This is a genomic window from Rhizobium sp. HT1-10, from assembly GCF_049472505.1.
GTDB lineage: Bacteria > Pseudomonadota > Alphaproteobacteria > Rhizobiales > Rhizobiaceae > Rhizobium.
This window is the reverse complement of record NZ_JBCEBQ010000003.1, coordinates 168705-281691: the sequence shown is the minus strand read 5'-3', so window position 1 is coordinate 281691 and position 112987 is coordinate 168705. Positions and strand designations below refer to the sequence as shown.

General features: G+C 61.7%; 111 protein-coding genes (2 of these 111 only partly in view). 64 read left to right on the top strand and 47 right to left on the bottom strand.

The features are described from left to right. Together carB and VH564_RS09980 are read left to right on the top strand one after the other, a co-directional pair. A protein-coding gene (gene carB / locus VH564_RS09985; RefSeq protein ID WP_423339669.1) for a carbamoyl-phosphate synthase large subunit crosses the window boundary here: on the top strand, positions 1-219 show its 3' end. It extends 3270 nt beyond the left edge of the window; only the last 219 of its 3489 coding nucleotides appear in the window; its start codon lies beyond the left edge, outside the window; its stop codon occupies positions 217-219. A gap of 106 nt (positions 220-325) precedes the next feature. After that, positions 326-1519: a T6SS phospholipase effector Tle1-like catalytic domain-containing protein gene (locus VH564_RS09980; RefSeq protein ID WP_423339668.1), complete on the top strand. Its 1194-nt coding sequence runs from the start codon at positions 326-328 to the stop codon at positions 1517-1519. Between the two features lie 4 nt (positions 1520-1523). On the opposite strand, the gene VH564_RS09975 is transcribed toward VH564_RS09980, so the two are convergent. Together VH564_RS09975 and VH564_RS09970 are read right to left on the bottom strand one after the other, a co-directional pair. Further along, positions 1524-3125, bottom strand: a complete 1602-nt coding sequence (locus tag VH564_RS09975; protein ID WP_423339667.1) for a UdgX family uracil-DNA binding protein — start codon at positions 3123-3125, stop codon at positions 1524-1526. 11 nt (positions 3126-3136) lie between these two features. Next, positions 3137-4369 (bottom strand): putative DNA modification/repair radical SAM protein, encoded by a 1233-nt coding sequence (locus VH564_RS09970; protein ID WP_423339666.1) that lies wholly within the window; start codon positions 4367-4369, stop codon positions 3137-3139. A gap of 249 nt (positions 4370-4618) precedes the next feature. Here VH564_RS09970 and greA point away from each other — a divergent pair, with 249 nt between their 5' ends. Both greA and VH564_RS09960 read left to right on the top strand, forming a co-directional pair. Further along, positions 4619-5095, top strand: a complete 477-nt coding sequence (gene greA, locus VH564_RS09965; RefSeq protein ID WP_423339665.1) for a transcription elongation factor GreA — start codon at positions 4619-4621, stop codon at positions 5093-5095. Positions 5096-5112: 17 nt separating this feature from the next. Next, complete coding sequence (locus VH564_RS09960; RefSeq protein ID WP_423339988.1) at positions 5113-6165, top strand: glycosyltransferase family 4 protein; 1053 nt, start codon at positions 5113-5115, stop codon at positions 6163-6165. Here the strand turns inward: VH564_RS09960 and VH564_RS09955 are convergent. The 3 genes from VH564_RS09955 to VH564_RS09945 are packed head-to-tail and all read right to left on the bottom strand — an operon-like array spanning position 6129 to position 7783. Then, on the bottom strand, positions 6129-7043 hold the full coding sequence (locus VH564_RS09955) for a glycosyl transferase (protein ID WP_423339664.1): 915 nt from the start codon (positions 7041-7043) through the stop codon (positions 6129-6131). The genes VH564_RS09960 and VH564_RS09955 overlap by 37 nt on opposite strands. 2 nt (positions 7044-7045) lie before the next feature. Then, a complete protein-coding gene (locus VH564_RS09950; protein ID WP_423339987.1) occupies positions 7046-7513 on the bottom strand; it encodes an Lrp/AsnC family transcriptional regulator in 468 nt (155 codons plus the stop codon). 36 nt (positions 7514-7549) lie between these two features. After that, positions 7550-7783 carry a hypothetical protein gene (locus VH564_RS09945; RefSeq protein ID WP_423339663.1) on the bottom strand — a complete coding sequence of 78 codons (234 nt, stop codon included), beginning with the start codon at positions 7781-7783 and terminating at the stop codon, positions 7550-7552. Between VH564_RS09945 and trxB the strand changes: the two genes are divergently transcribed. The 5 genes from trxB to VH564_RS09920 all read left to right on the top strand — a co-directional run bounded on the left by trxB (position 7755) and on the right by VH564_RS09920 (position 12815). Continuing rightward, entirely contained in the window at positions 7755-8729 is a 975-nt protein-coding gene (gene trxB, locus VH564_RS09940; protein ID WP_423339662.1) for a thioredoxin-disulfide reductase, read from the top strand. The genes VH564_RS09945 and trxB overlap by 29 nt on opposite strands. A gap of 23 nt (positions 8730-8752) precedes the next feature. Next, positions 8753-9649, top strand: a complete 897-nt coding sequence (locus VH564_RS09935; RefSeq protein ID WP_423339661.1) for a LysR family transcriptional regulator VtlR — start codon at positions 8753-8755, stop codon at positions 9647-9649. Between the two features lie 539 nt (positions 9650-10188). Next, positions 10189-10482, top strand: coding sequence for an ArsR/SmtB family transcription factor (locus VH564_RS09930; protein WP_423339660.1), 294 nt, complete (start codon positions 10189-10191; stop codon positions 10480-10482). Between the two features lies 1 nt (position 10483). Then, the gene (locus tag VH564_RS09925) at positions 10484-11653 is read left to right on the top strand and encodes an MFS transporter (protein WP_423339659.1); all 1170 of its coding nucleotides are present in this window, start codon (positions 10484-10486) and stop codon (positions 11651-11653) included. Between the two features lie 37 nt (positions 11654-11690). Continuing rightward, positions 11691-12815, top strand: coding sequence for an alkene reductase (locus tag VH564_RS09920; protein ID WP_423339658.1), 1125 nt, complete (start codon positions 11691-11693; stop codon positions 12813-12815). A gap of 92 nt (positions 12816-12907) precedes the next feature. Here the strand turns inward: VH564_RS09920 and VH564_RS09915 are convergent, their stop codons facing one another. Next, the gene (locus tag VH564_RS09915) at positions 12908-13879 is read right to left on the bottom strand and encodes an NAD-dependent epimerase/dehydratase family protein (protein WP_423339657.1); all 972 of its coding nucleotides are present in this window, start codon (positions 13877-13879) and stop codon (positions 12908-12910) included. An 85-nt stretch (positions 13880-13964) separates the two neighbouring features. On the opposite strand from VH564_RS09915, the gene VH564_RS09910 reads away from it, so the two are divergent. Continuing rightward, a complete protein-coding gene (locus VH564_RS09910) occupies positions 13965-14876 on the top strand; it encodes a LysR family transcriptional regulator (protein WP_423339656.1) in 912 nt (303 codons plus the stop codon). 37 nt (positions 14877-14913) lie between these two features. Here the strand turns inward: VH564_RS09910 and VH564_RS09905 are convergent, their stop codons facing one another. Further along, complete coding sequence (locus tag VH564_RS09905; RefSeq protein WP_423339986.1) at positions 14914-15195, bottom strand: DUF2188 domain-containing protein; 282 nt, start codon at positions 15193-15195, stop codon at positions 14914-14916. 317 nt (positions 15196-15512) lie between these two features. Here VH564_RS09905 and VH564_RS09900 point away from each other — a divergent pair, with 317 nt between their 5' ends. Further along, on the top strand, positions 15513-16514 hold the full coding sequence (locus VH564_RS09900; protein WP_423339985.1) for a calcium:proton antiporter: 1002 nt from the start codon (positions 15513-15515) through the stop codon (positions 16512-16514). A 75-nt stretch (positions 16515-16589) separates the two neighbouring features. Here the strand turns inward: VH564_RS09900 and VH564_RS09895 are convergent, their stop codons facing one another. The 3 genes from VH564_RS09895 to VH564_RS09885 form a co-directional block, all read right to left on the bottom strand. Continuing rightward, positions 16590-16976: a type II toxin-antitoxin system VapC family toxin gene (locus tag VH564_RS09895; protein ID WP_423339655.1), complete on the bottom strand. Its 387-nt coding sequence runs from the start codon at positions 16974-16976 to the stop codon at positions 16590-16592. A 1-nt stretch (position 16977) separates the two neighbouring features. Then, positions 16978-17238: a type II toxin-antitoxin system Phd/YefM family antitoxin gene (locus VH564_RS09890; RefSeq protein ID WP_423339654.1), complete on the bottom strand. Its 261-nt coding sequence runs from the start codon at positions 17236-17238 to the stop codon at positions 16978-16980. 104 nt (positions 17239-17342) lie between these two features. Continuing rightward, positions 17343-18545: a pyridoxal phosphate-dependent aminotransferase gene (locus VH564_RS09885; RefSeq protein WP_423339653.1), complete on the bottom strand. Its 1203-nt coding sequence runs from the start codon at positions 18543-18545 to the stop codon at positions 17343-17345. Between the two features lie 231 nt (positions 18546-18776). Between VH564_RS09885 and VH564_RS09880 the strand changes: the two genes are divergently transcribed. From VH564_RS09880 to VH564_RS09865, 4 genes are all read left to right on the top strand, one after another. Then, positions 18777-19922 carry a PQQ-dependent sugar dehydrogenase gene (locus VH564_RS09880; RefSeq protein ID WP_423339652.1) on the top strand — a complete coding sequence of 382 codons (1146 nt, stop codon included), beginning with the start codon at positions 18777-18779 and terminating at the stop codon, positions 19920-19922. Between the two features lie 128 nt (positions 19923-20050). Further along, the gene (locus VH564_RS09875) at positions 20051-20941 is read left to right on the top strand and encodes a DMT family transporter (RefSeq protein ID WP_423339651.1); all 891 of its coding nucleotides are present in this window, start codon (positions 20051-20053) and stop codon (positions 20939-20941) included. Between the two features lie 468 nt (positions 20942-21409). Beyond that, positions 21410-21625 carry a cold-shock protein gene (locus VH564_RS09870; RefSeq protein WP_423339650.1) on the top strand — a complete coding sequence of 72 codons (216 nt, stop codon included), beginning with the start codon at positions 21410-21412 and terminating at the stop codon, positions 21623-21625. Positions 21626-21763: 138 nt separating this feature from the next. Further along, the gene (locus tag VH564_RS09865) at positions 21764-22183 is read left to right on the top strand and encodes a BA14K family protein (RefSeq protein WP_423339649.1); all 420 of its coding nucleotides are present in this window, start codon (positions 21764-21766) and stop codon (positions 22181-22183) included. 62 nt (positions 22184-22245) lie between these two features. On the opposite strand, the gene VH564_RS09860 is transcribed toward VH564_RS09865, so the two are convergent. After that, positions 22246-22884, bottom strand: coding sequence for an MBL fold metallo-hydrolase (locus tag VH564_RS09860; RefSeq protein ID WP_423339984.1), 639 nt, complete (start codon positions 22882-22884; stop codon positions 22246-22248). A gap of 281 nt (positions 22885-23165) precedes the next feature. On the opposite strand from VH564_RS09860, the gene VH564_RS09855 reads away from it, so the two are divergent. From VH564_RS09855 to VH564_RS09835, 5 genes are all read left to right on the top strand, one after another. After that, positions 23166-23777 (top strand): DUF1236 domain-containing protein, encoded by a 612-nt coding sequence (locus tag VH564_RS09855; protein WP_423339648.1) that lies wholly within the window; start codon positions 23166-23168, stop codon positions 23775-23777. 223 nt (positions 23778-24000) lie between these two features. Further along, positions 24001-24495, top strand: coding sequence for a MarR family winged helix-turn-helix transcriptional regulator (locus VH564_RS09850; protein ID WP_423339647.1), 495 nt, complete (start codon positions 24001-24003; stop codon positions 24493-24495). After that, positions 24496-25197 carry a response regulator gene (locus VH564_RS09845; RefSeq protein WP_423339646.1) on the top strand — a complete coding sequence of 234 codons (702 nt, stop codon included), beginning with the start codon at positions 24496-24498 and terminating at the stop codon, positions 25195-25197. Positions 25198-25230: 33 nt separating this feature from the next. Beyond that, positions 25231-26610 carry an ATP-binding protein gene (locus VH564_RS09840; RefSeq protein WP_423339645.1) on the top strand — a complete coding sequence of 460 codons (1380 nt, stop codon included), beginning with the start codon at positions 25231-25233 and terminating at the stop codon, positions 26608-26610. Between the two features lie 9 nt (positions 26611-26619). Beyond that, positions 26620-27201: a DUF1349 domain-containing protein gene (locus tag VH564_RS09835; RefSeq protein WP_423339644.1), complete on the top strand. Its 582-nt coding sequence runs from the start codon at positions 26620-26622 to the stop codon at positions 27199-27201. A gap of 16 nt (positions 27202-27217) precedes the next feature. Here the strand turns inward: VH564_RS09835 and VH564_RS09830 are convergent, their stop codons facing one another. The 4 genes from VH564_RS09830 to VH564_RS09815 form a co-directional block, all read right to left on the bottom strand. Then, a complete protein-coding gene (locus VH564_RS09830) occupies positions 27218-27559 on the bottom strand; it encodes a tRNA-binding protein (RefSeq protein WP_423339643.1) in 342 nt (113 codons plus the stop codon). Positions 27560-27577: 18 nt separating this feature from the next. Then, positions 27578-28414, bottom strand: coding sequence for a pyrroline-5-carboxylate reductase (gene proC, locus VH564_RS09825; protein ID WP_423339642.1), 837 nt, complete (start codon positions 28412-28414; stop codon positions 27578-27580). 1 nt (position 28415) lies between these two features. Continuing rightward, positions 28416-28916 carry a YbjN domain-containing protein gene (locus VH564_RS09820; RefSeq protein ID WP_423339641.1) on the bottom strand — a complete coding sequence of 167 codons (501 nt, stop codon included), beginning with the start codon at positions 28914-28916 and terminating at the stop codon, positions 28416-28418. A 388-nt stretch (positions 28917-29304) separates the two neighbouring features. Continuing rightward, on the bottom strand, positions 29305-29565 hold the full coding sequence (locus tag VH564_RS09815) for an accessory factor UbiK family protein (RefSeq protein WP_423339640.1): 261 nt from the start codon (positions 29563-29565) through the stop codon (positions 29305-29307). Between the two features lie 203 nt (positions 29566-29768). Here VH564_RS09815 and lgt point away from each other — a divergent pair, with 203 nt between their 5' ends. The 6 genes from lgt (at position 29769) to VH564_RS09785 (ending at position 35811) form a co-directional block, all read left to right on the top strand. Further along, positions 29769-30623, top strand: coding sequence for a prolipoprotein diacylglyceryl transferase (gene lgt, locus VH564_RS09810; RefSeq protein WP_423339983.1), 855 nt, complete (start codon positions 29769-29771; stop codon positions 30621-30623). A gap of 20 nt (positions 30624-30643) precedes the next feature. Continuing rightward, entirely contained in the window at positions 30644-31744 is a 1101-nt protein-coding gene (locus VH564_RS09805; protein WP_423339639.1) for a class I SAM-dependent methyltransferase, read from the top strand. Between the two features lie 59 nt (positions 31745-31803). After that, entirely contained in the window at positions 31804-32634 is an 831-nt protein-coding gene (gene pgeF, locus VH564_RS09800; RefSeq protein ID WP_423339638.1) for a peptidoglycan editing factor PgeF, read from the top strand. A gap of 1 nt (position 32635) precedes the next feature. After that, positions 32636-33787 carry a M24 family metallopeptidase gene (locus VH564_RS09795; RefSeq protein ID WP_423339637.1) on the top strand — a complete coding sequence of 384 codons (1152 nt, stop codon included), beginning with the start codon at positions 32636-32638 and terminating at the stop codon, positions 33785-33787. Positions 33788-33882: 95 nt separating this feature from the next. Continuing rightward, positions 33883-34773 carry a hypothetical protein gene (locus VH564_RS09790; protein WP_423339636.1) on the top strand — a complete coding sequence of 297 codons (891 nt, stop codon included), beginning with the start codon at positions 33883-33885 and terminating at the stop codon, positions 34771-34773. A 105-nt stretch (positions 34774-34878) separates the two neighbouring features. After that, a complete protein-coding gene (locus VH564_RS09785; RefSeq protein WP_423339635.1) occupies positions 34879-35811 on the top strand; it encodes a ribose-phosphate pyrophosphokinase in 933 nt (310 codons plus the stop codon). 43 nt (positions 35812-35854) lie between these two features. On the opposite strand, the gene VH564_RS09780 is transcribed toward VH564_RS09785, so the two are convergent. The 5 genes from VH564_RS09780 to VH564_RS09760 all read right to left on the bottom strand — a co-directional run bounded on the left by VH564_RS09780 (position 35855) and on the right by VH564_RS09760 (position 42885). After that, the gene (locus tag VH564_RS09780; protein WP_423339634.1) at positions 35855-36232 is read right to left on the bottom strand and encodes a DUF779 domain-containing protein; all 378 of its coding nucleotides are present in this window, start codon (positions 36230-36232) and stop codon (positions 35855-35857) included. 173 nt (positions 36233-36405) lie between these two features. Beyond that, a complete protein-coding gene (adh, locus tag VH564_RS09775; RefSeq protein ID WP_423339633.1) occupies positions 36406-37914 on the bottom strand; it encodes an aldehyde dehydrogenase in 1509 nt (502 codons plus the stop codon). A 218-nt stretch (positions 37915-38132) separates the two neighbouring features. Beyond that, on the bottom strand, positions 38133-39098 hold the full coding sequence (locus VH564_RS09770) for a helix-turn-helix domain-containing protein (RefSeq protein WP_423339632.1): 966 nt from the start codon (positions 39096-39098) through the stop codon (positions 38133-38135). A gap of 124 nt (positions 39099-39222) precedes the next feature. Continuing rightward, entirely contained in the window at positions 39223-40680 is a 1458-nt protein-coding gene (locus VH564_RS09765) for a hypothetical protein (RefSeq protein ID WP_423339631.1), read from the bottom strand. 105 nt (positions 40681-40785) lie between these two features. Then, on the bottom strand, positions 40786-42885 hold the full coding sequence (locus tag VH564_RS09760; RefSeq protein WP_423339630.1) for a putative bifunctional diguanylate cyclase/phosphodiesterase: 2100 nt from the start codon (positions 42883-42885) through the stop codon (positions 40786-40788). 350 nt (positions 42886-43235) lie between these two features. On the opposite strand from VH564_RS09760, the gene VH564_RS09755 reads away from it, so the two are divergent. The 5 genes from VH564_RS09755 (at position 43236) to VH564_RS09735 (ending at position 48593) form a co-directional block, all read left to right on the top strand. Then, the gene (locus tag VH564_RS09755; protein ID WP_423339629.1) at positions 43236-43847 is read left to right on the top strand and encodes a 50S ribosomal protein L25/general stress protein Ctc; all 612 of its coding nucleotides are present in this window, start codon (positions 43236-43238) and stop codon (positions 43845-43847) included. 244 nt (positions 43848-44091) lie between these two features. Further along, positions 44092-46458 carry a putative bifunctional diguanylate cyclase/phosphodiesterase gene (locus VH564_RS09750; protein WP_423339628.1) on the top strand — a complete coding sequence of 789 codons (2367 nt, stop codon included), beginning with the start codon at positions 44092-44094 and terminating at the stop codon, positions 46456-46458. A gap of 20 nt (positions 46459-46478) precedes the next feature. Then, on the top strand, positions 46479-47198 hold the full coding sequence (locus VH564_RS09745) for a substrate-binding periplasmic protein (protein ID WP_423339627.1): 720 nt from the start codon (positions 46479-46481) through the stop codon (positions 47196-47198). Positions 47199-47290: 92 nt separating this feature from the next. Continuing rightward, positions 47291-48019 carry an aminoacyl-tRNA hydrolase gene (gene pth / locus VH564_RS09740; protein WP_423339626.1) on the top strand — a complete coding sequence of 243 codons (729 nt, stop codon included), beginning with the start codon at positions 47291-47293 and terminating at the stop codon, positions 48017-48019. Between the two features lie 4 nt (positions 48020-48023). Further along, complete coding sequence (locus tag VH564_RS09735) at positions 48024-48593, top strand: YcxB family protein (protein ID WP_423339625.1); 570 nt, start codon at positions 48024-48026, stop codon at positions 48591-48593. Positions 48594-48628: 35 nt separating this feature from the next. On the opposite strand, the gene clpS is transcribed toward VH564_RS09735, so the two are convergent. Beyond that, the gene (gene clpS / locus VH564_RS09730) at positions 48629-48940 is read right to left on the bottom strand and encodes an ATP-dependent Clp protease adapter ClpS (protein WP_423339624.1); all 312 of its coding nucleotides are present in this window, start codon (positions 48938-48940) and stop codon (positions 48629-48631) included. A gap of 307 nt (positions 48941-49247) precedes the next feature. Between clpS and ychF the strand changes: the two genes are divergently transcribed. The 3 genes from ychF to VH564_RS09715 are packed head-to-tail and all read left to right on the top strand — an operon-like array spanning position 49248 to position 51327. Further along, positions 49248-50351 (top strand): redox-regulated ATPase YchF, encoded by a 1104-nt coding sequence (ychF, locus tag VH564_RS09725; protein ID WP_423339623.1) that lies wholly within the window; start codon positions 49248-49250, stop codon positions 50349-50351. A gap of 41 nt (positions 50352-50392) precedes the next feature. Continuing rightward, positions 50393-50863 (top strand): MaoC family dehydratase, encoded by a 471-nt coding sequence (locus VH564_RS09720; RefSeq protein WP_423339622.1) that lies wholly within the window; start codon positions 50393-50395, stop codon positions 50861-50863. Next, complete coding sequence (locus VH564_RS09715) at positions 50860-51327, top strand: MaoC family dehydratase (protein ID WP_423339621.1); 468 nt, start codon at positions 50860-50862, stop codon at positions 51325-51327. The genes VH564_RS09720 and VH564_RS09715 overlap by 4 nt, the downstream gene beginning before the upstream one ends. Before the next feature lie 13 nt (positions 51328-51340). Here the strand turns inward: VH564_RS09715 and VH564_RS09710 are convergent, their stop codons facing one another. From VH564_RS09710 to petA, 4 genes are all read right to left on the bottom strand, one after another. Then, positions 51341-51883: an adenine phosphoribosyltransferase gene (locus VH564_RS09710; protein ID WP_423339982.1), complete on the bottom strand. Its 543-nt coding sequence runs from the start codon at positions 51881-51883 to the stop codon at positions 51341-51343. Positions 51884-52124: 241 nt separating this feature from the next. Further along, a complete protein-coding gene (locus VH564_RS09705) occupies positions 52125-52985 on the bottom strand; it encodes a cytochrome c1 (RefSeq protein WP_423339620.1) in 861 nt (286 codons plus the stop codon). Positions 52986-53008: 23 nt separating this feature from the next. Then, on the bottom strand, positions 53009-54289 hold the full coding sequence (locus VH564_RS09700) for a cytochrome b (RefSeq protein ID WP_423339619.1): 1281 nt from the start codon (positions 54287-54289) through the stop codon (positions 53009-53011). Between the two features lie 15 nt (positions 54290-54304). Continuing rightward, positions 54305-54883 (bottom strand): ubiquinol-cytochrome c reductase iron-sulfur subunit, encoded by a 579-nt coding sequence (gene petA / locus VH564_RS09695; RefSeq protein WP_423339618.1) that lies wholly within the window; start codon positions 54881-54883, stop codon positions 54305-54307. A 377-nt stretch (positions 54884-55260) separates the two neighbouring features. Here petA and VH564_RS09690 point away from each other — a divergent pair, with 377 nt between their 5' ends. Continuing rightward, positions 55261-56193, top strand: coding sequence for an endonuclease/exonuclease/phosphatase family protein (locus tag VH564_RS09690; RefSeq protein ID WP_423339617.1), 933 nt, complete (start codon positions 55261-55263; stop codon positions 56191-56193). Positions 56194-56199: 6 nt separating this feature from the next. Here the strand turns inward: VH564_RS09690 and VH564_RS09685 are convergent, their stop codons facing one another. Next, positions 56200-58062 carry an ABC transporter ATP-binding protein gene (locus VH564_RS09685; protein WP_423339616.1) on the bottom strand — a complete coding sequence of 621 codons (1863 nt, stop codon included), beginning with the start codon at positions 58060-58062 and terminating at the stop codon, positions 56200-56202. 313 nt (positions 58063-58375) lie between these two features. Here VH564_RS09685 and VH564_RS09680 point away from each other — a divergent pair, with 313 nt between their 5' ends. Next, positions 58376-59359, top strand: coding sequence for an acyltransferase (locus VH564_RS09680; RefSeq protein ID WP_423339615.1), 984 nt, complete (start codon positions 58376-58378; stop codon positions 59357-59359). 26 nt (positions 59360-59385) lie between these two features. Here the strand turns inward: VH564_RS09680 and VH564_RS09675 are convergent, their stop codons facing one another. Continuing rightward, positions 59386-61239, bottom strand: coding sequence for an ABC transporter ATP-binding protein (locus VH564_RS09675; protein WP_423339614.1), 1854 nt, complete (start codon positions 61237-61239; stop codon positions 59386-59388). A 378-nt stretch (positions 61240-61617) separates the two neighbouring features. On the opposite strand from VH564_RS09675, the gene VH564_RS09670 reads away from it, so the two are divergent. Continuing rightward, positions 61618-62079, top strand: a complete 462-nt coding sequence (locus VH564_RS09670; RefSeq protein WP_423339613.1) for a tRNA (cytidine(34)-2'-O)-methyltransferase — start codon at positions 61618-61620, stop codon at positions 62077-62079. 200 nt (positions 62080-62279) lie between these two features. After that, positions 62280-63926, top strand: a complete 1647-nt coding sequence (locus tag VH564_RS09665; RefSeq protein ID WP_423339981.1) for a Na/Pi cotransporter family protein — start codon at positions 62280-62282, stop codon at positions 63924-63926. 51 nt (positions 63927-63977) lie between these two features. Here the strand turns inward: VH564_RS09665 and VH564_RS09660 are convergent, their stop codons facing one another. Then, positions 63978-64238, bottom strand: coding sequence for a hypothetical protein (locus tag VH564_RS09660; RefSeq protein WP_423339612.1), 261 nt, complete (start codon positions 64236-64238; stop codon positions 63978-63980). 171 nt (positions 64239-64409) lie between these two features. Here VH564_RS09660 and hemF point away from each other — a divergent pair, with 171 nt between their 5' ends. From hemF to VH564_RS09645, 3 genes are all read left to right on the top strand, one after another. Further along, positions 64410-65318 carry an oxygen-dependent coproporphyrinogen oxidase gene (gene hemF / locus VH564_RS09655; RefSeq protein ID WP_423339611.1) on the top strand — a complete coding sequence of 303 codons (909 nt, stop codon included), beginning with the start codon at positions 64410-64412 and terminating at the stop codon, positions 65316-65318. Positions 65319-65402: 84 nt separating this feature from the next. Further along, positions 65403-65687, top strand: coding sequence for a hypothetical protein (locus tag VH564_RS09650; RefSeq protein WP_423339610.1), 285 nt, complete (start codon positions 65403-65405; stop codon positions 65685-65687). Between the two features lie 123 nt (positions 65688-65810). Then, positions 65811-65996, top strand: a complete 186-nt coding sequence (locus VH564_RS09645) for a DUF1059 domain-containing protein (protein WP_423339609.1) — start codon at positions 65811-65813, stop codon at positions 65994-65996. Positions 65997-66024: 28 nt separating this feature from the next. Here the strand turns inward: VH564_RS09645 and VH564_RS09640 are convergent, their stop codons facing one another. The 3 genes from VH564_RS09640 to VH564_RS09630 are packed head-to-tail and all read right to left on the bottom strand — an operon-like array spanning position 66025 to position 68529. Beyond that, positions 66025-67278, bottom strand: a complete 1254-nt coding sequence (locus tag VH564_RS09640) for a CCA tRNA nucleotidyltransferase (RefSeq protein ID WP_423339608.1) — start codon at positions 67276-67278, stop codon at positions 66025-66027. Then, positions 67275-67910, bottom strand: a complete 636-nt coding sequence (locus VH564_RS09635) for a CoA pyrophosphatase (RefSeq protein ID WP_423339607.1) — start codon at positions 67908-67910, stop codon at positions 67275-67277. Before VH564_RS09635 ends, VH564_RS09640 begins: the two co-directional genes overlap by 4 nt. Then, on the bottom strand, positions 67903-68529 hold the full coding sequence (locus tag VH564_RS09630) for a DUF1285 domain-containing protein (protein WP_423339606.1): 627 nt from the start codon (positions 68527-68529) through the stop codon (positions 67903-67905). Before VH564_RS09630 ends, VH564_RS09635 begins: the two co-directional genes overlap by 8 nt. A 160-nt stretch (positions 68530-68689) precedes the next feature. On the opposite strand from VH564_RS09630, the gene VH564_RS09625 reads away from it, so the two are divergent. Genes VH564_RS09625 through VH564_RS09605 form a run of 5 tightly spaced genes read left to right on the top strand, consistent with a single transcriptional unit; the run spans position 68690 to position 75960 of the window. Then, complete coding sequence (locus VH564_RS09625) at positions 68690-69703, top strand: AAA family ATPase (protein WP_423339605.1); 1014 nt, start codon at positions 68690-68692, stop codon at positions 69701-69703. Between the two features lie 14 nt (positions 69704-69717). Then, positions 69718-70638, top strand: coding sequence for a DUF58 domain-containing protein (locus VH564_RS09620; protein WP_423339604.1), 921 nt, complete (start codon positions 69718-69720; stop codon positions 70636-70638). Beyond that, positions 70635-73451, top strand: coding sequence for a DUF4159 domain-containing protein (locus VH564_RS09615; RefSeq protein ID WP_423339603.1), 2817 nt, complete (start codon positions 70635-70637; stop codon positions 73449-73451). The genes VH564_RS09620 and VH564_RS09615 overlap by 4 nt, the downstream gene beginning before the upstream one ends. Position 73452: 1 nt before the next feature. After that, the gene (locus tag VH564_RS09610; RefSeq protein WP_423339602.1) at positions 73453-75522 is read left to right on the top strand and encodes a hypothetical protein; all 2070 of its coding nucleotides are present in this window, start codon (positions 73453-73455) and stop codon (positions 75520-75522) included. Between the two features lie 9 nt (positions 75523-75531). Further along, complete coding sequence (locus tag VH564_RS09605) at positions 75532-75960, top strand: GNAT family N-acetyltransferase (protein WP_423339980.1); 429 nt, start codon at positions 75532-75534, stop codon at positions 75958-75960. A 9-nt stretch (positions 75961-75969) separates the two neighbouring features. Here the strand turns inward: VH564_RS09605 and VH564_RS09600 are convergent, their stop codons facing one another. Next, entirely contained in the window at positions 75970-76470 is a 501-nt protein-coding gene (locus tag VH564_RS09600) for a GNAT family N-acetyltransferase (protein WP_423339601.1), read from the bottom strand. Between the two features lie 265 nt (positions 76471-76735). Between VH564_RS09600 and VH564_RS09595 the strand changes: the two genes are divergently transcribed. After that, positions 76736-77713, top strand: a complete 978-nt coding sequence (locus VH564_RS09595) for a glutathione S-transferase family protein (protein WP_423339600.1) — start codon at positions 76736-76738, stop codon at positions 77711-77713. Between the two features lie 9 nt (positions 77714-77722). On the opposite strand, the gene VH564_RS09590 is transcribed toward VH564_RS09595, so the two are convergent. Further along, entirely contained in the window at positions 77723-78211 is a 489-nt protein-coding gene (locus VH564_RS09590) for an NUDIX domain-containing protein (protein ID WP_423339599.1), read from the bottom strand. Positions 78212-78313: 102 nt separating this feature from the next. Here VH564_RS09590 and VH564_RS09585 point away from each other — a divergent pair, with 102 nt between their 5' ends. The 3 genes from VH564_RS09585 to VH564_RS09575 all read left to right on the top strand — a co-directional run bounded on the left by VH564_RS09585 (position 78314) and on the right by VH564_RS09575 (position 80852). Next, complete coding sequence (locus VH564_RS09585; RefSeq protein WP_423339598.1) at positions 78314-79222, top strand: metallophosphoesterase family protein; 909 nt, start codon at positions 78314-78316, stop codon at positions 79220-79222. Between the two features lie 281 nt (positions 79223-79503). Then, positions 79504-80016: an RNA polymerase sigma factor gene (locus tag VH564_RS09580; protein ID WP_423339597.1), complete on the top strand. Its 513-nt coding sequence runs from the start codon at positions 79504-79506 to the stop codon at positions 80014-80016. Continuing rightward, a complete protein-coding gene (locus VH564_RS09575) occupies positions 80013-80852 on the top strand; it encodes an anti-sigma factor family protein (RefSeq protein ID WP_423339596.1) in 840 nt (279 codons plus the stop codon). Before VH564_RS09580 ends, VH564_RS09575 begins: the two co-directional genes overlap by 4 nt. An 85-nt stretch (positions 80853-80937) precedes the next feature. On the opposite strand, the gene leuA is transcribed toward VH564_RS09575, so the two are convergent. The 3 genes from leuA to VH564_RS09560 form a co-directional block, all read right to left on the bottom strand. Further along, complete coding sequence (gene leuA, locus VH564_RS09570; protein WP_423339595.1) at positions 80938-82674, bottom strand: 2-isopropylmalate synthase; 1737 nt, start codon at positions 82672-82674, stop codon at positions 80938-80940. 322 nt (positions 82675-82996) lie between these two features. Further along, entirely contained in the window at positions 82997-84181 is a 1185-nt protein-coding gene (locus tag VH564_RS09565; protein ID WP_423339594.1) for a benzoate/H(+) symporter BenE family transporter, read from the bottom strand. Between the two features lie 177 nt (positions 84182-84358). Beyond that, complete coding sequence (locus tag VH564_RS09560) at positions 84359-84943, bottom strand: ATP-dependent Clp protease proteolytic subunit (RefSeq protein ID WP_111222663.1); 585 nt, start codon at positions 84941-84943, stop codon at positions 84359-84361. A gap of 215 nt (positions 84944-85158) precedes the next feature. Between VH564_RS09560 and VH564_RS09555 the strand changes: the two genes are divergently transcribed. After that, positions 85159-85971, top strand: coding sequence for a DUF2076 domain-containing protein (locus VH564_RS09555; protein WP_423339593.1), 813 nt, complete (start codon positions 85159-85161; stop codon positions 85969-85971). A 59-nt stretch (positions 85972-86030) separates the two neighbouring features. Here the strand turns inward: VH564_RS09555 and queF are convergent, their stop codons facing one another. Beyond that, entirely contained in the window at positions 86031-86495 is a 465-nt protein-coding gene (gene queF / locus VH564_RS09550; protein WP_423339592.1) for a preQ(1) synthase, read from the bottom strand. 283 nt (positions 86496-86778) lie between these two features. Between queF and VH564_RS09545 the strand changes: the two genes are divergently transcribed. Both VH564_RS09545 and VH564_RS09540 read left to right on the top strand, forming a co-directional pair. Further along, on the top strand, positions 86779-87273 hold the full coding sequence (locus VH564_RS09545) for a MarR family winged helix-turn-helix transcriptional regulator (protein ID WP_423339591.1): 495 nt from the start codon (positions 86779-86781) through the stop codon (positions 87271-87273). Beyond that, positions 87270-87950, top strand: a complete 681-nt coding sequence (locus tag VH564_RS09540; RefSeq protein WP_423339590.1) for a GNAT family N-acetyltransferase — start codon at positions 87270-87272, stop codon at positions 87948-87950. The genes VH564_RS09545 and VH564_RS09540 overlap by 4 nt, the downstream gene beginning before the upstream one ends. A 47-nt stretch (positions 87951-87997) precedes the next feature. On the opposite strand, the gene VH564_RS09535 is transcribed toward VH564_RS09540, so the two are convergent. The 3 genes from VH564_RS09535 to VH564_RS09525 form a co-directional block, all read right to left on the bottom strand. Continuing rightward, positions 87998-90187, bottom strand: coding sequence for an anthranilate synthase (locus VH564_RS09535; protein ID WP_423339589.1), 2190 nt, complete (start codon positions 90185-90187; stop codon positions 87998-88000). A gap of 256 nt (positions 90188-90443) precedes the next feature. Further along, positions 90444-91970: an ABC-F family ATP-binding cassette domain-containing protein gene (locus VH564_RS09530; RefSeq protein ID WP_423339588.1), complete on the bottom strand. Its 1527-nt coding sequence runs from the start codon at positions 91968-91970 to the stop codon at positions 90444-90446. Positions 91971-92371: 401 nt separating this feature from the next. Next, positions 92372-94600, bottom strand: a complete 2229-nt coding sequence (locus VH564_RS09525; RefSeq protein WP_423339587.1) for a TonB-dependent hemoglobin/transferrin/lactoferrin family receptor — start codon at positions 94598-94600, stop codon at positions 92372-92374. A gap of 271 nt (positions 94601-94871) precedes the next feature. On the opposite strand from VH564_RS09525, the gene VH564_RS09520 reads away from it, so the two are divergent. Further along, entirely contained in the window at positions 94872-95810 is a 939-nt protein-coding gene (locus VH564_RS09520) for an extensin family protein (protein ID WP_423339586.1), read from the top strand. Between the two features lie 72 nt (positions 95811-95882). Here the strand turns inward: VH564_RS09520 and VH564_RS09515 are convergent, their stop codons facing one another. Continuing rightward, on the bottom strand, positions 95883-97562 hold the full coding sequence (locus VH564_RS09515) for a formate--tetrahydrofolate ligase (RefSeq protein ID WP_423339585.1): 1680 nt from the start codon (positions 97560-97562) through the stop codon (positions 95883-95885). Between the two features lie 203 nt (positions 97563-97765). Between VH564_RS09515 and VH564_RS09510 the strand changes: the two genes are divergently transcribed. Continuing rightward, on the top strand, positions 97766-98287 hold the full coding sequence (locus VH564_RS09510) for a TIGR00645 family protein (RefSeq protein WP_423339584.1): 522 nt from the start codon (positions 97766-97768) through the stop codon (positions 98285-98287). Here VH564_RS09510 and VH564_RS09505 read toward each other — a convergent pair. Continuing rightward, the gene (locus tag VH564_RS09505) at positions 98284-99333 is read right to left on the bottom strand and encodes a hypothetical protein (protein ID WP_423339583.1); all 1050 of its coding nucleotides are present in this window, start codon (positions 99331-99333) and stop codon (positions 98284-98286) included. The two genes, VH564_RS09510 and VH564_RS09505, sit on opposite strands and share 4 nt — an antisense overlap. Before the next feature lie 285 nt (positions 99334-99618). Between VH564_RS09505 and VH564_RS09500 the strand changes: the two genes are divergently transcribed. Continuing rightward, the gene (locus VH564_RS09500) at positions 99619-100350 is read left to right on the top strand and encodes a LuxR C-terminal-related transcriptional regulator (RefSeq protein ID WP_423339979.1); all 732 of its coding nucleotides are present in this window, start codon (positions 99619-99621) and stop codon (positions 100348-100350) included. 33 nt (positions 100351-100383) lie between these two features. On the opposite strand, the gene VH564_RS09495 is transcribed toward VH564_RS09500, so the two are convergent. The 4 genes from VH564_RS09495 to VH564_RS09480 all read right to left on the bottom strand — a co-directional run bounded on the left by VH564_RS09495 (position 100384) and on the right by VH564_RS09480 (position 103782). Continuing rightward, positions 100384-101532 (bottom strand): DUF2333 family protein, encoded by a 1149-nt coding sequence (locus VH564_RS09495; RefSeq protein ID WP_423339582.1) that lies wholly within the window; start codon positions 101530-101532, stop codon positions 100384-100386. 74 nt (positions 101533-101606) lie between these two features. Continuing rightward, the gene (locus VH564_RS09490) at positions 101607-102641 is read right to left on the bottom strand and encodes a hypothetical protein (protein WP_423339581.1); all 1035 of its coding nucleotides are present in this window, start codon (positions 102639-102641) and stop codon (positions 101607-101609) included. Between the two features lie 70 nt (positions 102642-102711). Then, positions 102712-103101, bottom strand: coding sequence for a c-type cytochrome (locus VH564_RS09485; RefSeq protein WP_423339580.1), 390 nt, complete (start codon positions 103099-103101; stop codon positions 102712-102714). Between the two features lie 99 nt (positions 103102-103200). Further along, a complete protein-coding gene (locus tag VH564_RS09480; RefSeq protein ID WP_423339579.1) occupies positions 103201-103782 on the bottom strand; it encodes a thymidine kinase in 582 nt (193 codons plus the stop codon). Between the two features lie 238 nt (positions 103783-104020). On the opposite strand from VH564_RS09480, the gene choX reads away from it, so the two are divergent. From choX to VH564_RS09450, 6 genes are all read left to right on the top strand, one after another. Continuing rightward, a complete protein-coding gene (gene choX, locus VH564_RS09475; RefSeq protein WP_423339578.1) occupies positions 104021-104983 on the top strand; it encodes a choline ABC transporter substrate-binding protein in 963 nt (320 codons plus the stop codon). A gap of 132 nt (positions 104984-105115) precedes the next feature. After that, the gene (choW, locus tag VH564_RS09470; protein ID WP_423339577.1) at positions 105116-106009 is read left to right on the top strand and encodes a choline ABC transporter permease subunit; all 894 of its coding nucleotides are present in this window, start codon (positions 105116-105118) and stop codon (positions 106007-106009) included. Then, a complete protein-coding gene (choV, locus tag VH564_RS09465) occupies positions 106006-107061 on the top strand; it encodes a choline ABC transporter ATP-binding protein (protein WP_423339576.1) in 1056 nt (351 codons plus the stop codon). Before choW ends, choV begins: the two co-directional genes overlap by 4 nt. Before the next feature lie 30 nt (positions 107062-107091). Continuing rightward, a complete protein-coding gene (locus VH564_RS09460; protein ID WP_423339575.1) occupies positions 107092-107844 on the top strand; it encodes a HugZ family protein in 753 nt (250 codons plus the stop codon). 114 nt (positions 107845-107958) lie between these two features. Then, positions 107959-108276: an ArsR/SmtB family transcription factor gene (locus tag VH564_RS09455; protein WP_423339574.1), complete on the top strand. Its 318-nt coding sequence runs from the start codon at positions 107959-107961 to the stop codon at positions 108274-108276. Positions 108277-108527: 251 nt separating this feature from the next. Continuing rightward, positions 108528-109856, top strand: coding sequence for an aspartate aminotransferase family protein (locus VH564_RS09450; RefSeq protein WP_423339573.1), 1329 nt, complete (start codon positions 108528-108530; stop codon positions 109854-109856). 58 nt (positions 109857-109914) lie between these two features. On the opposite strand, the gene VH564_RS09445 is transcribed toward VH564_RS09450, so the two are convergent. Further along, complete coding sequence (locus VH564_RS09445; protein WP_423339572.1) at positions 109915-110856, bottom strand: HD-GYP domain-containing protein; 942 nt, start codon at positions 110854-110856, stop codon at positions 109915-109917. Between the two features lie 297 nt (positions 110857-111153). Here VH564_RS09445 and ade point away from each other — a divergent pair, with 297 nt between their 5' ends. Beyond that, positions 111154-112851 (top strand): adenine deaminase, encoded by a 1698-nt coding sequence (gene ade, locus VH564_RS09440; RefSeq protein ID WP_423339571.1) that lies wholly within the window; start codon positions 111154-111156, stop codon positions 112849-112851. Between the two features lie 129 nt (positions 112852-112980). Beyond that, positions 112981-112987: the 5' end (the start) of a hypothetical protein gene (locus VH564_RS09435; protein ID WP_423339570.1), read on the top strand. Its footprint extends 194 nt past the window's final position; 7 of the gene's 201 nt are visible here — the first part of the coding sequence; it begins with the start codon at positions 112981-112983; its stop codon lies beyond the right edge, outside the window.

The window sequence follows — 112987 nt, the reverse complement described above, 5'->3', positions numbered from 1 at the left end:
ATCGAGGACGCCATCCGCAATCGCCAGGTGCAGCTCGTCATCAACACGACGGATAGCAACAAGGCGATCTCGGACTCCAAGTCGATCCGCCGCGCAACGCTGATGCAGAAGGTGCCCTACTACACCACCATGGCCGGCGCCGAAGCCGCCGCCATGGCGATCCAGGCGCTCAAGGCGGGTAATCTCGAAGTCAGGCCGTTGCAGAGCTATTTCGGCTGAACGGGAAGCATCCGGTCGCGGCCTGTGAGGCCGCGACAAAATCCACTAAGAGTTGTATTTCCCTAGCAGGCGCGTTATTCTCGCCTCGTCTTCCAGGGGGAATGCGATGTCCAAGAATATTGTCATCCTTTTCGACGGTACCTCCAACGAAATATCGACCGATCGAACGAATATCCTGCGGCTGTTCGGCATATTGCGCAGATCGGAAGAGCAGGTTGTCTACTACGATCCCGGTGTCGGCACCTTCGGTGCCGACGACAGCTGGTCTCCCCTGTGGCACAATACGGTCGAGCTATGGGGCCTTGCCACCGGCTGGGGGCTGGATCAGAATGTGAAGGAAGCCTATCGCTTTCTGGTTGAGAATTACGATGCCGGCCCTTTGGTGGACGGCCACCACCGCGACCGGGACCGCATCTATATCTTCGGCTTCAGCCGGGGAGCCTATACGGCGCGCGTCCTTGCCGGTTTCATCCATGCCTTCGGCCTGACGAGCAAATACAATATCAATCTCATCGACTACGCCTACCGGACCTATAAAAGCATCCCCTCGGGTTCCATTGCCGTCGCCGGTGTGGACGGCAAATCGCCCTTTTCCGACATGCGGCTCTATGAAAAAGCGCTTCGCAACGACCGCCCCCCGATCAAGCTTCTAGGCCTTTTCGATACGGTGGCGTCGCTGATCGAACTCGGTCACGGCCGGCTGCAGATGAAGACGCATACCTTCACCCACCGCAATCCGAGCGTCGAATGGGTCCGCCACGCGCTGGCGATCGACGAAAGGCGAACGATGTTTCGTCCCGAGCCCTGGACTCCCGATCAGGACTACCACGGCAATCCCTTCGCCCCGGCACAGGGCAAGCAGAATTTCAAGGAAGTCTGGTTTTCCGGCGTCCATGGCGACGTCGGCGGCGGCTACGCCGAAATGGAAAGCGCGCAGATCAAGATACCGCTGGATTGGATGATCCGGGAGACGGAGCCGACCGGATTGCTTTACCGTCACACTGTCGTCAACCGGATCGTGCTTGGAAAAGATCCCAAGAACATCAAATACGCGAGCCTTTCGCCGACCGCCCCGCTGCACAATTCGATGAATGCCGCATGGCAACTGCTGGAATGGGTACCGCGTAAAATACCGCCGACGTCGTCGCGGCGCGGCGGCGCCTCGGGTGTCTATATTCCCCGCAGCGATCCCCGTCTCATTCCCACCGGCGCTTCGCTGCACGAGTCTGTCAGGACGCGTCTCTCCGTCGGGGATTACCATCCGCCCAATCTCCCGGCCGAGCCTCATTTCGTGCCGTGACGGCCTAATCCGCCCCGCCCTTATCCATGAGGCGTCGGACAGCGCCCATCTCCGCCTGAAACCGCGCCAGCTCCTCGGCCTTGCGTCCCGCATCCGGAATGCGCAGGAGATAGGACGGATGGACGGTGACGAAGAGGCTGCTGCCGTCGGCAAGCGGCAAGGCCCGCCCCCGGACCTCCTCCAGCTTCTGGCGGCTGTCGGTCAGCGCGAACAGGGCCGTGGCGCCCAGCGCGACGGTCAGCTTCGGGCGGATGATCGCCCGCTCGCCATCCAGCCACCAGCGGCAATGCCTGACCTCACCCATGGTCGGCTTCTGGTGGATGCGGCGTTTTCCACGCGGCTCGTATTTGAAATGCTTGACGGCATTGGTGACATAGAGCGCGGTGCGGTCGATGCCGGCCTTGTCGACCGCCTGGTTGAACACCTTGCCCGCAGGCCCGACGAAAGGACGGCCGGCCAGATCCTCCTGATCGCCGGGCTGCTCGCCGACGACCATCACGGAAGCATTTTCCGGCCCTTCGCCGAACACAGTCTGGGTTGCATGACAATGAAGTTCGCAGCGGGTGCAGTGACGGGCAGATTCGCGCAGGGCCTCGATGCTGCCCTCGGGCGCCGTGGACACCGGTGGCCGCTCGGCTGCCGCAGCCGCCTGGAGCCGCTGGTGAAAGGGAAGCGGCTCCGTCGCCGCCCGCTTGGCCATCGCCAGGACGCTGGCCTCAGCGCCGGCGATCATGCCCGGAATGAGATCGGCCTCCGGCAGGTTCTTCCAGTATTTCTTCGGCATCTCGGCCTGCATCGCCTTCACCTTGAGCCGCGCCGGATTGAAGATGTTGCTGAAATAGGTACGCCACAGCGTATCGGCTTCATCCGTGAGGGATGGTTTGGCAACGGGCACGTCGGAGATGGTCAGCGCCGTTCCGTCCCAGGCCGCCGATCCCTCCGGCGTGGCGATCAGCCAGTCCATGTCGTTGAAGCGGCGCTGGAAGAACGGCGCGGTGCGGGCGACGATGTGATGATCCGGCTCGAACCAGGCGACGAAGCGCCGGCGCGGCAGGGCCTCGTCGACATCGATCTCCTTGAAGCGCACGAAGGCCGTCATCTTGTGGCAGTCCCGCCGCACCGATTTTTGCAGCATCAGCGCCCGGTGGACGTCGACATCGGAGACGATGTCAAGCAGCCTGCGATCCTGGAGCAGTCGGAAAAGGATGCGGTAGAGCAAGGCGAAGCGGCCCGGATCGGAGTGGCACAGCACCGCCTCCGCCAGGCTGATGAAGGCAGGCGGCACCGAGATGGCCGCAGTTCCCGCCGGCTTATCGCTGGCCGCCGTCTTGCTGGCCGGCAGCTCCGTCGCTTGAGGCATCGGGCTGTCTTCAAAAAGTGAAGGCGCCGACAGTACCGGGGCCGCGCGGCGCAAGTCGGACGAACCGCTGGTATCCTTGTTGAATAGCGCCGGCTCCAAGCCGCCGGCCGATCCGAACAGGTCGATGTCTTCAGCGGCCTCGCGCCAGTCAATCGCGTCAGGCGCGACGCCTCGGCCAAGCAACGGCCGCGCGGCATCGCGCCATTCGGCGAGGTCGCCCCTGCCCTTCAGCGTCACCCTGCGCATGACAGTCGCCATCAGAGCAGCGAAAGCTGCACGGGCTTCGGCGCGAACATCGAACGCAGATCCTGCCGGTCGGCGAGCTTGCGCGGGCTCCAGCCCTCGGCAACGACAAAAGCCTGCACCTTCTTCACGGAGACCCCGAGCCGGGCCAGATCCTCCATCCGCAGCCGGCAGAAACGCCGCGCCGACAGGATGGATTTTACCGTCTTGGTGCCCAGCCCCGGCACGCGCAGCAGCGTTTCGCGCGCCGCCACGTTGATGTCGACCGGGAAGTCGTGGCGGTTGCCGAGCGCCCAGGCGAGTTTCGGGTCGAGATCGAGATCCAGCATGCCGCCGGCCTGCTGGCCGGTGATCTCGCCAATGCCGAAACCGTAGAATCGATAAAGCCAGTCCGCCTGGTAGAGCCGGTGCTCGCGCATCAGCGGCGGCTTGATCAGCGGCAGGTTCTTCGACGAATCGGGGATCGGGCTGAAGGCGGAATAATAGACGCGCTTCATGCCGTAGCTGCCATAGAGCCGTGCGCTTGTGCCAAGGATCGTCGCATCGTTGGCCTCGTCTGCGCCGACGATCATCTGCGTGCTCTGTCCGGCCGGCGCAAAACGCTTGCGCTTCTTGCTCTGCAGCGTCGGCTCGCTGGCCTCCTCGATCTTCAGCCGCAGCGCGCCCATCGCCTGGCGGATGCCGACGGGCTTCTTTTCCGGGGCAAGGCGCGTGATCCCGACATCGGTCGGCAGTTCGATGTTCAGAGACAGACGATCGGCATAGAGGCCCGCCTCCTCGATCAGCTTCGGCGAGGCTTCGGGAATCGATTTCAGATGAATGTAGCCGCGAAAATTATGGGTGACGCGCAGCTCGCGGGCGATGCGGACCATCTCCTCCATCGTATGATCTGAAGACCGGATGATGCCGGAGGACAGGAACAGCCCCTCGATGTAATTGCGCCGATAGAACTCCAGCGTCAGCCACACCACCTCCTCGACGGTAAAGCGGGCCCGCTCGACATTGCTCGACGACCGGTTGACGCAATAGGCGCAGTCGTAGATGCAGAAATTGGTCATCAGGATTTTGAGTAGCGAGATGCAGCGACCGTCCGGCGCGTAGGAATGGCAGATGCCCGCCCCTTCGGTGGACCCCAGGCCGCCCGATTGCGCCGAGCTGCGCTTCGAGGTGCCGCTGGAGGCACAGGACGCGTCATACTTGGCAGCGTCGGAGAGAATGGCGAGACGATCATTCAACGACTTTTTCATAACGACGTTCACTATATGTTCTTTGGAGTCAGGTCAAGTTGGCAGCTTGGCATCCTCGGGCAAATTAAGCAGGCTAAGCAAAAGAACTACCGCTGCTTGCACCATTCCGGTGCGAATTCTCTGGAAATCTGCCGTCGCAATCTGTTATATGAACCCCATATAGCGGCTATTGCACGGTTCCGAAGTTTTCCTTCGGGACCTGTTTTCTTTTGTGTCGGCAGCTACGACATAGGACTGAAGGACAGAGACATGGTTGACAAGGTACCGATGACGCAAAGCGGCTTCGCCAATCTGCAGGAAGAACTGCGCTGGCGCCAGCAGCAGGAACGGCCGCGGATCATCGAGGCTATTTCCGAAGCGCGCGCCCACGGCGACCTGTCGGAAAATGCCGAATATCATGCCGCCAAGGAAGCACAGAGCCACAACGAGGGCCGCATCGGCGAAGTCGAGGATCTGGTGGCCCGTGCCGAGGTGATCGACCTTTCGAAGATGTCGGGCACGACGGTCAAGTTCGGCGCCCGCGTCAAGCTGGTGGACGAGGACACGGACGAGCAGAAGACCTACCAGATCGTCGGCGACCAGGAAGCCGATGTGAAGGCCGGCCGCATTTCCATCTCGTCGCCTATTGCCCGCGCACTGATCGGCAAGGAAGTCGGCGATTCCATCGAGGTCAACGCACCCGGTGGCTCCAAGGCCTACGAAATCCTCTCCATCACCTGGGGCTGAGCCTGGTGGCAAGCGATCTGCGCGACATCGAGATCATCGCGCCAAATTTCAAGCGACGGTTGTCGGGGGTCACCTCGACAATCGTTCAGCTCGTTCCGAAGCAGGTTGCGCTCGGCACGCGCATTGCCACCCTCGGCCCCGGCCTGCCCCCGCATCTGCCAAAACTGGGGTGGAGACAATTACCCGGCCTCTGGCTTCGGCCGCGCCGCTATAGGGTTCGGGTCTGGCACGCACGGCGCAACAACGAAATGTTGTTCGGCCTCTTCCTGCGCACGGTGTTGCACATGCCGCTGAAACTGCTGTTCACCTCCGCCGCCCAGCGTCGCCATTCCGCCTATACCCGCTTCCTCATCCGCCGCATGCATGCCGTCATCGCCACCAGTACACGGTCCGGCAGTTTTCTGCAGGTACCGCACAGGGTGATCCAGCACGGCGTCGATCTGAACCTGTTTCATCCGCCAGAGGTGCCGGCCGATCGGATCAGCGCCACCGACCTGCCCGGTCGCTATCTCGTCGGCTGTTTTGGCCGCGTTCGCCATCAGAAGGGCACCGACCTCTTCGTCCAGGCGATGATCGATCTGCTACCGAGCCATCCGGATTGGACAGCAATCGTCTGCGGCCGGGTGACGCCGGAGCATCGCGCTTTCGCCGATGGATTGGTGAAATCCGTGGCAGAGGCCGGTCTTGCCGACCGCATTCGCTTCATGGGCGAGGTCGACGATATCCGTCCCTGGTATCGGCGCGCAACGCTCTACGTTGCCCCATCCCGCAACGAGGGTTTCGGCCTGACGCCACTGGAAGCCATGGCCTCGCAGACCGTCGTCGTCGCCTCGGATGCCGGGGCCTATGCGGAGATGATCGTGCCTGGAGAGACCGGCATGGTGGTTGCGGCCGGCGACGGTGAAGCGCTGACGGCAGCGATAAGGACCTATCTGGACGATCCCGACGAGGCCCGTCGCCAAGGCCTGTACGCCGTGGTCCACGTGCGCAGCAATTTCGCTCTGGAAAAGGAAGCGACGGCGATTGGCGACGTCTATGCCGACCTGCTCGGCGAAAAACGGTCGTCATAGCCGAAGCCGGCGCCGATCAGCGCCGAGACGGGTGAGAAATTGAGGATGGCGATGCCCCGCTCCGCCGCCACCTTTCGCGCCAGCACGAAATGCGCGACGATGCGCGCCTCTGCCTGCGCTATTCCGGAGGCGGCCATGCTGCCCTTGGTCTCGTAGAAACGCGGCTGCTGCGCATTGGAAATGTCGATGCCGAACAGGCCGATGCTCTTGGGCGCGCAGAACAGCGCGAATTGCAGCGCCGACACCGAGACCGAGCCGCCACGAAACACGCCCCTATCAGGATCGAAGGACAGGCCGGCATTGCTGGCTACATCGCGCAGTGCGAAATCGAAGGTCTCGATGAGGTCGTACCGCCGTCGCCTGACGCCGTAGGGCTTGCGGATGTCGTCGATCAGCACGATCGTCCGCTCCCGGAGAAAGCCAGGATCGATCTCGCAGATCGCCCGAAGCACCTCGACGGAAAACAGGCATGGCGTCTGGTCGCTGACGCGCTGCTTCAGGAGATCGAAATGCCGCCATATGAACCGCTCGTCCTCGACGGCGATCGCAAGCGGCGCCATGATCGGGCCGCCCCAGAGGCTGATCGCGCCGTTGAGCAGAATGGCAGTCCGCGGCGGCAACCCGCTAAGTTCGTTGCCGGCAATGGACGGTCCCGAACCGACGATCGACACCTCGTCGCCCGCCTGCGCCCGAAGCAGTGAGGCGCTCGCAAGCCTTGCCACCGGCTTGCCCCTGTAATCCACCGTGCCGAGCGTGCTCGCGGTCGCCCGCACGAGACTCAATCCCGGAAACCGATCCTGGAAATGGGCGCGGGCACTGCCGAGCAACAGGCGAGTGCCGGTTTTGATCAGGGAACGGTGCCAGGGGCGATCGGACATGCCTAGAGTTCCACCAATCCCAGCTTCTTGACTTGGCGGATCGTCAGCATGGTGCGCACGGCGTCGACGTGCTCGTTAGCGGTCAGGATCTCTATGACGAAGTCCTGGAAGACCGTCAGGTTCTGGGCGACGCAATGGAGCAGAAAGTCGCTGTCGCCCGAAACCATCCATGCCTGGCGCACCAGCGGCCATTCGAGCGTGGTGGCGGCAAAGGCCTTGAGATTGCTTTCCGACTGGTGCTTGAGCCCGACCATGCAGAAGGCGACCAGATCGAAGCCCAGCTTCGGGCTGTTGAGCATGGCATGGTAGCCCTCGACGATGCCGGCTTCCTCGAGCTTGCGCACTCGGCGCAGACAGGGCGGCGCCGATATGCCGACACGGTCGGCGAGCTCGACATTCGTCATGCGGCCGTCCTGCTGCAGTTCGCGGAGAATCTTAATGTCGATGGCGTCGAGTTCTGCCCGCAGCACAGTCATGCCTTTCTTTGTAATCTCCCGCCGCACCTTCTATATAAAGGGAAGAAATTCGCAACAATGTTTCAGGATCACGCCCGATTCTTGCCCGAAGTTGATTTGCCCTGTTGGTAATGCAAGGCTGCCCTTGAATAATTGCATGCGACAATCATAAATGAAGCGGCGCATGGGGATCGCCCGAGAAAAGCCGCTGGTCGGCCGATGCTTCCCCCGCGCCGCCATTGAAAGGACTTCCACCATGTCTGCCCGCCACACGAAGGTGCTCATCATTGGTTCCGGCCCTGCCGGCTATACGGCTGCAGTCTATGCCGCGCGTGCCATGCTGAAGCCGGTGCTGATCGCCGGCATGGAACAGGGTGGCCAGCTGATGATCACCACCGATGTCGAAAACTATCCGGGCTTCGCCGATCCGATCCAGGGCCCCTGGTTGATGGAGCAGATGCTGCAGCAGGCCAAGCACGTCGGTACCGAGATCGTCAACGACCTCGTCACCGAGGTCGACACCTCACGCCGCCCCTTCCTCTTGCGGACGGATTCCGGCACGGTCTGGACGGCCGATACTTTGATCATCGCCACGGGCGCCAAGGCCAAGTGGCTCGGCATAGAGAGCGAGCAGCATTTCCAGGGCTTCGGCGTCTCCGCCTGCGCCACCTGCGACGGCTTCTTCTACCGCAACAAGGACGTCATCGTCGTCGGTGGTGGCAATTCGGCCGTCGAGGAAGCGCTCTATCTTTCCAACATCACCCGCTCCGTGACGGTGGTCCATCGCCGCGACTTCTTCCGCGCCGAACGCATCCTGCAGGAACGGCTGTTCGAAAAGCCGAATGTTCGGGTGCTGTGGAATTCGGAAGTGGCAGAGATCACCGGCACGCCGGCCAAGCCGCCGATGCCGCCATCCGTATCCGGCGTCAGGCTGCACGACATCAAGGCAGGCACGATCACCGACATGCCGATTGACGGCGTGTTCGTAGCCATCGGCCATGCGCCCGCAACCGAACTCTTCAAAGGCAAGCTCAAACTCAAGGACAACGGCTACCTCTGGACCGCCCCCGATTCGACCGCCACCAACGTTGAGGGCATCTATGCGGCCGGCGATGTCACCGACGACACCTTCCGCCAGGCCATCACCGCCGCCGGCATGGGCTGCATGGCGGCGCTGGAAGCGGAGCGCTACTTGACCGGGCACATGCCAGTTGCCGTGGCTGCGGAGTGAGACAGCCGATGAGGGGGAGCGGGATGCCATTGGACTGGGACAAGCTGCGTATTTTTCACGCGGCTGCCGAAGCCGGATCGTTCACCCATGCGGCCGACAAGCTGCATCTGTCCCAATCCGCCATCAGCCGCCAGGTCAGCGCCCTCGAACAGGACGTCGGCATCAAGCTGTTTCACCGCCACGCCCGCGGCCTCATCCTGACGGAACAGGGCGAACTGCTCTACCGCACCGCCCATGACGTGCTTCTGAAGCTCGAAACCGTCAAGATGCAGCTGACGGAAACGACGGACAAGCCGAGCGGCAAGCTGCGCGTCACCACGACCGTCGGCCTCGGCCAGGGCTGGCTGACCGACAAGATCCAGGAATTCCTGCAGCTCTATCCCGACATGCAGATCCAGCTGATCCTCGACAACGAGGAACTGGACGTCAACATGCGCCATGCCGACTGCGCCATCCGCCTGCGCCAGCCGCAGCAATCCGACCTGATCCAGCGCAAGCTGTTCACCGTGCACATGCACGTCTATGCCGCGCCATCCTACATCAATCGCCACGGCGAGCCGCAATCCGTCGACGATTTCGACGATCACCGGATCATCTCCTTCGGCGAGCCGGCTCCACAATATCTGCTCGACATCAACTGGCTTGAAGTTGCCGGACGCTCGTCGGACAACAAGCGCCTGTCGCATCTGCAGATCAACAGCCAGACCTCGATCAAGCGCGCCTGCCTGCTCGGGATCGGAATTGCCGTGCTGCCGGACTATATTGTTGGCCGCGACCCTGGCCTCATCCAGCTTTCGCTCAATGCTGACGTGCCGTCTTTCGATACCTACTTCGCCTATCCCGATGAAATGAAGAACGCCGCAAAACTGAAGGTCTTCAGGGACTTCATCGTCGCGAAGGCGCGTAACTGGAATTTCTGAACGGGGCGGCAAGGCCAAAGCGCCGCTTCATCCATGCATTTGGCGCACGGCTGGCATGCAGATTTAGCCGTTGTTGACTGCACATTTAACCACCATATCGCACTCAGCTGATGCACATGGTGGCTTTTCCTCCCAGTTCCACCGCAGAAGCTGTTCCCCTCTGGAGGTTTTTGACCTTCATACCTATAGGGCCCCGGTTTACCGGTGGCCCTCTTTTTTTGGAATTTTTTCGCTTCGCGTCGCTGCAGCGCACAAACGCATAGCTGCCGTGCACAAAAAATCGTTGCCACCTGCCCAAAATGCAGACATATTGCACGCAGCTGATGCACATGGTGGCTTTTACCTCCCAGTTCCACCGCAGAAGCTGTTCCCCTCTGAAGGTTTTTAACCTTCATACCTATAGGGCCCCGGTTTACCGGTGGCCCTCTTTTTTTGCCTAATTTTTCATCTGCCAATCCATAACGTTTTCGTGATCACCACTTCCCTTGTATCGCTTTTGCTCGATATTCATATCGATGATACACGATACAGGTGACACCATGGATCGCGACGAAATCCTCAAGGCCCTGGCTCATCCGGCTAGGCTGGAAATCCTGAACTGGCTGAAGGAGCCGGAAAAGCACTTTTCTGAGCAGCACCAGTCGCTGGAGTTCGGCGTCTGCGCCGGTCAGTTCGAATTGTGCGGCCTGTCGCAATCCACCGTGTCCGCCCATCTCGGAACCCTTCTGCGCGCCGACCTGGTCACGACCAAGCGGATTGGTCAGTGGGTATTCTACAAGCGCAACGAACCGGTCATCGCCGAATTCCTAGCTCAATTGCACAAGGAACTGTAAATTGCCCATCGCCCTTTTCGTCCTTGCGCTGAGCGCTTTCGCGATCGGCACGACCGAATTCGTCGTGCTCGGCCTGCTGCCGGACGTCGCCGGCGACCTTGCCGTCACCATTCCAGAGGCCGGTTGGCTGGTCACCGGCTACGCGCTGGCCGTTGCCATAGGCGCCCCGATCATGGCCATCTCCACTGCCCACCTGCGCCGGCGCTCGACGTTGATCCTTCTCATGGGCATCTTTATCCTCGGCAACCTGATGTGCGCGCTTGCCCCGAGCTACTGGGTGCTGATGATCGCCCGCATCGTCACAGCCCTCTGCCATGGCGCCTTCTTCGGCATCGGCTCGGTCGTCGCGGCAAGCCTCGTCGCCAGCGACCGCAAGGCGAGCGCAGTGGCGCTGATGTTTACGGGGCTGACGCTCGCCAATGTCCTGGGTGTGCCGCTCGGTACAGCTCTCGGCCAATCTTTCGGCTGGCGCGCCCCCTTCTGGGCCGTTGCCGTCATGGGCGCAGCATCGATCGCCGGCCTGATGCTGGTGCTATCGAAATCCGAAACCGCAGCGAAAAGCGACATTCTGAGCGAAATTTCTGCATTGCGCGGCATTGGTCTCTGGCTGTCGATGCTGATGACGGTCTTTTTCTCAGCGGCCATGTTTGCCTTGTTCACCTATGTGGCGCCGATCCTTCGCGATGTGACCGGCGTATCGCCTGGTGGCGTTACCTGGACGCTATTCCTGATCGGTCTCGGGCTGACCGTCGGCAATCTCGTCGGCGGCAAGCTCGCAGATTGGCGGCTCGGCACCAGTCTTGCCCTGAGCTTCGCGGCGATCGCAGTGACCTCGACCGCCTTCGGCTTCACAAGCAGCAGCCTGATCCCTGCCGAGATCACCCTGTTTCTCTGGGCCCTTGTCACCTTTGCCGCGGTCCCTGCCCTGCAGATCGGTGTGGTCCGCTACGGCAAGGATGCGCCGAATCTCGTTTCCACCATCAACATCGGCGCCTTCAATGTCGGCAACGCGCTGGGTGCCTGGGCAGGCGGTGTGGTCATCGATCACGGCTTCGCGCTCACCCGCGTACCGCTCGCCTCAGCCGCCTTGGCACTGATCGGGCTCGGTATTGTCGCCCTCACATTTGCCTCCCCCGGCGCCCGGCGCAAGACCCTTGCCGCCGCCGAATAACCCCCTACCTCCCAGCCACCAACAACAAGGACCTCCCATGACCAAATTGTTCGAACCCACCAAGCTCGGCGATATCGCCATTGCCAACCGCATTGTCATGGCACCGCTGACGCGCAACCACTCGCCCCGCGCCGTGCCGAACGCGCTGAACGTCACCTATTACGTCCAGCGCGCCAGCGCCGGGCTGATCATCACCGAGGCTACCGCCATCAGCCACCAGGGCCAGGGCTATGCCGACGTACCGGGTCTCTACACCCAGGAGGCCCTGGACGGCTGGCGCAAGGTCAACGATGCCGTCCACCAGGCTGGCGGCAAGATGGTGGTTCAGCTTTGGCATGTCGGGCGCATCTCCCATACGAGCCTGCAGCCCGATGGCGGCAAGCCGGTCTCCTCGACCAACAAGCAGGCGGACGCCAAGACCTTTATCATCGAGGACGGCAAGGGCGCTTTCGTGCCCACCTCGGAGCCGCGGGCGCTTGAGACCGCCGAACTTCCGGGCATCGTCGAAGACTACCGCAAGGCCGCACGCGCAGCCATCGACGCCGGCTTCGACGGCGTCGAGATCCATGCGGCCAACGGCTACCTGATCGACCAGTTCCTGCGCTCCGGCGTCAACGACCGCACGGACCAGTATGGCGGCTCGATCGAGAACCGCGCCCGCTTCCTGTTCGAAGTGGTGGAAGCAATCACCAAGGAAATCGGCGCCGGAGTGACCGGCATCCGCCTGTCCCCGGTCACCGCCGCAGGCGATTCCAGCGATCCGCAGCCGCAGCCTCTGTTCACCTACGTGGTCGAAGGACTGGCGAGATACGGCCTGTCCTACATCCATGTCATCGAGGGACAGACCGGCGGCCCGCGTGACTTCAAGCAGGGCGACGCGCCATTCGATTACCAGGCGCTGCGCGCTGCCTACCAGGCGGCTGGCGGCAAGGCAGCCTGGATGGTCAACAACGGCTATGACCGCCAGATGGCGATCGAGGCCGTCGAAAGCGGCAAGGCCGATGTCGTCGCCTTCGGTCGTCCGTTCATCTCCAATCCCGACCTGGTGGAGCGCCTGAAGCTGGATGCGACGCTGACCCCGATGGACCCCTCCAAGCTCTACGGTGCCGTCAACGGCGAGGAAGGCTATACGGACTATCCGACACTCGACAGCGCCGCCTGATCGGAACTGACGAAAAGATATGCCGCACCACGAACGGCCCTCGGAAAGCTGGCACAGCCTCCGGGGGCCGTTCCCGTTGCAAAGTTTTCCCTTCAGAGACTGCCCATGGACTCCAGTGTCTCCCGCACCGCGATGTCGATCGGCGTGTGAGGTTCTTCACCAAGCGCGGCCACCAGCCTGTCGTTTGGCATCCGCAGGGGCATTTGCCAGAGGTAGCGCATCTCGCGCATCTCGCGCATGACGGTGACGAACGGGGCTGCCAGCGGCAGGATCCACCAGGGAAATTTGCGAACCTTGACGCGTCGTCCAACCACGCGCTCGACCGCCGCGATCATCCCGCGACCGTCGCCATCGAAGAACCCTTGCATGTGATAGACTGCAAAGGCCGGTAGCCGATCGCCGCGCTCGACAAGTCGGATCATCGTTTCCGCAACGTCGGGGACATAGGCCCACTGGTGGCCGATCCCCGCCCTGCTTGGATAAGTCACCGAGGTCACCGGCTTGCCTGCGCTGACCAGACCTTGAGAAAACCAACTGGACCCGGCCTGCGGGCCAAAAAAGTCGCCTGCCCGGACGATGATGATGGGCACGCCCTGGGCCGCTGCCGTCTCCAGACGCCGCTCCATCTCGACCCTTATCGCTCCCTTCCTTGTTGTGGGATGCTGCGGACTGTCCTCGCGCAGAAGCGGAAAGGTATCAGGCCCGAAATTGTAAACCGTTCCCGGCAGCACGATGCGCGCGCCGACAGCCTTCGCCGCAGCAATCGTATTGTCGATCATCGGCAGCACCAGTTGGCCCCAGTTGCTGTAGCCGGGCGGATTGACGGCGTGGACGATAAGGCTGACACCTTGGGCTGCGCGCAGGACGTCGCCCGGCGTCATGGCATCGCCCTTGATCCATCGGAAGTCGGGGGCCTTCAGCGCGGCTTTGTCCGGATCACGATTGAGCGCCACGACCTCCCAGCCACGCGCCTTGAGACCGCGGGCAACCGCGCCGCCGATCCCGCCTGAAGCACCGAGTATCAGCGCCCTCTCCTGCCTTGCCGTATCATTCTTCATCGTCATCTCCATTGGCTCGATGAAGGCAGGATGCGCTTTAACTGGATTAAACGGAATTGACGAAACGCGTTGATAATCTATACGAAAATGTATGGAAAAGAATGAGCCCGGATGGGACCTCTATCGAAGCTTTCTGGCTGTGCTGCAGCAGGGTTCGCTCTCGGCCGCTGCACGGGAGCTGGGACTGACACAACCGACGATCGGGCGTCACATCGATGCGCTGGAACAGGCAATCGGTGCCGAGCTGTTTACCCGCTCGCAGACGGGTCTGCTTCCCACCGATGCCGCGACCGATTTGCGACCCTACGCCGAGACGCTGGCTGCCACCGCCGCTGCCTTGCTGCGCAGCGCCTCGGGACGACGGGGCGAGGTCTCGGGCACCGTCCGCATCAGTGCCAGCGAAGTCATCGGCGTCGAAGTACTGCCGCCGATCCTGGCGAAGTTGCAGGACAGTTACCCTGGCCTGACGATTGAGCTGTCGGTCTCGGACGCCCTGGAGGATCTGCTGCAGAGGCAGTCTGACATTGCCGTCCGGATGGCCGAGCCGTCGCAGGCGGCCCTTGTCGTCCGCCGGATCGGCGACATCCCGCTCGGCTTCTTCGCCCACCGTCGCTACATCGAACGCCATGGCCGCCCTTTGGCGCTGGCCGATCTGTCGCAGCATCGCCTCGTCGGCTTCGATCGCGAAAGCGCCTACATCAGGACGATGATGCGGCGCTTCCCGATTGTCGATCCCGAGCGTTTCACCTTCAAGGCCGACAGCAGCTTGGCACAACTGGCCGCCATCCGCGCCGGCCTCGGCATAGGTCTCTGCCAGCACCCTCTCGGCCGGGCCAGTTCCGACCTGGAGCATCTGCTCCCCGACATCTCCCTGCCGCTTGGCACTTGGGTCGCGATGCACGAAAATCTTAGGACCTCGCCCCGCTGCCGCGTCACTTTCGACGCACTTGTAGCCGGGCTACTCGGCTACATGGACCCTACAGCAGGCCCGGGTCCGGAATGACGGATAACGAAGAGAGGCCGAGCCTGGACCACGCCAATCAGGTTTTCGGCGCGGCGCCATCGGCACGGGTGGTCCAGTCGACGTCGACGACCTCGGTCTCCGGGCGATCGCCGCCATCGGTATATTCCTCGTGCCACTTGCCTTTTTCGTCCTGATAGCTGATTTCGGCCGGCTCGCCCCCGACCTGTTGTTCTGCAGCGACGATGCGTGCGGCCTGCAGGGCGTCGGAATGGGTGGGAAATGTCTCGGAGTAAACACCAGCAAGCTTGTAGGCCCAGCCGCCATCATGCGGCACGACTTCGTAGGTGACCTTGACCATTCGCATTGCCTCCCCTTCTTCCTGCAAGCCTGCGGCTACAGCGCGGATCCCGCGGCGGGATCATTCAGGAGCATCCTCACCGTCAGGCCTGCACCACTATCGCTGCGCCAGCAGAGAGTATTCCACCAAACGACGCCGACATCAACTTGAGCTTCCCACGGCGCTTGATGTAGCGGATCATTGCTTTAGATAGAGCGGGGTAATCAAGGGGACCGGGGCCGTTGACCATAACGACTATTCTGAAGGAAGAGCGACTGTTGCTGGTCGCCGTCGCCGTCGCCGTGGGCGCCTATCTCTGCGAGCACGCCGTGCTGGAGATGGGGCGGACCGCTGCCTTGATCGGTGCGGCAGCCCTGATCGCCACCATCGTCCTTGCCTCGATCCGCGTTGCCCACCACGCCGAGGTTCTGGCGACCAAGGTCGGAGACCCCTACGGGACCATGATCCTGACACTGGCCGCCGTGGCCGTCGAAGTCATTATCCTCGCTATCCTGATGACAGGCGAAAGCTCGCCGACGCTGGTGCGCGACACGATCTATTCCGCGGTCATGCTCGACATCAACGGCATCCTCGGCCTTGCCGCCCTCTTGGGTGGACTCAAGCACGGCGAGCAATCCTATAACGATGACTCAGGCAAGACCTATGGCGTCATGATCCTGACCGCCATGGGCATTTCGATGATCGTTCCGGAGTTCATACCGGAAGCCAAGTGGCACTACTATTCGGCCTTCACCATCTGCGCGATGATTGCGCTCTATGGCCTCTTCCTGCGCATGCAGGTCGGCCAGCACAGCTATTTCTTCAGCTACAGCTATCCGCGCAACGAGAAGAAGCGCAGCACCTCGGAAGCCGAGCACACCGAGGACTCGACTGTCGTGTCGATCGTCACGATCATCGTCGGTGTGGTCATCATCGGCGTTCTCGCCGAGTTCATGTCGGCCTTCATGGCCGTTGGATTGAAAGACAGTGGCGCGCCGCCGGCCATCGCCGCAGTCGTGGTCGCATCGATCTCGGCCGCGCCCGAAATCCTCACCGCCCTTCGCGCGGCGCTCCGCAACCGCATGCAGGCCACCGTCAACATCGCCATGGGCGCCTCGCTATCAACCGTCATTCTGACCGTGCCGGTCATGGAGGGGATAGCCCTCTACACCGGCCAGCCGTTCGTCATGGCGATGTCCCCCGTACAGACGGTGATGGTGACCATCACCCTGATTGCCGCCGCGATCAACCTCAACGACGGCGAGACCAATGCCATCGAAGGCATGACCCACTTCATCCTGTTCGCCACCTTCGTCATGCTGACCGGGCTAGGACTTTGAGTCTTTAATCAAGGGGATAGGTGAGCGTGCGGATTCAAGCTGGCAACCAGTTAAAGCGGGTTGGCAGGTCGAGGGCTATTGCCGAAAAGCCATCGGATGCCCGACCAAAGCGCGATCAACCGTTACGAGCTTCATTCCTTCGACCTGGCATTGAGCAATCAGAAGCCGGTCGAAAGGATCGCGAGTTTGCGGTTCAGGATCGGCAACGGTCATCACGTGCGCTATGTTTATCGGCAGTATCTCCAGTCCCAGCGCCTGAAGGTAAGTCGGGATCACATCCAAAGGAATTCTCGACGCCAGTTTGCCCAACCTCGTCTTGATCGCGATCTCCCAAAGGGTGTCGACACTCGCAAAATTGAGCGCCGTCTTCTCAGACAGCGACGATGCGATAGCTGGAAATCGTTGAGCGATATCGCCCTGGACGAGCGACAAAACGACATGCGTGTCCAGCAGGAGAAGCATGTCAGGACAGTGGCTTTAAAAGGAAGTCTTCCGCCAGCGGTTCGTCGAAGTCATCAGCGACAAATCCAACGGTGCGGACGATGCCTTTGGATCGCAGAAAGCTTTCCCCTGCCTCCACATTCAATCCAGGCTGATGCTTATGCGGCACAAGGTCGAAAACCGGGCGTCCATTGCGGGTCACCACGATCACCTGCCCGTCCTCGACTTCGCGGGCGAGTTCCGTCAGACGATTTCGGGCATCTCTGAGCGACACGGTTTTCATTGGCAGAGTGTATCCACACGCTGAGATATCGTCAATTCGACCTATGGACACGCAAAAGGCCCGCCATTTATGACGGGCCTTCAAAAACTCAATCAGTCGAAACCTTACTTGCAGGCGCCGCAGAAGCGCTGGATGCGGCGGCAGGCTTCCTCGAGCAGCTCTTCCGACGTCGCATAGGAGATGCGGAAGTTGGGGCCGAGGCCGAAGGCCGAGCCGTGGACGACGGCTACGCCTTCCGATTCCAGCAGTTCCGTGACGAAGTCCTCATCGTTCTCGATGACCTTGCCCGATGGTGCGGTCTTGCCGATCAGGCCTGCGCAGGACGGGTAGACGTAGAACGCGCCTTCCGGAACCGGGCAGGAAAGGCCTTTCGCCTGGTTGAGCATGCCGACGACCAGATCGCGACGACCTTCGAAGATTTTCTTGTTGGCGGCGATGAAGTCCTGCGGTCCGTTCAAGGCCTCGACGGCGGCCCACTGGGCGATCGACGACGCGCCCGAAGTCTGCTGACCCTGGATCATGTCCATCGCCTTGATCAGCGCCAGCGGACCGGCGGCATAGCCGATGCGCCAGCCGGTCATGGCATAGGCCTTAGAGACGCCGTTCATGGTCAGCGTCCGGTCGTAGAGGGTAGGCTCGACTTCAACAGGCGTGACGAACTTGAAGTCGCCGAAGGTCAGGTGCTCGTACATGTCGTCGGTCAGCACCCAGACATGCGGGTGCTTGACCAGCACGTCCGTGAGCGCCTTCAACTCGGCATGGGTATAGGCTGCCCCCGTCGGGTTGGACGGCGAGTTGAACAGGAACCATTTCGTCTTCGGCGTGATCGCCTTTTCGAGATCGGCCGCCGTCAGCTTGAAATTGTTCTCCTGCGTGGCCGCCACGAAAACAGGCGTACCGCCGCACAGCGCCACCATCTCCGGGTAGGATACCCAATAAGGCGCCGGGATGATGACTTCATCGCCCGCGTTCATCGTCGCCATGAAGGCGTTGAAAAGAATCTGCTTTCCGCCGGTGCCGACAATCGTCTGCTCCCAGCTGTATTCGAGACCGTTTTCGCGCTTGAACTTCGCGGCAATCGCCTTGCGCAGTTCCGGGATGCCCGAAACCGGCGTGTACTTCGTCTCGCCGCGGTTGATCGCGTCGATGGCTGCCTGCTTGATATTGTCGGGCGTGTCGAAATCCGGCTCACCGGCACCAAGCCCGATCACGTCGCGTCCTTTGGCTTTCAGCTCGCGCGCTTTCTGGGAAACGGCGATGGTGGCGGAAGGCTTCACACGGGAAAGAGCGTCGGCAAGAAAGGCCATGATGATCGGTCCTATTCGGTTGAGACAACAGAAACGCTGTGGGACCAGTTTTCTGCGGTAAGGTCTATGTCGAATGTACGACAACGTTTCAAGGGGAAAGGCGTCACCGGGACGTTATTTGTGAGCCTTCCCACGCTCGCCCGTGACACGATGGCGTGAGCGACACAGCCGATGGCTTGAAGCGGTGCTATCCTTTCCCAGATCAGCCAGAGATCGATCCGGGGAGATGATATGCGCCTGCAGACCGTCAAACGAGTTTTCGCCCTGTCCGCCACACTTCTGGCCGCCCTCCCGTCCTTCGCCGACGAGGAAACCAAGGTGATCGAGACGGACAAGGTCCGGGTTCAGGTGGAGACGGTCGCCAGCGGACTGGATCATCCCTGGGCAGTCCAGGTGCTTCCGGATGGCGCCTACATCGTCACCGAGCGGCCGGGTGCGCTACGCATCGTGCGGGACGGCAAGGTGGGTAGTCCGGTGTCAGGTCTGCCGAAGATTTCGGCCAGCGGCCAGGGCGGCTTGCTCGATGTCGCCCTCGATCCGCAGTTCCCAACCAACCGTACCCTCTACTTCACTGCAACGGTTTCCGGACAAGGCGGCATCGGCACCGCGATCTACCGCGCCGTCCTGTCCAAGGACGAAAAGCAGCTCGATGACGTCAATCGCCTTTTCCTGATGAACAAGCTCAGCGGCGGCGGCCTGCAATTCGGGGCCCGCATCGCCATAGCGCGGGATGGCAGCCTGTTCGTCGGGCTCGGCGACCGCGGCGAGATGGACCGCGCCCAGGACTTCCGGGACGACGCCGGCTCGATTATCCATATCAACGCGGATGGCAGCATACCCGTCGACAATCCGTTCAGGGACGGCGCCAAGGCGCTGCCGGAAATCTGGTCGAAGGGTCACCGCAATCCGGAAGGCATCACCTTCGACAGCGCCGATGGCACGCTCTACACCGTCGAGCACGGCGCCAAGGGCGGCGACGAGATCAACCATCCCGAGGCCGGAAAGAACTACGGATGGCCTGTCATCACCTATGGGCGCGACTACTCGGGCGAGAAGATCGGTGTCGGCACCGAAAAAGCTGGAATGGAGCAGCCGCTGTTCTACTGGGATCCCTCGATTGCGCCCGGCGGGCTTGCGGTCTATCGCGGCAAGATGTTCCCTGAGTGGGATGGCGATTTCCTTGTCGCGGCCCTCAAATTCAAGCTGATCTCGCGGCTGGAGAAGGATGCCACCGGTAAGATCATCGAGCGCGAACGGATGTTCACCGGCGATTTCGGCCGTCTGCGCGATGTTGTCGTCGCACCTGATGGCGCTCTTTTGATCACTACGGATGCCACGGATGGCACACTGCTGAGGGTCTCCCGCGCCGTCCGATGAGGCCCACCGTTCCCAGGCTGACAGCGCGCGGGCATAATGGCCTTGTCGCGCTTGGGAGCAACTGCTAACAGGCGGCCCTTCATTGTGCCGGTTGGCGCCTTCTCTCTCTTCCAACTTCCAGTGTAGCCATGACGCGCGTACAGGCGAATCTCTTACTGTTGCTGGCAGCGGCCATCTGGGGCGGCGGCTTCGTTGCCCAGTCGACCGCCATGCAGGCGATCGGTCCCTTCTGGTTTATCGGGCTGCGCTTCGTCGTCGCAACGGTCGTTATCCTGCCCTTTGCCTGGCTGGAGCACCGCAAGGCAACGGCACCCGTGAACATGAGGCACTGGCGCGCCTTCATTCTCATCGGCCTTGCCCTCTTCGGAGGTGCGGCGACCCAGCAGGTCGGCCTTCTCACGACGACAGTCACCAATTCAAGCTTCATTACCGGCCTCTACGTCGTCTTCGTACCGCTGATTGCCGTTGGCATTCTGCGCCGCCCGCCGCACTGGATCGTCTGGCCCGGCGCGCTGATGGCCTTTGCCGGCATCTTCCTGTTGTCGGGGGGTGCCCTGTCGAAGCTGACTGTCGGCGACATGTGGACCGTCGTCTGCGCCGTCTTCTGGGCCATCCAGATCACCCTTGCCGGCGCAGCGGTCACCGAAAGCGGCCGGCCACTCACCCTTTCTGCCGTGCAGTTCGCGGTCACGGGCATTATCGGCGTCGTCGTTGCAGCCGTGCTCGAGCCGATCAGCTTTGACGTCATTCGCGCCACGCTCGGCGAGATCCTCTATGTCGGCATCTTCTCCTCAGGCCTTGCCTTCGCACTGCAGGTTATCGGCCAGCGCTATACCACCTCGTCGCAGGCGGCGATCTTCCTCTCCTCGGAAGCGTTGTTCGGCGCGGCCCTCGGCGCGCTGATCCTGGGCGAGACGATTTCGCCGATCGGTTATCTCGGCTGTGCCCTGATGTTCGGCGCCATGCTTATCGTCGAAGTCGTCCCGGAACTCCTGCGACGGCGCACGCCCTCCGCATGAAAAGGCCGTCGCCGCCGACGAGTTAGCGACGTGTTAGGGGCTGTGCAAGGCCGCCGCTGCCGACCACATTTGCGAGAATATTTTCACGCCGAAATCCCCGTTGACGGTGCAAAAATTCCGGCTTGGGGCTTTCCCCGGAAAAATTGCTACGAAACCTTTCAAAGGCTCTGGGAAACAGCGTGATAAGCGCTCAATTGGCTGCGAAACTTTCCCTTGCCAAAGGCGAACAAAGACAGCACACTTCCCGCGTTCGGGCGTTTACGAGCTGGGGAAGACCTTCAAAAACTGCGCGCCGGGAACGCAGATATTCCGGTCCGCCTTGTGCAGGACGATGAGGTGGATCGTTCGCAGCGAGGCTGGGGACGGGATCCTTTCCTAACTCTGCAGGAGCTGCCTTCAGACGCCCGAATGGGTTGAGACAGTGGTGCTGCTGGAATGGTTCCCGGCAGAGAGAGAAGGACGTGAGGCATGGCTGAGACTGGGATCGTAAAATTCTTCAACACCGACAAAGGCTTCGGCTTCATCAAGCCGGATCATGGCGGCGCAGATATCTTTGTGCATATTTCGGCCGTGCAGGCCTCTGGCCTCGATGGCCTGACGGAAAACCAGAAAGTCAGCTTCGACACCGAACCAGACCGTCGCGGAAAGGGACCGAAGGCCGTAAACCTGGTGGTTTCGCGCTAACGAAAAGCCCGATGGCAAAGGGCTTTCGAAGGCCGCCAAAACCCCTGATATTCAGCCTGGGTTCACCTTGCCGCCGCTAGATTGGCGCAATCGAAGCTTAAGCATCGAATGTTCAAGTTTCTCTGCAAGGACAGGACAATGAAGATTCTCGGCAAAACCATTCTAATGTCGGCCGCTGCTGTCGCGTTGACGGTTGCGTCTCTCTCCCCCGCCTCGGCTGGTGACCATTGGCATCGCGGCAACGCCTGGGGCCTTGGGGCTGCCGGCTTGGCAACGGGCCTGATCGTCGGCTCCGCCATCGCCAGCCAGCCGCGCTATGTCGAGCCCGGCTACTACTACGACGACGGCTACGCCCCTCCTCCTCCGCCCCGCTATTACTATCCGCGCCGCGCCTACTACGCGCCTCCACCCCCGCCGCCGGCCTATTATGCAGGTGGCCTGCGTCCGTGGTCGCCCCAGTGGTCGCGCTACTGCTACGATCGCTATGCGACCTTCGACGGACGCACCGGCACCTATGTCGGCTACGACGGCGCCCGCCATTTCTGCACCGCCGGCTGATCATTTCGATACGTCACAGCAATCAAGCGCCGCTTCCGAGCGGCGCTTTTGTTTTGTGCAGGTCAGAGGCCGCGTAGATAGGGATTGCTGCGGCGCTCTTCGCCGATCTGCCCGCCCGGTCCATGGCCGCAGATGAAGCCGACGGCATCGCCCAGCGGCAGCACCTTGTCGCGGATCGAATCCAGCAACTGCTGGTGATTGCCGCCCGGAAGATCGGTGCGCCCGATGGAGCCGTGAAACAGCACGTCGCCGACATGGGCAAAATTCTGCGCCTTGTTGAAATAGATGACATGGCCGGGCGAATGGCCGGGCGTGTGGAACACCTGGAATTCGTGCTCGCCGAACGAAACGGTGTCGCCGTCCTTAAGGAAGCGGTCCGGCGTGACGTTCTGGACGCCCTCGATGTTGAAGGCCCGGCCGCGGTCTTCTATGACCTGCAGCAACGGCAGGTCATCCTCATGCGGCCCGACGATCTCCAGTCCCAGGGCTTCCTTGACTTCCTTGGCGCCGCCGGCGTGGTCGATATGGCCATGGGTCAGCCAGATAGCCTTGAGCGTGATGCCGTTTTCCTGGACGGTCTGCAGGATCACGTCGACATCACCGCCGGGATCGACGAGCACGCCTTCCTTGGTGTCGGGATCGAACAGGATGGTGCAGTTCTGCTGGAAGGGAGTGACCGGGATGATACCGGCCTGGAGCATACCCATGGAGGCCTCGCGCTATGGATGACGATACCTTGCCTATAGCGGCAAATCCGCGCCGGGACAGCCCCGAGGTGGCTCGAAATCGGTTTCAGGGCGTCCTCATCCGGTAGATACACCGTCCACAATCGGATCGGATCCTTCCCGTTGGCGTTTCGGCGGGACGCCAAATTCGCGCTTCCCAGCCGCTGCGCTAGCCATCGCCGGCGGTCAATCCGGAACCTCCTCCGATATGCCGCGTTTTCGCAGCGATCAACAATTCGTCAACACGGAGTGATACCATGATCCTGTCCAAGAACATCTTGCTCGCCGGCGTCATTCTCGCGTCGACGGCTGGCCTCGCCCGCGCTGAAATGCTGGCCACCACCGTCACCGACATGGATTTAAGATCCGGCCCGGGCGAAGAATACCCCGCCGTCGGAACCGCGACGCGCGGCTCGCAGGCCACGCTCGACGGCTGCGTCGAGGGCGGCCAGTGGTGCCGCATCGATGTCAACGGCATGCGCGGATGGGTCTTTGCCCAGTCGCTGACCGTCGACCAGGACGGCGGCGCGGTCGTCGTCGAAAAGCATGGCCGCGATCTCGGCGTCCCCGTCGTCACCTATCAAAAGGAAATCGCACCGCCGGTCTCGCCGAGCCCCGATGACGAGCTCGTCGGTACCGTGCGCAGCGATGGCACGATCGACCCTCCGCCCGGCACGGTGCGGACCTACATCGACGCAAATCCAGTCGATGCCGTCGAGTACCAGGGCGATGTTGCCATTGGCACCGAGCTCCCGCAGACCGTGACGGTGCGCACCATTCCCGACTATAAGTACAGCTATGTCCGGATCAACGGCCAGCGGGTCCTGGTTGACCCCGGCACGCGCCGCGTCGTCTACGTCTACAACTGATAGTCCGGTTTCGATCATGGAGGGCGGCCTTGCGGTCGCCCTTTTGTCGTTCGGGCTGGTATCGGGCAAGAGATGCGCTTTCCCAGAGCCCGGTCGCACCGCGCCCATGGCGCCTTCCCGGCCAAAACCCTGCAAACACGGGAAGACGTTCAATCGGCCAACGACACCGGCGTCGTCCTGCGCTAGGTTATCCCTGTCCCAAAAGAGGAAAGGATCGCTGAAGGTGCCAGGCCAGACGAACGAGAAGGTCAAGTCGGAACTGCTGTCGACGCCACTGCAGAACACAGGCGGCATCGATTTCGAGATCATCGAGCTGCTGTTCTTCGCCTATCGCGACTTCGTCTCCGATCCGGACGCCATTTTGGCCACGGGGGGCTTCGGAAGAGCCCATCATCGAGTCGTGCATTTCGTTAACCGTGAACCGGGCATGACCGTTGCGGACCTTCTCGAAACGCTGAAGATCACCAAGCAAAGTCTGGCAAGGGTGCTCAAACAGTTGATCGATTCGGGTTATATTCACCAGGTTGCAGGGCCTGAAGACCGGCGGCAGCGCAAGCTCTATCCGACCCAGGCGGGTCGCGACCTGGCGCTGGCGCTGGCCGAGCCGCAATCGCGCCGCATTGAAAAGGCATTCGAGGGCAATTCGACTATGGCGCGCGAAAGCGTCAAGTCATTCCTGCGGGGGATGCAGGACAGACAAAGAAACGAGACGGATTGAATGACGACAAAAATGCCCATCTCGGACGACGCCGCCCATCTGCTGGTCGTGGACGACGACACCCGTATCCGGGTACTTCTCAATCGTTACCTGATGGAAAAGGGATTTCGGGTAACGGTCGCCGCTGAAGGCGCCGAGGCCCGCCGCAAGCTTGAGGGGCTGGATTTCGACCTGATCATCATGGATGTGATGATGCCGGGCGAATCCGGCATATCGCTGACGGCGGCGCTGCGCGACATCAAGAACATTCCGATCATCATGCTGACCGCACTTGCCGAATCCGATTCCCGCATCGCAGGTCTTGAAGCCGGCGCCGACGACTATCTGTCAAAACCCTTCGATCCGCGCGAACTGGTGCTGCGCATCAACAACATCCTGAAGCGCAACTCGCCAGCCGACGCGCCGAAGATCGAGCAGGTGATGTTCGGCCCCTACACCTTCTCGCTGTCGCGCAAGGAGTTGAAGCGGGCGTCCGAGGTCATCCGTCTGACAGACCGCGAGCAGGACATCATGCTGCTCTTTGCCAAGAAAGCCGGCGAAACCATTCCGCGCTTCGAACTGATCGGCGACGACGCCGATGTCGGAGAACGCACGATCGACGTGCAGATCAACAGGCTTCGCCGCAAGATCGAGGACGACCCGGCCAACCCTGTCTGGCTCCAGACCGTGCGCGGCATCGGCTACCGCCTGAGTACCGACTAGACAAAGCCGCCCGAGCCGGCAGGACCCGTAGAGATGGCAGCATTCGACACGATCAGGCGCAATCACGAGCATGTGCCGACATCGCGCATCAAGTCGGCTAACCGCTGGCTGCGCCGTCGCCTGCCGACCGGCCTCTATACGCGCTCGCTGCTGATCATCATCATTCCGATGATCCTGCTGCAGGCCGTCGTCGCGGCCGTGTTCATGGAGCGCTACTGGCAGATGGTGACGCAACGGTTGTCGACGGCGACGACCCGCGATATCGCCAGCATCATCGACATCATCCAGACCTACCCGCAGGATCCCGACTACACCGAGGTGACCCGCATCGCCCGCGACAAGCTGGGCCTTGCCATCTCGATCGAGCCGAACAGCGAGCTGCCGCGGCCGCTGTCCAAGCCGTTCTTCTCGATCCTGGACGACATACTCAGCGAGGAAATTCACGACCAGATCAACCTGCCCTTCTGGATCGACACCGTCGGCGATTCCGGCGTGGTCGAAATCCGTATCAAGCTCAATGACAAGATCCTGCGCGTCTTTGCCCGACGCAGCCAGACCTATGCGTCGAACACCCAGATCTTCATCTTCTGGATGGTCGGCACCTCGCTGGTGCTGATCATCATCGCCGTCCTCTTCCTGCGCGGCCAGATCAGGCCGATCGAGGCTCTGGCTCGCGCTGCCGAGAGTTTTGGCAAGGGGCAGCGGCTCGAGACCTTCCTGCCGCGTGGCGCCGACGAAGTCCGGCGCGCCGGCCTTGCCTTCATCCTGATGCGGGAGCGCATAGAACGGCAGATCGAGCAGCGGACCGCGATGCTGAGCGGCGTCAGCCACGACCTGCGCACCGTTCTCACCCGCTTCAAGCTGCAACTGGCCCTTGCCGGCGACAATCCGGACCTCGCCGGTCTCAACGAGGATGTCGAGGACATGCAGAGCATGCTCGAAGGCTACATGGCCTTTGCGCGCGGCGAGGCGGAGGAGGATGTCGGAACCCTGACGCTGACCGACCTCTTCGACCGCCTGGAAGTCGACTTCAGCATGCACGGCAAGTCGCTGAGCTATACGGTTGAAGGCGACAACATCATTTCCGTCCGCCCCAATGCGTTCAACCGACTGGTCACCAACCTCGCCTCCAACGCCAGGCGCTATGCCAACACCTTGCGCATCGACGCCAAGCACAGCGCCCGCTGGCTGACGGTCATCTTCGACGATGACGGTCCCGGCATTCCGGCGGCCAACCGGGAGGACGTCTTCAAGCCGTTCTTCAGGCTGGATGCCGCGCGCAATCTCGACAATTCCGGCACCGGCCTTGGCCTGTCGATTGCGCTCGACATCGCCCGCAGCCATGGCGGCAACATCACGCTCGGTGACAGCCCGCTCGGCGGGCTGCGCGCCACTGTCCGCCTGCCAGCCTGAGGAGAGCCCATGTCCATCGACCTGAAAGCCATGACCTGGCTGAACCCGCCACCCCTCTCCGAGATGCGAGACGGGCGGTTATTCGTACGCTCCGGCGACAAGACCGATTTCTGGCAGGGCACCTACTACGGCTTCCACCGCGATGACGGCCATTTCCTGCAGCAGCGCCGACGCGGCGATTTCACCGCCGGCGTCAGCTTCCTAGGGCATTACGAGCATCTCTACGACCAGGCCGGACTGATGATCCGCCACGACGCCACCCACTGGATGAAATGCGGCATCGAGTTCACCGACGGGGCGAAGCATTTCAGCGTTGTGGTGACCAATGGCCATTCCGATTGGTCGGCCTTTCGGCTCGATCATGAGTTCGACGCGCTATCCGTGCAAGTGACGCGCAACGGCGATGCCCTGTTCATTCAGTATCGCACGGACCGGATGAGCGATTGGCAGATGGCAAGGCTCGCCTACTTCGACCCGGCTATCCCGGACCTCGCCGTCGGCCCGAGCTTCTGCTCGCCGCAGAGGGCCGGCTTTGAAGCGGAGTTCTTCGATTTCAGCGTCACCGATCCGGTGTCGCGCGACATTCACTGACAGGCATAAGCGCCTGTCACATCATCTTCCGGCCGTTCGGCGTGCCGCGCTCGACGGAGGCGAGGATGATGGCGCCCGTGTCATCCTCGAAGCCGAGGGTCAGCACTTCGGATCGAAACGGGCCAATCTGGCGGGGCGGGAAATTGACGACGCCCAGCACCTGCCGGCCGATCAGCGTTTCCAGCGTGTAATGCACGGTGATTTGCGCCGAGGATTTCTTGATGCCGATCTCGGGGCCGAAATCGATTTTCAGCTTGAATGCAGGCTTGCGCGCCTGCGGAAAATCCTCGGCCTCGATAATCGTGCCGACGCGAATGTCGACCTTTTCGAAATCGCCATAGGTGATTTCTTCTGTCATGCAGAACTCCTTCGAGTGTCAGCCGGCCAGTTGCTGAGCGCGCGTGCGGGCTGCGGCGATGGCCTCGTCGAAGAGCGGCTGCATGCCGTCCTCTGCCATCAACACGGCAAGGGCGGCGGCGGTCGTGCCGCCCGGCGAGGTCACGTTCTGGCGAAGTTTGGAGGCATCGTCGGGGAGCTGGTGCAACAATTCACCAGCTCCCGCGACGGTTTCCCGTGCAAGACGCATGGCGAGGTCCGCCTGCAGGCCGAGTTTCCGGCCTGCCTCAGCCATGCATTCCACGAGATAGAAGACATAGGCCGGTCCACTGCCGGAAACGGCGGTGACCGCATCGATATCGGCCTCTTCGGGCACCCATTCGACCGGGCCCGAGACCTTGAGGAGGTTCTGTACGAGCTGCCTTCGGCGCTCGTCGGTTGCCGCATTGGCGTAGGCACCGGTCACGCCTCGACCGACCATGGCCGGCGTATTCGGCATGGCGCGGACCATGGCCGCCTGCCCCAGGTGCAATTCGAGGAAACTGAGTGTCTTGCCAGCCGCAACCGAGACGACCACGCTCTCAGGCCCGACAGCATGGCGCAGCGACGGCAGCACCGCCTCCATCACCTGCGGCTTCAAGGCGAGAAACAAAACTCCAGCCTTGATGCCCTCGGGCAGGCTGGTTGCATGTTTGGCGCCGGCTTCGGCAATCATGGTCAGCATTGGCGCGGACGGACCCGGATCGACGACAATAACGGACGAGCCGGCAACGCCGCTCTTCAGCCAGCCGGTGAGCAGCGCACCGCCCATATTGCCGGCACCGACCAGAACGATCGGACCGGAGGAGGATGAGGCAGCAGCGGCGGCAGGCGTCATATCAGCACTCACCCACCGTTTCGAACAGCACGGCTTCCATGGCGCTCTTGGCTTCCATGCCGGACCAGACGACGAACTGAAACGCCTGGTAATAGGCTTCACACGTCTCCAGGCCGTTGGAAAGCAGCACCTCGACCTGACGGTTTGTCGGCTCGGCACCGCCGGCCAGCAGCAGCGACTGGCGGAAGATCACCACGTCTTCCTGGCGCCAAAGATCGAAGTGGCCCATCATCACCTGGCCGTTGATGCAGGAAAGCAGACGGATGACTTCGTTGACCCTGACTTCGGCGACCTTGATGTCGAAGGCGCAGGCGATATGCAACGCCTCGCACTGTTCCATCCAGGAGAAAGACACATGGTAATCGGTCCAATGGCCGGTGACCGTCATGGCGATCTCGTCCTCGCCCGACCGCTCGAAAGACCAGTCGTTATTGGCAGCGACGAACTCGATCATATCGACCGGGTTGGACTGGCGCTCAAGTTCTATTTCCATCAGGCTCATGCAGCACCTTTTCAACCGGAGCAAATGCAGCTGTTCGTGCTTCAACACAAAACCCTGCAGACAGTTACTCCGGCACAACCACTGGGATGATGTTGAACGGGGCCAGTATAACGCGACCACCATGCCCGTAGCTTACCAAGGGCCGTTCCGAATCATCATTTAAAATCAGTGTATAGGCGCCGTAGGCCGACGCCATCCCCTCAATCCGCAAATCCCCAAACCGCCTGTGGAAAGGTGCTGCGATATCGATTCAGCCGGGAGTCATAAGCGACTCCAGCGATTGGGTTTTTTCAACCTGTCCACAGGTCTTAAAAAATTCGTTCAAATGATAACAAAACGGCCATGGCGGATCTCCTGCCATGGCCGTCGGTGTCGCCGGGAGGGCGAATTACGACGCGGTTGCCGAAAGCTTCGCTTCGAGCGCTTCGATGCGAGCGCGCAGCGCGTCGTTTTCGTCACGCGCCTTGATTGCCATCTCGCGCACGGCCTCGAATTCCTCGCGCTTGACGATGTCCATGCTGTTCATCCAGCGCTCGGCCTGGGCATTGAAGGCCGTTTCGATTTCACGGCGGACGCCCTGTGCGGCGCCGGCGGCGTCGGTCATCAGCTTGGCGAATTCATCCATGATACGGCTCGGTCCTGTGGTCATGCTGCTCTCCTTTGCGGCCAACGGCCCGGTGAGGCCTCTCACCTTTCCAGATAGTGATGAGTTAGGATTTAGGAAGTCCCGTTGCAAGCGGTTTAGCCGTGGGCAACCCCGTGAGCCGCTTGCAATTGATCCATTTCGGTATAATCGACATGATGGTGCCGCCTTTTGGCAGCACGTTCAGCACCCATAACGGATGGACCAACTTGCAGACAACAGCGCTTCTCATGGCCATGCTTCCCTTCCCGGATATCGATCCGGTGGCCTTTTCCATAGGTCCCCTGGCCATCCACTGGTACGGGCTTGCCTATGTGCTCGGCATACTGCTCGGCTGGGGCTACGCGCGCAGGCTGGTCAGCAATCCCCGGCTCTGGCGCGACGGAAAGGCGCCGATGACCATCGCCCATCTCGACGACTTCGTCGTCTGGGTAGCACTCGGCATCGTGCTCGGCGGACGCATCGGCTATGTGCTGTTCTATGACATGCAGGCCGTCATCGAGAGCCCGCTCCGGGCGTTCCAGATCTGGAATGGCGGCATGTCCTTTCACGGCGGCCTAATCGGCACCACCATCGCCATGATCCTCTTTGCCCGCCGCAATTCGATCGCGATGTGGAGCCTGTTCGACGTCATCGCCGCGGTGGTACCGATCGGCCTGTTCTGCGGGCGCATCGCCAATTTCATCAACGGCGAACTCTGGGGCCGGGTTTCCACCGCGCCCTGGGCGATCGTCTTTCCGACAGGCGGCCCACTCAGCCGCCACCCAAGCCAGCTCTATGAAGCCGGCTTGGAAGGGATCGTGCTATTCCTCGTGTTGCTGTTCCTGACCCGCCAGCTTCTCACCTTGAAAAAGCCGGGTCTCACCAGCGGCGTCTTCGTGATCGGCTATGCGCTGTCGCGCATCTTCGTTGAGTTCTTCCGGGAGCCGGACCCTCAGCTCGGCTATCTCCTCGGAACCGACTGGTTGACCATGGGGATGGTGCTTTCGTCGCCGATGCTGTTGCTGGGGCTTTGGGCCGCCATCCGCGCGATCCGCGCATCCGCCGCCCCTCAGCCGGTCTGAGCGTTTCGAGGGAAAAAGCGATGACCACCGCATTGGGAGAAAAGATCAAGACTATCATCCGCGCCAACGGACCGATCAGCGTTACCGACTACTTTGCGCTCTGCCTCGCCGACCCGCAGCACGGCTATTACCGCACGCGGGAACCATTCGGACCGGCAGGCGATTTTGTCACGGCGCCCGAGGTCAGCCAGCTGTTCGGCGAGATGATCGGCGTCTTCATGGTGCATGCGTGGCAGCGGCATGGAACGCCTGTCGCCGTGCGCCTTGTCGAGATCGGTCCGGGACGGGGCACGATGATGAGCGACATGCTGCGCGTCATCCAGCGCCTGGCACCCCCACTCTATGACAACATGCACGTCCATCTGGTCGAAACCAGCGAACGCCTTCGTGACATTCAACAGGAAACCCTGCAGGCACATGCGGCCAAGATCGCCTGGCATGTCGATTTCAACGAAGTGCCGCACGGTTTTACGCTGCTTGCCGCCAATGAATTGTTCGATGCCATCCCCATCCGCCAGTTCGTCCGCACGGCCACGGGCTTTCGCGAGCGGGTGGTGGCGATTGACGTCGATGACGAACTGAGCTTTGCCGCTGGTATCGCGACCCTCGACCCGGCGCTGATGCCGGCATCCTCGCCGAAAACACCGCTCGGTACCATTTTCGAGATCGCGCCTGCCCGCCAGGCTGTCATGAGCGCCATCTGCGATCGTCTCGGCGACACCGGTGGAACCGCTTTGGTCATCGACTACGGCCACATGTCCACCGGCTTCGGCGATACGCTGCAGGCCGTTCGCATGCACGAATATGATCCGCCGCTGGCCAACCCCGGCGAGGCCGATCTGACCAGCCATGTCGACTTTCAGCATCTCGCGGAAACCGCGCTCGCCGCCGGCATGCACGTCAACGGCTGCGCCTACCAGGGCGACTTCCTGGTCGGCCTTGGCTTGATGGAGCGTGCCGGCGCGCTCGGGCGCGATCAGAACCTTGCGGTCCAGAGCGACATCGAGCAGGCGGTCGACAGGCTTGCCGGTGCCGGAGAGGGAAAGATGGGGGAACTGTTTAAAGTTCTCGCCGTTTCCAACCCTGCCATTGACCTCATGCCCTTTCGCCCGGTGGATTGACAGCCGATCCGCCGAAAGGTCAACATCGGCGCAGCCGCAGACCTGGCAATGGCCGAGGGATGGCGGCGCCGGTTCCTGAAAAGCAACTGCCTGTGAAGGACCATGTCTTGCTGCAACCTCTCGAAAGTCCCCTGCTGGCGACGGCTGGCCGCTCCGGCATCCGTCATGGCTACTTCACCCGAGAAGGCGGCGTATCGAAAGGCATTTATCGTGGCCTGAACGTCGGGCTCGGCTCGCGCGACGAGCGCGCTGCAGTCGAGGAAAACCGGCGCCGGGTCGCCTCCTGGTTCGGCCAGCCGATCGAGAAGCTGGCCACCGTCCATCAGATCCACTCGCCCGATGTCGTCACGGTCGACGGCGCCTATGACGGTGCGCGGCCGCAAGCCGATGCGCTGGTCACGGCGACACCGGGCCTCGTGCTCGGCGTGCTCGCTGCCGATTGCGGGCCTATTCTGTTTGCCGACCCGGAAAACCTGGTGATCGGCGCGGCCCATGCCGGCTGGAAGGGCGCGCTGACGGGCGTTCTCGAGAATACCATAGATGCCATGATTGCGCTCGGCGCCGCGCGGGGCTCCATCATTGCCTGCCTCGGCCCGTCGATCAGCCGCAGAAGCTACGAAGTCGGCCCCGAATTCGTCGAGCGCTTTCTCGAATACGACCGGACCTATGCCCGCTATTTCAATCCTTCCGACAAGGAAGGCCACGCCATGTTCGATCTTCCGGCCCTGACGGTCGACAGGCTGAATGCGGCTGGCATCGTCGCCGAAAGCCTCGACCTCTGCACCTACCCCGATGCCGAACGGTTCTTCTCCTATCGCAGCACGACCCATGCCCGCGAAGAGGATTACGGCCGGCAGATTTCCGCTATTGCAATCGAGGATACGTTTTAACATGGCCCTGCACTTCGAACGCACCGAATTCGCCGACCGTCTGTCCAAGCTGACGGCCAAGATGCAGGAGGAGAAGCTCGACGCCATGCTGCTTTTCGCCCAGGAAAGCATGTACTGGCTGACGGGCTACGATACGTTCGGCTACTGCTTCTTCCAGACGCTGGTGGTAAAGGTCGACGGCACGATGGCGCTCCTGACGCGCTCCGCCGACCTGCGCCAGGCGCGCCAGACCTCGATTATCGACGACATCCATATCTGGGTCGACCGGATCAACGCCGACCCCACGATGGACCTCAAGAACCTGCTGATCGAGATGGACCTGCTCGGCGCCCGCATCGGCGTCGAGTATGACACGCACGGCATGACGGGTCGCGTTGCCCGGCTGCTCGACAGTCAGCTGACATCCTTTGGCCAACTCGTTGACGCCTCCTATCTCGTCGGCCGCCTCCGTCTGATCAAGAGCCCGACCGAGCTTGCCTATGTCGAGCGCGCGGCCGTGCTGGCCGACGACGCCCTGGACGCCGCGCTGGCGCTGACGGGTCCGGGCGCTGACGAGGCCGCCATCCTGGCCGCCATGCAGGGAGCAGTATTTTCCGGCGGCGGCGACTATCCGGCCAACGAATTCATCATCGGTTCCGGCATCGACGCCCTGCTCTGCCGCTACAAGGCTGGCCGCCGAAAGCTGGACGCCAACGACCAGCTGACGCTCGAATGGGCCGGGGCCTATGCCCATTACCATGCGGCGATGATGCGTACGATCGTCATCGGCCAGCCCACCCATCGCCACCGCGAATTGTTCAGCGCCTGCCTGGAAACCATCCAGGCCATCGAGACGGTGATGAAGCCGGGCCACACCTTCGGCGACGTGTTCGACATGCATGCCAAGATCATGGACGAGCGCGGTCTGGCACGTCACCGGCTGAACGCCTGCGGCTATTCGCTCGGGGCCCGCTTCTCGCCATCCTGGATGGAACAGCAGATGTTCCACGTCGGCAATCCGCAGGAGATCGAGCCCGGAATGTCGCTGTTCGTCCACATGATCATCATGGATTCCGACACCGGCACGGCGATGACCCTTGGTCAGACCTACCTGACGACGGCCGACACGCCTAAAACTCTTTCGCGCCATCCGCTCGAATTTCTTAACCGGTAGGGCGTATCCTGGCGTTTGAACTCGCGGACGGCCGATGAGCGGATGGACCCCGCGCGGCCGACGCGTCACTCGGGCGATGAAGGGGCGCAGTATCCATGGTGTCTGTTCGGTCGGTATCGATCATCGTCGCGGCCTGCGCCATGCTGTCCAGCTGCAACACCACTGACGCACTGACGCCGCGGGTCGGCATAGGCGAGGACGTCGTCTCGGCGCCCGTCACCCAGCGCGAGGTCGAAAGGATGGCGGCAACGCCGCGCCAGCCGACCTATGGCGCCCGGACGGATGACAGCTATCAATCAAGCTATCAGCAGCGGGCCTATAGTGGCACCGGCAGCTCCTCGGCGACGCTGGACGAACAGGCGGACGCCATGCGCACCAGCGGGCGCAACCCGATTGCCTCCAAGCCGCTAGACGGAATGCAGCAACCCGCGCAAGAGGCAGATGGCGGCTTCCCATCCCAATCCGATGAACGGCGTGAGATGGAGCGCCGGCTGAACGACCCGCAGCCGGCTCCTGCGCAACAGCAGGCGTCGGAGCAGTCCGACGATCCGTCGCAGACCGCGCAACAGCCATCCGAAGAACCGCAGCAGGAACAGGCGTCCCTGCCGCCCGCCGCTGACGGCAACACCATCCGTTTCCTGCCGATCATCGGCGGACCGGTCGAGGCGGTGACGCCGCTCTCGCGTCAACTCGGCGCCGAGGCGCGCGCTACAGGCCTGACGATCAAGGGCTCGGGGGACACGAGCACCGCCTACATTCTCAAGGGCTACCTGACCACCTTCCCCGACGGTCCGCAGATCACCGTCTCCTATGTCTGGGACGTGCTCGACAGCAACGGCGGCCGGCTGCATCGCATTCAGGGGACCGAAAGCGTGCCGCTGAAGCGCGGCGATCCCTGGGCCGCCGTTCCCGCCAGCACCATGCAGAAGATTGCCTCCAAGACCATCGCCGAATTCAATAGCTGGCGACAGACTCGCGGTGGATAGCGGGGACACTTGGCACAAATCTTAACCGGGTTGAACCTAAGCCCTTGCATTCGAGTGCGGGGCCGTTAAAAGCGCGGCTATCAAACGGGAAATGGGCGGACCAAGATGAAGGTTTTCGCAGGGAATTCGAACCGGCACCTCGCCGAAGCGATCTGCAATTATCTCAATGTGCCCTTGGGCAGGGCAAGCGTCCGACGGTTCGCCGACCAGGAGATTTTCGTCGAGATTCAGGAAAACGTCCGCGGCGAGGATATATTCCTCGTCCAGTCGACGTCGTTCCCGACGAACGATCACCTGATGGAACTGCTGATCATGATCGACGCGATGCGCCGTTCGTCGGCACGGCGCATCACTGCCGTCCTTCCTTACTTCGGCTATGCCCGCCAGGATCGACGCGCCTCGGGCCGTACACCGATCTCAGCTAAACTCGTTGCCAATCTGATCACCGAGGCCGGCGCCGACCGCGTGCTGACGCTCGACCTCCATGCCGGTCAGATCCAGGGCTTTTTCGACATCCCGACCGACAACCTCTATGCCGTGCCGATCCTGACGCGCGATATCAAGGCCAACTACGACCGCGGCAACATCATGGTTGTCTCGCCTGACGTCGGCGGCGTCGTTCGCGCCCGCTCGCTCGCCAAGCGGTTGGACTGTCTTCTGGCGATCGTTGACAAGCGTCGTGATCGCCCGGGCGATTCAGAAGTCATGAACATCATCGGCGACGTCTCTGGCAAGGATTGCCTGTTGATCGACGACATCGTCGATTCGGGCGGCACCCTGTGCAACGCGGCCGATGCCTTGCTGGCCAAGGGCGCGTCCAGCGTGACTGCCTATATTACCCACGGCGTCCTCTCCGGGGGGGCGGTGACGCGCATCACATCGTCCAAGCTCAAGGAGCTTGTGATCACGGACTCGATCCAGCCGACGACGGCCGTGCAGTCCGCCCACAATATCCGCGTGATCTCGACCGCCAGCCTGATCGGCGAAGCGATCAACCGCACGAGCCAGGAAGAATCGGTCTCGAGCCTGTTCGACTGAGTCGCAGCTGCCGCCGCAAGCTCTCTAAAATCCCGGAACTTCGTTACGCAAGCGGTATGGCGCAGACTTCGCCGCCGCCGAACATCCGTGAGCGCGTCAGAAAACGCTTCTCCCGGCCGTTATCCAGCGAAAACATCCCGCCCCTGCCCGGCACGACATCGATGATTAGCTGGGTGTGCTTCCAGGCCTGAAATTGGCTGCCGGAGATGTAGACCGGGACCCCGCCGATCTCGCCAAGTTTCACGTCGTGATCGCCCACCATGAATTCGTCGGCCGGGTAGCACATCGGCGACGATCCATCGCAACATCCGCCGGACTGGTGGAACAGCAAGTTCGGATGGTCCAGCTGTATCTCGCGGAGTAGCTCCAGCGCCGCATCCGTCGCCAGAACGCGCGGTTCGCCGTTGATCGTTTCGGACATGTCGTCTCCTCAAACTGAATATCCCTCTCCCCGCGAACGGGAAGAGGGCCGAAATGTCGGGCAGATGTCGAGCGGTGAGCGAAAAGGATGCAGCGTGTCCTCTTCGGCATGCCGCTCGAAGATCCAGGCCATGTCTCCGCCCGCAGCGGGGCGAAGAGATGGATTGCGGGCTCTCAAAAGAAGCCGAGCGCCTTGTCGCTGTAGCTGACCAGCATATTCTTCGTCTGCTGATAGTGATCCAGCATCATCTTGTGGGTCTCGCGGCCGATACCGGACTGCTTGTAGCCGCCGAAGGCCGCATGGGCCGGATAGGCATGGTAGCAGTTGGTCCAGACGCGACCGGCCTGGATCTCGCGACCGAAGCGATAGCAGCGATTGGCATCGCGGCTCCAGACGCCGGCCCCGAGGCCATAAAGCGTGTCGTTGGCGATTTCGAGCGCTTCCTTGTCGTCCTTGAAGGTCGTCACCGAGACCACCGGCCCGAAGATCTCCTCCTGGAACACGCGCATCTTGTTGTGGCCCTTGAAGATCGTCGGCTTGACGTAATAGCCGTTGGCAAGTTCGCCGCCGAGATCGTTGCGGGCACCGCCGGTCAGGACCTCAGCCCCTTCCTGCTTGCCAATGTCGAGATAGGCGAGGATCTTTTCCAGCTGTTCGCTGGAGGCCTGGGCGCCGATCATCGTGGCGCTATCGAGCGGGTTGCCCTGCTTGATCGCCTCGACGCGCTTGACCGCCCGTTCCATGAACCGGTCGTAGATCGATTCCTGGACCAGCGCACGGCTGGGGCATGTGCAGACCTCGCCCTGGTTCAGCGCGAACATCGCAAAGCCTTCCAGCGCCTTATCGAGGAAGTCGTCATCCTTGGCCATGACGTCGTCGAAGAAGATGTTCGGCGACTTGCCGCCCAGCTCCAGCGTCACCGGGATCAGGTTCTGGCTGGCATATTGCATGATCAGCCGGCCGGTCGAGGTCTCGCCGGTGAAGGCGATCTTGGCAATACGCGGGCTGGTCGCCAGCGGCTTGCCGGCTTCGAGGCCGAAGCCGTTGACGATGTTGAGCACGCCGGCCGGGAAGAGGTCACCGACCAGTTCGGCCCAGATCAACAGCGATGCCGGCGTCTGCTCGGCCGGCTTCATGACGACGCAATTGCCGGCGGCGAGCGCCGGTGCCAGCTTCCAGGCGGCCATCAGGATCGGGAAGTTCCAGGGAATGATCTGGCCGACGACGCCGAGCGGCTCATGGAAGTGGTAGGCGACGGTGTCATGGTCGATTTCGCCGATGGAGCCTTCCTGGGCGCGGATGCAGGCGCCGAAGTAGCGGAAATGGTCAATCGCCAGCGGAATGTCGGCGGCCATCGTTTCGCGAATAGGCTTACCGTTGTCCCAGGTCTCCGCCTTGGCGAGCAACTCGAGATTGTCCTCCATCCGCTGCGCCACCTTCATCAGGATGTTCGAGCGCTCGGTGGTCGAAGTGCGGGCCCATCCGTCCTTGGCGGCATGGGCCGCATCGAGGGCGGCATTGATGTCCTTCTCGTCGGAGCGGGGGATTTCGCACAGCTTGCCGCCGGTGACAGGCGTGATGTTGTCGAAATATTTCCCCGAGATCGGCTCGCGCCACTGGCCACCGATGTAGTTGCCGTATTTCAGCTTGAACGGCGACTCGACGATTTTCTGATGCAGCATGTCATCCTCCCTGGGTGAACTGATCCTCTGCGGATCGATGGGCGGAGCCTGCACCCGTAGCACGGCGAGAAGTAGGGCCGTCAATCAATGCCGCAGCGCACAGTGTGTCACTTGTGCTACAGGAAGATGCCTTCGCAATCGGCAAAAGATCAAAGACTAGGCAACGTGGAACACTGCAAGCGGGCTAGGCCTTTGCAGGCAAAACGCTCGCCCCCCTTTCAGCTTTGGTGCAGCGAGAGCTTCTTCATCTTTCGATGCAGCGTCGCACGGCTGATGCCGAGGTGCTGGGCTGCCTGGGAGACATTGCCATTGTTGCGCGACAATACGCGCCTGAGTGCGGCCCTCTCGGCTTCCATCAGGTCGGCGCCGCTGTCGCGGCCTTCCTCATGCAAGGCGTCGGATGCGGGGATGCCTGCCTGGATGAGCGCGTCGTCCAGTTTCAGCGCCATCCTTGCGGCACGCGTCGCACCAAGAATCAGATCGTCCTTGTCGACCGCCAGCAGCGCGGCGGTGGGGTTTCCCCCGCAAGGAACCATAACGATGCGAGAGCCACGGAAGGCGCTTCGGAACAGGTTGGTCTCTATACGCAGCGCAGCATCGCGCACCGCCTGAGTGAGGATAGCCAAGGCTGCCTCATTGACGTCGTCACGGCAGGTGGAGATGTCGAGCGCAGCCGTCAGCTGGCCGCGATGGTCGCGGATCGGCGCCGAGGTGCAGCTAAGCTTGATGTTCGACGACAGAAAATGCTGATCGCGATAGATGGAGACCGATCGCTCGTCGGCAATCGCCGTGCCGATGCCGTTTGTCCCGGCGCTGGCCTCGCTCCACACCGCGCCCGTCCAGAGGCCCAAGTTGCGGAAATCCTTGTCCTCGCTGCCGGCGCCGCGTCGGTCGAGCGCGACACCCTTGCTGTCCGTCAGCAAGAGGCAGCATCCGGCCTTGCCGATCGTCAGGAAAAGCCGGTCAAGCTCGTCGGAGGCCTCGACGATCAACTGCGCGGACCGCTCGCGCGCCATCTGGAACTCATAATCCGTCAGCCGCAGCGGCGAGCGCTTCTGTTCCGGCGTGAGTTGATACATGGACATGCAGCGCTGCCAGGAAGCAATAATCGGCGAGCTGGCCGCCGCCGACTTCTGCTGCGCGCTCGCATATACACGCTCTGCATGGGCAATCTGGTTATGCATCTGCCCCTCCCGAAGGCTTTGGGCAGATTGTCTCGCGAAACGTTGGCGCGCGCAATGTAAAACTGCGTCATATGTGCAGACGCGCCCGCGACATTTGAATGAAGCGCGTCTACGACACGCACGGCTATTTCGGTGCGGTGACGACCTGACCATTGACGGTGAACGTGCCGTCCTCGGCAACGCCCACATCCCAGCGCTGCCGCCCGTCGGGATCGGCCTTGGCAAAGCCCTTGGCCATCATCATGACGAAGGAAACCTGGTTCAGCTCCGGATCGGTCTTGGCGGCGTTCTGGACGTAGGCAATGGTCTTGTCGTAGTCGCGGGCGAGCACGCTCATCTGCAGCCCATACTCCTTGGTCTGCAGCAGGTTGGACGTCATCTTGCCGGAGACCTCGATGTCATAGACGGATGAGCGAGCGCTGATTTCGGGAAAATCGATCGTCAGCCTGTCATTCGGGAACACGGCCTGCTGGATTTTTTGGCTCTTTTCGGTTGAAAGCCCCTCACCGGTGGAGAAATCGGTGTCCAGCAGGATATGCGCGGCGGCCGCGAAGTTCATGTCTGGAATTCCGACCTCGACCACCGCAGCGTCCGGCACCAGCGCCTGATAGACGGCTGGGACCGCGCTGGTCTCAAGCTTCATGTCCTCCGCGCGAAGACCGAAGCCGATGCTGGACGCTTCCGTCAGGCCGTTCATCTTGAAGGAGTAGGTCAATTTGGAAAGCGCCAGCCTGCCGACATCGGTGACAACGGAAACATTGTTGGCCGCAGCTGTCTCGTCGAGCGAGACAAACAGCGGCAATGCGTCGCGCACGAGCTTCTCGAACCTGTCGCTGCCGCGCTTCGAAAGCTTCTTGGCCTTGGCATGATCGAGAACGAAGTTGAGCAGCGCATGCAACTGCCGGATCGGCACACCCGTCGCCTTCGCATCGAAGGTGACATTGTCAGCCTTGATCTCCGCACTACCCGGCGCCGCGCTGGAAATCTTCTCGTGGAAATCGGGCATGGAGCCGCTGGACAGAATATCGATGGTGCCGGGCTTGGCAGTATCCAAGGACGACAGCTTGTAGGCCATGCCGGAGGCCCCGGCCTCGATCCTTTCGTCTCCCGTCGCCGACGAGAGCTTGAAGTCCCGTGCGGTCACATCCAGCGAGCGCATGTAGCCGATCGCCGGGTCGAAAACGCCGCTGTAGACCAGCGAACCCATCGCATAGCGCATGTCCGTGGCCGGGCCCTCGCCCGACTTGGAGTGCGCGGAAATGTCGAAGGCGTTGTCGCCGTCGATGTTCCACAGCCCCTTGGCCGTCGGCTCAGCGAACATCGACAGTGGCTTCAACCCTTCGACGACAAAGTTCGAGGTGCTGATCCTGTCGAGAAATTTGGTCAGGTCGTAGGTGACCTCGTAACGGCCACTGGTGGGCTTTACCGTCAGGAAGCCGCTGTCGATGATATCCTGCGACAGAAAGCGGGTGAGCGTATTGCGCAGATCCTTGGCGCCTTGCTCGTTGACCTCCGCCCCATAGGATGAGCCTGAAAGGCCGACGATAAATATGGCGGCGGCGGCAATGGTGCGATAACGCATGACAACTCTCCCTGTACCCGGACGGCAGGGGAATGTGGAAGACCCGGAGACGGCCTGTCAACCACGGATTGTCGCTTGGCGGCAAAGAAACGGCGCCATCCACTGTCAGGCGGCGGCAGCTCGCATGACGAGGGGTGCGGGTGTCGGACTTTCGTCAACCTCGTGCGTCGGCATCGGGTCATCCTCGGCGTTGACGATGGCCTCGATAGCGGAGCGCGGCGCAGGCTTTCCAAACAGGAAGCCCTGAACCTGCGTGCAGCCTTCCTGGCGCAAGAAGTCCATATGCTCCTCGAGTTCGACACCTTCGGCAAGCACCGGAATGTCAAGGCTGGCGGCCAGGATCAAAGTGGAGCGAACGATGGCCGCTGACTGCCGGCTGGTGGCAACGTCCGCAATGAAGGCACGATCGATCTTGATCTTGTCGAAGGGGAAGCTCTGCAGCGTCGATAGCGAAGAATAGCCAGTGCCATAGTCGTCCATGGCGACCTTGACGTTAAGGTCCTTAAGTCGACAGATGGCCCGCAAGGCTTGCTGGTGATCCGAGATGATGCTGGATTCCGTGATTTCGATTTCCAACCGCTCCGGCGCCAGCCCGGTCTCCGACAACACACTGTGCACGAGGTCCGGCAGACGCGGATCGGACAATTGTTGCGGCGCGACGTTGACAGCGATGCGCAGTGGCCGCTTCCAGGTTGCCGCCTCCGCGCAGGCCGTGCGGAGCACCCATTCGCCCAGTTCCTGGATAAACCCGGTTTTCTCGGCTATAGGAATGAACTCGACCGGCGATATCGTCCCGCGAACCGGATGATGCCAGCGGAGCAACACCTCAAACCCAACGATTTCTCTCGTCACGGTATCGTTCTGCTGCTGATACGCCAGCTCGAACTGTCTGCCGCGAATGCCGGCTCGCATATCGACCGCCAGCGCGTTGCGCTCGCGTGCTGCCTCATCCATGGAGGCATCGTAGAAGCAGATCGAATTGGTCAAGGTTGATTTTGCCCGGTACATGGCGATATCGGCCTGCGACAGCAGGTCGTCGACATCCGAGGCAGGCCCGGGAAAGGTCGAAATGCCGATGCTGCAACCAACGACAAGAATATGGCCGTTCCACTCGATAGGCCGCCCCACCTCATCAACGATCCTCTGGGCAAGCGCCTTGGCCTCGCTGCGCAGATAGACCTCCTCCATGAAGGCGACGAATTCATCACCGCCGACACGCGCAACGAACTCGCCGGGCGTCAGGATCTTCGTGAGTCGCATGGCGACCGCCCGCAGGACGAAATCGCCCGCCGCGTGGCCATGAACGTCGTTGATACCCTTGAAGCGATCAAGGTCGAAACAAAGCACCGCAACTTTGGCGCTCGCATCCATCGTGCGCTCGATCAGCGTGCCCAGGCGCTCGTTGAAGGCGGCCCTGTTTGGCAGGTTGGTGAGAGCGTCATGGAGGGAGAGATGCCGGTATCGCTCGAGCGCCGCCTGGTTCGATTGGGTGTCGATAATGTAGGTTGAGGCGCCGAGCACCAGAATGATGAACATGATTGCCGAGACGATAACGGTCATGATCGACGGCGAGATCATTTCCGGCAGCGGCGCGATAGTGGGATCAGGCAGGATCGTCAGTCCTGCCATGCCGGTAAAATGGGTAAGGACGATGGCAAGGATCAGGCAACAAGCGGCACCGTGCTGGCAAAAGCGCGTCACGGGCCTGGCAATGCGGCTAGTGCCAAGCGCGCCGAAGGCAGCGCCGAAAAAAACCGCCACGGCGACGTAGCGCCAATCCCACTCCAGTTGAGCGGAGGCTCTATAGGCGGCGATCCCGGTGAAATGCATCAGCGAGATGCCAAGGCCCATAACCAAGCCACCCGCTTCAACGAGCGCGCTTTGTGCATTGAGCGACGCGATGGTGAAGCCGACGAGCGTGACACCGATGGCGAACAGGAGCGAGGTGATGGTCAGGCCCGGATCATAGCCAAAGGCGACCGGTATCTCATATCCGAGCATTGCGACGAAATGCGTTGTCCAGATCGTCGATCCGCCGACGAAGCCGGAAAGAAACAGCCAATTCCAGCTTTGCAGCCCCTGTGTCCGGCGCACCCGCGAAAACAACCGCATTGTCAGCAGGGAGCCGAACACACAGATGGCTGCGGCGACGACCAGAGACCAAATGCTGTGCTCGCCAGCAATGCAGTACAAGAACTTATACATTAGAACCACCTAAGTTAGATAGGTGATAGTCCTACTACGGTGCACAGTAATTCCGGTAAACGAGATCTGGCCACTTATTCCGATGGTTAAGCAACTTGTCACGAACGCAACCTTAAGACCTCCCACCGCTGGAATGCATTGCCCTGGCTGCAGCGAAGGTGGCAATTATCAAGCGATCGTGTCAGTCCACTGCCAGCTTGCCTTTCTTCGTCATTTGCACTATACGCCACGCGTCCGCGCAGACACCCTTGGAGGCAATGCGGATGAGGCCGGTTTCGGCCGTCCTCCGGTCTTGCCGGGCGGTTCGCCGCCAGGCGCAAGACTCTCCAGTAATCTTGAAAGGAATTGCCATGAGCAACCAAAGCTATCAGCTCAAGGCCGACGCACGCGAACGGGTTGGTAAGGGGTCCGCCCGTGAACTTCGCCGCAACGGTCTCATTCCTGCTGTCATCTATGGCGACAAGCAGGCCCCGATTTCCATCACGTTGAACACCAACGAAGTCACCAAGCGCGTCCACGCCGGCGGCTTCCTGACGACCATCGTCAATGTCGACGTCGATGGCAAGTCCTACCGCGTTCTGCCGAAGGACTACCAGCTCGATCCGGTCCGCGACTTCGTTCTGCACGTCGATTTTCTGCGCGTCTCCGGCAACACCCAGGTGACCGTTGAAATCCCGGTTCACTTCGTCAACGACGAAAAGGCACCCGGCATCAAGCAGGGCGGCGTTCTCAACATCGTTCGCCATGCCGTCGAAGTTCATTGCCCAGCTGACAAGATCCCGGAATTCTTCACGGTCGACCTGACCGGCGCGAAGATCGGCGACAGCATCCACATTTCGAGCGTCACTCTGCCGAAGGATGTTCATCCCGTCATCGCCGACCGCGACTTCACGATCGCCACCATCGTTGCTCCGGCAGCCGGCGTGACCGAAGACGAAGAAGAAGGTACGGAGGAAGCTTAAGGCTTTCCTGCACTCTGAGATGCGAAACCCGCCTCCCTTTGGGACGGCGGGTTTTTTTATGCCTTCTTGAAGACCGGCATGGCGTTCCCAAGCTCATGCTCGCGGGTGTTGCAGAGCAATATCGTTAACCCCGCCGTTTCAGCAACATTTAACACATCTGTGAAATTTTACCCGACAGAGTTGCGGTCCGCCGAATTCGACGGCAGTGGGCCGGTGACTACGACTATGGGAAGATAGCCGGAACATGAACAACTCGGTCGAGAACAGGTTCTTTGCGATCGTTTGCGGCGCCTTGCTTGTCTTTGTCGCGCCCCTGTTCGTCCTCTTTCTTTTCCTATCCTCGGAGCGCGCCGACAAGGAAATCCGGGATCACATCGCTGTCCTCCTCGTCGCCAATGCCCAGGCACTGGCCAAGCCGCTGTGGGATCTCGATGAAGACAGCATCACCCAGATCAGCGCCACGACCGTTTCGGAAAGCGACCAGGTAAAGGTCAACGTCCGCGATACATCCGGCCAGCTCGACATCACCCAGTCGACGATCCCGAAGTCGTTCACCGGCACGCTGGAGTCGATCTCCCGCCCGATTGTCTACCAGACGATCGACGGTAGGAGGACACTGGGCACAATTACTGTCTACTACCCCGAACTCGGTCTTTTCGATGGATTGAAGCGCGAGGAAATTGTCTTCGTCTCGATCTTCATCTTTGCGGTGTTGACCGTGTTTGGCACCGCGTTGATCGGCAACCGCATCTTCGTGATCCAGCCCCTCATGCGCTTGACGCACGCCATCGAGGCAACGCGGCAACTTGGCTCGCGACATCATGTCGACTGGCAGTCGAACGACGAGATGGGGCGACTTGCCCGCAGCTTCAATGCCATGCAGATCAAGCTCCAGCGCGAGGAGACCGAACTGAAGCTCGCCCACCGAGGCGCGACCGATACCTACAACCTTACTCCCGCCATGCTGTTTTCTCTGGACAGTGACGACTGTATCGCCGCTGTGAGCGATTACTGGCTGGCAGCCACCGGCTATGACCGCGACGAGGTCCTGGGGCGGCCGTTTGCTGGTCTCGTGCTGCCGGAATCGCGCGACAAATACATGCAGCGCAAGCAGACCGACGGCACCGCCGCGCCGCGCATAGAGGTCACCGTCAAATTTCCCTGCCAGGACGGGCGGGTGATGGACGTGCTGATCCTCGAATCGACCGCAGTTCAGTCCGGATTGTCGCTTTCCGTCATGACGGATGTGACGGACCTCAAGCAATCCGAGGACCGCAACCTCCGCCAGGCAATTACCGATCACCTGACCGGTCTGCTGAACCGCCAGGGTTTCGAGACGGCGCTCGACGAGATGATCGGCAGAGCCGACATGGATGGCCAGGAGCTTGCCTGCCTGTTCGTCGATCTCGATCGTTTCAAATGGATCAACGACAATCATGGTCACGCGGCTGGCGACGCGGCGCTTCGCGAACTGGTCGCCCGCCTGCAACAGTACCTGTCGCCGAACGATGTTGCCGCTCGCCTCGGCGGCGATGAATTCGCCATCCTGCTGCTGTCCAGCGATGCCGAGCAGAAAGCGCTCGCCATGTCCGCGAGCATAGGCCAGATCTTCAAGACGCCCTTTGCCGATGATGCCCGCCTCAGCGCCAGTATCGGCATCGCCATCTATCCCCGCCATGCGGCGAATGCCTCGGAACTGCTGCAGAAATCCGACATGGCGATGTACGTCAAGAAGCGCGAAGGCAAGAACGGCGCGCAGGTCTTCGACAACAGCATGCTCGACGATGCCAAAAGCCGCGCCGAGGTCGAGGGCTTCATTGAGACCGGTTTGAGCGAGGACTGGTTCGAAGCCTATCTGCAGCCGATCGTGAATATTGAGGACCGCTCGATCGCCGGCTTTGAAGCCCTGATGCGTTTGCATCATCCACAGAAGGGCATCCTGCCGCCGAAGGCTATCGTGGAGATTGCCGAAGAAACGGGATCGATCATCCGCATCGGCAACCGCATCATGGAAAAGGCGGTCGCAAGCCTCGCCCGGATGTCGACCATTGACGGCATGAAGGATGCCTATCTCGCCATCAACTTCTCGCCACTGCAGTTCGAGCCGGGCTTGCCCGCGGCGATTGCCACGCTGCTGTTGCGCCATAGCATCAGGCCCCACCGCATCATCATCGAGATCACCGAAGCCGTGCTGATGGACGACAACCCGGTCATACGGACTGTCCTCAATGAAATCTGTCTGTTTGGCTGTCGCATCGCGCTCGACGACTTTGGAACAGGCTACTCCTCGCTCAGCTACATCAACCGCTTCCCTGTCGACATCATCAAGATCGACCAGTCCTTCACCCGCGCGATCAATGACGCCTCCCCGGATGTTCGCCGCAAGAGCCGTATGCTTGTCGAAAGCATCACCACCCTGTCCCACAAGATGAACTGCACCGTGATTGCCGAAGGGATCGAAACAGAGGACGAATGCGCCACCTTGATTTCGATGGGTCTCGACTTTGGACAGGGCTATCTCTTCTATCGCCCGCAACATCCTAATGTGCTAATTGAAACCCTCAAAGCCGACGCTGCATCCTATCGCGAGACCGCGGCTGCCGCTTCCTGATCAGAATCAAGGAGAAGCCCATGTTCAAACTGATGCTGCCGCTTCTGATGCTGGTCACAGCCTCGCCTATTCCCAAGGCCGAGCCGATATCGTTCCTCACGGAGGAATATCCGCCGTTCAACTACCGCGATGGCAGCGACATCAAGGGCGCGACAGTGGATCAGGTGAGGTCGCTGATGGCAGGCATCGCGGATTACACGATCGATATCGTGCCCTGGGCGCGGGCATACGCGCAGGCGAGGAACACGCCGATGAGCTGCGTCTTTGTCACTGCCCACACCCTTGACCGCGACCCGCTGTTCAAATGGGTTGAGCCGCTGTTGATAGACCGCAACCTCCTGATCAAGCACAAGGGTACTCCTGTGACAGCGACGACGATCGAGGAAGCCAAGCAGTATTCGGTCGGCACCTGGCGCGACGACTATACGGAAACGCTGTTGCGCAAGCTCAACTTCCCGAGGATCGACATCGCCAACAACATGACGGCGGCGTTCAAGAAGCTGACCAACGACCGCATCGACCTGATGCCGATGTCGGAACTCTACTACAACAAGCTCGTCAAGCAGGGCGAGCCCTTCGAAAAGGTCGTCGTACTGTCGGAGCAGCCCATGGGAATCGCCTGCCAGAGGGACTTTCCGGAGGATCTCCTGCGAAAGATGCAGACGGCGCTGGATGGATTGATCAGCGACGGCAGGCAGCAAGCGATATTCCAGCAGTATGGCATGCAGCTGCAGAATTGAGGATGCGCCGGGCGACATCCCGTAATCCGGCTTGACTTGGCATGTCATTCGCGACGATGAACAGCTCCGTCATTCGCGCAAGGACGAAAGCCATGCTGCTTATCGCCGGCCTCGGCAATCCGGGCCCACAATATCGCTCCAATCGTCACAATATCGGCTTCATGGCCGTCGACGCCATCCATCGTCGCCATGGCTTTTCCCCCTGGACGAAGAAGTTCAAGGGCGAGATCGCCGAAGGCGAGTTGGAAGGCGAGAAGGTGCTGCTCATCAAGCCGCAGACTTTCATGAACCTGTCGGGAGAATCGGTGGCGGAAGCCATGCGTTTCTACAAGCTGCAGCCTGCCGATCTCGTGGCGATCCATGACGAGTTGGACCTGACGGCCGGTCGCACCCGTATCAAGACAGGCGGCGGCCATGGTGGCCATAACGGCCTGAAATCGATCGACGCCCATTGCGGCAAGGAGTATCGACGCCTGCGACTCGGCATCGGCCATCCGGGATCGAAGGAACTGGTCAACAACCATGTGCTGGGCGATTTCGCCAAGTCCGACAAGGTCTGGCTCGAACCACTCATCGAGGCGATTGCGGATAACGCAATCATGCTAGTCAAGCGCGAAGACTCGCAGCTCATGAACCGCCTGGCGCTCGCCGTTGGGGCAAAGCCGGACGAAGAGAAGCCGGCCAAGCCGGCGGCAGTCGCAGCAAAACCTGCGGCCCAGTCGCATATCCGCGCCGCCCGCAACTTCAACCAGCCCAAGGCCCTGCCGACGACCGGCCCGATGGCGGACATGCTGAAGAAGTTGTTTGGCGGCAAGGAGTGACGCGATGGCTTCATCACCATGGGCTCCTGACGACGCGCTGAAAGACAATAAAACGGCTTATACGCTCACGTCACAGGAGTTTGCGCTGGGCAACGAATTGTTTCAACGCAGCAGTTGGCCTGTTGGCAGCTTCATTGTGACATCCGTTGTGCTGGGATGCACCATATCGCTGTTTCTGCCGGGAGAGCCGCCGGGGCGGCTCGACATGGCGATCCGGTGTCTGACAATGAGCGTCGCCATATTCTGCGGTTTGCTCGCGCTGATGAAGTTCAGCAGGATTCGCAATCGCCGACGGACGGCGACCAACTACGACCTGTCGCCCTTTGGCAACACGCCGTGTACCGTCGAATGGAACGAAGAGGGCCTGCGGGTCGATACCGACAGCGGATATCAATTGTATAGGTGGAAAGAGTTTCGCACATGGTGCGAGGACGACCGTATCATCGTCCTCTTTTTCGGACCTCACATCTATCTGGCTCTCCCCAAACGGGCTCTCACGGCAGATATGACGAAAGGCCTGAAAAATCGCCTGGATCAGGCTGGCCTGCGCCCGGCCAAGCTTTTCCCCATCTGACACCACCTAACCGACAGCACAGCCCTCCTGCCGGCCTACTCCTCGGGTTCGGTGGTGAACATCAGCGGGAAGCCCGCCTCCTTGCCGTAATCGATGGCCTCCTTGGCCTTGGTCTCGGCAATATCCTTGGCGCAGACGACAATCACGCAGGACCCTTTTTGATGCGCTGTCATCATCATCCGCAGGCCAGCCTCTTCGCTCATGCGGAACACGGCCTTCAGCACCATGATAACGAACTCACGCGGCGTAAAATCGTCGTTGATCAGGATAACTTTATACATCTTCGGCTTGTCGAGCTTCGGCTTGACCACCGTCTTCGGCTTGAGGTTCGTACTGCTGCCACTCATCGAAAATCCGTCTCCTGAAGCCGTAGCTCCGTGAGCCCGACCTGCCATATATTGCGCTGCGATAAGCCGAGTTCAAGAATGAGGGCTCAACAGTCTGCATCGTCACCGCACCGCAAGACGCTGTATCCAGTGGTGTTGCGCTGGAGATGCCGAAGCACCCGCGCAGACCTCTTCCCAGCCCGCAAACTAAGACAAATCCACACCCGCTTCAAGACAACCACCCTCCGAGCGCCGAAAGACTTGACCGCCATGCTCCTTTATCTCATACGCACAGCCAAACATTTCCAGTAGAGCAGGTGTCACGGCCATGGGCTTCAAATGCGGTATCGTCGGCCTTCCGAATGTCGGTAAGTCCACACTCTTCAACGCGCTGACCAAAACGGCCCAGGCGCAGGCGGCCAATTATCCGTTCTGCACCATCGAGCCGAACACCGGCGAAGTGGCCGTCCCCGACCCGCGCATGCAGAAGCTGGCCGCCGTTGCCGGCTCCAAGGAAATCATTCCGACCCGCATCTCCTTCGTCGACATCGCCGGCCTGGTGCGTGGCGCATCGAAGGGCGAAGGCCTCGGCAACAAGTTCCTGGCCAACATCCGCGAAGTCGATGCCGTCGTTCACGTCCTGCGCTGCTTCGAAGACGATGACATCACCCATGTCGAAGGCCGCATCAACCCGGTCGGCGATGCCGAGACGATCGACACCGAGCTGATGCTCGCCGACCTCGAAAGCCTCGAGCGCCGCACCGAGCAGACCCGCAAGCGCGCGAAAAGCAACGACAAGGAATCCCTGACGCTGCTGCCGATGATGGACGCATCGCTGGCTCTGCTGAACGAGGGCAAGCCTGTCCGCACCCTGCTGCCGAAGCTCGATGCCGAGGAGTTGGAGATCCTGAAGGGTCTGAACCTTCTGACCTCGCATCCCGTGCTCTACGTCTGCAACGTCGCCGAAAGCGATGCGGTCAGCGGCAACGCACATACCAAGGCCGTCGAGGAAATGGCCAAGGCGCAAGGCTCGCAATGCGTCATCATCTCGGCCGCGATCGAATCCGAAGTCGCCCAGCTGCCGGAGGAAGAGTCCAAGGAATTCCTCGAGGCCCTCGGCCTGGAAGAAGCCGGTCTCGACCGCCTGATCCGCGCCGGCTACAGCCTGCTCGACCTGATCACCTATTTCACGGTCGGCCCGAAAGAGACCCGCGCCTGGACCATTCCGCGCGGCACCAAGGCTCCGGCTGCTGCCGGCGTCATCCACACCGATTTCGAACGCGGCTTCATCCGCGCCTTCACCATCGCCTTCGACGACTACATTAACTTCAAGGGCGAAGTCGGCGCCAAGGAAGCCGGCAAGGGCCGCGACGAAGGCAAGGAATACGTGGTTCAGGACGGCGACGTCATCCACTTCCGCTTCAACACCTGATCCGTCGCAAGCCGGATTGCTCGGAGCGGGAGGAGACCGCGATGGCTGACGAGACGCTCACCTTCGAAGATTTCACCGTCGGCCGCAGCTTTGCGCTCGGCCCGAAGGCGGTGAAGTCGGACGAGATCATCGCCTTCGCGATGGAATTCGATCCGCAACCCATGCATCTCGACGAAGAGGCCGGGCGCAACAGCATCCTCGGCGGCCTCGCCGCCTCGGGCTGGCATACCTCGTCGATGTTCATGCGGATGATGTTCGACAGCTATCTCTCCAAGGCCCTCTCCGAGGGATCGCCGGGCATCGACGTCATGGACTGGCGCAAGCCGGTTCTTGCGGGCGACACGCTGTCCGGCCGCTCATTGGTGATCGACGCACGCCTGATGCGCTCGCGCCCCGGCATCGGTATCGTCAAGTTCCGTCATGAGGTCGAGAACCAGCGCGGTGAGATCGTGTGCTTCGGCGAGAACTCCATCATGTTCCGCGCGCGGCCATCCGGGGAGAGCGCGGCATGAGGATGGCGGAGATCTATTCCATCGGCCAGAAGATCGAGATCGGCAGCTATACCTTCGACGCCGAGCGCATCATCGATTTCGCCACACAATTCGACCCGCAGTTTTTCCACATCGACCCGGAAGCGGCCAAGGAGTCATTGTTCGGCGGGCTCTGCGCCTCCGGCTGGCACAGCTGCTCGGCCTGGATGAAGACCTTCGTCGCCTTCTGGTCGGCAGAAACGGCCCGCCTGCAACTTCAGGGCCTGTCCGCGCCGAAACTTGGCCCCTCGCCCGGCTTCCGCAACCTGCAATGGCTGCGGCCGGCGTTTGCCGGCGATACCGTGCGCTATTCGGTGACGCTGCTGTCGAGCCGGGAGCTCACCTCCCGAGAGGGATGGATTCTCAATACCATCCTCTGCGAAGGCGAAAATCAGGACGGCGTCCCAGTCATTCGGTTCGAGAGTAGCGTTCTCGAATTCGCATAAAGACCAGGCCTCCTCAGTGGCCTGAAAATTCCACCAGCGTGTGAACAGGCACATCAAGTGCCTCGAGCTTCTTACGGCCCCCGAGATCGGGCAGGTCGATGACGAAACAGGCGGCCACCACTTCGGCACCCATCTGCCGCAGCAGCTGCGTCGCACCGACCGCCGTGCCGCCGGTGGCGATCAGGTCGTCGACCAGGATGACCTTTTCACCGGGCACAACGGCATCGCGGTGCATCTCCATCTCGTCGAGACCGTATTCCAGGCTATAGGCAATGCTCACCGTTTCATGCGGCAGCTTGCCCTTCTTGCGGATAGGAATGAAGCCGGCCGATAGCTGGTGGGCGACGGCGCCGCCGAGAATGAACCCGCGCGCTTCCATGCCGGCGACCTTGTCGATCTTCGTCCCGGCATAGATCTGCACCAGTTGATCGACCGCACGGCGAAAGGCGCGCGGATTGCCAAGCAGAGTGGTGATGTCGCGGAAGATGATGCCCGGCTTCGGATAGTCCGGGATGGAACGGATCGACTGGATGAGTTCGTTGTCGCTGGATGACATTGGCGGCATGGCCCTGCTGCTGTTCTATGAGGAAGCCACCAATAAGGCGGCATCGGCTTCAATGTCCAGCCGAAAGCGCCACCCATTTGCAATCGCGACCATCCCTTTCAAACCGACCGCGATGACCACACTCGCACGACGATCGGATGCCTGCCGTCGCTCCGGATCTGGCCATGGCGATGCCCAGTGCCGCGTCGGCAGGGGGGCGGCCCGAAGGCCGCCCGCTTTGCCTATGTCGCGCTCAATGCTCCAACTTGGAATAGACCGAGCGCTTCACCAGGAAGATCAGCACCGTGAAGATCAGCAGGAACACCATCACCATGAAGCCGGTTTGCTTGCGCTGCTCCAGATGCGGTTCGGCCGCCCACATCAGGAAGGATGCGATGTCGTGGGAATACTGGTCGACCGTCTGCGGCGCGCCGTCGTCATAGGTCACCTGCCCGTCCGATAGCGGTTTCGGCATAGCCAAGACCGCCGCCGCATGGAAATAGGGATTGTAGTGGCCTCCAGGCGGCACCTGGAAGCCAGCCGGCGCGTCCTCGTAGCCGGTCAGCAGCGAGTAGATATAGTCCGGCCCGCTCTCCTGATATTGCGTGAAGATGTCGAAGACGAAGCGCGGAAAGCCGCGCTCGACTTCGCGCGCCTTGGCGATCAGCGAGAAGTCCGGAGGTGCAGCCCCGTTGTTAGCGGCGGCAGCAGCCTCGTGGTTGGGGAAAGGCGACGGGAAATGATCCGAAGGCAGCGCCTTGCGGGTATACATCTCGCCCTGGGCGTTCGGACCGTCCTGCGTTTCATAGCGCGCAGCAAAGGTTTTGATCTGCGCATCGGAATAGCCGAGATCACCGAGCATGCGGAACGGCACGAGGCTCATCGAGTGACAGGCGGAACAGACCTCGGTGTAGACCTTTAGCCCGCGCTGCAATTGGGCCTTGTCGTAGTGGCCAAACGGACCGGCGAAAGTCCAACTCTGCTCGCGCGGCTCCTTCAACGGATAGGCGTGTGTCTCGGGCTCGGCCGCCGGCTTTGTGTCTTCGGCGCGAAGCGCCGTGCCAGTTCCGCCCAGAATTGCCAGCGCCAGAAAGCCGGCAGCGAACGTGTTCATCGTCATTCCCCCCATAGTCATCCTCATGCCCCGATCACGACCGCTGGCGCGGCCTTGCGGTTCTTCTTCTCAAGCACCGCCTCGGTAATCGAGTTCGGTATTCGCAGCGGCGTCTCGATGCGGCCGAGGATCGGCATGATGATGAGGAAGAAGGCGTAGTAGTAGAGGGTGGAGAACTGCGAGATGGTAACGAACTTGCCTTCTGCCGGCTGCGACCCGAGCCATCCGAGCAGGATCGCATTGGCGACGAAGAGCCAGAAGAAAATCCGGTACCACGGGCGATAGACCGCCGAGCGCACCTTGGACGTGTCGAGCCACGGGACGAAGAATAGCACGACGATGGCGCCGAACATGGTGAGAACGCCGGCGAGCTTCGAATCGATCGGTCCGATGTTGAAGGTGATCGACCGCAGCATGGCGTAGAAGGGTAGGAAGTACCATTCCGGCACGATGTGAGCCGGGGTCTTCAACGGATCGGCCGGGATATAGTTGTCCGCATGGCCGAGATAGTTCGGAAGGTAGAAGACGAAATAGGCATAGACCAGCAGGAAGACGGAGACGCCGACCGCATCCTTCATCGTCGCATAGGGCGTGAAGCGCACCGTGTCGGTCTTGGTCTTGATCTCGACGCCGGTAGGATTGGTCTGGCCGGCCACATGCAGCGCCCAGATGTGAAGAACCACCACGCCGGCGATCATGAAGGGCAGCAGGTAATGCAGCGAGAAGAAGCGGTTCAGCGTCGGATTGTCGACGGCAAAGCCGCCGAGCAGGAATTGCTGGACCCACTCGCCGACGAAGGGCAAGGCCGAGAAGAAGCCGGTGATGACGGTCGCGCCCCAAAAGGACATCTGTCCCCAGGGCAGCACGTAGCCCATGAAGCCCGCTGCCATCATCAGCAGAAAGATGATGACGCCGAGTATCCAGAGGATTTCGCGCGGCGCCTTGTAGGACCCGTAGTAGAGACCGCGAGCAATGTGCAGATAGACGGCGATGAAAAAGAACGATGCGCCGTTGGCATGCATGTAGCGCAGCAGCCAGCCATGGTTGACGTCGCGCATGATCTTTTCGACCGAGTTGAAGGCAACCGTCGTTTCGGCGGCATAGTGCATGGCCAGCACGACGCCCGTGAGGATCTGCAGCACCAGCATGACCGACAGCATGGCGCCGAAGGTATAGGCGTAGTTGAGATTGCGCGGCACCGGATAGGCGACAAAGCTGTCATAGACGAGACGCGGCAAAGGCAGCCGCGAGTCGATCCACTTCTCAAGGCCCGTGGATGGCTCGTAGGTTGATTGACCACTCATGATTCAGTATCCCCCTCAACCGATCTTGATCACTTTGTCGGATGTAAATGCGAACGTCGGAATGGCGAGGTTCATGGGTGCGGGACCCTTCCGGATACGACCGGCGGTGTCATAGACCGACCCATGGCAAGGACAGAACCAGCCGCCATATTCACCCGACGTCCCGAGCGGAACGCAACCGAGATGGGTGCACGAGCCGATCATCACGATCCAGTTTTCCTTGCCCTTGCCGGCCGAACGGGCGACGTCGGTCGCAGCCGCATCAAGGGGAAGATTGGCATTGCGCGCGACCGGGTCCTTGAGCTCGTCGAGCTTGGCGGCATTGGCCTCGGCGATTTCCTTTTCCGTCCGATTGCGGATGAAAATCGGCTTGCCGCGCCATTTCGCCGTCAGCGACATGCCGGGCTCAAGACTGGAAATATCGACTTCGATCGACGCCAGCGCCAATGTCGATTGATCCGGGCGCATCTGGTCGATGAAAGGCCACACTGCGGAAACCGCACCGACCGCACCAGCCATTCCGGCTGCTAAGTAAAGAAAATCGCGGCGCGTCGGCTCGCCCAAGGTATCGGTCTTCGTGTCGTGCTCGCTCACGCGGCCCCTCCTCTCACGCAGAACCGCGGATATTGCCGCGGCAATCCCTCACTCCGGCGAATCGCCATGACACAATTCTGCCATAGATTTTCTCCGCCCCCAGCCGGTTTCTAAGCTTGATCGCCGGTTATGTCCAGTCTTGGCAATGGAGGTGGGCACAATGTCGCGGATAAAACTACGCTTTCGCACCCCGGCCGGAGATCAAAGCCGCCGAAAGCCGATAAAACATGATAACTCCATGAATTGTCCGGGGTTTAGCCAAGCATATCCGCGCGTTGCACTGCGAGATCAACGGCGATATTTTCGCTGCATTGCACCAACAACCGCGACATGCTAGGCGCTCGTGAGGCACTGCGCGTGGAGAGGCTTCCCATAGCATGAGAGACACACTGTATTGCGTCATCTGCGTCCTCACCACCTGTCTACTCGGCGTGCTGGCAAGCCGCTACGTCACCCATATGTGGATCCTCGCATTCTTTGAAAGCCTGCAGACGCATTTCGGCATCGCCTGCATCTTTGCGGCTGCCCTTGCCCTGCTTTTGCGCCGCCATTGGTATGCCATGCTGATGCTGTGCGTAGCCATTGGCATCACCGGACATTCCGTCTTGATGCTCAGGGCGCATGCGGTCGACGCGGCACCTCAAACAGCCGTGCCGTCCTATCGCCTGCTTTCCTTCAACGTGGACGGCGACAACTTCGACAATTCGCAGAGGATCGGTGACCTGATCGCCAACTCCAAGGCAGACGTCGTGGAAATCTTCGAGGCGCCGCCGGTGCTGTCGCAGATGCAGCGGCTGACCGCGATCTACCCCTATCGCATCGGCTGTGGCGTGATGATGGAAGAGTGCGACAGCCTTTTGCTCTCCAAGAGACCATTCGTCTCGCAATCGGTCCAGAGCCTCAGCGGACTATGGAAAAACCGTTTCATCATGGCAACGATCGACATGGACGGGCACAACATCGCCTTTGCCTCGGCCCATCTGACGAAGCCATATTTCGATGACTTTCACGACGACGAACTGCACGCCCTGTCCGATATCCTGAAGGTGACCAGGGAGCCGGTTTTGCTGGCCGGCGACTTCAACGCTTCCGTCTGCGAGCCCGATATGCAGGCCTTCCTTAGCCGTGATGGGCTGCAGCACGTCTTTCCGGAACCCGCCACATGGCCGGTAGAAGCAGCCGGCTTCGGCATCGCCATCGACCACGTCTTCGCACGGCCACCGCTGCGACTGAAGTCCGTGCAGCGGATCGCGGATGCGATGGGCTCTAATCACTATGGCCTGATAACCGACTTCACGATCGCCCCATAAATCGCTCTAATCCGCGTCGGCGGCGATGAAGCCGCCGGATTGCCGGCTCCAGAGTTCGGCGTAAAGGCCGTTTCGCGAAAGCAACTCGGCGTGGGTTCCGTCCTCGACGATCCTCCCCTTGTCGATGACGACAAGCCGGTCGAGCGCCGCGATGGTCGACAGCCGATGGGCGATCGCCAGCACGGTCTTGCCCTCCATCATGGTCAGCAGATTGGACTGCAAGGCCGCTTCCACCTCCGAATCCAGCGCCGACGTGGCTTCGTCGAGAACCAGGATCGGCGCGTCCTTCAGCATCACCCGCGCGATCGAGATGCGCTGGCGCTGCCCGCCGGAAAGCTTGACGCCGCGCTCTCCGACGTGGGCGGAGAAGCCCTTCCGGCCGTTTTGGTCCTCAAGCGTGGCTATGAAGGCGTCGGCTTCGGCCTGCCGCGAGGCTCGCAGCAGCATCTCGGCGCTGGCCTCCGGCCGGCCGAACAGAATGTTGTCCCGAATGGACCGGTTCAAGAGCGCCGTGTCCTGGGTCACCATGCCGATGGCGGCGCGCAACGATTCCTGCGTGACAGCGGCGATGTCCTGGTTATCGATCAGAATGCGCCCGCTTTCGACATCATGAAATCGCAGCAGCAGATTGACCAGCGTGGTCTTGCCGGCGCCGGATCTCCCGACGATGCCGACCTTCTCGCCGGCGTGGATCGTCAGCGAGAAATTCTCAAGCACGCCACTGCCGCGTCCGTAGTGAAAACCGACATTCTCGAAGCGGATGTCCGTGCGGGAGACTGTCAATGCCTTCGCATCCGGGCGGTCCACAAGCCCGATCGGCTGAGAGATCATCTCGGCAGCATTCTGGATGGTGCCGAGATTGCGCATGATCGAATTGAACTGCGCCATCATGCGACCGAACAACATGTTCAGCCGCAACACCATGCTCAACGTGAAGGCCACACCACCGGTGCTGATCTCGCCGGCGAGCCAAAGCTGGATGGCAAGGGCAGCAATCGCCGTGATCATCAACCCAGACAACAGCGCCAGCGACGAACGGACGCCGGTCAGAAGCCGCGTGAACGGCATGACGGCCGCCTGAAAGCGATTGAACCCATCGCGGATATAGACGTCGTTCTGATCCTCCCGGCCGAACAGTTTGAGGGTCTGGATGTTCGCATAGGCGTCGACCATGCGCCCGTTGAGCATCGAAGAGGCCTCGGCGGCGTTGCGGGCATGGCGGCGGATGCGCGGCACGAAGAAGCGCGCCAGCAGCGAAAACACCGCGATCCAGATGGCGATGACCAGCGCCAGCCGCCAGTCGAGCCCGCCGACGAGCGCCACTGTCGAAACCGCATAGATGATGATGAACCAGACCACCTGCAGCAGAGACACGACAAGATCGCCCGTCGATTGCCCCGCCGACCAGACTTTCGTGACGATCCGACCCGAAAAGTCATTCTGGAAGAAACTGACCGACTGCCGTGACACATGCACATAGGCTTGCCAGCGGACCAGGTTGAGGAAACCGGGAACCACCACCTGCTCCTCGACCAGCGCGCCGAGGCTGACGACGACGAAGCGGACCACCAGCACAACGAACACCATGCCGAGCAACGCGCCCCCATGCTCTGCCAGCAACCCGTGCCAGCCGGAGCCCGGCGGCACCTTGTCGAGAATGTCGACTAGGTGGCCGACAAACCAGAACAGCGCCGCCTCCAGCATCGCCACCCCGCCGCCAAGCGCCGCCATGGCCAGAAACGGCCCTTTGGCCTGCCGCACATAATGCCAGATAAATGCATAAAGCGACCGTGGCGGGCGCAGATCGCCCTTGCGGTGGAATGGATCGAGCCAGGTTTCGAAGAGATGGACGACGGTGCGGATCAACATTGCAGCGATATAGGCAGTTTTGCCGCGTTGGCAAAGAACGGAAGATCGAGATCGGTGAATTCGTTTGGCGCGTTTTCCTCGCAAGAGCTTGACGACAAAGCGGACGATAAATCCGGGTCGTCAATGTCCGGGCGAAGGCATCATGCAGACCGCCGTGCGGAGTCCTTTTCCTGGATGAAGGGGAAGTCGCAAGCGCCAGCCGACAGAAAGAATTAACCGAGACGCCTGCAGGCTTCTTGTCTCGCCAAATTTGCCGTGCAGTCTGCTACCTCAAAAGGCAGCCGAATCGGGTGCGCTCGAAGGACGCTTGCCAATGAACGAAGCAACGAAGATTTCCCCTGTTACGCCCGCGCGCAACACGGCGATCGACGTCATGCGCTACGGACTGGCATTCGTCGTCGTGCTTCTGCACAGCCTGCCGGTCGGCAAGGATGACTATCCGACATGGGTCCCGCTGATCTCAATCCTCTGCCGTGTCTCGGTCCCGTTCTTCTTCATCACCAGCGGCTACTTCCTGAGGCAGGCGTCACAGGTCAACGCTGCGGCCATCCTGAAGCCGGTTCAACGCCTGGTGCCGATCTACCTGTTCTGGATGCTTGTCTATTTTATCTTCCTGCACTTCGTCCCGGTGCGGCAATGGTCGTTCCGCCCGGGCGACCTGATCTCCGGCGGCGCCGCATTTCACCTATGGTTCCTGCCGGCACTCTGCGCCGCTCTGGTGCTGGTTTCAGGCTGCATCGGTCTTGCAGGCATGCGGGCGACTGGCGCTGTCTGCCTCCTGCTTGCGGTGCTGGGTCTATGCCTCGGCAGCTATCACGAGGTGCTGGGCATGCCGGGCTCGGCCCAACGCGGCGGGCTGCTTATCTCGCCACTCTTCGTTTATCTAGGCGTTCTGACGAGACTGCGGAACTGGTCGCTTGGCCGCTGGGCGATTCCGGCAATCCTGCTTTCCTACCTCCTTCTTGGTCTGGAGGAATGGCTGATCTATCGCCTGTCGGCAGCACCCTTATTCGTCAGCCATGATTTCACCATCGCCACCTACCTCGTCGGCATCACCTGTTTCCTGGGGGTACGACAGTGGCCGGGCTCGAAGATACTCGACCGCGCCGCCTGGTTCGGACGACTAAGCCTCAGTGTCTATGCAGGCCACGTCCTGTTTCTGTGGATGCTGGCGCCGATCATCGGCAAGGACACGCTCGGACAGGTCGCCGTTCTGGCAATCCTCTGCTTTGCGCTTTCGACCCTGCTAAGCCTCGTGCTGATGCGGATACCGGCCCTGCGGCGCGTCGTCAGTTGACCACGCGCCGCCTGAGTTCACGGCATTTATGCCGTTGCGTCGGCATCGGCCGAGTGATCGGCCAGGAAGCCGCCGGACTGGCGGTTCCACAGATCGGCATAGATGCCGCCGCGGGTGATCAGATCGGCATGGCTGCCGGTCTCGATCAGCCTGCCCTTGTCGAGCACCACGACGCGGTCCATTTCGGTCAGCGTCGATAGACGGTGAGCGATGGCGATCACCGTCTTGCCCTGCATCAGCGCGAACAGGTTCTCCTGGATCGCCGCCTCGACTTCGGAATCGAGCGCCGAAGTCGCCTCGTCGAGGATGAGGATCGGCGCATCCTTGAGGAATACACGGGCGATCGCCACCCGCTGCCGCTGGCCACCGGAAAGCTTGACGCCACGCTCGCCGACCTGCGCATCGAGGCCCTTGCGACCGTTCATGTCGACGAGGTTCTCGATGAACTCCCAGGCATTGGCCCGCTTGGTCGCCTCGATGATCTCGGCATCGGACGCCTCGGGACGACCATAGGCGATGTTGTCACGGATCGAGCGGTGCAGCAGCGACGTGTCTTGCGTCACCACGCCGATCAAAGACCGCAAGCTTTCCTGCGTCACGCCGGCGATGTCCTGTCCGTCGATGGTGATCTTGCCTGTCTCCAGTTCGTAGAAGCGCAGCAGCAGGTTCATCAACGTCGTCTTGCCGGCACCGGAACGCCCGACCAGCCCGATCTTCTCGCCGGCATGGATATCCAGCGTCAGATCCTCAATGACACCCTTCGCCTTACCATAATGGAAGCCGATGTGATCGAAGCGGATGGCGCCCTTCTGGGCCACCAGCACCGGAGCCGCCGGTTTGTCGACGATATCGTGCTTCTTGGTCATCATCTCCATGCCGTCATAGACCGTGCCGATATTCTCGAACAGCGCCGAGACCTCCCACATGATCCACTGCGACATGCCATTGACGCGCATGGCAAGGCCGATGGCGATGGCGATGGCGCCGACTTCGATGGCGCCATTCAGCCAGAACCAGATGGAGATCGCCGAGATGACGAACAACGCCACGCAGTTGTTGATGTAGACCGAGGCCTGGAACAGACTGACATAGCGCATCTGCCCGTAGACGGTCTGCAGGAACATATCCATCCCGGCCTTGGCATAGGACTCTTCCCGTCCGGCATGGGAGAACAGCTTGACGGTGGCGATGTTGGTGTAGCTGTCGACGACGCGACCGGTCATGCTCGAGCGGGCATCAGCCTGGGTGGCGGCGATCTTCCGCAGCTTCGGTACGAAGTAGCTGACAATGCCGATATAGATCGCCAGCCAGACGAGCAGCGGTATCAGCAGCCGCCAATCGGCCGAGCCGACGATGATGATCATCGTGATGATGTAAGTGACCACATAGACGAAGACGTCGAGCAGCTTCATCACCGTCTCGCGCACGGCGAGCGAGGTCTGCATGACCTTGGTCGAGACGCGCCCGGCAAACTCGTTGGCAAAGAAGGTCATGCTGTGACGCAGCAGGAACCGGTGCATCTGCCACCGGGCAATCATCGGATAATTGCCGAGGAGAACCTGGTGCATGATGATCGAGTCGAGCACGGCTGCGACCGGCAGGCCGACGATCACCATCGCCCCCATCCAGAACAGCGTCATCCCTTCCGTCTGCAGGAAGGTTGCCTTGTCGGCATGCGACAGCCAGTCGACGATCTGGCCGAGGAAGCGGAACAGTGTCACCTCGCCAATGGCGATGAGCGCCGTCAGCACGCCCATGGCGGCAAGCCAGGGCGCCGCCGGCTTTGTGTAATGCCAGCAGAAAGCGAAGAGGCCGCTCGGCGGAACGCTGGGGACCTCGCTCGGAAAAGGATTTAGACGCCGTTCAAACCAGCCAAACATAAAATACTCCAAAAACGTCGACGCCGCTTGCTAGCTGCTGCGTCAAAACTGTTCGCAGCATGATATGGGGGCGGTCGAGGAAAGAACGAGGCCGTATCAGCCGCGCGGTGGGTTACAAAGAGAGAAGTCGCCAAACCCTGACGGAGGCGGCGGGAAAATTCGCGCGCGCCGGCCTCGGGAGACGAACGTCAAAAACTCGATCCATTTGCGCCTCCCTTTCTCTTGTGTTGGAGCCAGCGTCTTTTATCGCAAAAACAACCGCTGCAAAAGCCGAAATTCGCCGCAAACATTCAGAACTTCCGATGGCATTCATCACAGATGGTGATGACTTGTGATTTCCGGTTGATGATTTTGCAGCATATCGGCTAGTTGGTGTTGATGACCTCCCTGCACATTGCCCTCTACCAGCCCGACATTGCCGGCAACACCGGCACCATTCTGCGGCTTGCCGCCTGCCTCGATCTTGCCGTCGATATCATCGAACCGGCCGGCTTCGACATCTCGGACCGCAATCTGAAGCGGGCTGGCATGGATTATCTCGGCGCGGTCGCCCTGACCCGCCATATCAGCTGGACGCATTTCGACACCTGGCGACGCGGAGCAAACCGCCGGCTCGTGCTTGCCTCGACAAAAGCCGCCGAGCGATACACCGATTTCGAATTCCGCCCCGACGACATCCTGCTGTTCGGTCGCGAAAGCGCCGGCGTTCCCGATCCCGTCCACGAGAGCGCCGACGCGCGCATCCTTATTCCGATGGTCGAGGGCCAACGCTCGATCAATGTCGCCATGTCTGCGGCGATGATCGCGGGCGAGGCGCTTCGGCAGGTACGGTGGCGCTGAGGCGCCATGTTCGGTGGCGCAAACCTTCGTGATTAGGTCGCGGCTGGTGTTGAATCCCAGGGCATACTGATCATATAATCATTAGCCGACGAGTGAAATATCGCCGTCTGCCACACATTTCCAGCACTGAAATACATGCCTTTTCAGTCCCCGGCCAACGCCGGAACCCCAACGGCATGAGAAGGAATACCCACGAAAAAATGGAATCCACCATCGTCATGATCAATCTGTTCGGCGCCGTAGCCCTGCTGCTATTCGGTCTCGCACAGGTAAAGGACGGCGTTACCCGCGCCTTCGGTGCCCGCCTGCGAACCGGTCTTGCCACCGGCACGCGGAGCGGCGGTCGCTCGTTCCTGTCCGGTTTCGTGGCAACGGTCGCATTGCAGAGCTCGACCGCGACCGCTCTGATGGTGGCCTCCTTCGTCGAGCGCGACCTGATTGCGCCGGCCATGGCGCAGATCGTGTTGCTCGGTGCCAATGTCGGCACGGCGGTGACCGCGTGGATCGTCGCAACCGGCATCGAGTGGTTGTCGCCGCTGATCATCCTTGTCGGCATCGTTCTTTATCGCCGCTCATCGACCAGCCAGCAGGGAGCCGGCACGGCCCTGATCGGCATCGGCCTGATGCTGTTGTCCCTGCAGCTCCTGAGCCTGGCAACCGCGCCAATCCGGCAATCCCAGGCGCTGGCCGCCTTTATCACCCTGCTGGATGGCGCCTGGCCCGTCGCTCTCATCCTGTCTGCGGCGATGGCCTTTATTTCGTCATCCAGCCTCGCCGTCGTCGTGCTGATCCTGTCGCTTGCCTCGACGGGTGTCCTTTCGCCCGCCCTTGCAGTCGTTCTGGTGCTCGGCGCCAACCTCGGCGGTGCCATTCCGCCTGTTGTCGCAACGCTTTCGGGCCTGGCCAGCGCCCGCCGCGTGACGCTGGGCAATCTGATCGTTCGTGCCGTCGGCTGCGCCATCGCCATGCCGCTGGCCGGCTATGCCGGCGCGTTTCTCCAAGGCCTCGGCTTCTCGCCCGCCAAGCTGCCGGTCGACGCGCATCTGTTCTTCAACATCGCGCTTGCCGCCGTCGCATGGCCATTCTCGCCCGTCCTGTCCCGCCTGATGCTCCGGATGGTTCCGGCCGACCCGCGCACGGACGAGAGCCCGAAATTTCTCGATGAGCACGCGCTCGGCACCCCTGTCGTTGCCGTCGCCAGCGCCACCCGGGAGGTCCTGGCGGTCGGGGATCTCATCGAACGCATGCTGATCCGCACGGAAACCGCCTTCAACACCAACGATCTTGCACCGCTCAAGGAAATCCCCCTGCTGGAAAAGCGCGTCGACTACCTGCAGCAGGAGGTGAAGGTGTACCTGTCCAGGCTTGGCCGGAACGGCCTCGACGAAGACACCAGCCGCCGCTCGATCGTGATCATCGACTACGCCATCAATCTGGAGCACATCGGCGACATCATCGAGAAGGGACTGTCGGAGCAGGTTGCCAAGAAGATCGGCAAGGGCCTGGCCTTCTCCGATGACGGCTTCGCCGAACTGAAGCGCCTGTTCACGATGACCATCGACAATCTGCGCGTGGCGCAGACCATCCTGGTGACCCGCGACTTCAATCTCGCCTGCCAGATGATGGAGGTGAAGGTCGACGTCCGGCGGCTCGAGAAGCAGTCGTCCGATCGCCACATCGCGCGCCTGCGCGACGGTCGCGCCGACAGCCTGCAGACGAGCTCCCTCCACCTCGACATGTTGCGCGATCTCAAGCGGATCAACGCCCATATTGTCTCGGTCGCCCACCCGATCCTCGATGAAAGCGGCCTGTTGAACGAAAGCCGCCTGCGCACGGCAGCGGAATAGCGTTCAAAAACGTGCCTTCCGCTGCGATGAGCGGGCCCATGAAGACGCAATTCAGTCGGCGGTGGGCAGACGCCGCATGGTGAACTCGATGCGATCACCCTCGACCTGCCGCCAGCTCTCCACCTCGGTCCAGTAGGCAGCCTTTGGGAAGTCATCGAACCACTGGCGGGCCTTCTCGCGGGCGTCGCGCCGGCTGAGGCAGTAGGTCTCGCGCACGAAGTCACCCTTGCCGTCCGAAGCCTTGCCCTGGCGGTGCCGGTGGATCTGGCGTCTCAGCCCTTCGAGGGGCGGCGGACCCGAAAATTTCATCATAAAACCTCGCCTTTACAGGCAAGATAATACCAGGCGAATCATTTTGCGAGTCGATTCTCCCCCTCGCCCTTGAGGCCGATGCTGGTTGCTGCCAACCATTGCTGCTATGCAAATGCCGAGTTTGAAGGTCACGCGAATCGCGACCTCGCGCATCCCGCGCCGGAGACAAGCATGGAAAGACCGCAGCTTCCCGTTGGCCTGCCCGACGACATCGAGGACAAGAAGCTCGCCGCGCGTGGCTGGTTCGAGAGCCTTCGCGATACCATCTGCGCCCAGTTCGAGGCGCTCGAAGACGAATTGACAGGCCCGCTCTCCGACCAGCAGCCCGGCCGCTTCGTGGCCAAGGACTGGCAGCGGGAGGGAGACGGCGGCGGCGGACGCATGTCGATGATGGAAGGTCGGGTCTTCGAGAAGGTCGGTGTTCACACCTCGACCGTGCACGGCGAATTCTCGCCCGAGTTCCGCAACCAGATCCCGGGTGCCAACGAAGATCCGCGTTTCTGGGCCTCCGGAATTTCGTTGATCGCCCACCCGGTCAATCCGAACGTGCCTGCGGTCCACATGAACACCCGCATGGTTGTCACCACCAGCCGATGGTTCGGTGGCGGCGCCGACCTGACCCCGGTTCTTGATAGCAGACGAACACAGGACGATCCCGACAGCCAGCTGTTTCACAGAGCCCTGCAGATCGCCTGTGACCGTCACGCGGTTGCCGATTACCCGCGCTACAAGGCTTGGTGCGACGACTATTTCTTTCTGAAACACCGAAACGAATCACGTGGCATCGGTGGCATCTTCTATGATTGGCTGCATTCGAGCGCTGAGGACGGCGGTTGGGAGGCCGACTTCGCCTTCACGCGGGATGTGGGACGGGCTTTTTCGATGGTCTATCCGCGGATCGTGCGGTCCAATTTCAACAAGTTGTGGACAGAGCAGGATCGCGACGAACAATTGATTCGCCGGGGACGCTACGTCGAGTTCAATCTCTTGTACGACCGCGGCACCATCTTCGGCCTCAAGACGGGCGGCAATGTGGAATCTATCCTGTCGTCCTTGCCACCCGTGGTTCGTTGGCCCTGAGTAAAAAAGTCGTACGGTCCACTTTAAGAGTGACGCGTTGCTACTACTTTAACTTGAGCATGATTCAGTCAGAGGAGGATTGTCATGTCTACAATGAGCAGTGCAGCCACGACCACGACCGGCCCCACCACGGCCAGTGCGATGGACACGCCTGAGTTCATCAGGCGCCTAGCAGAAGACCAGCGGATCAAGAGCGGATCGGACCTGCCTTTGTCCTGCTTCATCGAGCAGGTCAAGATGCAGCTGAAAGGACGCCGGGCGAACGATGTTTTCCCGATCCCCCAGGATCGCATCACCAGGCGAGCCTCGGCCAATCGTCCGATCCAGCAGACATCCGATCTTTTCCAAGCCTGGGCCATGCCCGACTGACTGGAAAGACCGACATTTCCCGGAGACCGACGGAGGAGCGTCGGTCATCTGTGAAACGAGTATGCGCGTCCGGGAACGCGAAGGAGCTGTGGTTTTCGTCCACCGCTCCGGAAGGAGGATATCATGAGACTTTTTGAATGCGGAACGCTCGTTCCAGGCTGCGCCTGGCACACACGGGCTGACGACGATGCGGAAGTGGTTCTCCGCGCTGTCGATCACATGAAGACGGCCCACGGTGAGACCATGATCCGTGAAACGATGGTCGACCACATCAAGCAGCGCATCCACGACGACGCTGAGGCAGCCTGATCATCAAGCCCTTATCATGACGCCCTGGTCAGGACGCCATATCACGCAACCGGGCGAGTAGCGTCGCCCGGTCAAGGTTGAAATTCGCATCGACCCACTGCTGCTCGAGAGCACCGAGGACTTCGCCCAGGCGCGGGCCGGCCGCGACGCCGGCGTTCATCGCATCCACCCCGCTGATCGGGAATGCGGGCTTCTTCCACGTCTTGCTGCGATCCAGCAGCTTGCCGATCCGCGCCGTGCGCGCCATCTCCGCAAAATCCCCCTCGGCCTTGCCCCGCGCAATCGCCAGTGCCAGCTTCAGGCGCGTTCCGATACCCTCCGGTCCATGGCGATAAAGCAACCTCTGAAGGCCGGCCTCGGAAATCTCGTCATCGACCGCGGGCGCTGCCGCCCATGCAGCAAGCCTTCCCGCCTCGGCCTTGGACAACCGGAGCCGGGCCGAGAGCTTCGCCAGGCGCTCCCCATCGGGCGGGATGATCGAGGCCAGCCGCAAAAGCGGGTCCGGCGACCAGCCAAGCGCCTGTTCCGTCGCCACCAGGGCAGGAATGGCGTCGATGCCCCATTTCTCCGTTTCCGGCAGGATGTCGTTGAGCACGCTGATCTGGCGCATCCACAGCAGCGCCCTCCCCGGATCGGGTGCCGCCAGCAGCTTCTTGGTTTCCGACCAGATCCGTTCGGCAGACAGCGACGACAAGGTCGCGCGCGCCGCCGCGCAGGCCCGCAGGCCGGCAGCATCCGGGCGCCCGGTGCCGTAATAGGCAAAGAAGCGGAAGAACCGGAGGATACGCAGATGATCCTCGGCAATGCGCGTCGCCGCCTCGCCGATGAAGCGGATGGTGCGCGTCTCGATGTCGGCGAGCCCGCCGACGAGGTCGATGACCTCACCGTCCTTGTCGGCATAGAGCGCGTTGATCGTCAGGTCGCGGCGCTCGGCGTCCGCTTGCCAGTCGGTGCTGAAGGCGACCTCCGCATGGCGACCGTCGGTCTCGACATCGCGGCGCAACGTCGTCACCTCGAATGGCTTGCCATCGATGACAAGCGTCACCGTGCCATGGGCGATGCCTGTCGGCACCGCCTTGATGCCGGCGGCCTTGGCGCGGGCCACGACGTCTTCCGGCAGAAGCGTGGTGGCAAGGTCGATATCTGAGACATCAAGCCCCATCAGGCTGTTTCGCACTGCACCGCCGACCACGCGCCCCTCGCCGCCATCGGCATTCAGCAGCGCAAGCACCCGCCCGAGCGCTGCATCCTTGAACCAAATCTCGCCGGCCACCGTCGTCATGCGTAAAGCCTCTCATACAATGTCCGGACAATGCCGGCGGTAATGCCCCAGATCATCCTTGGACCATAGGGCATGCGGTAGAAATGTCGCTCCCCGCCCTTCCACATCATGCTGTCGCGCATGTGGTTGGCCGGGTCCATCAGAAACGACAGCGGCACCTCGAAGGCATCTTCGACCTCGGTCGGGCTCAACGTCAGCTCGAAGCCCGGCTTGACCACCGCCAGAACGGGGGTGATGCGAAAGCCGGTCGCCGCCAGATAATGCGGCAGCCGCGCCACCGGTTCGACGAACAGGTTGGCAAGCCCGATTTCCTCCTGCGCCTCACGGATGGCGGCGGCCTCCGGAGAGGCATCCTCCGGGTCGATGGCACCGCCGGGAAAGGCGATCTGGCCGGAATGCTTGCGCAGCGTCGTCGTCCGCAGGGTGAAGATCACCCGCGCATCCTCGCCCTCGTCGATCACAGGCACCAGCACGGCGGCATCGCGCAGCGCCATGCCCTCGACATCGGTGATCCGCTCCGGATTGAGCAGGTGATCGCCATGCTCGCGCCAGGCAAGTTCGGCGGGGTTGCCGGTTTGGTTAAGGGCGCGGCGGCGGAATTCGTCCGCCGAGTACAGCGGAAATTCACGCATCCGCAAGCGCACTCAGTTCGGCTGCCGGCATGACCGGAAAGGTCGCGCCGCCGGAGCGCACGCAAAACATCGCGACGCCGTTAATGTCGAGCGTCTCTCCCAGTCCGACGAGATCGTACATCACCGGGCGCGACAGCAGCGCCTCGAGCCTGCCACGAACATGCAGGTAGGGCTTCAACTGCTTATGCTCCCCATGAACGACGAAGCGCAGCGGATGATCCGGCCCCGCCTCGACGACATCGCCGACATTGGTGCGGAAGGTGAGCAGCGGGCCCTCACCGCCATGACTGACAGTTATCTCGACCGCAACGAAAGGCGCATCGGCGACGCGGATGCCGACCTTTTCCACCGGCGTCACGAGGTAGGTCCTGCCATCCTCGTCCTTGCGCAGCACCGTCGAAAACAGCCGGACCAGCGGTGCCCGGCCGATCGGGGTTCCCATGTAGAACCAGGTGCCGTCGCTGCGGATCTCCATGTCGAGATCGCCGCAGAAAGGCGGGTTCCATTTCTCCACGGGCGGCGGGCCCTTGGCATGCTCTCCGGCATCGCCGGCGGCGCGCGCAATCAGCGCGGCAAGCCCTGCCGCGTCCGTCGTTGCGCTGATTTCCTCGGCTGCCATTGTTCCGTCCCGGTTGGTCTCTACTGATCGCAGTCTCACGAGATAGTCACTCCGAACGCACTTGTCAGCATTGTCATGGGGGATAAATTCGCTTGAGTATGAGGCCAATCTGTATGAACTGCGAATCGACACACCCGCCTTCTAGCCGCCGGAGATGCACATGGGCATGATCAATTCGACAGAGGCAAGCCTCGACGACAAGGCCATGATAGCATCTGCGGAGCGTGCGCTGGCAGATATCGCAGCTATCCGCGAGCAGGTTTCGAAGGTCATCTTCGGTCAGGAAAGCGTGGTCGAAAAGACGCTGCTGGCGGTTCTGGCCGGCGGCCATGCGCTGCTGGTCGGCGTTCCCGGGCTTGCCAAGACCAAGCTGGTGACGACGCTCGGCGACGTGCTCGGCCTCGGCGCCAGCCGCGTACAGTTCACCCCGGACCTGATGCCTTCAGACATTCTGGGCTCCGAGGTCATGGACCAGGACGAGACCGGCCGCCGGTCCTTCCGCTTCGTGAAAGGCCCGATCTTCGCGCAGCTGCTGATGGCCGACGAAATCAACCGCGCCTCGCCGCGCACGCAATCCGCGCTGCTGCAGGCCATGCAGGAATACCATGTCACCATCGCCGGCCAGCGCTACGACCTGCCGGCCCCCTTCCATGTGCTTGCCACCCAGAACCCGCTGGAGCAGGAAGGCACCTATCCGCTGCCGGAAGCACAGCTCGACCGCTTCCTGTTGCAGGTCGATGTCGGCTATCCGGAACTGGCTGACGAACGCCGCATCCTGCTCGACACCACCGGCATGTCGGAGGCCAAGGCCAGCGCCGCCATCGACGCCGGCCGCCTGTCGGAAATCCAGAAACTCATCCGCCAGATGCCGATCAGCGACAGCGTCGTCGACGCCATCCTCTCGCTGGTGCGCTCGGCCCGTCCCGGCCAAGGCAACGCCACCACCGACAAGCACGTCGCCTGGGGTCCGGGACCGCGCGCCGGCCAGGCCATGATGCTCTGCACCCGCGCCCGCGCCCTCTATCAGGGCCGCCTCGCCCCGTCGCTGGACGATGTCCACGCGCTGGCCGAGCCGATCCTGCAGCACCGCATGGCGCTGACATTCGTCGCCCGTGCCGAAGGCATGTCGGTGCGCGATGTCATTTCGGACCTGGTCAAGCAGGCCAGGACCTAGGGAGAGCGCACCGCGTGGCATCCATCGGACAGATCGTCAATCCGACATCCGGCAGCGATGCCCTATCCCGAGCCCGGCAGCGCGCAGCCCTCGTGCCCGACTGCCTCGTCGAGGCCCAGCGCATCGCCAACACCGTAATCGCCGGCTGGCACGGCCGCCGCAAGCGCGGCATCGGCGAAAACTTCTGGCAGTTTCGCCCCTATAGCGATGGCGAAAGCCTGGCGCGCATCGACTGGCGCCGCTCGGCCCGCGACGACCATACCTATATCCGCGACCACGAATGGGAAGCCGCCCACACCATCTGGCTCTGGGCCGACATGTCGCCGTCGATGATGTACAAGTCCACCTTCGGCCATGTCTCGAAGGAAAGCCGCGCACTGGTCATCATGCTGGCGCTGGCGGAAATCCTCGCCCGCTCCGGCGAGCGCATCGGCTGCCCCGGCATCATGGAGCCGATCTCCGCCCGCAACGCCGCAGAACGGCTGGCAACGGCGCTGATGCACACCCCTCTCACCGGCGGCCTGCCGCAGACGGCGATGATCCGTGGCTGGAGCGATGTCGTGCTGATCGGTGATTTTCTCGACGACAGCGACAGCATCATGGCCCGTCTTGGTCCGCTTGCCCGCCGCGGCCTGCGTGGCCATGTGGTCGAGATCGCCGACCCTGCCGAGGAGACCTTCCCCTACACCGGCCGCACCGAGTTCACCGATCCGGAAACCGGCGAACGGCTGGTGGCCGGTCGTGCCGAAACCATCCGCGAGGATTACCAGCGTGCCTACCTGGCGCGTCGTCACAGTCTTGGTGAATCGCTCCGCCAGCTCGGCTGGGCCTTCGTCACCCACCGCACCGATCATCTCGCCTCAGAAGCCCTGGTTGCTGTCCACACCCATCTCTCGGGCATGCCGACCAAGGCGACCCATGGTGGCCAGCTTTGAGCGCGCTGGCCTTCGCCTATCCGGAGATGCTGGCTGCGCTGGTGGCCCTGCCGGTGATTTGGTGGCTGTTGCGGATGACACCGCCACGCCCGCAGGCCGAAGTCTTCCCGCCGCTGAAAATCCTGGCGCAGGTTCTGAAACGAGAGGAAACGCCCGCGAACAGTCCGTGGTGGCTGACGCTGTTGCGCATGCTGATGGCGGCCTGCGTGATCCTTGCCATCGCTGATCCGGTTTTCAATCCGCGCACCAACACGCTCTCCGGCAACGGCCCGCTCGTGCTGTTGATCGACAATGGCTGGGCGAGCACCCCCGACTGGGATCGCCGCGTGCAGACCGCCGACGCGCTGATCGGTGATGCCGAGGCCAGCGAGACGCCCGTCGTCATCGCCTTCACCGCCAACCAGACCAACGACGCTGTTCCCGGCACCGCTGCTGCGGCGCGCGACAAGCTGCATGCGGCGGCACCCGTTCCCCTGGTCCCGGATCGCGGCCGCGCCCTGCTGTCGGTTAAGTCAGCGCTCAACGGTACCGCACCCGGAACGCTCGCCTTTCTCTCCGACGGCATCGCGAGCGGAGACAAGGACGACACGATCCAGCAGTTGTCGGCGCTGGCGCCGGGCGACCTCAGGCTCATCGAGGGCGACGGCAGCCAGGCAGTAGCCCTGACGAGCGCGTCCAACAGCGCCGACGTCATGACCGTTACGGCCAGCCGATTGAATGGCTCAAGCTCGGGCAAAATGACCCTCAGCGCCCAGGATGCGCAGGGCCGCCCGATTGCCGCCGGCACGCTTGCCTTTGGAGCCGGCCAGACCGTTGCCTCGGGCACCATCGCCGCGCCCTTTGAAATGCGCAACGACTTCGCTCGTGTCAGCATCGATGGCCACAGCACTGCCGGCTCGGTGCACCTCCTCGACGACGGATTCAAGCGCCGCCGTGTCGCGCTGCTCTCCGGCCAGGCGGCGGATGAATTCCAGCCGCTGCTGTCGCCACTCTACTACATCCAGAAGGCCCTGCAGCCCTATGCCGACCTCATCAAACCGGAGGCCGACGATCTCGCGAAATCCATCACCCAGCTGCTTGCAGGCAATCCGTCCGTCATCATCATGGCCGACATCGGACGCCTTCCGGCCGACAGCTATGCGCCGATGCAGCGCTGGATCGCCAATGGCGGCACGCTGATCCGCTTTGCCGGTCCGCGTCTGGCCGCCGCTCCCGCCGAAGATCCATTGGTGCCGGTGATCCTGCGCCAGGGCGAACGGGCGCTCGGTGGGGCCATGTCCTGGGCCGAACCGCAACCGCTGGCCGACTTTCCGAATTCCGGACCCTTTGCCGGAATGGCGAGGCCGGAGAATGTCCTGGTAAAACGCCAGGTGCTGGCCGAACCTACGCCTGATCTGGCCGAGCGAACCTGGGCAAGCCTTGCCGACGGCACGCCCCTCGTCACAGAAAAGAGCGTCCAAGCCGGCCGCATCGTGCTGTTCCACGTCAGTGCCGAGGCCTCGTGGTCCGACCTGCCGATTTCAGGCGACTTCGTCGAGATGCTGCGCCGGATCGTCCAGATGTCTCGCTCGGGGGGCGTTGCGTCTGGCGAAGCGGCGACAAAGGAAACCCTGCCGCCCTATCGGCTGCTAACAGCCAAAGGCGCGCTGACGGCGGAAACCGGTAGCGCTCGGCCGCTCGAGACCGGCAAGAAGGGCCCGCCGCTCGCAGGCTTCGACAACCCGCCGGGCCTCTACGGCTCGGAGGAAGGATTTACCGCCTTGAACGTTCTCCCGGACCACGCCGAACTCAAGCCGCTCGATATCTCCACTTCAACGACTGTCAGGCGCGAGGGGCTGATCGGCGGAGAGGCCTGGTCGGCAAAGCCCGTGCTGTTCACGCTCGCCCTGTTTCTGCTGATCGCAGACGGCCTGGTCGTGCTCATCATGAACGGCGCCTTTTCCAAGTTCCGTCGTCCCAGGCGCGCGACGACGGGAACGGCTGCGATGCTCGCGGTAGCCCTGGCTGCCGCTGCCTTTTTCCATCCGGTCGAGATGCGCGCCGACGATGCGAAGCCCGGCGACGACATCATCGAGTCACGCCTCGACAAGACCCATCTCGCCTATATCGTCACCGGCGAGAACGAGGTCGACCAGCTCTCCGAGCGCGGCTTAGCCGGCCTCACCGATTTCCTCACCTACCGTACGACGCTGGAGCCGGGACCGCCCGTCGGCGTCGACCCGGCCAAGGACGAACTATCGCTGTTCCCGCTGCTCTACTGGCCGATCAGCGCCACGGCACCGATGCCGAGCAGCACGACGATGAACCGCATCGACGCCTATATGCGATCGGGCGGCACGGTGTTGTTCGATACCCGCGATGCCCTGAGCTCGTTTGGTGACAACGCCGCCCCCGGCCCCAACGGCGAGCGCCTGCAGGCAATCCTCGCCAACCTCGACATTCCACCACTTGAGCCGGTCCCACCCAAGCACGTGCTGACGAAATCCTTCTACCTGCTTTCGAACTTTCCGGGCCGCTACACCGGCAGCCCGCTGTGGATCGAGTCCCATCCGGACAATCGTACCGATACCGGTGTGAAGCAGGCAGCAACATCCGACGGCGTTACGCCGATCATGATCACCGGCAACGACTTTGCCGGCGCCTGGGCGGTCGATGATAACGGCGCGCCGCTGCTGCCGACCGTCCCACAGGACGAGATGCAGCGCGAATATGCCTTTCGAAGCGGCGTCAACATCATGATGTATATGCTGACCGGCAACTACAAGGCCGACCAGGTCCACGTTCCGGACCTGCTGGAACGGCTGGGGCAATAGCATGACGCTGGATTTCCAACCTTTCCTCCCCTGGTCAGTGATCGCGGCGCTGGCCGCCGTCATGGCGCTCATTGCCGTTTTTTCCATCTGGCGAGGTCTGCGCGGCGCCCTTGTGAGATCGCTTGCCGGCATCGCGCTCTTGGCAGCGCTCGCAAATCCGCTGCTGATGCAGGAGGATCGCGACCGCCTGTCGACCATCGTTCCCGTCGTCATCGACCGCAGCCAAAGCCAGCTGACGCCCGAGCGCATCAAAATGACCGATGAGGCGCTGGCGCAGTTGAAGGATCGGCTGGCCGCCTTTCCGAGGATAGAGCCGCGCTATATCGACGCCAAGGATACTGCCGAGTCCGACACGCCGGCGACACGGCTGTTTTCAGCGCTGCACGCCGCAATCGGCGACATCCCGCCGGCCCGCATCGGCGGCGCCATCTTCCTGACCGACGGCCAGATCCACGACATCCCCTCAAGCACCCAGTCTCTCGGCTTCAGCGCACCGATCCACGGATTGATCACCGGGCGAGCCAATGAGTTCGATCGGCGCATCGAGGTGGTGCGGGGTCCGCGCTTCGGTATCGTCAACGAGGAGCAGCAGCTAACGTTGCGTGTCGTCGATGACGGTCCGAGCCCGGGCGGCATCGCGCCCGTCACCGTCAAGCTCAATGGCAACGAGATCGCCACGCTGCAGGCGACACCCGGGCAGGAAACGCCGTTCAGCTTCAAGGTGCCGCGCGCCGGCAACAACGTGCTCGAATTCTCGGTCGCCGAACTGCCGGGAGAAATCACCCTCGTCAACAATCGCACCGTTCACCTGATCGAGGGTATCCGGCAGAACATGCGCGTGCTGCTCGTTTCCGGTGAACCCCACGCCGGCGAGCGCGCCTGGCGCAATCTGCTGAAGTCAGATGCTTCCGTGGATCTGGTGCACTTCACCATCCTGCGTCCGCCGGAAAAGCAGGATGGGACGCCGATCAACGAGCTGTCGCTGATCGCCTTTCCAACGCGGGAACTGTTCGTCGACAAGATCAAGGATTTCGATCTGATCATCTTCGATCGCTACCAGCACCGCGGCGTGCTGCCGATCCTCTACTACGACTACATCGCCCAATACGTCCAGAACGGCGGCGCCCTCTTGATCGCTGCCGGACCGGAGCATGCCAGCCAGGATTCGATTGCCCTGACACCGCTGCAATCCGTGCTTCCGGCCGAGCCGACCGGCAATATGATCGACAAGCCCTTCTATCCCCGCCTGTCGGAAGAAGGCCGCAAGCATCCCGTCACCCGTGGCCTCGACGGCGCAGATGTGGAACCGCCTCATTGGGGGCGCTGGTTTCGCACCGTCGACGTGGAACCGCCAGAGGGCCAGACTGTCATGGTTGGCGCCGACAATCACCCGCTGCTGGTGCTCAATCGTGCCGGCGAAGGCCGGGTTGCCATGCTTTTGTCGGACCAGGGCTGGCTCTGGTCGCGCGGCTTTGAGGGCGGCGGACCGAGCGTTGCTCTCTATCGGCGCATCGCCCACTGGCTGATGAAGGAACCGGCGCTTGAGGAAGAAGCGCTGACGGCAACAGCCTCAGGCCGCACCCTTCAGATCACCCGCCAGACGGTCGGCGACGACCCGGGCAGCGCCACGATCAAATATCCCTCCGGCAAATCCGAAACCGTCAAGCTGACCCAGGGCGAGCCTGGCCTCTACCGTGCCGAAAAGCACACCGACGAGATCGGGCTGTTCGAGATCACCAATGGCAAGTTGTCGACACTGGTGCATGTCGGCGCCGTCGATGCGCCGGAGTTCAAGGCGATGATCTCCACCACCGACACGCTGAAATCGCTTGCCAGTCAGACGAAGGGATTGGTGACCCGCGTTGCCGCTGCCGGCAACAGCATCGTCGTGCCGCCCATCCTGCCGGTGCGTGGCGCCGTCAGAATTGCCGACGACCAGCGCATGAGCATCCACCTAACCGACGAGACAGTCTTGCGCGGCATCAACACGCTGCCCTTATTTGCCGGCTTCCTCGGGCTTGCCGCCCTGCTCTTCCTGCTGGCGGCGACCTGGTGGCGCGAGGGACGCTAACCCATGACCATACCGCAGCTGGACCTGACCGACGCCCCCGCCGATGCCGACATGGCAGTGATCATGAATGGCCTCACCGGGTTCAATACGGCTGATGTCGGGCCACCGGGTCGCCGGCCGCTCGCCGTGCTGATCCGCGACGAAGACGGCAGTGTCGTCGGCGGCACCCTCGGCTCCACCGCCTGGGGGTGGCTCTACATCCAGTGGCTTTTCGTCCCCGAGCGATTGCGCGGTCAAGGCTTGGCGGGCAAGCTGCTGTCACTTGCTGAGACCGAGGCTGTCGCGCGCGGCTGCAACAGCGCCTGGATCGACACGTTCAACCCGCAGGCGCTGCGGGCCTATCAGCGACAGGGTTATGTTATCTTCGGCGAGCTTGCGGATTTTCTGCCCGGCCGCAACAGGACATTCCTGCAAAAGCGGCTGACGCCGGCCGCCTGATCGCAGCGACTATTCCGTCCAGCCGATCGGACCCTTGAGCCTCGCGTGCACATCATCGCCGATCGGCACGACCAGCACCCGGCGCGGATCCACCGGCCCGGGGAACTCCAGCGCATTATAGGCGACTTTCTCGAAGCCGAGCGGTTCGTAGTAGGGCGGATCGCCGACGAGAATGACCGCCTCCGATCCCTTCCGCCGCGCCGCCTCGACGGCGATGCGCACGAGTTCACGGCCGATGCCCCGGCTTTTGTGCGACGGCCGCACCGCCAGCGGGCCCAGGAGGTGACCGCGCACGCCGCCGGCCATGACCGCCGTCATCCTGACCGAGGCGACGGTCTCGCCATCGTCGGCGCAGATGAAGGATAGCGACCGGTCATGCGGCCCCTGCTCGCGGATGCGCGCTGCCGCCCGGACGAACCGCCCCGGACCGAATGCTTCTTCGTTGATGAGTTCGACGACGGCGTCGTGCGACGCATCCTCGGTGAGGTAGACCAGATCGTGCTTGTGCATGAACGTAAAAAACCAGATGACATGGGGGATGGGTCTCGGAAACGCCTGTTGTGGCGTTCGGGTCCATCAGCGTCGTCGCATCTCTCTGGTCACGTTCATCGATCAAGGTCCTTTAATTGTGACGAGGCCGATAGCAGGAAATATTTCCTCCGTCCAATGCAAAATGCGGCGCTGCCGAAAGCAACGGACTGTTCAATCTTTGCGCGCTCGAAATTTCCGCAGGGCAGCGTATGTATCAGACAAAGCAATTCGAAAGGACACTGACATGGGCATGCTGGTTGACGGCGTCTGGCATGACGTCTGGTACGACACAAAGGAAACGAAGGGCCATTTCATGCGCGCCGCTTCGCAGTTTCGCAATTGGGTGACCGCCGATGGCAGCGCCGGCCCGAGCGGCATAGGCGGTTTCAAGGCCGAGGCAGGCCGCTATCACCTCTATGTCGCCCTCGCTTGCCCCTGGGCGCACAGGACACTGATCTTCCGCAAGCTGAAGGGTCTGGAAGAGATCATCTCGGTCTCGATCGTCGATCCGCTGATGCTGGAAAACGGCTGGGAATTCAAGAACCGCGATGGCGGCACCGTCGATCACCTGTTCGGCGCCAAGGCCATGTGGGAAATCTACACCAAGGCCGATCCGCACTATTCCGGCCGCGTCACGGTACCGGTGCTCTGGGATACGAAAACGGGAACGATCGTCAACAACGAATCCTCGGAAATCATCCGGATGTTCAACAGCGCCTTCGACGGCCTCACCGCCTCGACGGCGGATTACTATCCGGAGGCCCTGCGCGGCGAAATCGATCGCATCAACGAGCTTGTCTACGACACCGTCAACAACGGCGTCTACAAGTCAGGTTTCGCAACGACGCAGCAAGCCTATGACGAGCATGTCGGCAAGCTGTTCGAGACGCTGGACAGCCTGGAGAAACGCCTGGGTGAAAGTCGCTACCTCGTCGGCACGACACTGACCGAAGCCGACTGGCGCCTGTTCACCACCCTGGTTCGCTTCGACGCTGTCTATGTCGGTCACTTCAAGTGCAACATCCGCCGGATCGAGGATTACCCGAACCTGTCGGCCTATTTGCGTGAACTATACCAGGTGCCAGGCGTAAAGGAGACCGTCAACATGGCGCATATCAAGCGCCACTATTACGCCAGCCACAAGACGATCAACCCGACTGGCATCGTCCCGATGGGGCCGGCGCTCGATCTCGAACGGCCACATGGCCGTGACGGCATGTAGTCTGTCCGCCTACCAGAAGCCGGACGGTAGTGCATCGCCGCTGATCTCCTGCAAACGCCGCAGCGTTGCCGGCGTCGTGGCGGCAGGCAGCGCGTCGAGAGCGAAGAAGCCGCTCTCGGCGATCTCCCAGTCGGGCTGACGCGGCACGCGCTGTTCCACCGTCACGCGGTAGAAGGCGACATGATCGCGGCGGCTGACGGCCCGGTTGAGGTAGACGCCGAGCAGGGTTGGCCTGTCGGTGATGACCAGGTTTCCCTCCTCCCGCAGTTCCTTGGCCAGCGCCTCTTCCACCGTCTCGTGCCGCTCCACGCCGCCGCCAGGCATATACCAGCCGGGAAGGTAGGAATGGCGGACGAGGAAAATCCGTCCCTCGCTATCGAAACAGGCTGCGCGAACCCCGAGCGTCATGCCGCGCGTCAGCGCGAAGTAGAAATGTGCGATCGGCAGCACGAGTTTCTCCTTCCAGCCGCGCACTTCGCTCGACGAGCCATCCTGCATGCCACTTCTCCTTTGCGACCGATCTTGCCGAACGTTCAAACTTCCAGACACGAAGGCTGGGGAAGCATTTGATTTGACACAAGAGTGTTCTATGTCTCACCCATGTTCAAGCTCGCGCATATCTCCGATATCCATCTCGGGCCACTTCCACGGCTTTCCCTGTGGGAACTCGCATCCAAACGCATTACCGGGTTCGTGAATTGGCACCGAAACCGGCGCAAGCATCTTTTCGGCGATACACTCGATCTTCTTCTGGCCGACATCAGCGCGAAACAGGTTGATCACCTTGCCATAACAGGCGATCTCGTCAATCTCGGCACCAAGATCGAGGTGCGCACCGCCGCCGAATGGCTGGCGACGGTGGGACCGCCGACATCCACCTCCGTCGTGCCCGGCAACCACGACGCCTATGTGCCCGGATCCTACGAGAAATCAGTGCGGGCCTGGTACCCCTACGTGAAAGGCGACCTGGCACCGGCAGGCTGGGAAGAGGACATTCACGTCTTCCCCTATCTGCGTGTGCGAGACCGCGTTGCCATCATCGGCTGCTCGACGGCCGTGGCCACCCTGCCCTTTGCCGCCAGTGGTTTTTTCGGCTCCCGCCAGGCGCGCGAGACGGTGCACATGCTTCGGGCCGCCGGCGAGGCCGGGCTTTTCCGCGTGATCATGATCCACCACCCGCCGATCCGCGGCGCCGCATCCTTCCACAAACGGATGATCGGCATCCGCCGCTTTGCCGCCGTCGTCTCGACCGGGGGGGCCGAGCTGGTGTTGCACGGCCATACCCACCTCAACACGCTGCACTGGCTGCGCGGACCGCAGGGGCGCGTGCCTGTTGTTGGCGTCGCCTCTGCATCGCAGGGTCTTGGCGGCTCGAAGCCACCGGCGACCTACAACCTTTTCTCCATATCGGGCGGTCCGGGCGCCTGGGACCTCAAGGCAGAACGCTTCGGCCTCAATTCCACAGGTGACGGCGTTTCCGCCGAAGGCATCGATATTCTGGCGCCTTGATCGACGCCGGATCCGCTCGCCCGGATGGTGTCGGGGAGACACATGCGTTTATTCGAAAAAACAGATGATTGGCGCCGGGAAACCGCCTTCTGCCACCGATCTCGCTGTCAGCAGGCTTGCGGAAATGGCTGCGAAGTGGTCATATGAGCGTCATGGATGTGCTTTGAGATGCGTCGATCGACATCAGCCCGCAACGCTGATGCGCGTCCTCTACGCGTTGTCGTTGACACCAGCCTGCCCATATTGGGCCCGACGGCGGTTAAACCTATCGTGGAAAGACAATGCCTGCTTCCTTAGCTGCTCCGGACATCCGACGCGATCTGGTTGGCCTCCTGCCGAAGCTTCGCCGCTTCGCGGTCACTCTCACCGGTGACGTCGCTGAGGCCGACGAACTGCTGCAGAAGGTCTGTCAGCGAAGCGTGGTCAAGATCCACCTTTGGAACAATGAAGGCCGTTTGGAAAGCTGGCTCTATGCGATGACCAGACAGTTGTGGGTCGAGGAATCCCGCCGCCACCGCCTCCGTGCCGGCTCCTCGAGGCCTACTGCCGTGCAGCCGGGTCAAGCGACGCTGCATCAACTGCATGCGCCCGAGAAAAGCGACAGCCATCAGGCGGTCAGCGCTCTGCCCGATGGTCTCGCCAGCATATTCCTGCTGGTCGATGTCGAAGGCCACAGCTACAAGCAGACGGCCGATATACTCGGCATTCCGCAGTCGGTGGTCGCATCGCGGCTTGCCAGTGCGCGTCTGGCCTTCGCCGCCGGCGGGCTTAGCCGCCATAGCCAGAGGTCATGACCGTGAAGGATCACCGCAAGCCCCCCATCGAGGCACGGCTGGCCGCCTATATCGACGGCGAGGCCAGCCACGAGGAAAAGCAGGCGTTGGATGAGCTTCTGGCCGGCGACGCCGACACCCACAAGGTCTACGACAATCTGCGCCGAGGCTCGGAAATGGGCCGCAAGGCCTTTGATGAACTACTGAAGGAGCCTGTGCCGCTGGCCCTCGTCCGCTCGATCAAGAGCGCACCGGAACCCAAGGCGCGGGACGTTCGGCGGCTTGCCCGTCCGGCAGTCAAACTGGCGCCGTCGGGCAAACAGGCGCTCGCCGCCGCCCTGATCCTGTTCGTCATCGGTGGCGGCATCGGCTATTTCTTCGGCAGCCAGCCGGGCGCTGCCCGCATCACCTTACCCTTGACGCCGAACCAGGGGCGCACCTGGCCCGATGACATCGCTGCAGCCCAACGGATCTACCTGCGACAGACGAGCCACGTTGTCGAACTCGGGCCCAATCAGACGGATGAAATCCTCGCTTGGCTGACATCCGCCGTCGGTGTCAAGTTCAGCCTGCCGGACCTCTCCGGCGCGGGACTGTCTTTCCAGGGCGCGCGTCTGCTGGTGGCAGCCGGCAAGCCCACCGGACAACTGGTCTACCGCAACATCGATGGTGAAATCATCTCGGTCTGCTTCTTCAAGGAGAGCATGGCGAACGACACCAACGACTTCAACGAGATCATCAAGGACGACATCGGCGTCATACCCTGGCATCGCGGCGGCACCGGCTATGCCGTTGTCGGCGCCTCCTCGGACGCCCTCCTCGACGATATCGCCAACCGCGTCTCGGTCGGGATCTGACTGCATTGTTCTCTGACGAAAAATGGCGGCCCGTGAGGCCGCCATTTTCTTTTGTCTTATCTGAGCAGTGCCTTGAAAAGCAAATTCAAGCTTTTGCCTTCAAGGCGAGAACACGGTTGGCCGCGGAGACGATCGCCTCCAGCGAGGCTGCGACGATGTTGGTGTTGACGCCGGCACCGAACAATTTTCCACCCGGATAGGACGTCTCGACGTAGGAGATCGCCGCGGCATTCGAGCCGTGCTGGAGTGAGTGCTCCGAGTAATCCTCGACCGACATTTCAACACCGAGATAGACCGACAGTGCATTGATGAAACCATCGATCGGCCCGTTGCCCTTGCCCTCGATGCGTTTCAGTTCGCCGTTATCGGTGATCTCGGCGGCAACGATCGTTTGACCCTTGCGCTCCGGGCTGGCGAAGCTGTGGAAATCGACGAAGCGCAGCCGTGCATCCGTCTGGTGGACATAGAGCTCCATGAAGCGATCATAGATCCGCTTGGCCGGCAGCTCCTTGCCCTCGACATCGGTGATGTGCTGGATCTCCTCGCGGAACTCGACCTGCAGGTTGCGCGGCAGGTTCAGACCGTAGTCCTGCTGCAGGATATAGGCGATGCCGCCCTTGCCGGACTGCGAGTTGATGCGGATGATCGCCTCGTAGGAGCGTCCGACATCCTGCGGATCGATCGGCAGATAGGGCACTTCCCAGATGGAGGTATTGGCAGTCTTGCTGGCCTTCATGCCCTTGTTGATCGCATCCTGATGCGAGCCCGAAAAAGCCGTGTAGACCAGTTCGCCGACGTAAGGGTGGCGCTCGGCAATCGTCATCTGGTTCGAATATTCGTAGACTTCCTTGATCCGCTCGATATCGGAGCAGTCGATCTCGGGGTCGACCCCTTGCGTGAACATGTTCAGCGCCATGGTCACCACATCGACATTGCCGGTGCGCTCGCCATTGCCGAACAGCGTGCCCTCGACGCGGTCGGCGCCGGCCAGCAGGCCCAGTTCGGCAGCAGCGATGCCGGTGCCGCGGTCGTTGTGCGGATGCAGCGAGATGATCAGGTTCTCGCGGTTGTCGAGGTTGCGGCACATCCACTCGATCTGGTCGGCATAGACGTTCGGCGTCGCCATCTCGACAGTCGACGGCAGGTTGATGATCAGCTTGTTGTCGGCAGTCGGCCGCACTTCGGCGATGACGGCGTTGCAGATCTCCAGCGCCACATCCAGCTCGGTGCCGGTAAAGCTCTCCGGCGAATATTCGAAGCGGTAGTCGCCGCCCGCCTTGGCCGCCATGTCGGTGATCATCTTGGCCGCATCGACGGCAATCTGCTTGATCCCGTGCACGTCCTTCGCAAACACCACGCGGCGCTGCAACTCACTGGTCGAATTGTAGAAATGGACGATCGGCCGCTTGGCGCCCTGCAGCGATTCGAACGTGCGGGTAATCAATTCCGGCCGGCACTGCACCAGCACCTGCAGCGACACGTCATCGGAGACGTTGCCCTCCTCGATGCACCAGCGGGCAAAATCGAAATCGGTCTGCGAGGCCGACGGAAAGCCGATCTCGATTTCCTTGAAGCCCATTTCCAACAGCAGCTGGAACATGCGGGCCTTTCGGTCGTGGCCCATCGGGTCGACCAAAGCCTGGTTGCCGTCGCGCAGATCGACCGAGCACCAGATCGGCGGCTTAGTCAGGGTCTTCGAAGGCCAGGTGCGGTCGGGAATAGCTACCTGCGGATAGGCGCGGTATTTTTCCGCGGCATCGGCCATGCCTTTGAAACGGGATTTTGCAGCGGGAGACTTGTTGGCTTGATTCTGTGCGTCCATCGTCTTGTCCTCGTGCCGTCGATTGCCTGCCTCATAGCCGATCGGCTGTGGCTTGGCGATGACAAAAGCGGCGTTGAAAGTGGCCTTGAAAAATTGTCGGATACGGGATCGAGGAGCGAATGCCGGGCGGGCTTGTCGGCCGCCGGGCGCTCCTCAGGGGACCCGGCAACCGCGCGTAAGGCCGAGGAGAAGAAGCGAGGTGAAGGCGCGCGAATGGTCACGCAGGGCAATACGGCCGCGTGCAATCTGCTTTGAAATATGGGCGCCTGTGGACTTCATGGGTTGGCTTATAGCTGTCGGACAAAAAAGAAGCAACCCCCGCCTAGTCTTTCGCCATTTGCACCAATCGCTGCAGGGCCATCATCATCCCTCCGGCAATCAAGCCCCAGAAAGCCCCTGAAATGCCGCCGAAGGACACGCCCGAGGCGGTCACGAGGAATGTCACTGCCGCCGCCTCCCGGTTTTCCGGCTGCTGGTAGGCTGCCATGGCAGAGGCGGAGAAAGCGCCGATCAGTGCAAGACCGGCCACCGCCTCGATCAGAATAGGCGGCGCCAGCGCCACGAAGGCGGTGACGGCGCCGGCCAGAAGCCCGAAGATGATGTAGACGATCCCGGCCACCACTGCGGCCCAGTAGCGGCGGTCAGGATCGGCATGGGCATCCCGGCCGGCGCACATGGCGGCCGTGATCGCCGCAAGGTTGACGGCGTGCCCGCCGAAAGGCGTGCTCAGCAGCGAAAACAGCCCGGTCACTGCAAATAGCGGGCCCGGCTTCGGATTGTAGTCGTTGACCTTGAGGACGGCGATGCCGGGAATATTCTGCGAGGCCATGGTGACGATGAAAAGCGGCAGCGCAATCGACACAAGGCCCGCCACGCTGAACAGCGGCTGGACTAGCTCGATATGCGGCAGCAAGGACTGACCGATGGTCGACATGGCGCCCGCCGGCATCTCGATGCCGAAAGCCAGCACCAGCACGAAAGCGGCCAGCGCCGCCGGTACGGCCCAGAGACGCTTGAACGCGCCGACGACGATCCATGCCAGAACGATCGGCAGTCCGAGCAATGGGTTGAAGGCAATCGCCTTGACCGGCGCGAAACAGAGGCCGATCAGCACGCCTGCAAGCATCGCATTGGCAAGCGGCGAAGGAATGGACGCGACAGCACGGCCGAGAGGCCGGAACAGCCCGGCGACGATGATAAGCACGGCACAAACCAAGAAGGCGCCGACGGCGGCCGGAAATCCGCCCGAAATCGCACCTGTGCTCGCGAGCAGCGCCGCCCCTGGCGTCGACCAAGCAATGCTGACCGGCAACTTCGTCGACAGGCTGATGACGATGGCACAGAGCCCCATGGCGATCGACAGCACCATCAGTCCCGACGCTGCCTGTGCATCGGTGGCCCCGACCGCCTGCAGTCCGTGGAGGACGACCGCGAAGGAACTGGCGAAGCCGACAAAGGCGGTGAGGCAGCCCATGAAGATGGCTTGGGGGGAGATTTCTTTGAGCATGGTAAGTCACGGACTCGGGGATGCGGGACGCATCATGGAGCATTAGAGCTGGGCGTGATGCAAGGCCCTTCCTCTGGCATTCCGTCGCTGACGCCAAAGACTGTACCGTCTGGGACGGCCAATAAAAAAGCGCCCCCGCCCGCATTCAAGCAGGCAGGGGCGCATCGTGACAAGCTATCAGACTTCGCTTTGCGAGGTCACGATGCGGGAAACCAGACCGTAGGTCTTGGCGTCTTCGGCCGAGAGCCAGTAGTCGCGGTCGGTGTCCTTGGCGATCTTTTCGAGCGGCTGGCCGGTGGCGGCCGCGAAGATGCGGTTCAGGCGCTCGTTCATCTTGATGATCTCGCGCGCCTGGATCTCGATGTCCGAAGCCATGCCGCGCGTGCCGCCGGAGGGCTGGTGCAGCAGGAAGCGGGTGTTCGGCAGGCAAAGGCGGCGCTCCTTGGGAACGCTGACGAAGATCAGCGCGCCGGCAGACGCAACCCAGCCGGTTCCGATGATCCAGACCTTCGGCTTGATGAACTTGATCATGTCATGGATCGAATCGCCTGACTCGACGTGACCGCCGGGCGAGCTGACATAGATGCGGATGTCTTCGTCGCTGGCGGCGGCAAGGGCGACCAGCTGCGAGCAGACCTTCTGGGCCAGTTCCTGCGTGATGCCGCCATAGATGAAGATCGAACGCGACTTGAAGAGATTCGCCTCCGTTTCCTTGCCAAGCGGCAGTTCCGTCTTCTTGTCTTCCTGTTCGTCGTCGTTCATGAACAACTCTCCACCGTGATTTGTCGTGTGCCCGACATAATGCTGTTCCATGCGTAAAACAATGCGGGAAAAAGACAAGCCACGGAACGGGTGAAGATATCCTTGACGCCCTGCCCTTACCGAAATGTAACCTCGCAGGGCTTTGAAAAGCCGAAATCCCTACCTACGTCAGGTGATGCGATAAGAAATCGCATCAAAGTTTTCATGGAGCCATCATGTCGCCCGAAGAACGTCAACTGCTTAGCTCTCTCTTCGACCGCGTCAAAGCCGCAGCGGCGACGCCGCGCGATGCCGACGCCGAGGCCTTCATCACCCAGTCGGTGCGCGACAACCCCACCGCGCCCTACCTGCTCGCCCAGGCGGTGATCATCCAGGAGCAGGGCATGAAGGCGGCCGCCGACCGCATCAAGCAGCTCGAGGATCAGGTCAAGGACCTGCAGGAAAACGCCGATCGCCCGGCCCCGGCCTCCCAGGGCGGCGGCAGCTTCTTGGGCGGCCTTGGCTCGATCTTCGGCAGCAGCACCCCGCCGGCCCCGCAGCGCCCCGCGCCGTCCCAGCAGGGCTACGGCCAGCAGCAAGGCTATGCCCCGCAGCAGCAAGGCTATTCGCAGCCGCAGCCTGGTCCCTGGGGACAGAGCCAGCAGCAGCAGCCGACCGGCCCGTGGAGCCAGCAGCCGCAGGCCCAGTCCAGCGGAGGCGGGTTCCTGCGCGGCGCTCTTGGAACCGCAGCTGGCGTTGCCGGCGGTGTCATGCTGGCGGAATCGCTGAGCAGCCTGTTTAGCCCGCATATCGGTGGCGCTGCCGCAGGTCTTGGCGGCCTCGGTGCTGCAGCGGCAGCCCCGGCAGCGGCCGCCACACCGGCCGTCGAGGAAACGGTCGTCAACAACTACTATGGCGACACGAACAACAACGATAATGGCGGCGGCAAGGACGACAATTCCAACGACCAGAACCTCGTCAGCGACGACAGCGACAACGACTTCGACAATTCCTACGATGACGGCGGCGATGACAGCTTCAACGTCTGAGGCCTAACCGCATTCTGATCGAGCCGCGCTTCTCCCGAAGCGCGGCATTTTCGTGCCCTTTAGCCGCGACCGCGATAGGTCGGCACGCCCTGGTCGGGCAGCCACAGGCCTTCCGGCGGCTTTCCCGTCTGCCAGAAGACGTCGATCGGAATGCCGCCGCGCGGATACCAGTAGGCACCGATCCGCAGCCATTTCGGCTGCAGCAGCTCGACGATCCGCTTGGCGATATAAACCGAGCAATCCTCGTGGAAGGCGCCGTGATTGCGGAAGGCATGCAGGAAGAGTTTCAGCGACTTCGATTCCACCAGCCATTCGCCGGGCACGTAGTCGATAACGATATGCGCGAAATCCGGCTGGCCGGTCATCGGGCAGAGCGATGTGAATTCCGGCGCGGTGAAGCGCACGAGATAGTCGGTGCCCTGATGCGTGGCCGGCACTTTCTCGAGAACGGCCATCTCGGGACTGGTGGGTGTTTCTGTTTGGCTGCCGAGCATGGACAGGCCGGAAACATCGGTGTTGGGCATGGCTTCAAGCCTCCTTCGTCATGGGTCGCAGGCGCCGGAAATCACGCTCCGGGCGTCTTGGCTGATTGTTTCGCTGCTCGCATGGCTATCCCCTACGGCATCTTTGAGGCAATCGCAAACCGGCTGCACCTGCAGGAAAGACGCGGCGAACGCAAAGACGCACATGCCGAAGCCGCCCCTCCCTCGCGCCTCCAACCCTGACCATCAGCGGGTCAGCCAAAGTCTATTGCGAAATTTAGTTCACCTGTTATATAACCTGTGTTGCAAAGAAGAGGAGCAGGTCTTGGTGGAGGACATCGTCAGGGCATATGGTTATCTCTGCATCGGCAGCCGCTTCCGCCGGATCGGCGAGCGCCTGCAGGCGGACACGCAGGAGATCATCTCGGAGCTCGGCGTCGCCATCCAGGTGGGGCAATATCCGTTCCTGGCAACGCTCGACCGGTCGAGCCCACTTGCCATCGGCGAGCTGGCGGAGGCGGTCGGCATTACGCAACCCGGTGCGACGCGAACTCTGGCTCAGCTGGTCGAGCTCGGCCTCGTCGAAATGCGGGCGTCCGATGAGGACCAGCGCCGCAAACTCGTCTCGCTGACAACAGCCGGTCAGGCGCTTGTCGACCATTCGAAACAGCAGGTCTGGCCGAGGATCGAGGCTGCGGTACGCGAGATCTGCGCTGACCTTACGGGACCGCTTCTCGGACAGCTTGATGGCATCGAGGATCGCCTTGCCGCGATGTCGCTTTGCCGCAGGGCACAGAACAATGCGGAGGAAAAGCCGTGACGCACATACTCGACCGGCCCGTCTGGAACACGCTGCACACATCCCATGCGCCGCTCGCCATCGGGCGACCGCTGGCTGTGCGCTTTCCGCCGTCGATCGTACCATTCGCCGCCGCAGCGGACGATACGCCCGAGAGCCTCGCCGCCCTGGCGGCTCTGCCCGGCCCCGGCGAAACCATGATCCTCGTGCAGGCCAATCCGATTGTCCTTCCACCGCAGCTTGCCGTGGTCGCAGAGGGCGAGCTCGTCCAGATGACCGCCGACCGGCCGCATGAGCGGATCACCGATCCCCGGATCGAACCGCTTGACGACAGCGATGCCGCGGACATGCTGGCACTGGCACTATTGACCAAGCCCGGCCCATTCACTCTCGGCGCGCAGCGGCTGGGCCAGTTCTGGGGCGTCAAGGTTGACGGTCGGCTGGTGGCGATGGCCGGCCAGCGGATGCGCGTGCCCGGCTATGGGGAACTGAGCGGGCTGTGTACCCATCCGGATTTCCAGGGGCGTGGCTTCGGCACCCTGTTGTTTCGCTTCGTCGCCGGCGAGATTGCCGCCCGGGGCGAGATAAGCTTCCTGCATGCCTATGCCAGCAACACGCCGGCGGTCGGCCTCTACAAGGCCCTCGGCTTCAGCATCCGTTCCGCCATGAACATGCGGGCCGTGCAGCTTCCCTCGTAGAATATCAATACAGACGGCAGGCCTGACCCGCCGTCTGTATGCCGAAATCAGGCCGCCTTGGTCTTGGCCCGCCGCGCCAGATTGGCCACGACATTCTCGATCATCCGCATGCCGGCATCGCCGCCGAGCGTCATGATCGATTCCGGGTGGAACTGCACCGCAGCGACCGGCTCCTTGGTGTGCTCGATGCCCATGATCGTGCCGTCCTCGCTTTCCGCCGTGATCATGAAGTCACGCGGCAGGGTCGAGGGATCGGCGAAGATCGAGTGGTAGCGGCCGACGGTCACTTCCTTGGCGAGACCGGAGAACACGATACCGGGTTCGAGGACGCGGATGCGCGAGGGCTTGCCGTGCATTGGTATCGCCAACTGCCGAAGGTCGCCACCATAGGCTTCGGCCAGCGCCTGCAAGCCGAGGCAGACGCCGAAGATCGGCAGGTTGCGCGCCCGTGCCTTCTTGATCGTCGCCTTGCAGTCGAAATCCTTCGGATTGCCGGGCCCCGGCGACAGAACCACCAGATCGGGGTTCAGCCGGTCGAACACCTCTTCGGGCACCGGCGTGCGCACCGTCGAGACGGTGGCGCCGGTCTGGCGGAAATAGTTGGCGAGCGTGTGGACGAAACTGTCCTCATGGTCGATCAACAGGATGCTGACGCCCTTGCCGACCGAGGCGACATCGCGCTTGGTCTTTCCGGAAACGGCAGCCTTGGCATCGCGGATGGCAGACAGCATGGCGGACGCCTTCAGTTCGGTTTCGGCTTCTTCCTCTTCGGGAATGGAGTCGTTGAGCAGTGTAGCACCGGCCCGCACCTCGGCAATACCGTCCTTGATGCGCACGGTGCGCAGCGTCAGACCGGTGTTCATGTCGCCGTTGAAGCCGACCATGCCGATGGCGCCGCCGTACCAGGCGCGCGGGTTCTTCTCGCGGGATTCAATGAACCGCATCGCCCACAGCTTCGGCGCACCGGTGACGGTAACCGCCCAGGCGTGGGAGAGGAAGCCGTCGAAGGCATCCATGTCGTCGCGCAGACGTCCCTCGATGTGGTCGACGGTATGGATCAGGCGCGAATACATCTCGATCTGACGGCGGCCGATGACCTTGACCGAGCCCGGCTCGCAGACGCGGCTCTTGTCGTTGCGGTCGACATCCGAGCACATGGTGAGTTCGGATTCGTCCTTCTTGGAATTCAGCAGCTTCAGGATCTGCTCGCTGTCGGCAATCGGGTCTTCGCCGCGCTTGATCGTGCCCGAGATCGGGCAGGTCTCGATGCGCCGGCCGGAGACGCGCACGAACATTTCGGGCGAAGCGCCGACCAGGTATTCCTGATGGCCGAGATTGATGAAGAAGGAATAGGGCGACGGATTGATCGCCTTCAGCCGCTTGGAAATATCCGAAGGCTTGCTGTCGCAGCGCTCCATGAATTTCTGCCCGGGCACGACCTCGAACAGGTCGCCCTTGCGAAAGCTTTCCTTGGCCTTGGTCACCAGCTCGGCGAACTCGCCCGGCCGGTGATCGCTCTTCGGCGGAATGGTCGCGGTGTGCTCGAAGGGTTCGGCCGGAATATCGCCCGCTTTGCCATCGGTGGTCAGCCCGCCCTTCTCGAAATCATAGCGGTCGATCCAGGCCTTGGCGGAATAGTTGTCGACGACGAGGATTTCATCGGGGAGAAACAGCACCATGTCGCGCTGGTCATCGGGGCGCTTCAGTTTCAGGTCGATGGAATCGAACTGGAAGGCGAGATCGTAGCCGAAAGCGCCGTAGAGGCCCAGCGCCGCATCCGCCTGCGAGTAGAACAGATCGGTGACTGCCCGCAGCACGGTAAAGACCGTCGGCATCTTCGAGCGTTCTTCTTCGGTGAAGACACGATCCGGCGCCTTGACGGTCAGATCGAGCCGGCGGGGCGTCGAGGCACCGAGCGCCAGTTCCCGCACCGTCTGAAGCCGCTCCGTGATGAAGCCGAGGATGACCTCGCCGCGCTCGTTATAGGCTTCGATCCAGACATTGCGGCCGAAGCACGAGATACCGATCGGCGGATCGACGACGGCAGTGTCCCAGCGGGTATAGCGGCCCGGATATTCGTAGTTCGATGAAAACACCGCGCCGCGGCGCTCGTCGAGCTTGTCGATGTAGGAAGAAACCGCATCGTCATAGGGAATGGGCCGACGCTGGCGCGTCACCGTAATTCCGCCCTTGGTCTCGTAGATTTCCGCACCGTCATCCCGCAGGATCGTAACCATGACCGTCTCTCCGCTTCATTCTTTGCCCGGGACGACAGGCGCTTAAATACAAAAAAAGCCGCCTGAAACTCTCGGGCGGCTTACTCGTCGTCTTTGAACACGATGGGTCGAGGCCGCTGTTAGCGAGCCCACCACCACGATGCAATGTTCGAAGACATGTTCATGCGCAAATTGTTAGCGCGGGACGCAGCGATGCGCAAGCCGCAATCGGAGGGAAAATTTCGGGCGGCCGATCACCGCCCGAAACCTTGCAAACTCAAGCCGGCTGACTGGCCGAGGTGAAGAATGCCTCGGGTCCATCGACTTCGACCAGCCGCTTGCGGACGATCTGCCAGAAGCGGTTGCCGACCGCGCGCACGAAGCTGCGGTCGTGCGACACAAGCAGGCAGCTCGCCTCCTCGGCCAGCAATTCGCCCTCGAGCGCCTCCTGCCCCTCGATATCGAGGTGGTTCGTCGGCTCGTCCAGCAGATGGAAATTCGGCGCGGTGAGATTGAGGACCAGCATGGCAAGGCGTGCCTTCTGGCCGCCTGAAAGCCGCCCGGTCGGCCGCCCCTGCATGTCCACGCGGATGCCGGCCCCGGCAAGCAGGCTGCGGGCCTTGGGCTCACCCAGCGCGAACAGCCGCGTCAACGTCGCCATCGGCGTATCGCCGTCGGGAAGATGCGCCAGTGCCTGATCGCTGTAGCCGAGCTTGAGGGAGGGCGTCGCGCGAACTGCCGCCGTCCCGTCGGCAGGCGTCTCGACCGCGCGCCGGATCATCTCCATCAGCCGTGTCTTGCCGGCACCGTTCGGTCCGAGCAGCACGATGCGGTCTCCCTGGCGGATCCAGAGCTTGCCGGTCTTGAACAGGAGGGTGCCGTCAGGGGTCGTGACGGCGGCATCGTCGAGGGTCACCAGGATCTTTGCCTGGCTGCCGCTGCTGGCAAGGCGGATGGCGCCGGCCGAACGTTCGCGGTGGCCGGGACGGGCCGCATCCTCGATCCGTTCGGCCCGCTGCTTCAGCTGCCTAGTCTTCACGGTCAGAAGATCGCTGCCGGAATTGACGCCGAGATTGTTAAGCTTGGCGGCCTGACGCCGCAGCTGCTGCGCCGTCTTCAGGTCCTTCTCGTAGCGCTGCTGCTCCGACGCATCGATGGTGTCGAGCGCCGCCCTCGCCCGATTGTAGGCAAGCTGGAACTGCTGCGATTGCTCGGCGCGCAGGAACAGCGTGCGGTTGGTGGTCGCCTCCAGGAACGCCCGGTCGTGGCTTGCCACCAGCACCGCCGTATCGCGCGGCAACCCGTTCAGCCAGTTTTCGAGAAGCGCGATCTTGAACAGATCGAGATGATTGGTCGGCTCGTCCAGCAGCAGCACATCAGGCTCCGTCACTGCCGCCCGGGCAACGAGCGCCAGCCGCTGCCAGCCGCCGCTCAGCTGCGCGAGCGGGCGTTGACGCAAGGCCTCGGGCACATCGAAGCTATCGAGCATCACATCGACCCGCCAGCCCTCGCCATCGGCCTGATCCGCCGGAAGTGCGTCGCCGACGGCGGCATGGAAGCACATCTCAGCCAAGGCAGGAGCCACGTTCTGCTCCACATAGCCGATGGTGAGCCCCCGCGCCCGCGTGACGTCTCCGGCCGTGGGCTCGAGCCGCTCGGCAATGCAGTTCAGAAGCGTGGATTTGCCCCGGCCGTTGGCAGCAACGATACCGACGCGGTCGCCGGCGCCCAGGCTGAAGTTGAGGTTGGAGAACAGGGGTTCGCCGAGGGTGACGGCGAGATTGTGCAAGGTGATCGAAGCCATGTCGTCTCTCTGGTCTGACCGCGCGAAAACTGCCGGATGGCGTCAGCTCTGCTGACCGCTTTTCATGGGCAGGCGACGAGGCGCACGGCGCGCGCTCGTCGAATTCGACGCGGTTGGTATAGATTTGCAGACGAGCGGCAATGCTCGGCTGCGGCCAAAAGGGCAGACCAGATGGGGTAAGGAGAGTGACAGCCTCTGATCAGCCCTGCAAACGCATCCGCAGGGCTTGGTTCGGGCCGAACTGGCGATCACGCCAGATGAAAGTCATCATTTCGGCCCTCCTTTCTCAAAGACTGAGCCATTTCGATAGCATCGAAAGCGGCGGAATTCAACTATCCCTGATCGACAACGGCAGAAGGGCGATGCCGAAGCACCGCCCTTCCAAATCTCGTTCAAGTCGCTTAGAAGCGCTGGGTCAACGTCAGCTTGAAGGCCCGGCCAGCCTCGGAATAGTATTCCGGCGGCTGCACCACAGATTTCACATTGAGAGCGTCGTAATAGGTCTTGTCGAAGACGTTGTAGACCCCTGCCCGCAGCGTCAGACCCTTGACCTGTTCCGGCTTCCACCAGGCGGTGAGATCGACGATGCCGTAGCCGGGCGTGCGGAACGTGTCGCCGTCCTTCTTCGGCTCCTTGGTCGCGGTGATCAGCGTCGCATCCGTTCCCCAGGTTTCCTTCGCGTAACCGATGGTGAAGGCCGCCTTGGCCGGCGCCACCGAGTCCACATACTCGCCGCTGTCGGCATCCTTGCCGTTCGCGTAAGCGAGCGAGCCGCTGACATGGATGCCGTTGTCGAAGGTCTTGTGGCCGCTGAGTTCGAGCCCGAAGATGCGGACATTGGCGCGGTTGAAGTATTCGGTGATGCCGAGCGGATAGGTCCGGGTTGGATCGGCGTAGTTTTCGCTGTCGATGAAATTCTTGTAGCGATTGTAGTAGGCACCGATATGCCCGCCGAACTCCTTGTCACCGAGGTTTGTGCCGATCTCGACGCCATTGCTGGTTTCAGGCTTCAGATCCGGATTGCCGTAGCTGACATAGCCGCCGGGAACGCCGTAGTTCTCGTAGAGTTCGGTGACGCTCGGCGCGCGGAAGCCCATCGCCCACTGCGCGTAGATCTCGACATTATCCTCGGGCTCGTAGGAGGCCCGCAGCTTCGGCGAGAACCGCGTTCCGTTCTGTCCTTCGGGCATGGCGGAGTAGTTGGCGCTCCGCGTGTAGGCGGCAGTTTCCTTCGGCGCATAGTCGTACCAGTCGAAGCGCAGCCCGGGCGTCAGCGAGAACCGGCTGTCGCCGAGTGCGATCTTGTCATCGACGAAAGCACCGACGCGCTTGCCGTCGACGTCAGGCATGTCGGACTGGTTGGTGTGCAGGAAATTGCACGCCGCAAAAGATGAGAATGGGCCGGGTCCGCAGCTGTCCGTGCCGGCAGAATATTGCGACGTCTTGTCGAAGCTGACGTTCAGGCCGAAGGTCAGGGTGTGGTGCAGGCTGCCGGTGTCGAATGCCTTGGAGGCATTCCCGTTGAAGCCGAAGCTGCGGTTCTCGAGTTCGTTGTCGCGCGTGTAGGGGCCGATGACAGATGTCGAGCGATAGGCGTCGGTGCCGCTCTCGCGCAACAGATCCTGCCAGAAGAACACGGCATTGGCCGTATCCACCAGATCGCCTGCACTGCCGGTATCGTATTTGTAGTCGAGCGACACGCGGTTGCGCCTGACATCCTCGCTGCCGTCGTCGTTGCCTGGACGATAGTTGCCGGTCAGGCTCTGGGCGGTCTTCAGGTCGGTGTCGATGTCCTTGTTGAAGTGCTCGGCGGTGATCCCGAAGGTGCCGACATCGGTGTACTGGCGGATCTTGAACAGGCCGCTGCGCTGATCGTAATCGGCCGGATTGGCTTCTGAACGTTTCGCACCATAGCCGCCGACATCGCCCTTGCTGTCGGTCTCATGACCCTTCGTATAGCCGCCTTCGAAGAGGACGGCAGTGTTGTCGATGCGCTTGGCGATGGCAGCCGAGCCACCCGCGCTCCGGTCGCTGCTGTCGTAGCCGAGCTTGAAAACGCCACCCCAGGTGCGGCCCGGATCGATCAGATCCTCCGGCTCCAGGGTCCGCAGCACAACGGCCCCGCCGAGAGCACCCGACCCGGCGCGGCTGGAATCCGCCCCACGCACGACATCGACTGCCGAGAGCGCGTTAAAATCGAAGGCGTTGATCCCGCCATCCGCGGTCCGTGCGCCATCGAGGAGATAGGGGATCTCGATGCCGTCGACCGTGGTGAGGATGCGGTTGTCCTGCAATCCGCGCAGGTTGACGCCGCCGGACGTCCGGTCGAAACCGAGGCCTACTTCGGTGCTGCGGCCGAGATCCTCGAAGCTGGTGATCTGCTTGTCGTCGATCGTCTCGGCCGTCGTCTCCGTAGTAGTCGGACTATCCGCCAGGACGTCCTTGTCGCTTTTGGCCGCCTTGCCATTGACGACGATGGCCTGAAGCGGCGTCACGCGGTCGCCCTTGCCGGCGCTATCGCCGGCCTCGTTTGATGGCGCAGTTTGCGCGCGCGCGACGACGGCAGCGAGATCGCAAGCCAAAAATGTGGTGCATGCCAAAAGAAGCGCGCGGGTTTGCCGGGCAACCATAACCATTCCTCTCAAAAGATGCTGAACCGGGCTGGCTGGTTGGTGCGCTGTGAACACCCAAGGGGCTGGCTAGGCTGATGGAGCGAGGCAGAAATATTTGCCTCCTTTCTGCCCGATAAAAAACATGAGTAAGATTGTCAATATATGGAGCCGCCATAAACATGAATATCTTAGTCATGTTTATGGGTTCGCCGAGTTTTGTGACCCATCTGCAACGAATACGGCTTCGAAACGTTGCGACCCCGTCAGATACCATAACGGGTGAAACCATATGCTCTTCCGGATTGCTTCCCTCTTTGCCTGCGTCGCGCTGCTGACGTCTGCCACCCTGCCCGAGAGCGGACCGCTGCCGGAGGCTCGCCCGGACAGCAAGCCTGCAGAGACGTCGCAACCCGTTGCTCCCATCCCGGAGCCGAAGCCCCAACAGGCACCGGACGCGCCAGCGGAGAAACCCGCAACGCCGGCGGCGCCTGACGGTACCGATGCAAAAGACAAACAGGGCAGCGAGCCAGCGGACAAACCGGCAGCGCCCGCCGACAAGCCAGCCGACAAAGGCAACGACGGCGGCAAGGAGGACAAGTCACCGGTCTCGAACGCCACCGACGGCAAGGGCAATCCGCCGCCCGAACCGCTGACAATCGAGCCGGAGAGCGACGCCGACCACCAGGCCTGCGTCAAGGACCTGCAGGCGATGGGCGCCGTCTTCAAGGACATTCCCCGCATCGATGATGGCGACGGTTGTGGCATCGACAAGCCGATCAGTCTGTCGGAAGCACTTCCCGGCATAAAATTCAAGCCGGAGGGTACGATGCGCTGCGAGGCCGCGCTGGCCCTGTCGCACTGGATGAAGGAAAGCGTGATCCCGGCCGGCGAAGCGGCACTGCCGAAAGCCGGCCCGATCGTCACCATCAACCAGGCCTCGACCTATATCTGCCGCCTGCGCAACAATGGCACGACTGGCAAGATCTCGGAGCACGCGCGCGGCAACGCCATCGACATTGCGAGCTTCACCTTCAAGGACGGCACGACGGTCGAGGTCCAGCCCCGCAAGGAGGATTCGACCCTCACCGGCGCCTTCCAGCGCGCCGTAAGTGCCTCCGGATGCCTGTATTTTTCAACCGTCCTCGATCCGGAAAGCGATGCCGCCCACGAGAACCATTTCCACATGGACGTTCTGAAGCGCAATGGCGACTTCCGCTACTGCCACTGATACCTGTCAATATCAGCAACTTGGCGGCGCAACCCGATTCACTTGCGGAACCATTTCAAGCAGGAGTCGAGGCTAGAACAGGCCTTCGACATATCCCTGCTCGTTCAAGTGAATTCCCTCTGCGGCCGGCAGGCGCGGTAGGCCGGGCATCGTGCGGATTTCGCCGGTGATGGCAACGACGAAGCCGGCGCCGGCAGATAGTCTGACTTCGCGGACATGCACGACATGGCCTTCCGGCGCGCCGCGCAGATCGGCGTCGGTGGAGAAGGAATATTGCGTCTTGGCGATGCAGACCGGCAGGTGGCCGTAGCCCTGCCCTTCCCAGCTTGCCAGCTGGTCCCGCACGGCCTTGTCCGTCGTCACACTGCCGGCATGATAGATCTCGCGTGCCACGATGCCGATCTTCTCGAGCAGTGGCAACTCGTCCGCATAGAGCGGCTGGAACCGTGCCTCGCCGGACTGCGCCAGTTCCACCACCTTGTGCGCCAGTTCCTCGATGCCCGCCGAGCCATTGGCCCAGTGCCGGCAGAGGATCGCTTCGGCGCCCAGCTCGGCGACATAATCCTTCACCGCGGCGATCTCCGCCTCGGTGTCGGAGGTGAAGTGATTGATGGCGACGACGACGGGCACGCCGAACTTGCGGACATTCTCCACATGCCGGCCGAGATTGACGCAGCCTTCGATCAGCGCCGCGACATTCTCCACGCCAAGCCCATCCTTTGCGACGCCGCCGTTCATTTTCAGCGCCCGCACGGTGGCGACGACGACGGCCGCATCCGGCTTCAGGCCGGCCTGGCGGCACTTGATGTCGAAGAATTTCTCCGCCCCGAGGTCGGCCCCGAAGCCGGCTTCGGTGACGACGTAGTCGGCAAGCGTCAGCGCAGTCCGGGTGGCAATGACGGAATTGCAGCCATGGGCGATATTGGCAAACGGCCCCCCATGCACCAGCGCCGGATTGTTCTCCAGCGTCTGCACCAGGTTCGGCTGCAGCGCATCCTTGAGCAGCACGGCCATGGCGCCGTCGGCCTTCAGATCACGGGCATAGATCGCCGTCTTGTCGTAGCGATAGCCGACGATGATATCGCCGAGGCGCTTCTCGAGATCCTGGAGATCGCCCGCCAGGCACAGGATCGCCATGACTTCGGAGGCAACGGTGATGTCGAAGCCGCCCTGGCGCGGAAAGCCGTTGGCGACACCGCCGAGCGAAGAGACAATGTCGCGCAGCGCCCGGTCGTTCATGTCCATCACCCGCCGCCAGGTCACGCGGCGGATATCGATGTCGAGCGCATTGCCCCAGTAGATGTGGTTGTCCAGCATAGCCGCCAGCAGATTGTGCGCTGACGTGATGGCATGAAAATCGCCGGTAAAATGCAGGTTGATATCTTCCATCGGCACGACTTGCGCATGACCACCCCCGGCAGCCCCGCCCTTGGTCCCGAAGCAGGGACCGAGCGACGGCTCGCGGATGCAGATCATCGCCTTTTCGCCGATCCGGTTCAGGCCGTCGCCGAGGCCGACGGTCGTGGTGGTCTTGCCTTCACCGGCCGGCGTCGGGTTGATCGCTGTCACCAGGATCAGCTTGCCGTTTTTCTTGCCTGTCTGGGCCGCGATGAAGTCGGCGCTGATCTTTGCCTTGTCATGCCCATAAGGCACCAGCTGGTCCGCCGGAATGCCCAGCCGCGCGCCGATCTCGTAGATCGGCTTCTTGGTCGCCGCGCGTGCGATCTCGATATCGGACTTCACCATCGCCATCTGTCAAACTCCATTCGACCGCCCTGCCTCTGCCGATGCAAATAGCCGAACGGGAAGCCGCTGTGAACCGTGACGCCGCAAAGCGGGGTGGAAAAGTCGGCGACAGGCTAGCCGCTTGGTATCCGGCAACAGTCTAGCGGCTTGTTCTGGTCAAGGCATATGCGTTAAGCAGTTTTAGCAAAGCAACACGTATAAGGTCAGCCATGAAATCCCTGGAAATTCTTGTCGAGCGCATCATCCTGTCGAGCCGATGGATCCTGGTGGTCTTCTATCTTGGGCTGGCCGCTTCGCTCGGGCTGTATGCGCTGTCGTTCGGCCACAAATTCTACAAGATCGCGCTCGGCGTCTTTTCGATGGACGAGGCAGACATGATCCTTGCGATGTTGGGATTGATCGACTCGGCTCTCGTCGCAAGCCTCGTCGTCATGGTGATGATCTCCGGATATGAAAATTTCGTCAGCCGGTTCGAAGAGGCCGAGGAAAAGGAGGACGACGTTTCTTTCCTCGGCAAGCTCGATTCCGGCAGCCTGAAGATCAAGGTCGCGGCATCGATCGTGGCGATTTCCTCGATCCACCTTCTCCAGATCTTCCTCAACATGGCGCAGTACGAAAGCATCCAGATCATGTGGATGACCCTCATGCACCTGACCTTCGTGGTATCGGCCCTGCTGATGGGCTACCTCGAGAAAATCATGGAACAGGCAAAGGGCAAGGACAACGCCTAGCCCCGAGGGAGATCGGATGCGCCTGGTGCGATCGGCAGAACGGCCTGGCGTTCCAGCGGCCGCGGCATGCCGGGCTCCGGCTCGTCGGGGAGCGGCTGCGTCTGCGGCGCGTTGACAGGCGGACGCGCAGGCGTGATCGCGATGATGCAGTCGGATATGGTCTTGTCGCGCGGGCAGGTGCCGGCAGCAGCCAGTTGGCCGGCCGAAGACTGCTCGGTCATCATGCGAAGATTGAGCGCCTCCACCTGCGTCAACAAGCGGATCGACTGGGGATTGGCGCTCATCATCAGATCGAAAAGGTTAGGGTCGACGCCCATCTTGTTGAGATAGGCAATCAGCGCCGCCTTCTGCTTGTTGCCGAGCTTAGTCGTGTCGTGCTGGCCAATCGTCTTCCGGCCCACTTCGCGTTGCGACAGGATCTTCTTCTTGCCGTTCAGCATCTCGTATTCCGTGCGATACTGAACGCGCATCTCGCGGTAGGTGGTCGTGATCTGGTGAACGCCGATCAGCGCGAAGGGGCTGGCAATCCGCCTGACACCGCCGGCAAGCAGCAATGGGCAGGCGGACAGGCAGACAGCGCCGTTCGAATAGATCTCGCCGGTCATCGAGCCATCCTTGCTGCGTGCCGCAGCGCAGAGAGGCTCGGCAGGTTCGCAGGCCTCGGCCCGCGAGCCACCGACGGCGACGGACAAGCCCTTTTTCCGGATGATCAGCCCCATCTGCATGGCGGCCGCGACATCTCCCCCCGGGGAGCGGACGACGATCGGCAACTGCCTTTGCCCGATCTTCTTCAACAGCTTCTGCAGCTTTCGTGGCGAATCCGCCATGATCTGGCCTTCGGCCGAGATCCAGTCGGAACAGGCCTTGCCATCCTGGCACGGCGTTGCGCCACCGTGCATCAAAATGAAATCCATCGGTCGATCAATGGCAGGCTCGACTGCGCGCGCCGCATTCAGGCTCCCGGACAGCAGAACCATTGCGGCCATGAGCCACAAGACCGGCAGCGACCGCAGGGGCAGTACCCGAGGCAGGAAAGTCAGGATCATCAATAGGCTCGAAGGTGACCAGTCGGAACATATGGGATAGCAATCACGCCGCCGATTGGCAAGGATTTCGCGGCACGGGCAGAACCGACCGCACCGCGTTTCTGATCCGTCCAGGATAGCGCTTGCAACCTTTGGGATCAGCCGTAGGATCACCTGCTATGACGACATGTCATGCCTCACGATCGGCAGAAACGCCAATTAGGCATAACACCACTTTTTGACTCGTCTTTTTCCATATTTCCAGTATTTGATAGCGGTAACACAAACCCTCTTGGCCCGCCATTGATGTCGCACGTAACAACCTCCGGAAGACAAACGTTTCTGAGCGCCGAACTGATGGCCGCTCGGACGCAACCGATGTTGTTCAACGCATTGACCCGGACATCGGATGCGTTCGGCTTCGCGGCGTTTACATTTTGCCGCGCTCCGTCCTCATCCGACACGCTGCTGGCTCCGCTCGTGATCGAGACATCGGCTCCGCCGCAGTTCCTGCGCGACTTCGATCGCGACCAGTTGCTGAGAATCTACCCGCTGCTTGGGCGCAACAAAAGCTCGATGGTACCAAGGACGTGGAGCCTGGCCGACAAACCACCCTCGCCTGAGATGCAGTTCCCGCCGCAGTTGAAGACCTTCCTTGAAACCCATGACCTGACCACGGGCTTTCACCTCCCGGTGAATTCAAACGAAGGACAGCGGCTGGTCTTCACCCTCATCGGCAATCGCCCCAACCTCAGCCAGGCGGAGGTCAATGAACTTTCGGTGGTCCTGCTGCATGCCATGACTGCCTACAACAATATCGTCCGGGACGGCACCGCGCCCCTCTACTTGCTGTCGGCGCGCGAAATGGAGGTCGTTCGCTGGACGGCCCAAGGCAAGACATCCGTCGAGATCGGCCAGATCCTCACGCTGTCGGACCACACGGTGAACGCCTATATGACGAATGCGATCAAGAAGCTCGACTGCGTCAACCGCACGCAGCTGGTGGCAAAGGCGATCCGGCTCAAGCTCATCAACTGATCGCCGGACGCCTCCGTTGCAGCGTCTTCTGCCTTACCTGCCTCCAAGCACAGCGCGCGTTTCGACGAGGTTCGAGCGCACACGCAGGATATAGAAGCCCATGGTTGCCAGATGACTCGGCATGATGAACCCGTCTTCGCGACCATTCGAAACGATGAACGGCTGGATGCGCAGCGCCGCCTGGAACTGCTTCATCGTATCGCCCCAGAGCGCCCCGACATTGCGTTCGGCGATCACCTTGGAAAAATCCGCACCGGCGGCACTCAGAATGCCGTAATAGCCGTAGAGCTGACCATAGGCGAACCAGAAGCGGTCGTCGGCGCGCGTATCGAACCAGCCGAAATTGTGATTTTCCGAGCGCTCTGCCAGCACATCCGACGTGCTGCCCAGGTCATTTGAAATGCGGTCGATGAACTCGATCAGGTTGTCGGCTCGGCCGTCGAAGGTGGCGTTGCACGCACCCAGATCGACGTTGAACTTGCGCAGGCTATTGATGGCCGCGCGATAGTAGCTCGGCGTCGGGGTCTTCGGGCCGAACGGCTGGAAGCCGAAGTACCAGCTGGATTCATCGAACTGGAGATTGCCACGGGCATTCTGCAGGTCCGAGTTGATACCCGACGTGCCGCGGACGCGGCCGAGAGAATCCACAAGCTCGATCGATGTCCGCCGCACAGCCTGGTTGACGCCGCGCTGGAAGGAAGCCTTGTTGTCGAGGAACGGCGTGTCGTCCCAGCTCATGCCGAAGAGGCCGAGCTTGAAAAGCAGCATGGAGGAGATCCAGGCATTGCGGTTGACGTTGAAGTCGATGAGGTCGGCGGTGACATCTACGATGGCCGACGTCTCGCACCGGCGGGGTGTTGCCGCAGTCGCCGGCGGGGTCGCGGTCGCGGCGGGCTCAGGCGTGAGGTCCTGGCCGGCCGCCTTGCGATCCGCCAGCTTGTAATTGGCGATGTACTGCGTGTTGAAGCCAGTCCAAGACTGCGTCTGCACAAGGAAATAGCCGTAGAGCCCGGCCAGCAGCAGGACGAGAAGCGCCAGCGGTGCCTTGACGATCCAGTTGCGCTGGCGGTACCAGCCATGGCCCGCGAGGAACGGCCAGGCAATCCAGGCAAAGACCAGCCCTAAACCCCGCCGGATCGCGCCCAGCATCCTTGCAAAAAAAGCGACTATCGGATCAAGCATGCGGTGTCTCCTCATCGGCGTGGCGCCTCAGGAGATATGGCCTCGCCGGACAGAGAGCAACCAGGCGCCTGGAATTAAATCACCGGCGGCACTGGCGAGCTCGGAGCGGGGCTGCTCCCCCCTTCTTGCTCGTCCGTATCGTCCACCTCTGCCACCGCCTCGAGGCGCCGAGAAAATGCTTCGTCGGCCCGCTGCTTTCGCGACAGCAGATCGTGACCGCCGAGAAGGTTGGCGTCGAAAGCCTGCACAAGCTGTTGCACCGCAACAGGAGGCTCCGGAGTTGCGCCCTTCGATTGTGCTTGAGCCGCCTTCAACAGCGCGACACGCTGTTCGATATCGACTTTCAGCTTGGCACCCATGACATTGACGGCGGCGACGCCTCTATTGAGAACAGCCAGGAATTCCTCGTCTTCGGCGATCAGCCGGAGCAGCGTCTCGCGCTCGAAGCGCAGCTGCTCGTCCGCCACCTGCGCCGCGTGCCGATCCAGTGCCAGCGTCCTGCGTTCCTCCTCCGATGCGGCGGACAGTGCCCGGCCACCGAACGGAGGGGCCGCTGCCTGGCGCTCACGCGTGCGCCCCTCCAGCAGTTCCAGCTGCCTGCCCGCCTGCTCCAAAGCCACATCCAGCTGACGGCGCCGGCTTTCCAGCCGCAGAAGGTGCGCTTCACAGCTTCGATGGTGCGGGACGAGCAATGGCTTGGCTTGCGCAAGCGCCACATCGAGTGCCGCCGAGGCCGACAGAAGCTTGACGAGATCGGCGGAGATCGCCTCCGGCACGGCATTGCCGAGATGCACGCGACGCCGCAGGAAACCCTGCGATTGACGCCCTGCATTCTCATCGAAAAGCCGCTCGAACTGCAGGTTGGCGGATGCGGTCTTGGTATCGAGTCTCCGCAGCAGGTTCGCAGCATGCGACTGCCACCCCTGCAAAAGACGGACGGCCTCTCGCAGAAGGCTCTCTTCCAGAGGAAAGTTGAGTGCCGTCAGTCGCGCATCGGGCTCCGAGTGCTGCGAAATCACGGCTTCCGCCGCGATGATGCCCTTGCTGGCATCAGCAAGCAACGGTTGCATGAGGGCAATGTCGCGTTCGAAAGCCGGCACGTGCGCCATGAAAACTCCTGTTCACCGCGCGAAGTCTACGACGGTCGCCGATTAAAGGGAACCGCCCGCTGCCGATCGACTATTGCGCGGACGATGGGTTCTTCAGGTAGGCGATCAGATTGTCGAGCTCGCCGTCGGTCTTGACGCCGGCAAAGCTCATGCGTGTTCCCTTGACCACCGACTGCGGGCTCGCAAGATATTTGTGCAGCAGGGCCTCGTCCCAGACCTTGCCATCGGCGCCAAAGGCTTTCATCGCGGAGGAATAGCTGTAGCCGGGCACGGTCGCCACCGGTCGCCCGACCACGCCCACCAGCGAGGGACCCACCCTGTTCACCGGCTCGGTTGCCGAATGGCAGGCGGCGCACTTCTTGAAGACCGACGCGCCGAGCTTGGCATCGCCATCGGCAAAGGCGCCGTTTGCCGCCAGCAGGCCCGCAACAAGGATGATGGAACAATGAAGTCTTTTCATTTCGTCTCCGATATAGGGAGCACCCGCACGCGCGCGGTGACCCTGGCTACTTGTCTGCCGGCATCGCCGCCGGCGACGGGCAGGCAGGCCTGGAAATGACTATAGATCGCCCATCGCCTCTTCCCAGTGCCGTCGGCAGAGCGACACGTATTTTTCGTTGCCGCCCACTTCGATCTGGGCCCCTTCATGCAGGACCTTGCCGTCGCTGTCGAACCTGACCACCATCGTCGCCTTGCGGCCGCAATGGCAGATGGTGCGCACTTCCCGCAATTCGTCGGCGATGGCCAGCAGTTCCTGGGAGGCTGGGAAAAGCTTGCCGCGAAAGTCGGTGCGCAGGCCGTAGACCATGACCGGAATGTCCAGCCGGTCGACCACATGCGCCAGCTGCCAGATGTGCTGAGCCGTCATGAAATGCGCCTCATCGACAAAGACACAGGCAAGCGGCGCCTCGGCGTGCATCTTTTCGATGGTCGCGAACAGGTCATCCTCCGCATCGAATGTCACCGCATCGGCCTCGAGACCGATGCGCGATGCGATCTTGCCCTGGCCAGCCCGGTCGTCGAAAGCGGCCAGCAGAATAACCGTCCGCATGCCTCGCTCCTGGTAGTTGTAGGAGGCCTGCAGCAGCATGGTGGACTTGCCGGCATTCATCGTCGAGTAATGGAAATACAGTTTCGCCATCAGCGTCTCCTTTCCGTGCTTCATGGAAGCCGGACGGCTCGAAGGGAACCCTTGTCAGGCAAAAACCACAGGAAAAGACAGGGTGGGATGAGAAAGCAGGCAGATGCCTGCGCAACGCTCACCTTAAAAAAAGGAGGTGTCGCAATCGGTACTGCCAAAGCGCCGCAAATGCAGCGAGGGCGCTTGTAAATGTCGGTTATTGGTGATTGCTTGAGAACGTAAAAAACGGGAGTACACAATGATGAAATTGCCTTTGTTCACTTTAAGCCTCAGCACAGCCATTGTTTCAGCGGTGTTCGCCCCGTCCATCGCTGCGGCTGCGGAGGCGCCTAGCTGCTCGAGCGTTCACTTCGCGCAGGTCAGCTGGACCGATATCCAGGCAACGACGGGAACCGCGACCTTCCTGCTCGATGCGCTCGGCTACAAGACCGACATCAAGGACCTCGACGTGCCGATCGTGTTCCAGTCGCTCGCCAACAAGCAGTTGGACGTCTTCCTCGGAAACTGGATGCCGTCGCAGGCGGCGCAAATCAAGCAGTTCTCTGAGGCGAAGACGATTGATACCGTGCGTGCCAACCTCGAAGGCGCCAAGTATACTCTGGCGACCAACGAATCCGGCGCCAAGCTTGGCATCAAGGACTTTTCCGATATCGCAAAGCACGAGAAGGAACTGGGCGGCAAGATCTACGGGATCGAGCCCGGCAATGACGGCAACAAGCTCGTGCTCGACATGATCAAGGCGAAGAAGTTCGGCCTCGACGAGAAGGATTTCAAGGTCGTTGAATCCTCCGAGCAGGGCATGCTCTCGCAGGTTACCAAGCTCGACAAGTCTAAGAAGCCGATCATCTTCCTCGGCTGGGCGCCGCACCCAATGAACACCAAATACAAGATGACCTACCTGACCGGCGGCGACGACGTCTTCGGCCCGAATTTCGGCGGCGCAACCGTCTACACCAACACCCGCGCCGGCTATGTCTCCGAATGCGCCAACGTCGGCAAGTTCCTGCAAAACCTGTCCTTCACGCTCCCCATGGAAAACGAGATGATGGGCCTGATCATGGACAAGGGCATGCAGGGCAAAGCTGCGGCCAAGACCTGGCTCAAGACCCATCCCGACACCGTCAAGCCATGGCTTGCCGGCGTGACGACCAAGGACGGCGGCGACGCCGAAGCCGCAGTCAAGAAGGCCCTCGGTCTCTAACCCCAACAGCATGTAAGGGCGGCAGCGCCGCCCTTCTGTTAACCGAACCCATCTGGTAGCGGCTCTCCACATCGGGATGCAGCCGTTGCCAGACACGGTTCCGGTGCTGTGAATTCCAGCGAGGGGAACGCGATGGATTGGCTCCACACATGGCTGCTTGACGAAAACAACAAGATCCAGATCGGCAAGGGCGCACAGGTCGTCGTCGACTGGCTGACGGGAGATCTCAGCGGCTTCTTCGACACCGTCTCCGCCGTTCTCGGTGGTGCAATCGACGGACTGCTCTATGTCCTGCTCGGCACTTTCACAGAAGGGACGGCCGTCGAGGCCTACTACCCCTTCTTCATGATCGCCGTCTTCTGTCTGATTTCCTGGCTCATCCGCCGCCATGTCGGCGTGGTGATCTTCACGGCTCTCGGAATGCTGCTGATCTACAATCAGCTTTACTGGACCGAAGCAATGGAAACGCTGGCACTGGTGTTGGCAGCCACGCTGGTGTCGATGGTCATAGGCGTTCCGCTCGGCATCCTCGCAGCGCGGCGCGCATGGTTCTACACGATCATGCGCCCCATCCTCGACCTGATGCAGACCATCCCGACCTTCGTCTATCTCATACCGGCGCTGATCCTGTTCGGCCTCGGCGCGGTCTCGGGGCTGGTGGCGACCGTCATCTTTGCGATCCCCGCACCCATCCGGCTGACGCGGCTTGGCATCATCTCGACCCCGCCGGCGCTGATCGAAGCCGCACAGGCATTCGGCGCCGCCCCCTGGCAGGTGTTGACCAAGGTGGAGCTGCCCTTTGCGCTGCCGCAGATCATGGCGGGCGTGACCCAGACGATCATGCTGTCACTGTCGATGGTGGTCATCGCCTCCATGGTTGGCGCCGCCGGCCTCGGCGCCCTGGTGCAACGGGCGCTTGGTCAGATGAACGTTCCGATGGGCTTCGATTCCGGCATGAGCATCGTCATCCTTGCCATCGTTCTCGACCGCACCTTCAAATTCTTCGACGAAGGGGAAACCGTATGACGGCAATGGTCAAGTTCGACAATGTCAGCATCGTCTTCGGCGACCGCCCACAGACGGCGATGACGATGGTCGATCAGGGAAAGACCCGTGACGAGATCGGCGCTGCGACCGGCCTGGTCCTTGGCGTCGCCAATGCCTCGCTCGACATCGAGGAAGGCGAAATCCTCGTGCTGATGGGCCTGTCCGGCTCCGGCAAATCGACGCTGCTGCGCGCCGTCAACGGCCTGGCGCCAGTGGTCCGCGGCAATGTCTCCGTGCAGAGCAAAGACGGCCCGATCGATCCATACAGGTGCAGCGCCAAGACACTCCGCGACCTGCGCATGCGAACGGTTTCGATGGTCTTCCAGCAGTTCGCGCTGCTGCCGTGGCGAAGCGTTGCCGACAATGTCGGTTTCGGCCTCGAACTGGCCGGCGTCCCGGAGCTCGAGCGCAAACAGCGTGTGGCCGAGCAACTAGACCTCGTCAACCTGACGCAATGGGCCGATCGCAGGGTCAATGAACTCTCCGGCGGTATGCAGCAACGCGTCGGCCTCGCCCGCGCCTTCGCGACCGGCGCACCGATCCTCCTGATGGACGAGCCCTTCTCGGCCCTCGACCCGCTTATCCGCACCCGTCTCCAAGACGAGCTGCTCGAATTCCAGCGGCGGCTGAAAAAGACCATCCTATTCGTCAGTCATGACCTCGACGAAGCGTTCCGCATCGGCAACCGCATCGCCATCATGGAAGGCGGGCGGATTATCCAATGCGGCACCCCGCAGGAGATCGTCCGAAATCCGGCGGATCAGTATGTTGCCGATTTCGTCCAGCACATGAACCCGATCAGCATGCTGACGGCAGGCGACGTCATGCAGCAGGGCGTCGGCCACGGGACCTCGAGCGGCGCGGTGACGGCGACGGCCAAGGCCTCGACCCCGCTGATCGATATTCTCGATGCGCTGGCCCGCCAGCCGGGCAGCATCGGCATCGTCGACAACGGCGCGATCATCGGCACGATCACTGCCCAGGATATTGTCGCAGGCCTCACCAGCCATCGCCGCAGGGACGAAGCCTGAGAATGGCCTCGTCATAGACGGAGCACAGCCGTGACCGATGAGCCGACCGCCGTGCTGCGAGAGACCGACGACGACGCTCGCCGGCTCGCCCGCACGCTGCTGCGATCGGCAGGCTATGCGGCCATGGCCGTGATCGATCCCGAGGCGGGCTTTCCGGCGATCAGCCGCGTTCTCGTCGGGACAGACAGCGACGGCGTGCCGGTAATCCTGGTCTCGGGCCTGTCCGCACACACAAGGGCGCTCGACAAGGACCCGCGCGCCTCCCTGTTGGTCGGCGAGCCGGGCAAGGGCGACCCGCTCGCCCACCCGCGTCTCAGTGTCGTGTGCCTGGCAGAAAAGGTTGCTCGGGACACCCCTCACCACCAACGCCTCCGCACGCGCTTTCTCGCCCGTCATGCCAAGGCCAAACTCTACATAGACCTCGCCGATTTCCGCTTTCTACGGCTGGTTCCGCAATCAGCGAGCCTTATCGGCGGCTTTGCCCGAGCCTATCGGCTTGCCGGCGACGAGCTGGTGATTCGCTCCAACTTGACGGATGATCTGGCGGACATAGCCAAGGCGACAGTGCTAGATTTGATGGGGCGTCATCCCGATCTCGCAGACCGGCTCGCAGAAGCACGAAACTTGGGCAAAAACCAGAATTGGCATATTTATGGGCTCGATGTGGCTGGATTCGACATGATATCCGGTGGCAAGCTCCTTCGATACGAGTTCGAAAAGGAGATCACCGACCTGCGGGATCTTTCATCTGACCTTCCTAAAATAGCATACCGAGTACCTTAAATTTAGGTATATACAATCTTCCCGTAGTCTTGATAATTGCCCTATCAGTTCCTTTTCGCCACTGAGATATTCACCCGCTTCTGATGTACGATCCGCATTGGGAAGATTGAAACAATGAAAAACATTAATTTGTCAGACCATTCTGCCGTGGCGGCTGCTCTGTTGTCCGCTATGGCCAATCCGAAAAGACTGATGATCCTGTGCAGCCTGGTCAAGGGCGAGGTGCCTGTTGGCGTTCTCGCAACCCAGGTCGGTCTCAGTCAGTCGGCTCTATCCCAGCACCTGTCGAAGCTTCGCGCACAGAAACTGGTGAAAACCAGGCGCGATGCTCAAACGATTTACTACTCCAGCACGTCTGAACCCGTAATGAAGGTTCTGTCGACGCTGGAGGACATCTATAACGAAGCCGAGAAGAGCAAGACTGCTGCCTAACGGCCATTTTTAAATTACTGCCTGCGAACAGAATTTGGTCGTAGGGTCAAAATTCGATGTCATTATTTGATTTAGTACATAGACCGGCAAATCTGATTTGCCGGTCTTTTTCGTTCCGTTACGCCTACTCGGATTGCGGTGCTATAATGTGCAGATCGGCTTGACGACATGGGGCCGGCTGATATTTTGACCGAACGATAAATAATCAGCTGTGCCACCGACAGAGATGGCCAGCGGCCGTGGAGAACAACATGTCCGATCGCACGCACACCGCCCCCAACGACCTCCGGGCCTTCTGGATGCCATTCACGGCCAACCGCCAGTACAAGTCGGCGCCGAGGCTCTTCGTCGGCGCCAAGGACATGCACTACACCACCCACGACGGTCGCCAGGTTCTCGACGGTACCGCAGGCCTCTGGTGTGTCAACGCCGGGCACTGCCGGCCGAAAATCACGGAGGCAATCCGCGAGCAAGCCGGGGAGCTCGATTATGCCCCCGCCTTCCAGCTTGGCCACCCGAAGGCGTTCGAACTTGCCAACCGCCTCGTCGATATCGCGCCTGACGGCATGAACCACGTCCTCTACACCAACTCCGGCTCCGAATCCGTCGAGACTGCCCTGAAGGTGGCGCTCGCCTATCATCGCGTGAAAGGCAACGGATCCCGCTTCCGCCTGATCGGCCGCGAGCGTGGCTACCACGGCGTCAACTTCGGCGGCATTTCGGTCGGCGGTATCGTCTCTAACCGCAAAATGTTCGGCACGCTGTTGACGGGCGTCGACCACATGCCCCACACCCACCAGCCCGACAAGAACCGCTTCACCAGGGGCGAGCCCGAGCATGGTGGCGATATCGCCAGCGAACTGGAGCGCATCGTCACGCTGCACGATGCCTCGACCATAGCCGCCGTCATCGTTGAGCCGGTTTCCGGCTCGACAGGCGTGCTGATCCCGCCGAAGGGCTATCTGCAGAAGCTCCGCGAGATCTGCACCAAGCACGGCATCCTGCTGATCTTCGACGAAGTCATCACCGGCTTCGGCCGCCTGGGCGCTCCCTTTGCCGCCCAATACTATGACGTCAAGCCGGACATGATGGTGACCGCCAAGGGCCTGACCAATGGCGTCATCCCCATGGGGGCGGTCTTCGTCACCTCCGAGATCCACGATGCCTTCATGCAGGGCCCCGAGCACATGATCGAGTTCATGCACGGCTATACCTATTCCGGCAACCCGATGGCCTGCGCGGCCGCGCTCGCGACGCTCGACACCTACAAGGAAGAAGGCCTGCTGACACGCGCCGCCGAGCTTTCCAGCTATTGGGCGGACGCCCTTCATTCTCTGCGCGATTGTCCCAACGTCATCGATATCCGCAACACGGGCCTGATCGGCGCCATCGAGCTCGAGCCGATTGCGGGCGAACCGACGAAGCGTGCCTTCACGGCATTCCTCAAGGCTTACGACAAGGGACTGCTGATCCGTACGACCGGCGACATCATTGCCCTGTCGCCGCCTTTGATCATCGAAAAGCACCATATCGACGAGCTATTCGGAAAGCTGCGGGAGATTTTGCAGAACAATATCTGAAGACCAACGGCATCAGGGCCTGCAGGAGATAGTCTTGCGGGCCGCGATGGCACCGTGGCTAGTTGGAGAGAGGCTGCGTAACGGCAAGACACAACATGAACTTCTTCAGCAGTTGGCTGTCGAAATGTCCATCTCGCCTGCTCATCCATCGAAGAGCCTCGCTCGACGACCAAGGCTTCTTGTAGGGCCGGGATGAGGTAACTGCGTCATAGACGTCGCAGATCGCGGCCAGACGGGCGAGTTTGGTGAACTGGCGTCCAGAGATGCGGTCCGGATAACCTCTGCCGTCGATACGTTCGTGGTGATGGCGACAGATGTCGAGCACCATGTCCGGCATATCGTCCTGCCGAGACAGGATGTTGTAACCCATCATGGGATGACCGCGCATGACGCCCATCTCGGCCTCGTCGAGTGTCCCTTGCTTGTTGAGAATGGCATGGGGCACTTCGAGTTTGCCGATATCGTGCAGCAAGCCGGCAACGCCGAGCATCTGAACGGTCGTCTTCTCGAGCCGCAAATAATGGCCGAAATGTATCATCAGCGCGCTGACTGCGACCGAATGTAGGAAGGTTGTTTCATCCTTTGATTTCAATCGCGTCACGCTAATGAACACGGCAGGATTGTCGTCGACCGATTTCGAAATCTCAAAAGCGATTTCGCCCGTTGCATCCAAGCTGACCGGCCCGCCCGTACCGACAGAGGCGAACATGTCCTTCAGCATGCCGGTCGATTTTCGAAGGGTCTCCATGGCAGCATCGACTTGACGCCTGTGGCGTTCGACCAGCTCGCTTCGGCTTTCACTGGCAACGGAATCCGCGACGTCGGTACCCTTGGCAGTGTTGATCAGCACGACGGTGAGACCGCTGGAGCGCAGCACGTCCGCATCCACACCGTCGAGCAGGAAACGGCGCTTCTGGAGCGGGTTGTCCCCCCACGACCCCTCGATGTCCTCGATGAACATCCCGGCTCGCACCTGTGAAAGGTCGATACGTTTCAGCATGACCGTAAGCCCTTCCTTACGATGTCGGTAGATCTGAAACTGAAAGGACGATTCAAGGCTTCCGTTATCACTCCACAGGATCTCCCCAAGGCAACGACGCCTTTTAGCGGAACCTAAAAGAGAAGTTTTAACGATACTTTATTCGACATGCAAAATTTATAATATAAATGAATTGCCGTCTATCGGACGTTCATCTGGAACAGAGCTTGGTGTCAGAGGCCCAAAATTTTCTCCACGCTGGCTCGATTTCACGCTAACCTAAAGGCCGAAATCCGATTTGCATGAAAGCGTAACGCCATGACCCAGCCACTCGAAGACTTCATCGACCAGGGTGTCGGCCGCAAGCCTGCCGACATCGTCCTCAAGGGCGGAAGGTTTTTCGATCTGGTGACGGGCGAACTTGTTGCGTCAGACATCGCCATCTGCGGCGACCGCATCGTCGGCACCTGCGGCGATTACATCGGCGTCCAAGAAATCGACATCACCGGCCGCATCGTCGTGCCCGGCTTCATCGACACCCACCTGCACATCGAATCCTCGCTGGTGACGCCGCACGAGTTCGACCGCTGCGTGCTCCCCTATGGCGTGACCACCGTGATCTGCGACCCGCATGAGATCGCCAACGTGCTCGGCACCGAGGGCATCCAGTTCTTCCTGGATTCGGCCTGCGAAACGATCATGGACATCCGCGTGCAGCTGTCCTCCTGCGTGCCCGCCACCCATCTGGAGACCTCCGGTGCCGACCTGCCGATCGAGCGGCTGCTGCCCTTCCGCCACCATGAAAAGGTCATCGGCCTTGCCGAATTCATGAATTTTCCGGGCGTGATCCACAAGGATCCGATCTGCATGGCCAAGCTCGAGGCGTTCCAGGGCGATCATATCGACGGCCATGCGCCCCTCCTGCGCGGCAACGACCTGAACGGCTATATCGCCGCCGGCATCCGCACAGAGCATGAAGCGACAACAGCCGAAGAAGCCATGGAGAAGATCCGCAAGGGCATGCACATCCTGGTGCGCGAGGGATCCGTGTCCAAGGATCTGGAAGCGTTGATGCCGATCATCACCGAGCGCCTGTCACCCTTCATCGCGCTCTGCACCGATGACCGCAATCCGCTCGACATCGCCGAACAGGGCCATCTCGACTACATGATCCGCACGGCCATCGCCGCCGGCGTCGAGCCGCTGGCGATCTATCGCGCGGCGTCGATCTCGGCGGCCCGCGCCTTCGGCCTGCGCGACCGTGGGCTGGTGGCCCCCGGCTGGCGCGCCGACCTGGTGGTTATCGACAGCCTCGAGAATTGCAAGGCCGGCATGGTCTTTGCCGGCGGCAGGCTGGTCACCGACGCCCTGTTTGCCACCCGCAAGACGGTAGCCCCCGTCGGCCTCGACAGCGTCAAGGCGCGCACCGTCAACGCGGCCGATTTCGGCGTTCCCTTTACCGAAGGCGAAACCTCGGTCATCGGCGTGCTGCCCGGCAAGATCATCACCGAGCACCGCCGCTTCCGTCTGCCCTCGTTGGGCAACCAGACCACCGTCGACCTCGCCCGCGACATCATCAAGGTTGCCGTCATCGAGCGGCACGGCAAGAACGGCAATCATGCCAATGCCTTCGTCCAGGGCTTTGGCCTGAAGAAAGGCGCCATCGCCTCTACCGTCGGCCACGACAGCCACAACATCTGCGTCGTCGGCGTCAGCGAGGACGACATGGCCCAGGCCGTCCGCCGCCTCAGCGAAATCAAGGGCGGCTTCGTGGTCGTCGAGGACGGCAAGATCACCGGCGAGATCGCCCTGCCCGTGGCCGGCCTGATGAGCCTCGAACCCTACGAGACCGTCCGCGACACCCTGCACCACCTGCGCGAGGCAGCCATCGCCCTCGGCTCGACCCTGCAGGAGCCTTTCCTGCAACTGGCCTTCCTGCCACTGCCCGTCATCCCGCATCTGAAGATTTCGGACCGGGGACTGGTGGACGTGGATGCGTTCCGGTTGATTGGGTGATCGACTTACGGCGATCTTCAAGAGCGCAGCGTTTGGTGGTACAATAAGTCCTGCAAACGTTGCGTCTCCACATGACCTTGATCCGGAAACGCGCTCCGATACCAAGGCTCGATCCCATTGGAACAGACAATGACCA

What these genes read in the sequence shown, in the direction of transcription:
- VH564_RS09980 (WP_423339668.1), top strand. Translation starts at nt 326, where the DNA reads ATGTCCAAGAATATTGTCATCCTTTTCGACGGTACCTCCAACGAAATA.
- VH564_RS09975 (WP_423339667.1), bottom strand. Translation starts at nt 3,125, where the DNA reads ATGCGCAGGGTGACGCTGAAGGGCAGGGGCGACCTCGCCGAATGGCGC.
- VH564_RS09970 (WP_423339666.1), bottom strand. Translation starts at nt 4,369, where the DNA reads ATGAAAAAGTCGTTGAATGATCGTCTCGCCATTCTCTCCGACGCTGCC.
- greA (WP_423339665.1), top strand. Translation starts at nt 4,619, where the DNA reads ATGGTTGACAAGGTACCGATGACGCAAAGCGGCTTCGCCAATCTGCAG.
- VH564_RS09955 (WP_423339664.1), bottom strand. Translation starts at nt 7,043, where the DNA reads ATGTCCGATCGCCCCTGGCACCGTTCCCTGATCAAAACCGGCACTCGC.
- trxB (WP_423339662.1), top strand. Translation starts at nt 7,755, where the DNA reads ATGTCTGCCCGCCACACGAAGGTGCTCATCATTGGTTCCGGCCCTGCC.
- VH564_RS09945 (WP_423339663.1), bottom strand. Translation starts at nt 7,783, where the DNA reads ATGAGCACCTTCGTGTGGCGGGCAGACATGGTGGAAGTCCTTTCAATG.
- VH564_RS09935 (WP_423339661.1), top strand. Translation starts at nt 8,753, where the DNA reads ATGCCATTGGACTGGGACAAGCTGCGTATTTTTCACGCGGCTGCCGAA.
- VH564_RS09930 (WP_423339660.1), top strand. Translation starts at nt 10,189, where the DNA reads ATGGATCGCGACGAAATCCTCAAGGCCCTGGCTCATCCGGCTAGGCTG.
- VH564_RS09920 (WP_423339658.1), top strand. Translation starts at nt 11,691, where the DNA reads ATGACCAAATTGTTCGAACCCACCAAGCTCGGCGATATCGCCATTGCC.
- VH564_RS09915 (WP_423339657.1), bottom strand. Translation starts at nt 13,879, where the DNA reads ATGACGATGAAGAATGATACGGCAAGGCAGGAGAGGGCGCTGATACTC.
- VH564_RS09910 (WP_423339656.1), top strand. Translation starts at nt 13,965, where the DNA reads ATGGAAAAGAATGAGCCCGGATGGGACCTCTATCGAAGCTTTCTGGCT.
- VH564_RS09905 (WP_423339986.1), bottom strand. Translation starts at nt 15,195, where the DNA reads ATGGTCAAGGTCACCTACGAAGTCGTGCCGCATGATGGCGGCTGGGCC.
- VH564_RS09900 (WP_423339985.1), top strand. Translation starts at nt 15,513, where the DNA reads ATGGGGCGGACCGCTGCCTTGATCGGTGCGGCAGCCCTGATCGCCACC.
- VH564_RS09895 (WP_423339655.1), bottom strand. Translation starts at nt 16,976, where the DNA reads ATGCTTCTCCTGCTGGACACGCATGTCGTTTTGTCGCTCGTCCAGGGC.
- VH564_RS09890 (WP_423339654.1), bottom strand. Translation starts at nt 17,238, where the DNA reads ATGAAAACCGTGTCGCTCAGAGATGCCCGAAATCGTCTGACGGAACTC.
- VH564_RS09885 (WP_423339653.1), bottom strand. Translation starts at nt 18,545, where the DNA reads ATGGCCTTTCTTGCCGACGCTCTTTCCCGTGTGAAGCCTTCCGCCACC.
- VH564_RS09880 (WP_423339652.1), top strand. Translation starts at nt 18,777, where the DNA reads ATGCGCCTGCAGACCGTCAAACGAGTTTTCGCCCTGTCCGCCACACTT.
- VH564_RS09875 (WP_423339651.1), top strand. Translation starts at nt 20,051, where the DNA reads ATGACGCGCGTACAGGCGAATCTCTTACTGTTGCTGGCAGCGGCCATC.
- VH564_RS09870 (WP_423339650.1), top strand. Translation starts at nt 21,410, where the DNA reads ATGGCTGAGACTGGGATCGTAAAATTCTTCAACACCGACAAAGGCTTC.
- VH564_RS09865 (WP_423339649.1), top strand. Translation starts at nt 21,764, where the DNA reads ATGAAGATTCTCGGCAAAACCATTCTAATGTCGGCCGCTGCTGTCGCG.
- VH564_RS09860 (WP_423339984.1), bottom strand. Translation starts at nt 22,884, where the DNA reads ATGCTCCAGGCCGGTATCATCCCGGTCACTCCCTTCCAGCAGAACTGC.
- VH564_RS09855 (WP_423339648.1), top strand. Translation starts at nt 23,166, where the DNA reads ATGATCCTGTCCAAGAACATCTTGCTCGCCGGCGTCATTCTCGCGTCG.
- VH564_RS09845 (WP_423339646.1), top strand. Translation starts at nt 24,496, where the DNA reads ATGACGACAAAAATGCCCATCTCGGACGACGCCGCCCATCTGCTGGTC.
- VH564_RS09840 (WP_423339645.1), top strand. Translation starts at nt 25,231, where the DNA reads ATGGCAGCATTCGACACGATCAGGCGCAATCACGAGCATGTGCCGACA.
- VH564_RS09835 (WP_423339644.1), top strand. Translation starts at nt 26,620, where the DNA reads ATGTCCATCGACCTGAAAGCCATGACCTGGCTGAACCCGCCACCCCTC.
- VH564_RS09830 (WP_423339643.1), bottom strand. Translation starts at nt 27,559, where the DNA reads ATGACAGAAGAAATCACCTATGGCGATTTCGAAAAGGTCGACATTCGC.
- proC (WP_423339642.1), bottom strand. Translation starts at nt 28,414, where the DNA reads ATGACGCCTGCCGCCGCTGCTGCCTCATCCTCCTCCGGTCCGATCGTT.
- VH564_RS09820 (WP_423339641.1), bottom strand. Translation starts at nt 28,916, where the DNA reads ATGAGCCTGATGGAAATAGAACTTGAGCGCCAGTCCAACCCGGTCGAT.
- VH564_RS09815 (WP_423339640.1), bottom strand. Translation starts at nt 29,565, where the DNA reads ATGACCACAGGACCGAGCCGTATCATGGATGAATTCGCCAAGCTGATG.
- VH564_RS09805 (WP_423339639.1), top strand. Translation starts at nt 30,644, where the DNA reads ATGACCACCGCATTGGGAGAAAAGATCAAGACTATCATCCGCGCCAAC.
- pgeF (WP_423339638.1), top strand. Translation starts at nt 31,804, where the DNA reads ATGGCGGCGCCGGTTCCTGAAAAGCAACTGCCTGTGAAGGACCATGTC.
- VH564_RS09795 (WP_423339637.1), top strand. Translation starts at nt 32,636, where the DNA reads ATGGCCCTGCACTTCGAACGCACCGAATTCGCCGACCGTCTGTCCAAG.
- VH564_RS09790 (WP_423339636.1), top strand. Translation starts at nt 33,883, where the DNA reads ATGGTGTCTGTTCGGTCGGTATCGATCATCGTCGCGGCCTGCGCCATG.
- VH564_RS09785 (WP_423339635.1), top strand. Translation starts at nt 34,879, where the DNA reads ATGAAGGTTTTCGCAGGGAATTCGAACCGGCACCTCGCCGAAGCGATC.
- VH564_RS09780 (WP_423339634.1), bottom strand. Translation starts at nt 36,232, where the DNA reads ATGTCCGAAACGATCAACGGCGAACCGCGCGTTCTGGCGACGGATGCG.
- adh (WP_423339633.1), bottom strand. Translation starts at nt 37,914, where the DNA reads ATGCTGCATCAGAAAATCGTCGAGTCGCCGTTCAAGCTGAAATACGGC.
- VH564_RS09770 (WP_423339632.1), bottom strand. Translation starts at nt 39,098, where the DNA reads ATGCATAACCAGATTGCCCATGCAGAGCGTGTATATGCGAGCGCGCAG.
- VH564_RS09765 (WP_423339631.1), bottom strand. Translation starts at nt 40,680, where the DNA reads ATGCGTTATCGCACCATTGCCGCCGCCGCCATATTTATCGTCGGCCTT.
- VH564_RS09760 (WP_423339630.1), bottom strand. Translation starts at nt 42,885, where the DNA reads ATGTATAAGTTCTTGTACTGCATTGCTGGCGAGCACAGCATTTGGTCT.
- VH564_RS09755 (WP_423339629.1), top strand. Translation starts at nt 43,236, where the DNA reads ATGAGCAACCAAAGCTATCAGCTCAAGGCCGACGCACGCGAACGGGTT.
- VH564_RS09750 (WP_423339628.1), top strand. Translation starts at nt 44,092, where the DNA reads ATGAACAACTCGGTCGAGAACAGGTTCTTTGCGATCGTTTGCGGCGCC.
- VH564_RS09745 (WP_423339627.1), top strand. Translation starts at nt 46,479, where the DNA reads ATGTTCAAACTGATGCTGCCGCTTCTGATGCTGGTCACAGCCTCGCCT.
- pth (WP_423339626.1), top strand. Translation starts at nt 47,291, where the DNA reads ATGCTGCTTATCGCCGGCCTCGGCAATCCGGGCCCACAATATCGCTCC.
- VH564_RS09735 (WP_423339625.1), top strand. Translation starts at nt 48,024, where the DNA reads ATGGCTTCATCACCATGGGCTCCTGACGACGCGCTGAAAGACAATAAA.
- clpS (WP_423339624.1), bottom strand. Translation starts at nt 48,940, where the DNA reads ATGAGTGGCAGCAGTACGAACCTCAAGCCGAAGACGGTGGTCAAGCCG.
- ychF (WP_423339623.1), top strand. Translation starts at nt 49,248, where the DNA reads ATGGGCTTCAAATGCGGTATCGTCGGCCTTCCGAATGTCGGTAAGTCC.
- VH564_RS09720 (WP_423339622.1), top strand. Translation starts at nt 50,393, where the DNA reads ATGGCTGACGAGACGCTCACCTTCGAAGATTTCACCGTCGGCCGCAGC.
- VH564_RS09715 (WP_423339621.1), top strand. Translation starts at nt 50,860, where the DNA reads ATGAGGATGGCGGAGATCTATTCCATCGGCCAGAAGATCGAGATCGGC.
- VH564_RS09710 (WP_423339982.1), bottom strand. Translation starts at nt 51,883, where the DNA reads ATGTCATCCAGCGACAACGAACTCATCCAGTCGATCCGTTCCATCCCG.
- VH564_RS09705 (WP_423339620.1), bottom strand. Translation starts at nt 52,985, where the DNA reads ATGAACACGTTCGCTGCCGGCTTTCTGGCGCTGGCAATTCTGGGCGGA.
- VH564_RS09700 (WP_423339619.1), bottom strand. Translation starts at nt 54,289, where the DNA reads ATGAGTGGTCAATCAACCTACGAGCCATCCACGGGCCTTGAGAAGTGG.
- VH564_RS09690 (WP_423339617.1), top strand. Translation starts at nt 55,261, where the DNA reads ATGAGAGACACACTGTATTGCGTCATCTGCGTCCTCACCACCTGTCTA.
- VH564_RS09685 (WP_423339616.1), bottom strand. Translation starts at nt 58,062, where the DNA reads ATGTTGATCCGCACCGTCGTCCATCTCTTCGAAACCTGGCTCGATCCA.
- VH564_RS09680 (WP_423339615.1), top strand. Translation starts at nt 58,376, where the DNA reads ATGAACGAAGCAACGAAGATTTCCCCTGTTACGCCCGCGCGCAACACG.
- VH564_RS09675 (WP_423339614.1), bottom strand. Translation starts at nt 61,239, where the DNA reads ATGTTTGGCTGGTTTGAACGGCGTCTAAATCCTTTTCCGAGCGAGGTC.
- VH564_RS09670 (WP_423339613.1), top strand. Translation starts at nt 61,618, where the DNA reads ATGACCTCCCTGCACATTGCCCTCTACCAGCCCGACATTGCCGGCAAC.
- VH564_RS09665 (WP_423339981.1), top strand. Translation starts at nt 62,280, where the DNA reads ATGGAATCCACCATCGTCATGATCAATCTGTTCGGCGCCGTAGCCCTG.
- VH564_RS09660 (WP_423339612.1), bottom strand. Translation starts at nt 64,238, where the DNA reads ATGATGAAATTTTCGGGTCCGCCGCCCCTCGAAGGGCTGAGACGCCAG.
- hemF (WP_423339611.1), top strand. Translation starts at nt 64,410, where the DNA reads ATGGAAAGACCGCAGCTTCCCGTTGGCCTGCCCGACGACATCGAGGAC.
- VH564_RS09650 (WP_423339610.1), top strand. Translation starts at nt 65,403, where the DNA reads ATGTCTACAATGAGCAGTGCAGCCACGACCACGACCGGCCCCACCACG.
- VH564_RS09645 (WP_423339609.1), top strand. Translation starts at nt 65,811, where the DNA reads ATGAGACTTTTTGAATGCGGAACGCTCGTTCCAGGCTGCGCCTGGCAC.
- VH564_RS09640 (WP_423339608.1), bottom strand. Translation starts at nt 67,278, where the DNA reads ATGACGACGGTGGCCGGCGAGATTTGGTTCAAGGATGCAGCGCTCGGG.
- VH564_RS09635 (WP_423339607.1), bottom strand. Translation starts at nt 67,910, where the DNA reads ATGCGTGAATTTCCGCTGTACTCGGCGGACGAATTCCGCCGCCGCGCC.
- VH564_RS09630 (WP_423339606.1), bottom strand. Translation starts at nt 68,529, where the DNA reads ATGGCAGCCGAGGAAATCAGCGCAACGACGGACGCGGCAGGGCTTGCC.
- VH564_RS09625 (WP_423339605.1), top strand. Translation starts at nt 68,690, where the DNA reads ATGGGCATGATCAATTCGACAGAGGCAAGCCTCGACGACAAGGCCATG.
- VH564_RS09610 (WP_423339602.1), top strand. Translation starts at nt 73,453, where the DNA reads ATGACGCTGGATTTCCAACCTTTCCTCCCCTGGTCAGTGATCGCGGCG.
- VH564_RS09600 (WP_423339601.1), bottom strand. Translation starts at nt 76,470, where the DNA reads ATGCACAAGCACGATCTGGTCTACCTCACCGAGGATGCGTCGCACGAC.
- VH564_RS09595 (WP_423339600.1), top strand. Translation starts at nt 76,736, where the DNA reads ATGGGCATGCTGGTTGACGGCGTCTGGCATGACGTCTGGTACGACACA.
- VH564_RS09590 (WP_423339599.1), bottom strand. Translation starts at nt 78,211, where the DNA reads ATGCAGGATGGCTCGTCGAGCGAAGTGCGCGGCTGGAAGGAGAAACTC.
- VH564_RS09585 (WP_423339598.1), top strand. Translation starts at nt 78,314, where the DNA reads ATGTTCAAGCTCGCGCATATCTCCGATATCCATCTCGGGCCACTTCCA.
- VH564_RS09580 (WP_423339597.1), top strand. Translation starts at nt 79,504, where the DNA reads ATGCCTGCTTCCTTAGCTGCTCCGGACATCCGACGCGATCTGGTTGGC.
- VH564_RS09575 (WP_423339596.1), top strand. Translation starts at nt 80,013, where the DNA reads ATGACCGTGAAGGATCACCGCAAGCCCCCCATCGAGGCACGGCTGGCC.
- leuA (WP_423339595.1), bottom strand. Translation starts at nt 82,674, where the DNA reads ATGGACGCACAGAATCAAGCCAACAAGTCTCCCGCTGCAAAATCCCGT.
- VH564_RS09565 (WP_423339594.1), bottom strand. Translation starts at nt 84,181, where the DNA reads ATGCTCAAAGAAATCTCCCCCCAAGCCATCTTCATGGGCTGCCTCACC.
- VH564_RS09560 (WP_111222663.1), bottom strand. Translation starts at nt 84,943, where the DNA reads ATGAACGACGACGAACAGGAAGACAAGAAGACGGAACTGCCGCTTGGC.
- VH564_RS09555 (WP_423339593.1), top strand. Translation starts at nt 85,159, where the DNA reads ATGTCGCCCGAAGAACGTCAACTGCTTAGCTCTCTCTTCGACCGCGTC.
- queF (WP_423339592.1), bottom strand. Translation starts at nt 86,495, where the DNA reads ATGCCCAACACCGATGTTTCCGGCCTGTCCATGCTCGGCAGCCAAACA.
- VH564_RS09535 (WP_423339589.1), bottom strand. Translation starts at nt 90,187, where the DNA reads ATGGTTACGATCCTGCGGGATGACGGTGCGGAAATCTACGAGACCAAG.
- VH564_RS09530 (WP_423339588.1), bottom strand. Translation starts at nt 91,970, where the DNA reads ATGGCTTCGATCACCTTGCACAATCTCGCCGTCACCCTCGGCGAACCC.
- VH564_RS09525 (WP_423339587.1), bottom strand. Translation starts at nt 94,600, where the DNA reads ATGGTTGCCCGGCAAACCCGCGCGCTTCTTTTGGCATGCACCACATTT.
- VH564_RS09520 (WP_423339586.1), top strand. Translation starts at nt 94,872, where the DNA reads ATGCTCTTCCGGATTGCTTCCCTCTTTGCCTGCGTCGCGCTGCTGACG.
- VH564_RS09515 (WP_423339585.1), bottom strand. Translation starts at nt 97,562, where the DNA reads ATGGCGATGGTGAAGTCCGATATCGAGATCGCACGCGCGGCGACCAAG.
- VH564_RS09510 (WP_423339584.1), top strand. Translation starts at nt 97,766, where the DNA reads ATGAAATCCCTGGAAATTCTTGTCGAGCGCATCATCCTGTCGAGCCGA.
- VH564_RS09505 (WP_423339583.1), bottom strand. Translation starts at nt 99,333, where the DNA reads ATGATCCTGACTTTCCTGCCTCGGGTACTGCCCCTGCGGTCGCTGCCG.
- VH564_RS09500 (WP_423339979.1), top strand. Translation starts at nt 99,619, where the DNA reads ATGTCGCACGTAACAACCTCCGGAAGACAAACGTTTCTGAGCGCCGAA.
- VH564_RS09495 (WP_423339582.1), bottom strand. Translation starts at nt 101,532, where the DNA reads ATGCTTGATCCGATAGTCGCTTTTTTTGCAAGGATGCTGGGCGCGATC.
- VH564_RS09490 (WP_423339581.1), bottom strand. Translation starts at nt 102,641, where the DNA reads ATGGCGCACGTGCCGGCTTTCGAACGCGACATTGCCCTCATGCAACCG.
- VH564_RS09485 (WP_423339580.1), bottom strand. Translation starts at nt 103,101, where the DNA reads ATGAAAAGACTTCATTGTTCCATCATCCTTGTTGCGGGCCTGCTGGCG.
- VH564_RS09480 (WP_423339579.1), bottom strand. Translation starts at nt 103,782, where the DNA reads ATGGCGAAACTGTATTTCCATTACTCGACGATGAATGCCGGCAAGTCC.
- choX (WP_423339578.1), top strand. Translation starts at nt 104,021, where the DNA reads ATGATGAAATTGCCTTTGTTCACTTTAAGCCTCAGCACAGCCATTGTT.
- choW (WP_423339577.1), top strand. Translation starts at nt 105,116, where the DNA reads ATGGATTGGCTCCACACATGGCTGCTTGACGAAAACAACAAGATCCAG.
- choV (WP_423339576.1), top strand. Translation starts at nt 106,006, where the DNA reads ATGACGGCAATGGTCAAGTTCGACAATGTCAGCATCGTCTTCGGCGAC.
- VH564_RS09455 (WP_423339574.1), top strand. Translation starts at nt 107,959, where the DNA reads ATGAAAAACATTAATTTGTCAGACCATTCTGCCGTGGCGGCTGCTCTG.
- VH564_RS09450 (WP_423339573.1), top strand. Translation starts at nt 108,528, where the DNA reads ATGTCCGATCGCACGCACACCGCCCCCAACGACCTCCGGGCCTTCTGG.
- VH564_RS09445 (WP_423339572.1), bottom strand. Translation starts at nt 110,856, where the DNA reads ATGCTGAAACGTATCGACCTTTCACAGGTGCGAGCCGGGATGTTCATC.
- ade (WP_423339571.1), top strand. Translation starts at nt 111,154, where the DNA reads ATGACCCAGCCACTCGAAGACTTCATCGACCAGGGTGTCGGCCGCAAG.